The sequence below is a fragment of the Ensifer sp. GW821-FHT05G01 genome (assembly GCF_059419585.1).
Genome location: NZ_JBWKSC010000002.1, coordinates 571,446 through 657,228 on the forward strand (window position 1 = coordinate 571,446; position 85,783 = coordinate 657,228).

Genomic DNA, 85,783 nt, shown 5'->3' on the forward strand with positions numbered 1-85,783 from the left:
CAATTGGACACTCCAGCCATGCAACGGAAGCAGGCCCGGTCGACTGTCCGTCGACCGGGCCTGCTGTTTGAGCCTTGGGAGGCTCCTGCATAACTCCCCAAATCGGGTTCGATTTAAGGAAGATCACGCAGAAGGTCCGAGCTTAGCCGCGCCGGCCCTGAACAGGCGCGACGCAGCAGGGCTGTTTAGTCTTCGTTGGCTGCGAGCTGTGCCAGCACTTCACCGCGTCCGCGGGCCCTGAGGATCAGCGGGATGATCAGGGCGGCAGCCGCAATCACCAGCAGCACGGCCGCGATCGGCGAGGTGAAGAGCACGCTGACGTCACCCTGGCTGATGGCCAGCGCCCGGCGGAGCTGCTGCTCGGCGAGCGGACCGAGGATCAGGCCGACGACGACAGGAGCGATCGGATAGCCGAAGACGCGCATGGCATAGCCGAGCAGACCGAACGCGAGCAGCATGCCCAGTTCGTAGACCGACGGGTTGGCGCCGATGGTGCCGAGCGTCGCAAACATCAGAATGCCTGCATAAAGCCATGGCTTCGGAATGGTCAGCAGCTTTACCCAAAGGCCGATCAGCGGCAGGTTTAGGACCAGCAGCATGAAGTTGGCAATCAAGAGGCTGGCGATCAGGCCCCAGACGAGCTGTGGGTTGGTCGCAAACAACAAAGGCCCAGGCTGCAGGCCGTATTGCTGGAAGCCGGCGAGCATGATCGCGGCGGTTGCCGTTGTCGGCAGGCCGAGCGTCAGAAGTGGGACGAGCGTGCCGGCGGCCGAAGCATTGTTGGCGGCTTCCGGACCGGCGACGCCTTCGATGGCGCCATGGCCGAATTCTTCTGGGTGTTTCGCCAGGCGCTTTTCAGCCGCATAGGACAGGAACGTGCCGATCTCGGCGCCGCCGGCCGGCATGGCGCCGATCGGGAAGCCGATGAAGGTGCCGCGAAGCCAAGGCTTCCACGACCGTGCCCAGTCGAGCTTGCTCATCCAGATCGAGCCACGCACGGCCTCGACCTTGTCAGGGCCCTTTTCGCCCTGAGCGGCGATGAACAGCGTCTCGCCGATCGCGAACATCGCCACGGCAAGTGTCGTGACCTCGATGCCGTCGAGCAGTTCCGGCACGCCGAAGGAGAGGCGCGCCTGTCCGGTCAGTTGGTCGATGCCGACGACGGAAAGCGCCAGACCGACGAAGAGTGCGGTCAACCCGCGAAGGGTGCTGTCGCCGAACGCCGAAGACACGGTCACGAAGGCGAGAACCATCAGCGCGAAATATTCGCGCGGGCCGAAGACCAAGGCGAGCTTGACGATATAGGGCGCGATGAAGGCAAGGCCGAGCGTCGCGATCAGGCCGGCAACGAACGAGCCGATGGCGGCGGTGGCAAGCGCTGGTCCGCCCCGTCCGGCGCGGGCCATCTTGTTGCCTTCGAGCGCGGTGACGATTGAGGCGCTTTCACCCGGCGTGTTGAGCAGGATCGACGTGGTCGAGCCGCCATACATGCCGCCGTAATAGATGCCGGCGAACATGATCAGCGAACCGGCGGGGTCAAGCTGGTAGGTGACGGGCAGCAGAAGTGCCACGGTCAGGGCCGGGCCGATGCCGGGAAGAACGCCGACGGCGGTGCCGAGCGTTACTCCGATCAGCGCGTAGAGCAGGTTCATCGGCTGGGCAGCAACCCACAGTCCCTGCAACAGGAATTCAAAAGTAGCCATGGTCGACGGCCCTCTTAGAAGAACAGGTGTTCAAGCGGCCCTGCGGGCAGCGACAACTGCAGGAGCTTGGCGAAAATCACCCAGACGGCAAAACAGAGCGCAATACCGACTGGCAGCGAGAACCAGAGCTTGCGTTTACCGAAGCCGCGCGCGGTGAGCGCAAACAGAATGCCGGTGGCGATCGAAAAGCCTGCGACGTTCAAGAGCAGCATCTGCGCTGCAAGCCCGGCGACGATCCAGATGACCGGCGAGATTTCCTGGTGCTCACGCTCGGGGAAATCGTTGCGGAATGCGGCAAAGACGGTCCAGACCGCAAGGCCCGCGAGGCAGCATGCGATGGCATAGGGGACCGTCGTCGGTCCGACCTGGGAGTAACCGGCAGCGCCGGAAAGGCGCGACACGTCCCAGAAAATGAGGCCAGCGATAGCGGCGAGCACGGCCGCGATGAAGAGCGCCGCCCGATCCGGGCGACGCGTTGTGGTTGAAGGGTTGAGCCCCTTGGTCATTTCACCAGTCCAATGTCCTTGAGGACGCCTTCGGTTGCCGCAACGTCCTTGTCGAGCTGGGCGGCGAAAGCGTCGCCAGAGAGGTAGCTGTCCTGCCAGCCCTTGGTCTTGAGCACCTCCTGCCAGCCGGCCGACTTGGCAAGCTTCTCGACGTCGGCCGAAACGGCTGCCTTCTGCTCGTCGGTGAGGCCCGGAGCGGCTGCAACCATACGCCAGTTTTCAACGACGACATCGAGGCCGGATTCCTTCAGCGTCGGGGCGTCGATGCCGGCGAGGCGCTCGCCGCTCGAAACTGCGATCAGGCGCAGCGTGCCAGCCTTGACCTGGGCTTCGAACTCGCCGTAGCCGGAGATGCCGGCCGTGACCTGGCTGCCGAGGATGGCTGCAAGCGCTTCGCCGCCGCCGGAGTAGGCGATGTAGTTGATCTTGGTCGGGTCGACGCCCGCTGCCTTGGCGATCAGGCCAACGGCGATGTGGTCGGTACCGCCGGCAGAGCCGCCAGCCCAGGACACGGCGCCCGGATCCTTTTTGAGGGCCGCAACGAGGTCGGCCATCGTCTTGATCTCGGAAGCGGCCGGAACGACGATTGCTTCAAATTCGCCGGTGAGGCGGGCGATCGGGGTAACGTCCTTGAGGGTGACCGGCGACTTGTTGGTCAGGATTGCGCCGACCATGACGTAACCGCCGACGATCAGGGCGTTCGGGTTGCCCTTCTGCTGGCTTGCGAACTGGGCGAGACCGATGGTGCCGCCGGCGCCCGGTACGTTCTGGACCTGAACGTTGCCGGAGATGCCTTCCTGCTGCAGGACGGTCTGGAGCGAGCGGGCCGTCTGATCCCAGCCGCCGCCCGGATTTGCCGGAGCGATGATGGTGTAGTCAGCCGCATAGGCCGGCAGCGCCATTGCGCCGGCGAGAATGGATGCCAGGAAAAAGTGTTTCAAGGTCAGTCCTCCATGAGGCGCGATTTTCCACGCGCACGTTGTTTCTGCGTGCGAACGGGAAGACGCGACGGTGCCCAAAGGACCCTTGTCGCTGACCGGATTGGTGACTTCCTCCCAGTGCGCAACCGGCGGGCCCGCCTCCACGGGGCGCCAGCGACTGCTAAGCCATCATAGAAAGCTGACATTAAGCTGACATCAAGCCCTCAATGGGGAAATGAAGCGTGATGTTTACGAAATCTTAGAGCTTTGCGTGCCGGTCGCGGCGCAAATTGGCTCGCCATCGGGCAGGCGTCCCTTCCTTTTGCGGCTGGTACGCGAATCGCGAATGTTCGAGCCTCATTTACCTACCAAGAGGCGAGCCGCGGCGGGGAAGTAGGTCGAGCTCAGATCTTCGTTTTATGGGGCGCTGTAAAACTGTTCAGTCTTGTGATGTTTGAATATTCATAATAGAATATTCCAATATCCCTTGCTGCATATTCAAGGAAAGGCCATGGCACTCTATATTCGTGACGACACAGTCGACGATCTCGCTTCCGAACTCCAGAAGCTGTCCAAGGCTCCTAACAAGACAGAGGCCGTTCGGCGCGCTTTGCAGCATGAACTCGATCGCATACGGCAAGAAGTGCCGCTACGCGAGCGCGTCGCGAAAATTCAAGAGAAGTTCAGAGCGCGTATGGGTTCGAAGAAGCCCAACTTCGACATGAAGCGCTTCACCGACGAGATGTGGGAACTCTGATGTTTCTGGACGCCTCTGTGATTGTAGCGGTGCTGGTCGGCGAGGAAGACGCTGGCTATCATCTTGCCAAAATCGAAATGTCAAAGACGCCAGTCTTTTATTCGTCACTTTCTGTGTTCGAAGCGGTGATCAGCCTGGCACGTATTATTTCCATCTCGCACAACGGCGACCAGGTCCCAACGGCACCGGATATCATCGAACTGGCGCAGGAGACTGTTGCGCAATTCCTTGAAGCAATCGATGGCCAAGAAATGCCTATTAGCGGATCCCTGCACCGCGCCGCAATTGAGGCGGCACGCAACTATGGTCGCTTTGTCGGTCATCCGGCTAGGCTGAATTTCGGCGATTGTTTTGCTTATGCTTGTGCGAAGTCCCAAAATATGCCGCTTCTGTTCAAAGGCGATGACTTTTCGAGGACAGATATTGATGTTGCCTGAGATCGCCGGCTGGGACGACGCCAAGCTTTAGACAGCCGACGAATTCCTTGTCCTGAGTAGCAGCCAGCGTCCTTAATCCGGCATCCTCGCTGGAATACAACGTGGCGTGTCGGCATCCGGCGCCACAAGCTGGAGGCCGGAGTTCCGTCCGGCGTCCACCGTTTAGGCCGGAAAACGAATGGGTGGCGATGCGCAAGAACTGATGAAGCCGCCTGGTAGTTTCGCCCGCAATGCTGCACGGCTACTCGGCTGCATCTCGCCGATCGACGTGGAGGGCGAAGCCTGTTGCTGCCGGCTCGCCTACCCCAGGGCGCAGTTCCAGGCTCGGGATCAGATAGTCGCCGCCGTTCTGGCGCCGGTACGGAATGGGTGGTGTGGTCGAGAGGGTTCGCATCCTCTCGCGCAGGTTTTCTGCAAGACGGTCGAAGCTGGCTTCGTCGATGCGATCGACCCGGTAGGCGACGAAGGGCGGCAGCACATCATATCCGGGGTAGTAGAGGATGCCGTGGTTGATGGGGAACAGGAGGTCGTCGATCGGTCCGTTGACGCCGCGCGCCGAGTAGTGCTCCTGCCAGCCGCCCGTGGTGACGATCAGCATCGCCCGCTTACCCTTGAACGTGCCCTCGCCAAACCGATCGCCCCAATGGGCGTCACTGTGCTCACCGACGCCGTAGGCAAATCCATAGGCATAGACCCGATCGACCCAGCCTTTCAGGATCGCCGGCATCGTGTACCACCAGAGCGGAAACTGCAGGATGAGCGTATCCGCCCATAGCAGCTTCTCGTGTTCAGCCTTCACATCCTCGGTCAGCTGGCCGGCTGCAAAGGCGGCTTTGGAGGCCCGGCTCGGTTGAAACGGCGTTTTGTCGTCAAGAGACGGGAAGTCGGGCCGATCGATTTCGGATTTCCAATTGTCGGCGTAAAGGTCGGAAACCCTGACTTCGTGCCCCTGGACCTCCAGTTCACGGATGGCGACGTCGCGAAGAGATCCGTTGAGTGAACGCGGCTCCGGATGGGCGAAAACAAGCAAGACTTTCATGATCAGCATTCCTGTGATGAGAAACCGACCCCCGATGTAGACAGCATCGCAATGCTGCACTAGATCTTCGCAATGGATATGATTGTGCCGGAAAATGGATAAATCAGACATCACGCTCGAACGTATCAGGACCTTCGTTCGTGTTGCCGAGCGCGGCAGCCTGTCGGCCGTCGCGCGGGAGCTAGGCGTTGGACAGTCGACAGTCACGCGGCAGTTGCGTGAACTGGAACAGGCGCTTGGCGTGCCTCTCGTCAGCCGCACGACCCGTCGCGTGACCATGACGGACGAGGGCAGCCAATACTATGCCAACAGCATCCAGATTCTGCGCCTGGTGGAGCAGGCCGCCGATGAGGCCCGCGGCACCCGTGGCGCCTCGGCCGGGACGATCCGGGTGTCCTCAACTGCGGCTTTCGGCGTGCTGCACGCCACGCGGTTGATCTTTGCCTTTCAGGAGCGCTACCCGGATATCGGCGTCGATCTCAACCTGACGGACGAGCGCATCGATCTTGTGCGCGAGGGGATCGATATCGCGCTGCGTCTAGGGCCGCTGACCGACAGCTCCATGAAATTGCGGGCACTAGGCCAAAGCCGGCGTCTGCTTGTTGCCGCGCCGGACTATCTCGCCAAACGTGGAACGCCGATCGTTCCCAGGGATTTGTCGGACCATGAGGGCATTCGCATGTCGAATGTGGCAGGCAGCGACCTGCTGGAGCTTCACGGCAAGAGTGGCGAACGGCATAGGGTGCCTTTCCATGGGCGTCTGCGCGTGGACCATGGGTTGGCGGTGCGCGAGGCGCTCGTCGCCGGCCGCGGGATCGCCCCGGCTCACCGTTGGCTCGTCGACGATCTGCTTGCCGCCGGCCAGTTGGTGCCCGTCCTGCCGGAATATCTTCTGCCATCCGTGCCGTTGAGCATGCTGATCGCGCCCGAGCGTGCAGGCATTGCCCGGGTGCGGTTGCTCGTCGACGATCTGGCTGAGCGGATCGGCGGAATTCCGGGCCTGGAATGAACGGCTTGCGCTGATGCGCGACCGTCCATGGTTGCCGGCGATGTTTGCGGTTGTACCCTGCCGCCAGAGACCCGCGACTTTCGGTGTCGAAATGTTGCGGCTAATGGGAGCCGCAGGACCTCGTTCCAGCGGGCAATGAGCCGTGACCGCTTGACCCGATCGGTGGACCATCAGCGACGGGCGCCGAATGCGATTGGTCACCGAGCATTTCCAGCATGGTGTTGGCGGTGTTTTCGCCGGCGACATCTGAGCTGACGACGGGTTGCCGCGGCATGATCGTCTGGCCTTCCTGCAGACCCAGCGCCGCCGTTGCGAGTCCCGTTCCGATCCGGTCTATGACTCGCGTGAGGAAAGGGGCGACGGCAATTGGATGAGCGTGCCGCCCGCTCGTGAAGTGAAGAATGCGGCTGCGCGCTTTGGCCTCAAATCTGAAGCGAAAGGCGTCTCTAAGCCGTTTGGCTCTTGCTCGGGAGCGTCGATGCGGCTATATGACTACTGTAGTCATTATTTGGAGGCCGACATGAAAGAGATCCAGCTCAAAGATGCCAAGGCAACGCTTTCTGCTGTTGTCGATCAGGCGGTTCAGGGCAATCCTGCGATCATCACACGGCACGGCAGAAAGGAAGCAGTAGTGCTTTCGTTCGTGGAGTATGAAAAGCTGAAAAACGTTCCGAGTTTCGGACGGCTCCTAGCTTCCTATCCAGGTGATGAGGACGATATCCCACTGCGCGGTGACAAGCCGAGCCGGATGATTGATTTCTGATGTTTCTGGTTGATACGAACGTGATATCTGCGCTTGCCCCGTCCAAACGTCAAAGTTCCGAGCAGCTTGTCGAATGGCTCGACAAAGCCAGTTCGCAACTATTCTTATCTGTTATTTCGGCGGCCGAGGTAAAATCTGGGATTGCCAAGGCGGAACGAGAAGGTGCCACCACCAAGGCGCAGCGGCTAAATGATTGGTGGGAAAGCATAGAGTTTCTGTACGCGCAGAAGCTGCTGCCGTTCGATCTGCGATGCGCGCATGCGGCCGGACAGATTCTAGATGATGTTCGTGCCCATCAGCCGGGTTTCGAGGATATAGCGATAGCTGCCACAGCCCAAGTGCATGGCTTGACTGTTTTGACACGTAATCTGCGTCATTTTGGACCGTTAGGCGTTCGAGCACTCGATCCCTTCGAGGCACTGCCAGAGTTATAGGGTAGGACTTTTCTCTTGCAGCCCTGCGGCTTTCGTGAATTGACGTAGAAGCGATCTCTCCGACGTTGAAGACGACGGGCCGAAGCCGCGCCGAAAGTCCAAGGGTGCCGTAGTTGGCTCCTAGGCACCCAACCTCTCCCGGTGGACTGCGTTCCGCCTGTTCCAGCGGCTGCATGCCAACGCACGACCGTCCATCGTCATCAGGGATGTTTGAGCGACCCGAGGGCGGAGGGAGCAATGAAACAGATTTCACCAGTGCAAAACGCTGGTGCTAATGGAGCCGCAGAACCTCGTTCCAGCGGGCGATCAACCGGGACCGCTTCACCTGGTCGAGATAGACCATCAACCCGGGGCTGACGGGCACGGGGCGCAACTGCGCGCCAAGCATTTCCTGCATCGTGTTGGCGGTGTTTTCTCCGGCGACATCGGGGCTGACGGCTGGGATCTGCAATTGCCGCGCCATGATCGTCTGGCCTTCCTTCGACATGAAGAATTCCAGGTATCGGCGACCGAGGTCGGGAGAGGCGGACGCCTGCGGCACGAGGCCGATCCGCGACATCACGACTGTGTAGTCCTTTGGCAGCACGATGCCGACGTCCGGGTGGCGTTTTGCCCAATCGGCAGCGTAGGAGCCGAGGATGTTGTAGCCGAGCACGAATCGTCCGTCGGCGACACGCTCCAGAATGGCCTGGCTGGTCGAATAGAGTTTGACGCCGGCAGCGCCCATGGCCTGGATGACATCCCAGATATCGTCGAACTGTTCCTGGTCGCGCGACATGAAGAGAAAGCCGACGCCGGAGCGTTCGATGTCATAGGTGCCGATCCGGCCGAAGACATCGGCGCCCTGGCGCTTGAGGTAGGCAACGAACTCGGCGCGGGTGGAGGGCGGGGCTTCCCTGATAAAGCTCGGCTTGTGGTAGACGAAGACAGCCGGCTCGAAGGTGAGCGCGTAGGCCGTGTTGCGCCAATTGGCCCAGGCCGGCCAGCGACCGCTCATCGGCATGTCGCTGCGCTGGGCATAGCCGTCGTTGCTGAGCTTGACTTGCAGATCCATTGCGGACGAGAAGGCGAAGTCCGCGGTCTTCAGCCCCGCGTCGGTTTCCTTGACGATACGGTCGTAGATCTCACCCGTCAGCATATCCTCATAACGCACGGCAACATCCGGATTGGCTTGTTGAAAGCCGAGGATCATTGGTTTGGCGAGAGGCTCGTCGAGCGAGGAATAGACGACCAGCGTCCGGGCATCCGAGGCGCCCGAAACTGCCGGGAAAATGACCGGTGCGGCCAGAAGCAGCCGGGGACAGAGAGCGAAAAAGAGAAAAGAAATCAAGTACCGCATAAATCCACAATGCCTCAGCGCGCCACCGTTCACAAGCAAGCCGACGGCGGATAGAGTGGAGCGGGGAGTAAAGACAATTGCGCATATTGCTTGTTGAAGACAATCAGGTCCTAGCCGAGGGCCTGTCGGCCATCCTGCGCGGTAGCGGCTATGCCGTGGATGTCGTCAGCGATGGCGCATCGGCTCACGCGGTTGCCGCCGCTGAGACATTTGATCTGGTGATCCTTGACCTCAACCTGCCCGAGATGGACGGGCTCGATGTCTTGAGGGCGATGCGTGCCCGGCAGAACAGCGCTGCCGTCCTGATCCTGACGGCACGGGGCACGCCGGAGGAGCGCGTGAAGGGCCTCGATCTTGGCGCTGACGATTACATGATCAAGCCGTTCGATATCGGCGAGTTCGAAGCGCGCGTGCGCGTGCTGCTTCGAAGGCAGGCGGGCTTGCGGGCATCAACGGTGAGCTATGGCAATGTGTCGCTCGATCTCAACGCGCGCAGCTTTTCTTCCGGCGGCGTGCCGATCGAAATCCCGGCGCGGGAGCTCGGTCTGCTCGAACTCCTGTTCATGCGGGCCGGCAAGGTCGTCGCCAAGGAGGCGATCATGCAGTCGCTGACGGGTTTCGACGACGACCTCAGCCCGAATGCGATCGAGCAATATGTCAGCCGCCTGAGGAAGCGGCTTGCGCCCCATGGGTTAACGGTCAGAACGGCGCGCGGTATCGGCTACTATCTCGACAAGACGGCCGGCCCCGAATGAAGGCGGCGGTCTACTCCCTTCGCCGAAGGCTGCTCGGCTGGCTGTTGATCTCCACTGCCGTCATCGGCGTCATCGCATTGATGGATACCTATCGCGAGGCTGTCGCGACAGCCAACGTCGTGTCGGACCGTGTTCTTGCCGGCTCGGCTCTGGCGATCGCCGAGCGGGTGGTCGTCGCCGAGGATGGGTCGCTCGAGGTCGACATTCCCTATGTGGCGCTGGAGATGCTGACCTCGGCGGCGCAGGACCGCGTCTTCTACCGTGTCGATGGCCCGCCGGGGCAATTCATCACCGGTTACCAGACGCTTCCTTCCCTTGACGAGGTTCCGGGTAGCTCGACGAGCTTTGCCGACGCCTCGTTCCGCGGCGAGCCAATCCGCATCGCGGCACTTCGCCGTTCGGCCTCGACCGGCATCAACTCGGTTCCCTTCGTCGTGACCGTTGCCGAAACGACGATCGCGCGCCGGCAGCTGGCGCAGACCATCCTCGTTCGCTCCGCTTTGCGCCTTGGCCTGATGATTGCCGGTGCCGCGCTCATCGTCTGGATTGCGGTTACCTTCTCTCTAAGGCCGCTCTATCGCTTGGGCGACGCGATCGCCGAGCGCAGCCCCGACGATCTGCATCCGATCGGCGAACGGGTGCCGAACGAAGTCCAGGGACTGGTCGATACCGTCAACTCGTTCATGGGGCGCTTACAGTCGGCGCTCGATGCGCTGCGCAATTTCACCGGCAATGCCAGCCATCAGCTGCGCACGCCGCTCGCGATCATCCGCACGCAGCTGGCGCTCGCGCTGCGCGCCGGGTCGATCGAGGACACAAAGATAGCGGTGAAGAAGGCCGACGAAGCCGTGGCGAACGCCGAGCGCATTCTGGCGCAATTGCTGCTGATGGCAAAGATCGATGCTGCCGGCAAGGACGAGGCCCGCAAGCTCGAGCGAATAGACCTGGTCGAGCTGACGCGCGGCATCACCGCCGAGCATGTGCCGGCCGCTGGAGACGCCGGCATCGATCTCGGCTTCGACGGCGAGGGCGAAGCCTTCGTCCGTGTCGAACCCTTGCTCGTCGGCGAGATGCTGAAGAACCTCATCGGCAATGCGTTGCTCTACGCCGGGCGCGGCGCCGAGGTGACGACGCGCGTCAGCGAAAACGAAGGTTTCGTGTCTCTGGAAGTCGAAGACAACGGGCCGGGCATCAGGCCGGAACTGCGCGAAAGCGTGCTCAGACGGTTTCATCGCGGCGCCAGCGAGGCTCCGGGAACGGGGCTCGGCCTGCCGATCGTCGAGGAAATTGCAGCGCTTTATGGCGCACAAACGTCCCTTGGCGACGGAGCGGGTGGGCGTGGGCTTAAAGTCGCCATTCTTTTTCCGGCCGGATGAGCGAAGCCTCGATCAGTCCTCATCCAGCGCCACCAAGATAGGCTAGGCCGGACAAGGACTGGAATAGCGCTTTAGCGGTTGCGCTGACCGAAGAGGGAAGCTGTTTCGCGGGTCTGGACCCGAAGCATCGCGTTCCAAAGCTGAAGAACGAAACGCGGCTGGAACTGGCTCGCAAGCTTACGCTGCGACAACATGATAAATCTCCGATAGTTTTGGATGGCGGACATATAGTCGGTCGCGGGTTCAATTGCCAGAGCTGTAGTGTCGTGGCAGCCTTGCGCGCCAAGCATATGTTCGTTTGGACGCTGCGTAACTTGCGCGACGGATCGAATTTGGACTTGGCCGGAAGATCCGATCGGCGCTTGGCGGGGTATTTGCCTGTTGGAAGCGCGTTCGACGGCCACAGTGCAGAGGAAAGCCCCGCCTCGCCGAGGTGAGGGATCGCTTGCTAATTCTGCAAGACGTGACTGGCAAATACCATCTTGTTGAAGGTGAATGCGGTTAGTGATGGGAATCGCGCCGACTTAGTCTTTTCAGATCAGATCCGGCGGCTTTTTGGGCTGCAGTACCCGCCCAGATAGCGTGACGTCGGGTGAGACAGGGCCCTGGCAAGCACCTGGTAAGTATGGCTGCGGTAACTCACCTGGCGGTCGGAATGTCGTCCACCTGTTGGACATCAGCCGGTAGCACGGAGCTGCGCGGACCAGCGGAAACGTGGGAACCTGTTCCCGACCCCAAAATTCCGTTTGCAATTCAGATGTGTAAGCCGCTTTCGGTGGTCTTTGCTACCTGATTGAGCCTCATAGTGCCTCTTTCCAGATCGGCGTTACTGCCATGGAATCTTCACCGCGGTTGAAAGCAATGGCGAGGCGGAAGGAATGGGCGATGCGCAACGCCCGGTCCAGGAAGAGTTCGGACACGTCCGCTGGGCAGGTTCGCTCAACGGCGGTGCGGAAGTGCGTTAGCCAGCGACGGAAATGCTGCTCCTGGAGTCCTGGTATGGCAAGGTGAGGTGGTAGCGGGCGGCCCGCGTAGCGATCGGTGCGCAAAAGCGTTGCAGACCAGAAGTCGCACATCGTGGCCAGATGCGCCGGCCAGTCCTTCGGCGCGATATGCCCATTGAAGATTGGTCCGAGAAGGTCGTCCTTGCGGACCTCGCCGTAGAAGCCGTGCACGACGGCGTGGACCATTGCTTCATCAAGCACTTCCGGCAGGGGCTTGCCATCGATGACAATGGTGCGTTCCGGGGCGGGTCTGCCTTTCATCGGATTGTCCTGTAGTTTTGCAAGGTGCCGTGACCGAGCGGGGGGAAGACGACCATGGGGCCGAGGAATTGGCTCGCGATGCTGCGCGCGGCGAGAGCCGGCAAAAGCAGGGCCAGTGGGCCCGCAGCCGTCAGTTCCGATAGCATTCCTGTTCTCCCTTGGCCTCCTTGGCTTGGTGTACCGCCGCGGTGTCGATCCCGAGCAGCGGGCCGAGCGAGGCGCGGTTCTCGACAATGTCGGCAAGCGTGTATTTGTCGAGAACCGCAAGGAAAGCGCCGAGCGCCTCGTGAAGCATGCCCTTGAGCCGGCAGGCCGGCGAGATCGCGCAGGCTCGACCTCCAGCCTGCATGCATTCGGCGAGCAAGAACTCCTCCTCTGTTGCCCGTACCAGGGCGCCGACTGCGATTTCTTCCGGCACCTTGGCGAGGCGGATCCCGCCGGAGCGCCCGCGCGTCGTCTCCACGAGGCCGAGATCTCGCAGCGTCTGCGCCACCTTGAGCAGGTGATTGCGCGAAAGGTCATAAGCTGAGGCAACTTCGTTGACGGTACACATTTTGTCGGGTCGTGTGGCCACGTAGATCAGCATGCGCAAAGCGTAGTCCGTGTGAAGCGTCATGCGCATTCAGTCATCTCCCCGCAGGCTCGTGAAGCTGCATTTTAGATACCACTTTTATCGCAAGTCTCGTGCGGCCGAAAGTGCGCTAGCGTCGCAGCCTCATTTCATGGCTGATTTCATGCCTGCCGGGGCGCAGCGAAACTGCCGTGTTCCAAGAGTTTTAGGATCGCCTGTTTGGCAAGCCGGACACAGGCGGAGCCGGGATGCAAGCATGCCGCGTCCCAACACGATCAGGCTGTCCGAGGTGTGCCCAAAAAGCGGGCGAATTCCCCTCGGTGCGGTGTTGGGTGCTGCGATAATTTGTCATGTCGCATAAGCAATAAAGTGGTATATGATTTACCACAATAAGCGAGGGCGATATGGACACGAATGAAACGCGCAAACCTTTGGTGTTCTCCGGCGAACATGTGAGCGGAAGAGATTTAGGCGGCAGCAGCTTGATGCCTATGCTTATCGCTGGGCTCATATTGATTGCCATAGGTTATGCCGCGATCATGGTCTTCGTTTAGCGGGAGGCAACCGAGTTCGGTTCGGTATCCCGGATTCAAATATCGACTATGCGCTGAGGGGATCGTCCCTGGGCGTCGATTTCTTACGGATCAAAGGGCCTGGCTCAGATTTCTTTGAGTAAGGACAAAGAGTTTCGCGCCCGTCTCGTGTGTTGGTTGTCGCCAGCTCAACATGGACGCGACAAATGGCGACGGATAATCGGAAGCCCTACCAAACGGATCGGCCAAGCCCATGTCCTGCGCAGGATTGGGATCCGCGCAGCCCGCAGGTCCAGCAAAACCAGATCCGCGCCTACGACCAAATGCGCGAAGAATGTCCGGTCGCCCACAGCGACTATCTGGGATGGTCTCTCTTCCGTCACCAGGACGTCCTGCAGGTGCTTGGCGATCATGAGACCTTCAGCAATCTCGTTTCGCGCCATCCATCGGTTCCAAACGGGATGGACCCGCCGGAGCACACGCTCTATCGCGCGATGATAGAACCCTACTTCGCGCCGGAGCGCATCGACGCGTTCGAGCCCGTGTTCCGCCAAATTGCGCGCGAGCTTGTGGACTATCTCGGCACAAACCCGTCATGCGACGTCATCCGGGATTTCGCTGAGCCGTACGCTGTGCGTATCCAGTGCGGCTTTCTCGGTTGGCCCCAAAGTCTGCATGCGCCCTTGCTGCGATGGATCTACAGGAATCGTGCGGCGACACACGCCCGCGATACCGACGCCATGGCGACCGTCGCCCTTGAATTCGACGGCCATATTCGCTCGCAGCTGGAGTTGCGCGAGCGCGCCGGCAATGCCGCCAGCGACGATCTATCCACCTGCCTGCTTCGTCAGACCGTCAAGGGGCGAAGGCTCAAACATTCTGAGATCGTCAGCATCCTACGTAACTGGACGGTGGGTGAACTTGGGACCATTGCCGCCTGCGTCGGCATAATCCTGCATTTCCTCGCCGGGCGTCTTGATACTCAGACCCTGCTTCGCCGCGATCGGAACCAGATCCCTCAGGTAATCGACGAGATCTTGCGGCTTCACGGGCCGCTGATCTCCAACCGGCGCGTCGCCACCAGGCAGGTGAAGGTAGGGGGAAGAACACTCGGTGCAGGAGAGCGCATAACCGTGATGTGGGCAGCAGCCAACCGTGATGGCGAAATTTTTGCCGAGGCAGATCAGTTCCGTCCAGAACGCGACCAGTCGCACAACCTGCTGTATGGCGCGGGCATCCATGTCTGTCCGGGAGCGCAATTGGCGAGGATGCAGTTGAACGTCGTTCTCGACGAATTGCTCAGTGGTCTCGGCCCTTTTGCACTGCATCCCGGCGCCGATCCGGTCCGCGCCATCTACCCCGCAAGCGGATTTTCCTCGCTCTTCCTAGCGCCGGCGTGACGTCCTCGCCTTTAAGGCGAACGGACCATGCAGTGGGGTACTCCTTAAGGTTGAACATGCTAATAGCCGTCGTTACCATTTCGGATCGCGCCAGCCGCGGCGAGTACGAGGACTTGAGCGGCCCTGCCGTCGAACAATGGTTGCGGGAGACGATCGTGACGCCGTTCGAGGTCGTCAGGCGGATCATTCCCGACGGGGTTGCCCCGGTGTGTGACACGCTTCTTTCGCTATGCGATGAACTGCATGCCGATCTGATCCTGACGACGGGCGGGACGGGACCTGCCCCGCGCGACGAGACGCCGGAGGCTATGCGCGCAGTCGTCAGCAGGGAATTGCCGGGCTTCGGCGAGCAGCTTCGGCGCGCCAGCCTCGAACAGACGCCGACAGCGATTCTTTCCCGGCAACTGGCCGGGACGCGAGGCAAGACGCTGATCATCAATCTGCCTGGGAAACCGAGTGCGATCCGCTTCAGTCTTGATGCAGTCTTTGCGGCAGTACCCTACTGCCTCGACCTGATCGGGGCGGGCTGGATGGACACCGATCCCGCCCGCGTAAGGGCTTTTCGGCCGAGGTCGTCGTCGTCAAGTTGAGCGTCCGTGACGTCATCGAGAGGGCATCGCTCTTGGAGAGTGCTCGCGCAGGCCGTTCACTGTTGATTTTCCATCCGGCAGGTGCGTTCTTTGCGCTTGCCGCGGTCATGGCCGCCGTGCTCCCGTGGCTGTGGCTCTTCCCGCTCAACGACCCGCGGCTGGCCCATGTCAGGCTGGGTTTGTTCGGCTTTGGCGGAATTGCGATCTGCGGCTACATCATGACGGCCCAATTGGCGTGGACGGGACGCCCAATTTCGGCGCCAGTCCTTCCTGTTGCTGTGCTCGCCCTCGGTGGACGATTGGCCTGCCTGGTCTTTTCGGAAGATCTCTGGCCGTTCTACCTGTCGTCGCTGCCGGTCGGCTTTGTGGTTCTGTGGCCCGTATTGCGGGCAAGGCGATGGGATAAGGTGCCCCTGGCAATGGTACCGCTGACGCTAGTCGTGGCGGAAACTATGCTCTTTGCCCGATCGGATCTCGCAGGGGTTTTCCCCTTGGCCATTGCGGCGCTTGTCTTCCTTGTGGGCGGACGGCTTGTGCGCGCTTTCGCCGCCGAGGCGCGCCGCCGGCGTGGCCTTGGTGCGCAGCCTAGGCCGCCGCTTTGGGTGGGAACAGTCCTTTTGGGGGTAGGTCTTCTTCACGAAGGGGAAATGGGAGCCTTCGCGCTTTTTGCTGCAATCTTCTGGGTCGCTGTCAGCTGTCTCGACGGACTCCGGCTTGGACAAGCGAACCGGATGCTGTGCCTCGGCTATGCCGGTCTTGTTCCGGGACTGCTCGCCACCTTGGCTGCGAGGTCCGGGCTGGTGTCGCAGATGGTGCAGGTGCATGTCCTGACCATGGCGACCATGGGGCCGATGATCCTTGCGATTGTCGCCCGTGTGACGATGCGTCGTTCGACGGGCGCAGAGCTTGTGCCCCGCCGACGACACTGGTGCGCGCTGGCGCTTGTGTTCTGTGCCGCCGTTGCGCGAGGTCTGGCCATATGGCCGGGGCCAGCGACGATCTGGCTTAGCGTGGCGGGGCTCGGTTGGTCGACCGCCTGGATATTGGTCTTTTCGGTGCATATGAACGCATTGTTAAAGCCCGCACCCTTTCCCCTTCTGAGTGCTGAGCGGGCTCAGCGGACGAAGCATCCGCATACTCCGCAAGAATTCTCCTAGTTCACCGACATTGTCGCAGGCGCCAAGCCCGGCGTGCCGCGTGATCTCCGCCTGCTCTCATGAAGCGCGGCGGTGACTTTGCTCATGATCAACACCACCCGTGAATGCAGCCAGTCTACGTGCGCAGGAATCTGTCTTGCGCGAGGCGGCGCCGTCACACGGAGCGGAAAGCGATGAGAGGCGCGTCTTCGAAATGGATCACCCGAGATATCCTTTGTCTTGGCTGGACGTTATCCGCGCCTCCCAGGTCGCTGTGCGCGAGAACGTTACGACGTTTGATACGCGCAGTTTCGCGCCACCTTCAAATTCAGATGATCAGCCAGTCGCGTTGCGAGCGCAAGGATCATCAATGTGGGATTGGCGTGACCGCTGGTCGGAAACACCGAGCCGCCGGCAACATACAAGTTGTCCACGCCGTGAACTCTGCAGTCGGGGTCGACGACACCCTTCGTCCGATCGGTCGCCATACGCGTCGCGCCAAGCGTGTGCGCCATGTCAATAATGACTAGATCTTGTGGTCGGTCTCTTGTCCAGGATTCCAGAATTGGGGTGGGCAGCTCGGCCCGACCAAGAGCCTGATGCGATAATTCGGCAATTCTGAGCAATGTCTTGCGTTCGAGATCGCCAATGCGCCAGTCGATCTTGGCCAGCGGCACGCCGAAACGGTCCTTTCTGTCACTGAGGGTTACCCTGCTTGAGGCGTCCGGCGCCTGTTCGCAGATCGCTTCGATTCTCAAGCCGGACAACTTGTGTGGCAGCCCACGAGACTGGAACTCTTCGGCAACAAGATTGGGTGAAAGCAGGATCGCGCCGTTCACGATGAGATCCTTGATGATCTTGGGTGTTCGGGTGTCTGATAGGATTTTCATGCCCATCCCTCTGGCAATGAAACCGGACCCGGAAACAACCGAGAGCAGATCTCGTCCGACATCGGAGCTGCGCGAGTTCAAAAGCTTCTTCAAGGCAACCCATGGATCGTCGGATGCACGTTCAGTTGAGAAGAAGACAGCAGCATTCAGGATCTGGTCGCGCTCTTGCACCTCCGGAGTAAGAGCCAGGCCGTGCGCGAACATGTGCGCACGGTTCTCATGGTGAAGCCCATAGAAGCCGAAGAGCTTTGTTAGCTCCGCAATTTGATCAGTCTGGAATCTCCCAACACGTGCTGAAACGTGATCCATCAGGTATCGCCCGACGACATCGAAGTGATTGCCTATGCCTTTTGAACAGACATCATTGGACGCTAGCAACAACCGGGCATTCTCAATTCCGCCGGAGGCCAGCACACAGAATGTGGCGTTGATGCGAGCGCATTTGCCACCCACACTCACAACGTCTATGTGCGAAAACTTCGATCCTTCGCGGTTCAGGCCCACGCATCTCACCGTCGCGTCAAGAAGAACATGCAAATTGGCAGGGCGGCGAGCCAGGAACTCTTGGCCGAACCGCATGATGTCAAGGCGATCGATGCGCGAACGAGCAAACTGCCAATAGAATGAATGCAGACCTTCCTTGTGGAAGCGTCCCGGCGGTTGCTTCGGGCTGAGGTTCAAGACATCGATCGCCCGCAGGAGATAGGGCGTGATGTGTTGGTGATCTATCGGCCACCCAGAATGCGGCACCCAGCTTCTCGCCTTGAAGTCGAGCTCATCAAACGGAGCCGATTTCCCCGCCCACGCGTGCGTTGCCCCCCCAAACGCCCTGCACCGAACGCCAAAAGGCTGCACCTCAGGTGACCAGAACCTGGCTTGCGAGCCATGAAATTCAGTTCTCTTGCGGATCTGAGCCTCGGTTTGAAGCTCGCCGATGTTTTCAACTTCATTGAGCGCCGAATGTTCAGCGGTCTCGAGTTCTTCCCCGCTCTCGACGACCAGCACCTTTCTGCCCGGTCCCGAACACTGTTCAGCGATTGTCAGACCAGTAGGGCCAGCCCCCACGATAACCAGATCGGCCGTAATGATGGAATTGTCATCCAACTCCGCAAGCCGCGAGATTCTCATTTCAGGCACACATTCTTCAAATATGCGCCGACGATCCCTATGGTCAGTATTGGATGGGTGGAGCGGTCACAGATTACGCCAGTCTGAATGACGCCAGGGCTATGCCTTTCCTCTTGTGGCTTGAGCGCAGTTGCGGCGCTGCGGTCGCCTCTAACCTGAACGCGTTTCTCCATTGGTCCCTCCAGCCCTAATACCTATGACATTACCGGCTCTGGCGTCAGCCAACGTTGCGCTGGATCAACCCGCCGATCAGCACGACGCCGCGCGGGCTCCTCGGCCAACGCAGCACGGCGCTACTGCCGGCCGTACCCGTGAGTGTGAGAGATTTCGCCAGGATCGATTGCCGGATCCATTGCCCACGACAACCAAGCACGGCATGATCTGCGACATGCTTCACCCCCTCGATCCAGAAAGCTTCATTGTGCGCGCCGAGGTCCATATCCTCGGTGTCGAGCCCAAGATCAGCCGCACTTTCGGGCCCTCCAGAAGACGTTGGTGGGCCTTCAGGTTATGCCGAATTCCTTGAGGGCTGGATCAACCCCGACCATGAAGAGCATAAAGCGTTGCGTCGATGGGGCGGCCGCAAGTTCCACCCCGAAATTTGCAAAGTTGATTTCATCAACAAAGCTATCGCCAAAGCAGTGCGCGCATCGAAAGGCGACTATCGCTTCCGTCGAGAAAGCGATCGTGGTTGACAGACTGGCAGCGCATCAGCGGCAAAGCCCAAGGCGCATGCAAAAAGGCGAGGGGATCAAGGATATCCAGCTGAAAGGACGGTTGATGCATTTTCTGGATGCTTCATCCGCTTGTTCAGCCTGATGCTCGGCGCAGCTCGTCGCCGGAGGCGCCTCAAATGATGGGTTGCCTCGCCCGATGGCTGGCGTTGATCCCCGTCAATGTCGGAGCGACCGCAATCAGATATCCCTAAAACGATCGCGCCCCCACCAAATCGGTCTCGGGTTTGTACCAGCTCGATCGGAATGCGCACATTGGCTAGATGCGTTCGGACAGATCCCTGATGAGAAACGATACCGACGTGTTCGAAGACTCTAGGCTACAGACCACGGCTTTCCGTAGGCTTCTCAATGCCTCAAACAGTGTCGGAGACGCGGGGGAAACCTCGGTGTCGGTCGCCGCCATCTTGCTGTTTTATCTAACGATCTTCGTTTTCGGGAGTTCCGCGCTGGCGGCCCATTGCAAAGGCTGGCCGGAGCCAGGCGTGAACTGGAGCGAATGCAACAAGAGCCGTCTCATGCTTGCCGGCGCGGACTTAGAAGGCGCCAACCTATTTGGCGCGAATTTCACTATGACCGATCTCCGCGACGCAAACCTAAGGTTCGCAAATCTCGAAAAAGCAAAGCTGGTGCGCGCCTCGCTGGACGGGGCCAGTGCGAGGAAGACGACTTTTGCTCGAGCCGAAGCTTACCGGGCCAGCTTTGTCCGCTTCTTCGCTCAGGACGTTTCTTTTGAAGGTGCCGAGCTACAGCGGGCCGATTTCAGTCGGGCGGATCTCGTCAGGGTCAATTTTGAGAAGTCGGAGCTCGGCCGTGCCAAGTTCGGTGGTGCGAAGCTCCAAGACGTTCATTTTTCGCGCGCAAACTTGTCGCGAGCCGACTTCAGTGGTGCATCTTTCGCAGGGTTTAGTAAATTCGATCGTTCTATTTTATTTCTGACGAGAATAGAGGGGGCCGACCTCTCGGCTGCGACCGGCTTGCAGCAATCTCAGATCGACACAGCCTGTGGGGATGCCGACACGAAACTGCCGCCCGGACTTTCTGTGCCGGCAAGCTGGCCCTGCATGTTCGACTAGATGAGCGTGAATGCTCACTGGTCCGCAAGCGAGCTTGCGCTCAATACCTCATCGCGGCAAACACGATCGCCGTCGGAATTCCTGCTGTAACAAGTGTCACCACCAGCACGGCGGCGACTTTCCAAAGCCGATCGCGCCTCGCGCGCTTTTCACCCCACTCGTAAGCCATCCCATCCTCCAGGCCATGGCCCATCGAAGCATTGAAATCCGTTCGTGTCGAGTTGCATTGTGGGGGACGGCTCAGCCGATTGGCTCGAAACTGACAACGTGCACGTTCGCCCGCACTCAGGGTCCGCGCAGAGCCGTCCATTTCTGCCGTCCTGATATGAAAGTTGCTTGTCTAGAATTAATCGATAACGGATCGAAATTCCTCATCTGCGGCCGGACAAGCTGGATACATGATGTGCGCCTTGAACTGCAGGCTCGGCGCCCTTGAAGGCATAGAGCGCTACATGCTCGCCACGCCCACCCAGTGGTTCACGGCTGACCTCGCTCCATAGGTGATGTTGTCCTGCCTGCATGACGACAGTCTCAGAGACAAGCAGCGCGATGTTGAAGCGCTTGGTGGCCTGCTCGATCTTTGCAGCGACATTGACAGTGTCGCCAAGGACGGTGAATTCAAGCCGTTCGTCGTCACCGACAAGGCCGTAATACATCTCGCCGCTGTGGATACCGATCCCGACCCGGATAGGCGGATCGAAACCACGTTTGCTGTTCCATTGCTCTATGAGCGCGAGGATGCGATGAGCGCAGGCTATCGCGCGTGCGCAATCATCACGGCGCGGTTCTGGTATGCCGAAAACGACGAGAGCGCCGTCGCCAATGAACTTGTCGATCACGCCGTCGCATGCTTCGGTGGCCCACATGACACGCCGCCGGAAAGACGAAATGAAAATGGATAGCCTCGCTGGGTCCAAGTTTTCGGCATAAGCCGTGAACCCACGTATATCGACGAATAGGATGGCGCCTTCCTGCCGGCGACCTTGCCGCCATGTGGCAACTTCATTCTCCCCCACCAATGGCACGATTTCGGCCGGCAGAAAGCGAGCAAGGTTCGCGCGCCTGGCTGTCTCACTTGCTACGCGGATCAGAAGGCGCCGAGAACGCGCCATGGCCAGTGCCGTTATCAGACCCATTAAGATCAATATAACGGCCCGCATGAGATAGGGTGGCAATGAAAGGAGACGGCCGATATTCTCTCCCAAATCGCCGAGGGAGGCCTGGTTCACAACACCCGTCAGGTTAAAGCCGAGCCCAGCCGCGACGCCTACGACAGCCACCATTGTTGTCAGTGTGGCCCATATCTGGACGAGAGGCCGATATCGAAGCGCGCCGACGGCTAGAAGGAGGGGGGCGGCCCAGATGGTTGGCATCGCAACCACCCAATTTCCTCCCATGCCCATACCAATGAGGGCAAAATAGAGGCTGGCCCCAAGGATCGCTGCGTCTCCTGTAACCAAGGCAAAGGCCATCCAGGGCCTGAACCGGCGGCTGATAACGAGCAGGAAAGACACGATGCCGAGGGCCAGAAAGGCGGCAACGGTCATCAGCGCCGTGAAGCGAAGTTGGTGCAGATTGTACTCTTGAGCGAGTTCAGCCGTTTCGGACGAGACAAGGAAACCACTCGCAAACAAGGCAAGACCAAGTGTAATCCGGACCCACCCGATCGTATATTCTGCTTCATGCTCCGATTCCCAGAATACCGTGTCGACAGACGTGGTCGTCAGGTCCGGCGCGCGTATCTCGGGCCGAAATGCATTGAGCTGAAATATCCCCATCAACAACCCCTCCGCAAAAGACGATGGGCCAACCAGCAGCACGTCGCTGCGGGAATGCTGTTGCTGCATAGTAGCGCGATAGAACTGATTGCGTGAGAGGGCCGAGCCGGGCGGCGTTCGGCTGATTTTCGGCGGGCTCAACCGCCCGCTTGAGTTGCTTTAGTTTGTCATCGCCAGGGCAACGATTTCAGGGATGCGCCGCCGAACTGCACAGCTTAGAGCGACGTCGCAGTCGAGCCTTTCGTCAAGCCGGACAAGACGAAAACCATATATGGAGCGAAGAGGGCTGCGAACCGGAAATCATCAATCGTGCGAAATGATCAGATGTGAAGAGGACCGCCTGCCACGTCCATCATCGATTGCGCTGGCGGGGACATGTGGTTGTCGATCAACTGCAAACAGATCGGCGTAATGGTGAACCTTCGTGCGCGTAGACGGGGGCGCATTGACGCGCGTCAATGCGCTGGCGCGCCAAGCTGAGATGCTGGCGCTATTGCAAGGAGCGCGAGAGATGCCGAGTGTCCCAGATTTTTTGCTTGTCTTCGTGATCCACATGGCCGCAGTCACCTTCGCCTCGGCAAGCGGGTTCGAAGTGAGTTTCTCCGGCACGCTCGATCGCGTAAGGCCGGCCATCGTCGGCATTAGCACTACCGCCAATCGCGTACTGACGAACGAACTGCTCGATGACGAGAATGTCCGCAGAATCTTGGGGCTGCCTGAGGGCGCTTTCATCGTCGAGACCAACGCAACGACAACCGGTTCCGGAGTGATCATTGATGGCGATCAAGGCTACATCGTCACCAGTCGACATGTGATAGCCGATGCCGATGACGTTGCTGTCACACTTAAGGACGGCCGGGTCTTGCCGGCGGAAATCGTTGGAAGTGACGCGACGACGGATCTAGCCGTGATCAAGATTGACGCCTCGCCCCTGGTCGCCCTTGGCTGGGGCCGGTCATCCGGCTTGAAAGTGGGGGATTTCGTGGCTGCGGTGGGGAGTCCACTCGGTCTCGAGCAGACCGCCACGTTCGGGATCGTGAGTGGGCTGGGGCGTTCCGGCCTCAGTGTCGACGACTACGAAGACTATATCCAGACAGACGCAGCCGTTAATCCCGGCAGTTCGGGCGGCGCGCTCGTAAACGCGGCTGGCGAGCTTGTGGGGGTAATGCGCGGCGTGCCCATACCCAATGAAAGGAGCCAGGGCATCGCCTTTGCGATACCCTCTGACATCGCGGCTCAGGTCGTCCAAGCTCTCATAAAGGATGGTGAGATCAAACGAGGATGGCTCGGGGTTTCCGTCACACTCGCCCGCACCGACGAAGGCGTCTCCGCTGGCCTGGTCGTTGACCAACTCGCCTGCAATTCGGCAGCGGAACGTCAAGGCGTAAGGCTCGGCGATATCATCACAGCCCTCAATGGCCGCGCACTTTCGACGGAGGTGTCCTTCAATAATTTTGTCAGCCTCCTTTCTCCCGATGCTCACATCACGCTGGACGTTCGCCGCGGAGACGCGACACAGAGATTGGCACTGACGCTCTCAAATCCCGACTCTATCCAAACTGCCCCGATGCATCCATTGCTTGACGCGGTGGTCTTTGGCTTGCCTGTATCGTCGCCTTCGCGCGCATGCATGCCGACCGGCCCGGTGCTTTTGGAGGTTCCCCCCGATAGCGCAGCATATGCGGCTGGCCTTCGTACCGGGGACTATCTCACCGCCATCAACGGCGAGCCCGCTTTCTCTGCCGGACGAATTGAGGGCCTTTTGGAATCCAACGACGGAAAGATTTCGGTCGATATCCTGCGCGCTGGCACTGCCTATCGCATCGAGGCCGAGTAGTGGTCGCTCGCAAATTCGCTCCAAGCCAGGAAACGCAGGAACGGGAACGTTATGCAATGGTCCATCAAACTTGGAACTGTCGCGGGGACCGAGATCCGCGTGCACGTGACATTCGCCCTCCTGCTTATCTGGATCTGGGTCATGCACTACCGGATCGGGGGATTGCCTGCCGCTTGGGAAGGAGTTGCCTTCATCATCAGTGTTTTCTTGTGCGTGCTGCTCCATGAATTTGGGCACATAGCAGCCGCTCGCGGTTTTGGCATCAAGACGCCGGATGTCACGCTCCTGCCGATCGGGGGGGTTGCAAGGTTGGAACGCAGCCCAACCAAGCCGCTCGAAGAGTTCGTGATTGCTGTTGCAGGGCCTCTGGTCAACGTCGTGATTGCCACACTTGTTGTTGTCTTGATCGGAGGCACCCTCGGCTGGGAACAAATGGTGGCACCCCAGGATCCCCGTATCGACTTTCTCGCCAGGCTTGCCGGCGTCAACATTTTCCTGTTCATATTCAACATGATGCCAGCCTTTCCGATGGATGGTGGTCGCGTTTAGAGGGCCATTCTTGCCTGGCGTTTGTCGTGGACGCGCGCCACAAAACTTGCCGCTCGGATCGGGCAAGCGATCGCATTGGCAATGGGTATCTTTGGCTTGTTCTTCAATCCACTGCTTATCCTGATTGCCATCTTCGTCTATTTCGCCGCGGAAACGGAAGTACAAGGCAACGAGCTTCAGGCGATCTCTGACGGCACGAGCGTTGCTGACGTGATGATCACCAGCTTCGCAACGCTCGGCCCGCAGGCCCGTGTCGGGGATGCAGTAGAACTTTTGCTCGCGACCAGCCAAAGTGAGTTTCCCGTTGTAGACAAAGCCGGTCGGTTCGAAGGGCTGATGACGCGCGAGGGCATCGTTCAGGCGATGAGAGAAAGAGGGACGAACGCGCCAATCCTAGGTGTCATGCGGCGCGACATCCCCACTGTCGACGTACGGTCCCATATCGACGCCAGTCTAAGGCTGATGCAGGATGCGAGCGCGCCGGCCGCAGCGGTCGTCGATCGCAGTCAGCGTGTCGTCGGCCTGATGAATTACGAAACCATTCGGGAATTGCTGATGCTTCGCGAAGCAGATGAGCAGTTTCTGCCAGGCCACCGTGATCGCCAACCGCGGCAATAGATTACGCCGTTTAGTGCCTATCGCTCAACGATGGCAGCCCCGTCTGCTATACGGTTGCTCGGGTAAAGAATGACCCTTTCGCCCGACGTCACGCCATTTTTGATCTCTACCTCCAGGCTGTTGCGCTGGCCGACGGTGACGGGCGTTAATCTTGCGCGACCTTCGCCCGCAACAAAGACGGCCCAGCTGTCGTCATGGCGAAACAATGCTCCAAGTGGCAGCTTTAGGACCATGTCTTCGAACAGGATGATTTCCACGTCCGCGTGATATCCATGCCCGAGCGGCCGCCAACGATCCGGCGCGTCGGCGAAATCGAGGATGACATCCACTCTCTGTTCTTCAATGCCGAGCGCGGACACTTCGTAAGCGGTGTTCGCAGACCACCTGATCGTGCGGATTGCCGCATGACCTCGGCCACCGACCGGCGCCTTTATTCTGGCGAGTGAGTCCGTAGCTGTTCGCCTCTGCGCTCAAAGAATTTCATTTTAAAGCCGAGATAAACAAGCGCGAGTAACACTCCCATCCCGACGTAGACGTTGATGAAGAGTGTTACCAGAAGGTCCAAAGCGATGCCGCTGGCGCAAATTAGTCCGAAGCTAATGGAGTAAGGCTTCCCTTTTCCTCCCCAACCCAAGACAACCGACATAGTCAGCCAAACCAGCAAGATGAAGGTGTACGGGCCCCATTCAGACAACCAAAAGGATCGGAACAATACACCGGAGACGGCCAATATCGACCCCAATATGAACAGCAAAACTCGCACCATCCCGCTCTCCGTTCAAGCCGCCGTAATAGAATGCCTTTTGCTAGGCCGCGGCGTTGATATCTGACCTTACCGCACGGGCCCAAGGCAGTAAGTCGTCGAGTTGGCTGTTTGGATGGCCATTCATAATTTTGGTTAGCACATCGGTAAGATAGCTCAGTGGCTCGACGCTATTGAGCTTGGCCGTTTCGATCAGCGATGCGATGGTCGCCCAATGTTCAGCCCCGGCGTCAGAGCCGGCGAAGAGTGCATTCTTCCGATTGAGGGCAATCGGCCTGATGGAACGCTCGACGGTGTTGGAGTCGATCTCGATGCGGCCGTCGTCGATGAAACGGGTCAGCCCGTCCAAACGTGAGAGCGTGTAGCGGATAGCCTCGGCGAGCTTGGTCTTCTGGCTGATGAGGGTGAGTTGCTCGGTGAGCCACGATGCGAGGCTGTCGGCGATCGGACGGCTCTTCTCCTGTCGGACGGTGCGGCGTTCCTCGTGTGTCCGGCCGCGGATATCGTCTTCGATCCTGTAGAGTTCGGCGATGCGCCTGAGCGCTTCGCTGGCGATGGGAGCGGGACCGGCGGCCGACAGTTCATAGAAGCGCCGACGCACATGGCTCCAGCAAAATGCCAAAGATACGCTGTTGCCAGCGGCGAGCGCTCGATAACCCGCGTATCCGTCCACCTGCAGGACGCCGACAAAGCCATTGAGATGTGCCATTGGGCGTTCGCTCTTGCGATCGGGCGCATAGATATAGACGACACCCGGCGGATCGGCTCCTTGCCACGCTCTGTCATCACGAGCATAGGCCCATAGCTGCCCGGTCTTCGTCTTCCCTCGACCCGGATCAAGCACCGGGGCAGTCGTCTCGTCGGCGAAGAGCTTGGACGAGGCCTTCAGATGCTCGAGCAGCCTCTGATGAACCGGGCGCAGATGCCAGGCGGCACGGCCGACCCAGTCGGCGAGTGTCGAGCGGTCGAGCTCGATCCCCTGGCGCTTGTAGATTTGCGCCTGCCTGTAGAGGGGCAAGTGATCGGCATATTTGGAGACCAAAACCTGGGCGACGGTCGCCTCGGTCGGAATACCGCCCTCGATAAGCCGCGCGGGAGCCGGAGCCTGGACAACGACCTCTTCACAAGCACGGCAGGCATATTTGGGACGGCGTGTCACCAGGACGCGGAACTGGGCCGGCACGATGTCGAGCTTCTCGCTGACGTCCTCGCCCATGCGATGCAGGTCGTTGCCGCAGCAGGGGCAGTCGTGGCTCTTGATGTCGATGACGACATCGATGCGCGGCAGATGCGCAGGAAGTGAACCGCGGTTCATTCGCCGCGTGGCGACCCGCCCCCGGCGCAGATCGCTCGAAGCCTGTTCATTCTCTTCCAGACCGTCCGCCTCGACCTGTTCGGCTTCTTCGAGCCCAAGGAGAAGCTGATCCTCGGGAAGCGTCTCGGCTCTGCGGCCGAAGCGATGGCGCTGCAATTCCTTGATGATCTGGCGCAGCCGGGCATTCTCCGCCTCGCGCGAAAGCACCATTGCTTTGAGCGCATTCAGGTCGTCGGGAAGCTCGTCGGCCGTCATCGTCATGGAACGACAACAGCATAATCCGGCGACCAAGACGAGGGCGTGGGTGAGCCTGATTCAATTGGTCGCAGCGGCTATCCCGCCTTCTCCGGAACCCGCGCCTCGACCCGCGCATGAACGCGCCTCCAATCCAGCCCCTCGAACAATGCCGAGAACTGGGCGGCCGTCAGCCGCATCGCACCGTCCTGCATTTTGGGCCAGTGGAACTCGCCATCCTCGAGACGTTTAGACACAATGCACACCCCGCTGCCATCCCAGAAGACCAGCTTGATCCGGTCCGCGCGCTTGGCCCGGAACACATAGATCGCGCCAGAGAACGGGTCGGCACCCATCTCGGCCTTGACCAGCGCCGCCAGACCCTCCGCGCCTTTGCGGAAATCGACAGGCCGGGTGGCGACCATGACCTTTACAGTTCCCGACGGCCCGATCACGGCTGTGCCTTAACCGCCCGAATGACGGCGGCAATCGTGGCCGCGTCCGCGCCGTCTGCGATCCTGATGATCGCCCCGCCGATTTCTAATTCTATTGCGCCGCTACTTAACTTCTTTCTCGATGCGCGCGCCGGCTCCGGCTCTTTCGCCACAGGCTTTGTCGGCAGGTCCAGGAGCGCCGGCGCAAACATTGGGACATCCTCGACGATCGGCACAGCTTCGAGCGGCTTGCGGGCGAGCCGACGCCAGGTAAACAATTGCTGCGGGGTCAATCCGTGACGCCGCGCAACAGCGCAGACCTTCACGCCCGGCTCGTAACTCTCGGCGACGATCTCAGCCTTGCGCTCCTCGCTCCACTCACGCCGTCGGCCGCTGCCCGTGAAAACCTCGAACCGGCGCGCCGGCTCTTCATTGCTAGATTTAAGCGTAAGCTGTGAAATCGACATATGTCCAAGCCCTCGTTCGGCCTCAACATCGTCAATCACGCACTGATCCGGAAGGTGCGGACAGAACACCGCTTACGACACTTCAGTTCGGCCGAACGGCTCAATCCGGCGCACTACGGCATTCAGGTCATCGCCGCCCCAGCCGCCAACGATAGCCTTCTGACCCGGTTTGAGCTTGACGGCGTCCTCTGAGAGAAGATTGACGACGATCTCCTTGTCACCTGGATCGCCGATCTCCAGCAGTGGAGTACCTGCTTCAACCACACCTTCACTGCGGCGCATGACCCTTAGGACGACGCCACTGACGGGCGCAGTCAATGGAACGCACTCACAAGGTCCGCTGCGGTCCTTGATTTCCTGGCGTGACAGCAGCCGGGAGCGTGCTTGGCTAAGTTCATGCCGCCTGACATTGAGCGCTGCCTCTGCCGTGGCGAGGTTGGCTTGAGCGACAATGTAGATGCGTTCTGCATCGTCAAGTGCCCGTCTCGAGATCGTATTGCGCTCTATCAGCAGACGCGCACGCGCGCGCTCTCCCTCGGCAAAGGTTAGGTCCGCCTTTGCCTTGTTGAGTTCGGCGGCCGCAAGGTTATAGGTTGCCCCGGCAGCCTCCACCGCTGCCCGCTGCTCTGCCTCTGTTCTTACGTCCAGGAAGGCTGGAGCTGCTGGTTCGATCTGAGCAAGCAAGGTCTCTCCTGCCTTGACTGGATCGCCAGCTTCGGCCGTTATGCGCTGCAACTGGCCACGAAGGGGTGCATGAAGTGTGTACACTTCATGCACGCGGGTTTCCCCTTCCTCGTCGACCGTAACGCGTAGAAGGCCGGTCTGCGCCGTCGCAAGGTCGACCTGGATCGGCTGCGGTCGCAATGCATAGGCAAGTCCGATTGCCAGCAATGCCGCCAGACTTCCCCATATTGCCAGTCGCTTTCGAGCCGTGCGCACCTGCTACTCCCTTGTCTTCAGCGCCGCGATTAGGTCCAATTTATCGAGCCTCCGGCGCGCGACCGCGGCGCAAACCAATGCCGAGACAAGCATGATGATGGTTGCCTTGGCGTAAGTTGCATCGCGAAGCACCAGTGGCACGCGGTAGAGTTCGGTTTCGAAGGCGCTCGTCATCCACCACGCGAGCCAAAGGCCAATCGCGGCCCCAAGAGGAACGGCAAGCCATGTGAGCAGGCCGACTTCTCCCAGGAGAATGTAGGAGATCTCCCAGCGCGTGAAACCGAGGACGCGCAACGTTGCAAGCTCGTGCGTTCGCTCCGAAAGGGCGATGCGGATGGAGTTGTAGGTCACCGCGACCGATAGGGTCATCGAGAACGCGACGAAAAAGCCGATGAAGATGAAGATCGTCTCGCCCATCGTTCTATAGAAGGTGTCGATGGCGGCCTGACGAAACTGAATGGAAGAGATGCCCGGCAAGCCCTTGAGCTTTGCCATGAGGGCGGGACGGTCAGCCGCGTCGACGCGGATGTGCAGGCCGCTTGCAACACGACCGTCTCCGGCAAGGCGATTGAGCGCGTCCATGTTCATATAGGCCGGCTTGCCGATAAAGGTCTCGAACACACGAACGACGGGCATGCTGACGAGGGGTTGGCGCCCCTCCAGGAGCTTGACGAGGACAGTATCGCCGATCTCAAGGCGGAGCAGTTCGGCAAGCTTGCTGGAGACAACCAACCCGTCACGAGGGACGTCGATCCGTCCGTGCGAAACATCGAACACCGGGCTGAGGATAGCGCCATCCAGCACGCCGATGATGCCTTGGCGCTCGCCAAGATGCCCGTGGCTGATGCGAGCGAACACGTAACGATAGGGCTCGGCCGAAAGCACGCCATCCAGGTTCTCGAAGTCTCCAACGGTCTTGAACGGGCGGAGTTCGTTGAAAGCGATCGTCGCGTCCTGGTGCTGGCCGCGTTCGAAGACAGTTTCGGCCAGAGTGTCGATCGCATCGACCCATTGAAAGGCCATGATCATGACCGCGGTTGACATCGCTAGCCCGAGACTTGTCAACAATGCGCGCACGGGCCACCTGATGATCCGTCGCAAGATCATGCGCGTTGGTTCGTCGAGCGCACCGGTGAGTGCGGCCTGCGACGCCCAAGTCCGCTGATAGGCGGGCGGCGAGGGCGGCTTCATGGCCTCGGCCGGCGGCAGCCGAACGGCACGGTAGGTCGCCATAAGGCTGCCGGCCAGTGCCGCGGCTAGACTAATCGTACCGGAAAAGACGAAGCCGTCAGGGCCGGGACGATAGAGCAAGAACGGAAAGCGGTAGAAATTGGTGTAGAGTTCGGTGTTCCAATGACCAAGCCACGCGCCGATGAGCGATCCTATCATGATACCGGTGGCTGCAATTGCGAACACCAGCTTGGAGTAATGCCATCCGATCGCCCAGTTGGTATAGCCGAGAGCCTTCAACAGGCCGATTTCCCGTCGCTCGGTATCGACGAGACGTGCCATCACCAGGTTCGTGAGAAAGGTGGCCACCGCCAGAAATATCGCGGGCATGACGCGAGAGAGGTTTCTCTGTTGCGCTATTTCGCTTTCCAGGAACCAGTTTGACGTTTGGTCCGCTCGGCCATAGGCCCCGATGCCACCGTATTTTACGAGAATGTCATCGAGCCGACGAATGACGTCGTTGGCGTCAGCACCCGGCAATAGGCTAAGCGAGACGCTGTTGAAGGAAGCCTTGAGGTCGAAAGCGGCAGCCAAGGCGTCCCGCCCCATCCAAAGAATGCCGAAGCGCTCGTCGTCCGGCATCAATCCCCCCGGAGCGATCGCATATACGAATTCCGGGCTAAGCGCGGTTCCCACGATCTGCAATGTGCGCTTGCGACCTCGCAAGATGGCATCGAAGCTGTCGCCGGGCTTCAACCGATGCGCTTGCGCAAAAGGCTCGCTGACCACAACCTCGTCCGGTCGAGTCGGGTCGACCAAACGTCCAGATCGGATCACAAGTGTATTCAACAGTTGTGGGCCCCGTTCGGGCAGGGAGATTACCCGCGCAACGACTGGGTCAAGAAACCCGGCGACGTTGAGGATGGCACGCTCGTCGAGCCGTGTTTCGACCAGCCTGACGCCGGGGATCTTCGCTATGTCGCGGCTGCGGTATTCGGGTACGCGTTTGGCGGAAGCGAAGATATCGGCAAACCGGGTGCGCTCATAATAAGCGGCAGTCGTCTCTTCAAGTGCTTCGATCGTGGTCAACGACATGGTCAAAAGTGCCGTGCCTGACGCGATCACCAGTGCGATTGCCAGAAGCTGAGCCTTCATTCTCCAGAGCTGTCGCAGTAGCTTTCGGTCGAGGCTCGTCATCGCGGCTACTCACCAGGTCAGCTCGCCGGGCGCACGTTGCACTTCGTTGCATCGCGTTTCAACGATGCGCCCGTCCGCAAAATATAGGACGCGATTTGCAATTTCGGCAATCACAGCATTGTGGGTGATGAGCGCGGTCGTCGTTTGGAACTCTCGATTGATCTTGAGGATGCCTTCAAGCACGAGAATTCCGGTCTTGCTGTCGAGCGCGCCAGTCGGCTCATCGCAAAGCAGCAAGTCGGGCCGCTTGGCAATAGCGCGGGCAAGCTACCCGTTGCTGTTCGCCGCCAGAGAGCTGTGCCGGGTAATGATCGAGCCGGTCGCGCAGCCCAACAAGGGTCAATGCGTCGACTGGCGGCATGGGATCCCTGGCGATCTCCGTAACAAGGGCGACATTTTCGCGTGCGGTCAAACTCGGTATAAGGTTGTAGAATTGAAAGACGAAGCCGACATGGTTGCGTCTGTAGCGATTGAGCGCGCGTTCGCTGTCCATCTCGAGCAACTGATTGCCAAACCGGACTTCACCGCTAGTCGGCTTGTCGAGGCCGCCTAGGATGTTGAGCAGGGTGGACTTGCCGCTTCCGGATGGTCCAAGAAGGACAAGCAGTTCTCCCTTGTGAAGATCCACATCGATGCCCCGAAGGGCGGGGACGTCGATGGCCCCCATTCGATAGATCTTCGTGAGATTGCGCGCTGCCAGCGCGACGGCTGCCGTGTCTATTTGCACCGGTCACACCCCCTGTGATGCGCGGGGTTTGGATATGCCGACTGTTATCAGCAGCCTCCACGCTTCAGCTGGAGAAATGATCTTCGATAGCGATATCTCAAACTTGAAATGCTCTTTTACCGGTTCTGCGCTGACCACGGACGGCGCGCGGTGGCCGAGTTGCCCCGCGACCGGCCAAGCACGCGCACGGAAGCAACAAACGCGAGGTTCTTGATGTCCTCATCGCGTGCGAGGCCCGACAGTCCAATTGCAACGCTGGCGACCAACCCCACTTCCGCTTGCTCTTGTCTGTGGGGCTGAGCCAACTTTCTAGCTGCGCGGCCCTTGCTTGATACGCTGTGTTCTTGCGACCGCTTCCAATCATGCGTGCCTATGGTTCAAGGTTTATCGCGGAATCCATCGTGGCGAGGTCGAGGAGTTACGCAATCCTTGCGTTCCGCGCGACAAGGCCCTGGCGGTCAGATGCCAAGACCCAACAATTGCGTGGAATTCCCGGTTTCATGCCTGCCCCATCATCTGCCGGCGCCTGCCATCTGGCCTTCAATGCGCCATTAAAATGGGAAATTTGGCCTCTTTAAACATCGATTTCGTGACGCCGCCGAGGATCAGCTGCAGCAGTTTGGAATGCCCATAGGCACCCATGACGATCATGTCGGCATTGATGTCAACTGCGTGTCTGTGCAGGGTATCCACCACGAACCGACCCGAGCTGGGCAGGGTATCGACGGAGACATTGATGCCGTGACGCGCAAGATAGGTCGCGATGTCCGCCCCCGGTTCGTCACCACTGACTCTCGAGGCGGCAACCGGGTCGACCATGGTGACGTGTACGGACTGAGCCATCCTCATCATTTCGAGGGCATCTCTTGCCGCATGTGCTGCACTCGGGCGCGAATCCCACGCGAGCAGGATAGTCTTTGGCCGCAGGGTCACCTTGACATCGGGTGGAACGAACAGGACGGGGCGTCCCGCCTGAAACAGCCCACCGCTAATGATCTGTGGCTTCAGGTCCTCGTTCATAAAGGCGGCGGGCCCGGCCAAAAGCAGGTCGGCGTAAAGCGCCCTCTCACCGATGTCATAGGCTGGTCCGGTGACTTCCGCGTAAACACTGTCGACGTCAAACGACAAGCCGCTCGTTGCGATCCGCTCGCGGATAGTCGTGAGGCTTTCGGCTAGCTTCTGCAGGTTGCGCTCGCGCACTTCCAGCCAGCTCGGCGATAGCGTCTGATAGCGCCCGCTCGGCACGGGCGCCATAACAACCAGAAGGGCCGTTAAATGTGCACTTACCTCGCCTGCGAGTTTCATCGCGATCTGAAGATCCTCGCCTGCACCGTGCTCTCCGAGCACATTCAGAATTGTCTTGAAGGGCATGTCTTCCTCCATTTTACGCGCAGCTCCACAAAGGAAGCGTGTCCCCTGTGGAGCCGGACGTCGAGTTCTCAAGCTGCTTTCACCTGAATCTTGCGATCGTTCTGGAGAGCCTCCTTGCTCTTCGGCAGCGTCACCGTCAGCACGCCCTTGGAGAAGGTCGCTGTGATGTCGTCAGCTTTGATGCCCTCGGGCAGCTTGAAGGTTCGTTGGAACGAGCCGTAGCGCCGTTCCGACAACACATATTCCTTGTCCTTTTCTTCTCGATCCTCCTGCTTTTCGCCGCGGATCGACAGGTTGCCGTTTGAAACCTTCACCTCGATATCCTTCTCCTCGATCCCTGGCAGCTCGGCGGTGATCTCGTAGCTTGCCTCTTTTTCCACCAGGTCGACGGCCGGTGCGATGGCCCAGCTCGGCAAAAGAGAGGCCCGGCGAAGAGGGTTAGGCTCAAACGAACGGCGCCAGAAGCTCGGAGTAAAGTCATCGAACAGGCGGTCGATTTCGGCCCGAAGGCTGTCAAAAGGCATCCACGATTCCGTGCGAGCCGGGGGTTCCTTTTCTTGCTTGATTGGAAGTTTGGTTGAAGTCTCAGCCATGATTGCTTTCTCCTTCGAACTAATACGGGTGCGGGTTGCGACAGAGGTGAGCAAATGGGCAGTTCGATTTGACGGCCTTCGCCTTGCTCTTTGCGCCGTGTCAGCACCGGACCTGGCAATTAGAGCGCGTTTGGAAGCGACGCGCATTGATGGCCGTCAAAGGTGGGTCGGCATCGCTTTGACGAAGAGCAATGCAGTGCGTCGCTGGATGTGTCGTTGTTGGAAACGCGAACCAGCATTCTGGGAAGCCAAAATGTCCAGGCGTCGGATATTGCACATGATACGGACGGCCCTGTTAAACAGGCTGCTGCTGGTCTTGATTATCCTGATGATTGCTTCGCTTTTCAGCGTGCTCGTAATCAAGGGCGCACTGTCCAAAGATAGGCAAGCGAGCGTCGAATTGGATAGTCAAATCAAGTTCGCGAAGGGCAAAGAAAGTCCGTTCGACCGCCGGCTCGTTTTCCAGGTCGGGCTGTTGTTCGTCAAGGTAGCAGTCACGGAACCGCTGTTCCAAGATCACGCGTAGGATGGCCTGGCGGCGCGCCAAGACCGAACTGGCGCGGCCGGTTTCGCAACGACGTCACTGACCGCGAAAGCTCACCCAGTTGTCGCCCCGGATGCTGGCGGTCTATATCCTCTGTTCGATCAAATTCCCGGAAAAATAGATGGCACCGAAGACGACGTTGAACGCCAAGAACCTGGAAACGCTGGGCGCCAAGAGACTGGCTGAATTGGTGATGGAGATCAGCACCGGTAGTGCCGCGACAAAACGTCGGTTGCGCAACGAGCTTGCCGGTAGTCACGGTAGTGCGGAGGCCGCCCGCGAGGTTCGCAAACGTCTAGCAAGTATTGCCCGCGCCCGGACGTTTGTCGACTGGCGAAAGGTCAAGGCGCTCAGGACCGATCTGGAGGCGCAGCGAAAAATGATCGTGGACGTCATCGCCCCCGACGATCCGAAAGAAGCGTTCGGGTTGATCTGGCAATTCCTCGCGCTCGCCGAGCCGATCTTCGAGCGATCCGACGATGGCAGCGGCGCGCTCATCCAGAGCTTCCACCAAGCATGCAGAGATGCAGGCCTCATCGCCAAGGCGGCCAAAGTGGATACTGATGGCCTGGCCGACAAGGTCTGCACTGCCGTGCAGGATAACGGTTACGGTCAGTTTGACCCGCTGATCACGGCGATGGCGCCGGCGCTGGCAGACGATGGCCTTGAACGCCTTAAAACTCTGTTCGTGCGGTGGGGAAAGGAGGCGAAGGAGAAGAAGCCGGTGGGAGATGAGCGCAAGGTCATCGGCTGGGGCAGCCAGGGGCCTATGCATGAAGACGAGGTCTACGGCAGCCATCGGGATCTGACAGTGCGCATTGCAATTCAGGAGATCGCCGACGTGCAGGGCGACGTCGATGCCTACATCGCGCAGCAGCCGGAAACGACGCGCAGGGCGCCCATGGTCGCGGTGGACATCGCCAATCGCCTGCTGTCTGCGGGGCGACCTGACGAGGCGCTAAAGGCGTTGGACAAGGTCGACACGAAGGGTCGCTCCGAAGTCCCCTTCGAATGGCAGCTTGCCCGCGTCGAGGCGCTGGAGGCTCTTGAGCGCGGCGAGGAGGCACAGGCATTTCGCTGGAAGTGCTTTGAACAGTCGCTCAACGATGAACACCTGCGTAGCTATTTACGGCGTTTGCCAGACTTCGATGATCTCGAAGCGGAGGAAAAGGCATTCAGCTATGCCCAGGGTTTCCCCAATGTCCACCAGGCGCTCGTCTTCTTCCTGCGGTGGCCGTCACCTGCTGAGGCTGCAAAGCTTGTGTGTCGGCGAAGGATCGAACTTAACGGCGACCTTTACGAACTTATGACGCCGGCAGCGGAGGCACTCGCGCAAAAGCACCCGGTCGCTGCAACGATCGTGTTGCGCGCCATGATCGACTTCACCCTCGATACCGCTCGCTCGAGCCGCTACAAGCATGCGGCGCGCCACCTTGCAGAAGGTACGTCGCTCGCCCGACACATAGTTGATTTCGGCGGCATTGCTTCTCATGACGCCTATCTTGCCGATCTGAGACTTCGACACGACAAGAAGTACGGCTTCTGGAGCTTGGTGTTGCCGCATGGCATCTGAAGGCACTTCTGCGTGTCCTTTGAGTATCTGCCCAGGGAAGCCGGCTTGGCAAACATCAGGCCGCGTTGGTCAGACGTTCCCGAACCCGGCCACTTCGACGAATTTGAATTGACGATTTCTGAAAGAGCGCTCGGGATTGCGGCCGGAGAGGCAGGTCGATCGGTCGGATTGCCGTGGACGTCGTCTAGCGGTTTGACGCGCAGTTCCAAATCGAGCAGATCGACGACAGGTCGAAGCGCTGGGATAGCTTTGGCTTAGTCCTTGAAGGTGGCCGGCTTCGTCTCACGAACTACAGCGCCGAGCGCGTGCTGAGCGGTGCTGCCCTCGACGCCGCAATTCACCCCTGGCCGGTTCAAGAGGCGGAGTGATCGCGCCGCTGTCATGTTTGATCTGGACAAGCGGAGCGCGGAAGTCTGGTAACGTTCCCTCTTGTACTTGCTGGCGAAATGACGCGCAGGATCCGACCGACCATAAGCTGAGTTGTTTCTGCAAATTCAAACGCGTAAGTGCTTGTTTATGAAGTTCAAGGCATTTGGGGGCAGAGTTTCTGCAATCGCCTCGAACCTCTTCGTCCTCACGCCGACCCGATCTAGAAATGCCAGCCAGCGCCTCCGTTGGCGCTGATATGGGGGGATTGGTGTTGCTCGCAGGAAGCGGGAGCGACAGGCCGAAACGGGCGGTCGTGATCGCAGGGATGTGGCGCATTTTTGCCAGGGCGCGATTTGAAAAGTGCGGGTTTCCAGTAACTTCGGGCCCAAGCCATTCCGGCAGCGGTGGATTGTCGCTGCAGCTATCGAGTTCTATTTCAGCAACAATGAGGCCCCGGTTTTGGCCGGAATAGACGTCAACCTCCCAGACGAAACCCTGATGGTTCACTTCGTAGCGTGTCTTTTCGACTATCCCCCGAGCATGTTGAAACATCTCACACGCGTCCGCATAAGGGATGTCATATTCTAATTCCTCGCGTCTGGTCCGGCTGGTTCGGATCTTCACAGTGAGTGTCGCGCGCCGTGCATCAATTGTTCTTACCCGAACAATCTGTGCCTTCGTCGAAACGAGGTACGCCTGTCGCAGCACGGAGCCTCCGCAAGCATGCTGCCGCCAGCGATCGTCAAGGATCAGAAATTTCCTTTCTATTTCCGCCGCCATCTTTGCCTCACCAGTTAAACCACGTGCTGAAGTCTCTACTCAGTTTGGCGTCTGACTTCACGCAACGGCATGGAGCTGTCTGGATCGGGTTGCCGCCAATTTGGAGTTCGGCAGAGCTTCGTTCGCATAGAACCCGGCAAGGCAGTAAGTGCCAAGCCAGCATTTGAACACGTCTTTTCCCTGCAACGCATTGACGGCCATCAACCCGATCGAGTGCGCCTTGGACTTCTGTTCTGCCGAAGTTTCCCGGGCCATCTCCGGGCAGTTGTATCAGGTAAATCATGATCCTGATGGATCCAGAGTCGCGCGCGGGGGACGAGCATCAGCGCGCTGCAGCTTCAGCGCACCACCATGACGGAGCAAAGCGCCCGCTGGACGATCTTTTGCGAAACACTCCCAAGCACCATCCCCGACAATCGTCCGAGGCCGCGACTACCGACGACGATCAGGTCTGCGCCAATCTCCTGGCTCACCGCTAGAACGGTCTCGGCATAGTCGCCCGGTTCGACCCGCTGGCTCACGTCCTTGACGCCGATAGCCCGGACTTCTTCCGCTGCATCTTCTGCGATGCGCTCTCCAAGAACCGCTACCGTCTCGCCAATGTCGACATGCGTACTTTGAAAAAGATCATTCATTGAGACGAAGGTTTTCTCCTGGCCAGGCAGTACTACGCCCGACACGCTTCGTACCAGATGCTCGGATCGAGCCAGCCGGTTCATCTCGTCAGCCCTCACTCCGTGCAGGATGACGTGGAGGATCGTAACGCGAGCCTCGACAGCCTTCGCGAAGTTTGCGGCAAGAGCGACAGCTTCTTGCGCCTTGTCAGAGCCATCGGTTGCGACAAGTATGTGTCTGATCATAGCCATTCTCCCTTTTCCAAGTCTGCCCGTTTTCAGCGCGATGGCATTGACCGTGGTCAAAACAACGCCCTCGATTGACCAGGTGAAAGACCCTTTGACCGGTTGGATGGCGTCAAGGCGGTGGGCCGTCGGACGTGATTGGCGTAGCGCGGGCTCAAATGGGTGCACGGCGATGACCGTGACAAAATCAACTATTGCCTGTTCCGCGCTTGGGCTCTTTTCCGCAGCGCTGGTTGATCCGTTGCCTGTCTATGACGGCTGAAGGTGACGGGACGGTTCGGCACTGAATGCCGATAGACCCGTCGCCTTGTCTTTGATGCATCTAGTCGCCTGAGTTCTGACCGTCCTTACGCTGTGCCCTGATATAAGCGACGAGGTCGGAAATTTCGGAGCGCGTCAGCGACAGATTGGGCATGCGCGAATGCTCGGGAGCCGACAAGAAGGCCGTCAGCTGAGCTTCGTCAAGGCGATCTGAAGCCTTGATCTCCGCGAATGTCGGAACGGCATCGGAGCCGTGGCCCTGCCCAGGGGCGACCACGTGGCATTCGCTGCACCATCGAACGGCGATGCTGTGGCCACGGACGAGGTCGGCCGCGGCACCCTCCTTGAAGGACAGCAGGAAGAAGGAAATGACGACCGCTTTCTTAAGACTTTCCGCCTGGATCATTGGCACGGTCTTGCCTCGCTATATTGCTGTCTGTACGGCCAAATTTTCGACCAGGTGCTTCTCGTCTTGATGAAGACGAGTTGCGGTCTTCTTAGCAAGCGACGCGCCGATCTCGGCGATCCGGGCTCCCTCTTGGGCGTAATCAATAAACGCGTTTTGGCAAAAGCTGCACCAGACATCGAACAGGTCGTTGATGTGATCGGGCTGTAGGCTGTTTTCGAGGAGGCGCAAATGGCTATCAAGGCGTTTCCCAAGAAACTTCAACCCCTCGATCTGAAAACGCAGGGTCGCCTCGATCGCCGCTAATTGAGCGCGTGCGACCGGCAATGGCGCACCTGCAATATCGCTCAAAGCATATTCGGACGACGGGTCCGGCCAGTAGGGCTGCCTCAATTGGGCAATCGCTGCTGCTTGCATGGTCTAGCTCCTTCTCGCCGAAATTGATCGAGTTGACGCGCACACGTTTGCGGCATCGCTGCCCGCTTAAGCGATACCGGCGGACTGCAAGCATCCTATCGAGGTCCGGCATCCGCATCTTTGATGCCGATCAATATGCCGCCACTCGGCGCGCGATTGAGATTCTCGTGTCCAATATTTGACGGGCATCAATCTGAAGTACCGCTCCTGGGATATAGTACTTGTCATTCTAAGCCGAGGAGGCCCAGATGCGCGCCGCGGACATCATGACCAGAACGGTCATAACCATCAGCCCCGACCACAGTGTAAGACATGCCGCACGACTGATGCTCGACAACCATATCAGTGGGTTGCCGGTTTGCGATGATGAAGGGGTGCTGGTGGGTATGCTGTCCGAGGGCGACTTGCTGCGACGCTCCGAGTTGGGATCGACGGCACTTGGAAAAATGGAAACAAGCTCGCCAACGCAAGTCGCCGAGGCATACATCAAAGGGCATGGCTGGCGCGTCGGCGACGTGATGACACAAGGCTCCCTGACTGTTGGGACCGATGCGCCAGTCGGCCACATCGCTGAGTTGATGGCAAAAAGAGCCATAAAGCGAGTTCCCGTCATTCGTGATGGCCGGATCGTTGGCATCGTCAGCCGTCGTGACATTCTCGAACTGATCGCTGCGGCTGAACCCGAAAGATCAGCCGGTGGTGACGAGGCGATCAAGTGCGCCGTGCTGGCGCGTCTTGCATCTGATTTGGGGCTTGATCGAAACGTCATCGAGGTGAGGGTCGATCGCGGTGTCGTTACCTTATGTGGCACAGTCGAAAGCGGAGTGAAGCGCTTGGCTGCACGCGTTGCAGCGGAAGCCGTCGATGGCGTCGGATGCGTGAGAAATGAGCTTCGGGTTGCCCATGAAACTGAGCGTGTGCCCCTCAAGCCGAAGCCGTGAGTGATGCGCGTGCTTGCGATACCGCGAGAGTTTCAGTCGCGCTTTTGCTTCTCACCTTCGATCCGCGCCACCAAGAAGCGCGGTGCCGGAACGCCGGGGCGGCAGTGAAACGTCGATAGGCGCAGGTCGGCAAGAAATGGACGGCCCGTAGAAATGGGGGCCGGCGTCAGACAAATCAGAAAGAGGAGCATCAACCATGACTAGTCGTGTATTGGCAAAGTCGGAATGGCATTCCTTCTTCGAACGGGTTTCGAAAGCCCTCCCAGGCAAGCGCGCCGACGTCGAAGTGACGGGGGTTCACCTCGGTGACCAGATTCAGGCAAAATCAGTTCCGCTGCTCGGCATAACCTTCGATCAAAAGGATGATCTGCTCGAGATCGCGATGGAAGGTCTTGATCATCTCATTCACAAACCGACAAGCATTGCGGTTCTCGAGGGTCCCGATGGGCTCAGCGCTTTAGAGATTGTGGATGCCGATCAGAACCGACAGATCGTAACATTGGTGAGCCCGGTCCGCCTTCCGCCGCCAGGAGCGTAGCAAGCGCAAAAGAGCAGCGGTTCACACGCTGGCCCCCGCCGTAGCCGTCGTGCGCGTGGTCTGTGGTCTCCTTCCAGTGCTTCTTGTGTCCGTTGAGGTGTTCGATGAAGGCGATGGTGCTTGAAAGACCCGGAACGCTATTGGTCTTGAAGGAACTTGCGGATCCACAACCTGGCCCTTACGAGATCCGGTTGCGCGTCGAGGCCTGTGCCGTGTGCCGCACCGACTTGCACGTGATTGACGGCGAACTGGATGGTCCCAAACTTCCGCTGGTCCCCGGCCACGAGATTGTGGGGATCGTTGAGGCTGTCGGTCCTGGCGTGGCACCGTCTCGGCTTGGGCGCCGTGTCGGAGTTCCTTGGCTCGGCTACACCTGCGGCACGTGCTGCTATTGTCGTACCGGTTCGGAAAACCTCTGCGATGCACCGCTTTTTACGGGCTTCACGCGCGATGGCGGGTTTGCCACTCATATTATCGCCGACGAACGTTTTTCCTTCGACCTCGATCAGGCAGCCGATCCCGTGGCGTTGGCGCCACTGCTTTGTGCCGGCCTCATTGGGTGGCGGGCCTTGAAAAAGGCTGGAACCGGAAAGCGTATCGGCCTCTATGGCTTCGGCGCAGCAGCCCACATCATCGCACAGATCTGTGTTTGGCAGGGGCGTGAGGTTTACGCATTCACTCGGCCGGATGACCTTCGAGCTCAGCGCTTTGCGATCAGTCTCGGTGCGGCATGGGCACGAGGGTCGAACCAGGCGCCGGCCGACTTGCTGGACGCAGCCATAATCTTCGCACCGGTGGGCGATTTGGTTCCGACAGCATTGCGGGCGGTGCGAAAGGGCGGGCGTGTGGTGTGTGGCGGCATCCACATGAGCGACATTCCTTCGATGCCCTATTCGCTCCTATGGCAGGAGCGCGAGATCGTATCGGTTGCAAACTTGACGCGCGCGGATGCGTTGGAGTTCCTCCCGCTCGCAAGAGAGGCCGGCGTCAAGACGCATACAGTGATCTACCCCCTAAAAGAGGCGAACCGGGCGCTGGACGATCTGCGCCGCGGCCGGTTGAGCGGTGCAGCGGTTCTTGTCCCGTAGTGTGTCGCGCCGCGATCTCAGGCCTTGAAGGATGGACCTCCCTATGGCGCAGAACGTTGCCATACTGATCGCGCCAGGGCCTCAACGGTAGGATACCCGGATCGTCCGTGACCCATGGGGTTTCTAGCCTTCGGTCGACCACGCGTAATACCGGTTGGCACACGGCATCGTTGCAGTTATAGCGCTTATGTGAGTATCCCGATTGAACATTTCCCTATCGCCGTCGACGAGGTCGTCTACGATCTGGCTCACCTAAGCGCGTTCTCTGCAGCGATCCCAGGCAAGGGTGTTGAGCATGGAACCGACTTAGGCGTGGTCGTTGTATTTTCGAACCACGTCTACACTGAGAGGACAAAGCACGGAGAGCTGCATCATGTCGTCGATCACCACGGAACGAAGCGGACATTCGACGCAGACCGTTATGAAATGTCCAAAACACTCGTCGGCGCGATCAAGGAGAGCATTTCTGGCAATAGCCTAACGCACGTCTCGAAAAGCTACGGTGGCTTGGATAATCTAGTCTTTGTTGAAACCGCAGACGGTCGCAAATGGGCAGTCGTTTACTGTCTCGTGCCCCTTGAAGACGGTTGCTCGGTGCGGATGGAAGTACTCTCGTGCCATCCTAAGGTGGTTGATCAGAAGTCGATCTCCCGCCGAAATCTGAGCTATTTTGCGCGGATGTGCCTATACCACAAAGTACGAACACCAAAAGCATAAGGCCCAGCTTTCGCCGGGCCTTGATGAATTGTCCATTACCGTGGTGTACGAGACCAAAGCTGTTTGGCCTTGGTTGACATGACAGCGACATTTAAGTCAGCCTGCCTAAACAAATAGATAAGTGGTGGGGCTGTCTAAGTCAAGGGCTTCGCCTTGACGGACCTATTATCCCAATTTGGATCGATAGGCTAAGGACACAGATAGGTTTCCGAATTCGGCTCTACAACCCACCCGCCTCCATACGTTCGAGATTCGACGGCCAGGTTGTTGAAAACGCGTTTTGAGCTGGTTCGGCAATTCACCGAGCCGTATCCGCTCTCGGTGCACATGCTGTAATCGCAAATCCGCTGCACACTCCACGCTCTTGCGCGACAGGCTTTGGGTCGGAGGCGCGTGGGAACTGCCGCGACCGATATGACGGACCCGCATAGAGAATAAAGCGGTTGTTTCCTGCACAAGCCGTTGCTGGTCGAAAACATCTTTGGCCGCCGGCACAGCCGCTCACTCGCTACAGCGCGACTGGGGGGCGCGCTCGCGAGTGGCTGTGCTGGCGCCGAACAACACCACTCGGCTGGACACGACCTCGCAGCGCCGTGAGCCCGCTTCAAACGGGACTGAGCGCTGGTTCGATCAACACGCGCGTTTCAGGATCATGTGAGCGTATCGCGATCGGATTGGGGGATGCAATTCTTGGCAGGGACCGAGAGCTCGGCTTGCTGCTTGCTGACCGTCAACTTTCGTAGTTGCAAAAAGAGGCCGGGATGACTTTCATCATCCCGGCCAGGTGGCTCACTGGGAGGAGGGGGCTTTTTTGGAGGATCAGGCTTTTTTGCGGTTCTTCTGTCGATAGACGTCGATCACGACGGCAGCGACGATGATCAGGCCCTTGACGATTTCCTGGTAGTAGGCGTCGACCCTGAGGAAGGTGAAGCCTGAAGTCATGACGCCGAGGATGATCGTGCCGATGACCGTGCCGGTGATGCGGCCGACGCCGCCGGTCAGCGATGTGCCGCCGATGACGGTCGCCGCGATCGCGTCGAGTTCATACATCACGCCCATGCCGGCCTGCGCCGTCTGAGCGCGAGCGGCGGTGACCACGCCGGCAAGGCCTGCCAACATGCCGGCAATGGCGTAGACCTTGATCAGATGCGCTTCGACGTTGATACCTGAGACGCGGGCTGCCTGAACGTTGGCGCCGATCGCGTAGGTGAATTTGCCGTAGCGGGTGTAGCGCAGCGCAATGTGGAAAATGACGGCGACGACCAGGAACACGACCACGGGCCAGATGCCGGTGCCGATGAAATTGAACTGCTCGGTGAGGCCCGAAACCGGTTGGCCCTTGGTGTACCATTTGGAGATGCCGCGCGCTGAGACCATCATGCCGAGCGTGGCGATGAAGGGCGGGATCTTGGTCCGGGCGATCAACTGTCCGTTGACGAGGCCCGCGAGCAGACCGACGCCGATGCCAAGCCCGATCGGCACGATGGCGGGAAGGTCCGTCAGTGACGGATAGAGCGCTCGCGGCCAGGTGGAGGCCTGCGCCACACTTGCCGAGAACATCGCGGTCATGCCGACGACGGAGCCGGAAGACAGATCGATGCCACCGGTGATGATGACCTGGGTCACGCCGACGGCGATAATGCCGATCACGGCAACCTGCAGGATCATGATCGTCAGGCGCTGCGGGTTTAAGAGGAAGCTCTGCCCGACGAAGATCCAGCCGAGGACTTCATAGACGAGCGCGATGCCGATCAGCACCAGGAAGATGCTGAATTCGGGCGGCATCCGGCGCTTGGCACCTGGAAGGGCCGAGCCGGTGCCTTGTGCGGCGACATTGGTTTCCATTGTTCGTTCCTCCCTATGGTCCGTTCGATTCGCGCTTAGCTGGCGGCGAGTTCCATGACCTTGATCTGGGTTGCTTCGGCGCGGTCGAGGATGCCTGTGACGCGTCCTTCATGCATGACCATGATGCGATCGCTCATGCCCAGCACCTCCGGCATTTCCGAAGAAATCATGATGACGGCGACACCGTTGCGGGCGAGTTCGGTGACGAGGCGGTGGATTTCCGCCTTGGCGCCGACGTCAATCCCTCGCGTCGGCTCATCGAGAATGAGAATGCGCGGGTTGGTCAGCAGCCAGCGGCCGATCAGCACCTTCTGCTGGTTGCCGCCCGAGAGGTTCTCGATGCGTTCCTGCAGATTGGGTGTCTTGACCCGAAGCTTTCGGCTCATCTCTTCGCAGGCGGCGGTGATGTCCTTCTCCGCGACAAAGCCGGCCTTGACGAAGCGGTCCTGCAGCACGGCGATCTGCATGTTTTCAAGCACGTCGAGGATTAACAGGCAGCCAGTGTCCTTGCGGTCTTCCGTCAGGAACGCCATGCGATTGCGAATTGCGGTATTGGGATTGTCGATCGACACCGTCTTGCCGTCGATGGCAATCGTGCCCGAGCTTGCAGGCGTCACGCCGAAGAGAGTTTCAGCCACATTCGAGCGGCCGGAGCCGACGAGGCCGGCGATCCCGAGGATCTCGCCGGCGCGCACGTCGAAGGAGACATCGCGGAATACGCCGTCGAGCGTCAGGTTCTTGACCGAAAGCATGACGTCGCCGATCGGTACTTCCTCTTTCGGGAACATCTGGGTGATCTCGCGGCCGACCATCATGCGGATGATGTCGTCGCGGGTGACGTCGCTCGAGGCATGCGTGCCGATGTACTTGCCGTCGCGGAACACCGAGAACTCGTCGGCGATCTCGAACAACTCGTTCATCTTGTGGGTGATGTAGACGATGCCGATGCCCTGCGAGCGGAGATCACGGATGATCTCGAAAAGATGCGCGACTTCGCGCTCCGTCAGGGCCGAGGTCGGTTCGTCCATTATAAGCACGTCGGATTCGTAGGAGACAGCCTTGGCGATCTCCACCATCTGGCGGTTGGCAACGGAGAGGTGACGGACCTCGATCTCGGGATCGAGCTTGATGTTCAGGCGGTCGAACAGCCGGGCGGTGATGCGGCGCATTTCGCCATGATCGACGAAGCCGAAACGGTTCTTCGGCTCGCGCCGGATCCAGATGTTCTCGGCGACTGTCATGAACGGCATCAGGTTCAGTTCCTGGTGGATCATGGCGATACCGTTTTCGAGCGCGTCGAGCGGCGACTTCAGCCTGATCTCGGCCCCTTTTAGGCGGACCTCGCCCTTGTCGGGCGTGTAGATCCCGGCAAGGATCTTCATCAGTGTCGATTTGCCGGCGCCGTTCTCGCCCATCAGCGCATGGACCGTGCCGCGCTTAAGCCGAAAAGACACGTCGTCGAGCGCGACCACTCCTGGAAATTCCTTGCGAATGCCTTCGACATTGAGAAGGTATTCGGCATTGGGTACGGCGCCGCTGGCGCGCACGGCGGCCATCGTTGTCGGACTGAGCGTCATGGTCATTGCCTCCCCGTCAATTCCGGCTTTCGCGGAAAAGTCCTCGCAGCTGGTGGGTCAACCAGCATTCTCTCCGCAGGCGCTAGTCTACAGGATCAGCGCAGCTGCCGCGGGACTGTTTTTGAATGAGAGCGCGGGGATAACCCGCGCTCTCGATGCAACGGATCAGTTCTTGGCCTGATAGCTGGCCATGTTGTCCTTGGTGACGAGTTCGAAGGGGATGTAGACCTTCTTCTCGATGGCTTCGCCCTTGGCGAGCTTGAGGGCCGCGTCGACCGAACCCTTGCCTTGACCGGCCGCGTTCTGGAACACGGTCACATCGAGGTCGCCTGCGGCCATTGCAGCAAGTGCGTCCTGGGTGGCATCGATGCCGCCGATAACGACGCTGTCCATCGAGCGGCCAGCGGCTTTGAGCGCTTGGATCGCGCCGATCGCCATTTCGTCGTTGTTGGAGATCACCGCGTCAAATTCCAGACCGGCAGAAAGCCAGTTGGTCACAAGGTCAGAGCCCTGCGTGCGCGACCAGTTGGCGGTCTGCTCTTCGACGATCTCGATGCCCTTGCAGGCTTCGGTCGCAAGCACGTCATGGATGTCCTTGGTGCGCATGCGGGCGGCCTGGTTAGACAGTTCGCCCATCATGACGACAGCCTTGCCCTTGCCACCGAGCATCTTGCAGATTTCCTGGGTCTGCAGCGTGCCGGATTCCTGCTCGTTCGAAGCGACGAAGGCCTGCTTTTCCGGCAGGGTGTCGACGTTGACCGGTTCGCGGTTGACGTAGACGAGTGGGATGCCGGCGTCCGCTGCGATCTTCGACATAGCCGCCGTTGCGTCGGTATCGACAGGGTTGACGATGATGGCGGTAACGCCGGCAGCGATGAAGTTCTGGATCTGGCTCTGCTGCTTCGAAACGTCGTTCTGCGCGTCTTCGATCTGCAGGTCGACGCCACTGAGCGTCTTTGCGTAGTCGGACATGCCGTTGCGCAGGACCGTCAGGAAGTTGTCGTCGAACTGCGCCATGGAGACGCCGATGGTTTCGGCATGCGCCGCCGTCGACATCATGACAGCCATGGCTGTACCCAGCAGGAACTTTTTCATTGTCTTTCTCCTCCACATTCGGTGCCCGGCCACACCTTCTCCAGCCGGAAACGCTGACCACATCGGGTTGCGTCGGTCCCTGATCGGAAGCGGTACTCCCGCTACGCTCCAATCAAAACGGAATAAAAGAACCAGTGATTTGTAATTACGGAATATGTATTCCATTTTATGCGGACGCCGTCAAGAGTGTCTTTCGGCGTCTCGCTTCGTTTTCCAGTGATCGATCGGTGCCGCTGGTCAGAGCCCGGCTTCGATGTAAGCCATGCTGGCCTTGAGGGCGCTGACGGGGTCGATAAGCCCGTGGACTTCATCGGCAAAAGGTTCGAACGAGAACGGACCGGCATAACCCGCCGCCAGCAGGCGCCTGATCTGACCGACATTGTCGAGGGTGTCATTCTGGTCGACCAGAACGCGGTGCGAGTCGCGCAGATCTGCGATCGCCACATTGTGGTCGGTAACCCCGGAAATATGAACGAGGCCGGTCATATCAGGGTAGATCGCCGGCTCGCCAGCGAGATGTTGGTGGAAGGTGTCATGGACAATACGGAATGTGCTTTCGCCGCAAACCGCCCCTATTGCGTCAACGGCTTCGGTCTTGGAACGAAGCGAGCAGATCTCGAAGCCGAGCGGTTCGACAAGCCCGGTGATGCCGGCGGCATCAAGCATCGGCTTCAATGCGGCAAGCGCTTGCTTCAGATTGGCCTGGCGCTCACCGTCAGCCTGGCCGCTACCGTCATTGACAGGCACAAGAACGAGCGCCTTTGCGCCGCAGTCCTTGGCATAGGAGATCAGGTGGGCGGCTTCGGCCGCACGGATTTCGTTCCATTCGTTGAAACGCTGCAGGGCGTTGATGGAGATGATCGTTACGCCATGTCGACCGGCAAGCGCTGCCACGTCTGCCGCGGGTGTTCCGTCCAGGATGGCGTTATCGCTGAGGTCGTTGCGAATCTCCACTGATGTCATGCCAAGCGTGCGGGCGAGGGCGAAGAATTGCTCGATTGGCAGGCCAGGCGTCGTCATGTGGTTGAGTGCGAAGGGCAGGGTGGTCATGGGAATGTCTCCTCCAAGGCGGGTTTGCGAGTAGCTATAAATGGAACGTTCATTCCATTTATAGCTACTCGCTCAGATCGCCAATGGCTAGGAGGACGCTCAAAGACGCCTCGTCAAAGCGCTTGCATTGCTGCAAGATTGTCATTGGTCAATGATGGAATTCAATCAATGGTCAGTCATTCCTTCGCGATCTCGATATCCCGGAGGCCGCGGTTGGCTTCGTGATCGGCTCGCGCTGGTCTCGAAAGCTGCACTCGTGCAACGGTCACCGCGCAAGTTCGGTTTGCATTTGACGCTGCAAGGTGGTTTTTGGCGCAATGTGCCGAGTTGGCTGGCAGAGTGAGAATGTGAACGTGCCCGACAATCCTACGCTAGCCGCGATGCAAGCCCGTCCATGGCACCCGAAATGGGGTGCAAGGCTCGGGGCGACGTATTTCGTACATAAGGCGTTTCCTTGGCTTGGCCACTATTTCGGCGAGGCGCCGCTTCACTCTACGCTTGCGCCCGGGCTCGATGGCATCCTGTCATGGGGTGGTCGCTTACCGGCAAAAACGGCAATGCGAATTGCGCGTTTGCGTCAACTCCCGCATTGGCATCTCGAGGACGGCTTCCTGCGCTCCGTCGGTCTCGGCAAAGATGGCAGCATCCCGATTTCGATTATCGTCGATGACAAGGCGCTGCCGGTCGATGCTGCTCGCGCCTCACGATTGGAATTGCTGATCCGCGATGCGGCTGGCGGCCGTGCGCATGATGTCGGTGCGCCGATCCGTGAGGCGCTGGTCGCGCATAGGCTGTCGAAATACAACAATCTCCCTCACACCGAGCCCCGGTTCGATCACTCGACACGGCGAAGGCTCCTGCTGGTCGATCAGGTATTTGGTGATGTTTCCGTCGAGAAGGCGCTGGGTACGGCTTCTGCCTTTGACAGAATGTTGGACGATGCGATTGGAAGCGGTGCCCAGGTCATCGTTCGAACGCATCCAGACGTGATCGCCGGTCACCGCAAGGGTTATATGACCGAACGGGCATCGAAGTTGCCGGGCGTGACGCTCATGGCCGACAAAGTCTCTGCCGCAGCAATCCTTGCGGTCGTTGACGAAGTCTGGACCGTTTCTAGTCAAATGGGCTTCGATGCGCTTCTACGAGGTCTTCCCGTACGTTGTTATGCAACGCCGTTTTATGGGGGGTGGGGGCTGACAGAAGACCGCGTGGAGGATCGAGCGCAAGTGGCCCATGCGCGGCGGGCAACCGCACGCCCCACAGTCGATCAGCTAACGTTCGCTGCTTTCAGCCTTTACCCCGTCTATCGCCATCCAAAGACCTGGCAAGTGCTGGAGCCGCTCCAGGCGATTGATTGCTTGGTCGAAGAAATCAGCACAACGAGGCGGGCTGGCTGATTTTTTGATGGCCCAGATTTTTTAATCAGCGGGTCCACGGTTCAATCCCGTGATCACCCACCCAGTATCTCTTTGAAAAACGCTGACTAAACTCCAATTTCCTGCTCTCCTAAAAGTTGCTAGTTTCCAACAATTGGAAACGGTTTCCAATTCACGTTCTTTGTTCCGGAAAGCAGCCGGTTCAATCTCGCTCCAGCGGGTCTCCATCAGCTTGATTGCATCCTTCGCCAATTGCCGCAGCGCGACCTCTCGGCGGAATAGTCGTTGCTCGAGAATATCGTCCGCGTCCAGGCCTGGTGGAAGGGGCCAGACCGCAAGCCCGGCTTCTCGCGCCCGCAGCAGATACGTCGAAACCGACGTCTTGCTCAACTTCAGCCGTTCAGAAACGGCGCGTATCGACAATCCCTGCTCGAACGTCAGCCGCAGGATCGATCGGATATCCTTCACGTCGGTATGTCTCGCTTGCTTCCGTCTGGGCATCATGTCCTCGCTCAAAACACGAGGGCAAAATGCCAGATCGGCGCTTACGAAAATCGATCTAAATCCGTCGCTATGCCTGTCCGCGACTTACTGAAATCGCTGTCCCGTACTTACTGAAATCTGTGTCCGCGACTTACTGAAATCCTTGTCCCAGACTTTGTGAAACCCGCAGCGCGCCCCGGAAGACCGGCGGCCGCAGCACCTGAGGAAGATTCAAACGGCACTATGGAGGTGCGGACGACTTCTTGGACTGCTTATGCTGCAATTCCGAGGTTCCGGCGGTATTCCGCGGGGCTAAGGCCACCGAGTGAGATTTTTATGCGATGCTGGTTGTACCACCGGATATAGGAATCTACTTGCTGCATGAAGTCGTCAAGCGTCGTATTGATCCAGTCGCGATGGTAGTACATCTCGTTTTTTAGCCGTCCAAAGAAGCCCTCGCAGGCTGAGTTATCCGGTGAGCACCCTTTGCGTGACATGGAGCGGGCCAGCTGAGCATTGTGTATGCGCGACAGCCAGCCAGGCCAGCGATAATGGGCACCGCGGTCAGAGTGCACAACCGGACGCTCGGAAACGCTGATCGTTTCGATTGCGGCATCGAGCATGGTGTTCACGAGTTCTGCGTCTGGACGTGTGCTCACGTACCAACTGACAACAAGCCCGTCGAAGCAGTCGATAATAGGCGACAGATACACTTTCCCCGCCGGCAACTGGAACTCCGTGATATCGGTAAGCCACTTCTCGTTTGGCCTTGCAGCGTGGAAATCACGATTGACCAAATTTTCTGGTGCAGCGTCTAGTTCCCCTTGGTACGACGTGTACCGACGCCGCTTCACGGTGGCGGCGACGAGCTGCTCCTGCTTCATCAGGCGGCGTACGACCTTTTCGGAAACCTGCTCTCCTCTCCTGGTCAGGGCCGCATGAATGCGTCTGTAGCCGTAACAGTTACGATTGGCTTCGAAGAGAGACACAATGGTTTGGCGAAGCTCGGCGTATTGGTCATCAAGACAAAGCAGAGACCGATGATAAAAATAGGAGCTGCGGGCGAACTCAAGCCGCGTGAGGAGTTCTGGTAACGCATAGATCTGTCTCAGGGCATCAACCAGCAGGGTCTTTTCCCGGTTTGCCAGGAGCCGCACGTCGATGCCCAGATCTTTTTTTATGAGTTCGTTAGCCTTCTTCAGCAGGTCGTGTTCGAGTTGAAGGCGCTGCACATCTCTACGTAGCGCCTCGAGTTCACGCTCGAGTTCGTCTCGGCTGGCTGTCGGTGGTAATTCGCGACGGCGTGTCATGGATGCAGGGACCTCACGACCAAGTTTCTGGTTCTTCCAGTCGTACAACGTCTGCCGGCTCACGCCTACCTTCTGAGCCAGCGAGCGGGCACTCTCACGCCGAGAGCACAAATCGATCACGGCCGTTCGCTTCTGTTGCTCCGATCTCGGAGTAGCGGTTGCGTTGCTGCTGAGAACTCGGCGCCTGCCATCGGGTTCATATTCGTCGATCCAAGCCGAGAGCTTTCCACGGCAAGGGTAACCAAGCGCCTTGATGGTCCATGCTATGCAACGGCCGTGGCTCAGATAGTGCTCGACGGCAATCCGCTTCTGCTCATCCGAATACCGTCGTTTGGTGCGAACATAACCTGCCGACAAGCCGGGACCGCGTTCGTACTCGCGGCACCATTGCTTGAGAGCATTCTTCGTCGGATAGCCCAACTGACGGATCGTGGCCTTCACGCGTCTACCAAGCTTGATGTAGAGCTGCACGGCTCTCATGCGGTCTTCGTACGAATACATGAACTATCTCCTGTTAGTCCAAGAATTCGTCCGCACCTCCTATTTGGGGAGTATTGCTGCGGTACTGACAGGTCGCGCAGATTGCTGGCTCTGTCGGTCATCTATGAGGGCGGTTCCCGGGGACAAGCCGCCTCGATTGAAGGGGTTGGTCGTCAGATTATCCGGGACTGGGTTGAGCGTTTCAATTTGCATGGTCCTGACGGTCTGAAAACCGGCAAGGCGACGGGCCTGGAGCCATTGCTCAAAGATGAGCAGCGCACGTCCCTTGCCGAGGCGGTAGAGAAAGGTCCTGTTCCCTATCTCGATGGCGTCGTGCGCTGGCGGCTGGCCGATCTGGTGCAATGGCGTTGGCAGGAGCACCGTATCTCCGTCAGCCGCCAGACATTGGGACGCGAGTTGACTGCCATGGGCTACCGCAAGCTTTCGGCGCGGCCGAAACATCATGCGCAGGACCCGCAAGCGATTGAGGAATTTAAAAAAACTTCCCAGCCGCAGTGGCAGAAATCGCTGCCGGAGCCGCCAGAGGCAAGCGAATAGAAATCTGGTTCCAGGACGAGGCCCGTATCGGTCAGAAGAACAAGATCACGCGCCGCTGGGCCAAACGCGGGACACGGCCCTCAGCCCCACACGACCAGCGCACAAGGTCGGCCTATCTCTTCGGGGCCATCTGCCCAAAGCTTGGCAAAGCAGCCGCTCTCGTCATGCCGTGGTGCGACACCTATGCCATGAACCAGCATCTGACGGAAATCGCCCGCCATGTCGCCCACGACGCCCACGCCATCCTCATCCTGGATCAGGCGGGCTGGCACATGTCCAACAAGCTCGCCGTCCCTGAAAATATCACCATCCTGCCGCTGCCGCCGAAGTGACCCGAACTCAACCCGTTCGAAAACCTCTGGCTCTTCATGCGCGAGAACTGGCTCTCCAATCGCGTCTTTAAGTCCTACGAAGACATCGTTGGCCACTGCTGCGATGCCTGGCGAAAGCTTCAACGCCAGCCTTCGCGCATCATGTCAATCGGTCATAGAAAATGAGCGCATGAGTTCTAATCATTGAGCGCTGGTATTAGCCGACAGGTTGAGGCTGGTCGATCGTTTCCGAAGGATTGGGTGGGCTCCAAAGCGCTTTGTGTATTACCAAAATCTCCGCGATGTGAAGCATATCAGGACGCAGAAGAAGCCGTTTTCCGTGGAGATAGAGGCGGTTCCAGCCAGTATTCGCCCCATCGTCTGCTTTGATGTGTATGAACGTCTTGGGGAAAACGGCAGCGGCCACATTCCCATGGAAACAGACGCTATGGTCTCACTGTTGAACGCATGCGTCTCTTCATCCGATCAAACCGTGTCGGCGGTCATCTCTTCATGTTTAGTGATGCGCTACGTCACCTACGCAAAAGTCTTGATAGCAACGACCTCGGCTCGGTCTTCTTGATGAACATAAAAGCCGTGTGCCCTGTGTTGCTCGTGAGCGAGCTCGCCGGAACTGCGGCATGGGCTAGGTCTTCCTCGTCAAGGTGTTTACGCAGGTCTATCTGATCGAAGCCATCAAAAAGGCGAAGGCAACGGTCTTCGAAGTCCTTCTGGCCGAAGGCGCGAAGGTGGTCGAACTGCTTGAAAACTCGCTCGCGCTCCGAGGTTGCCATGTTTGGGTCCATGTCTTCCCGGTACCAACCTGTTTCAATCGGAACTTGGAATAGATGGAAACCGCCGGGTGCGATGGCGCGGTTCATATCAGTTATGATCTTATCGATCGATCCAGGCACGTGCTCAAGCACGTGTGAGTGGACCATTCCATAAACACTGTTTGGCGCCATGTAGTCGAGCGGTCGGCTTAAGTCGACCTTACGCACAGGGGTCTTCATCCATGCGTATTCTTCCGGTGCGAAATCGGCTGGGGCATAGGCGCCACTATAACGCGCTTGCAGAAGGTCGCAGACCCCTAGATCGGGCGCAAAATGATAAACCGGCATCGGTTTCTTGCTTGGCGGGGGTGCTAATTTCCGGATTGCAAGCGCCAGCATTCGCCCGCGTTCCTTGGAACCGCACCCGACGCATCGCGCGTTCAGGCGTCCATTATACACACCGAATTGTCTGCTGCCGCAAATAGGGCACTTTGCCATTTCTTCCCTCGCTGGTAGAAGCGCAAAATATCTGCACACTCAACGGCTGACAGTCAAGACCGCTCCCGCATCGCGACCGCGACGAGCAGATTCGCCAGAGCCACGGCGGTTCCGTATCTAATCACCTTCATCCGAGGCCAGCGCGCGCCATCCCAATCATACCCCATCTGCCCGCTCCAACGGTTGGGACTAAGCCGACTGGGTTTGCGGAAGGGAATGTCGTCCAGGGTCCCAGCCGGTCAGCGTGTGCCACAAGTTGTTCGCTGAGTGCTCTGGCTTGAAGTGCGGTCAGTCCAAACTGCAGCGCTGAGACGCCATCCAGATCGGGGGGCACACTGAATTCGGGGCGAAGGAAAATGTCTGAGGTCTGGTTCATAAGCGTCGCAGTCTTCCAGCCAACGATCGGCGCCGCCTTCACACCGCCTCGGCCGTCCTTGTTCCAACCATTCATGTTGATGCCTGCCCTCCGCTTTGGGACGGCAGATTAGCCCAAAACAATGACAAGTTGTCGATGGTCGAATACGATACTTCAATCAAGGCGTACCGGCCTTAAGTCGGCTACCCGCCAAGACGCACTAGTTCCGGCGCTGCCTGACGTTCGATGTCCCTAGCAGACGGTCGACGTCTCTTTCGATCTCGGCGCAGATAACCTCCAAATCGTAGAGATCACCGGGGTCATAGCGGTGTGCGACGCTCAACTGATCTCGGGCTATCCAGGCAACCGCATACTCTTCAGACAATGCGCGAAAGACCGGGCTCTGTTGCGCGTCAATCAACGCGCGCAACGTTGGAAGCCTCATTTTCAAGCGGGATCGACCGATCTTTTCAAGGTCCATAACGGTCTCTCCTGACCCGACCTGACTTTGCCGCACATTCAACTATCGCATGCTTCCCTGAAAACTAAAGAGGTTGAGACCATGTCGCGACGCATCAACACGGCGGGGCTTGCGCGAAGTGATTGCTCGCGCTTGCTGCCAGCTGCGAAAAATGCAAGATTGCCGCGTCTGTGAATTCGAACGCTCAGACGGGGCCTCTTCTCTTGCTTTGCAGGAGTGGAGGCCTTTTCGCTTCATAAAGCGCCTTCGTCGCGACTGCGACCAGTAACCCTCCCAAGCCCCGGCGGTTCCAAATCTCGCCCGACTCCTCCCATGCCGGTCTAAATCTGGGTCGGATCCTCAATGCCGTTGTCATAACGTACGCGTACTCTAAGCGCCACCACGGTCGCGGTCGATGATCTGGACTTGAGCGTTCTGCCGCAACCAAGCTTCTGCCGTCGCTGGTTTGCGGTCCGGCAGCAGGCTGACCGGCCGCCGACGTTCCAGATCATGCACGATCGAGCCGTAGCGATGATTGCGACGACACGCCCAATCATCAATGCCATTCACGGAGGCTGGAGCCGAGGGCGGAAGTCCGCGCCTGCGGATGACGCGCAGAAGACTGTCGTTGCCGACTGGAAGCATAAGCCGCCGGGCAAAACGCGCAGCCGGGCGTCCACCAAGTGCCAGAGCCAGATGGTGGACGAGATGCTCGAGGCGCCCGGTTCGTCTGGCATAGGGGCGGCACATCGCCGAACCGCTCTGTGAATATCGGTTTTCTGCAGAGTACGGCATCACAAGTGAATCTCTGAGTGCGCACGAGAAGCCTGACGCGTTTCATTTCTGCTGATGTTCGTCAAAATCTCCACCGGGATTTTGCTCGTGACGTGCCTTGCGCTCGATCCGGTGCCCTCGATCGCGACTTTCAGCTGCGGAGTAAAAGTCGCCACAGTAGGTAGGTAAAAGTAAACTGACTTGTAATAAGATTCGCTCGGTGAGCATAGTGGCCAAATGGTGCTTTATTTGGTCACGGTAAAAAGTTTGCAAGAGTATTGCGGCTAAGGGGTTTTCTGTAATTTTTGAGAGGTGGTGACAGTTAGAGATGTTGACGGGTGCCTGATATACCTTTTGTTTCGAAGTTCAGGATCATCTAGCTCGGTCGTCAGATGTTCTCCGGCGTGAACAGATCAAACGGCAGGAAGGTCTGCCCAGGTGCACCTGTTGGCCCCTTGTCGATCGCCTGTATCATCAGGCTGATCGTCTCTCGGGCAAGGGCTGCGGTCGGCGTCGAGATCGCGAGTGTCACGACATCGTCGGCGAGAGCGGCTCGCGATTCCGGGGTCAACTCATTGACGACGGCGATCAGCTTGCCTTCGAGCTTTTCCTCGCGGATCGCCGAGATTGCGCCTTCCATGCCGCCGCCACAGACGTAGAAGCCGATCAGATCCGGGTGGCGTTGCAATAGATTGAGCGTCGCTTCGTGGGTGATTTCGGCCGTATCGAGATTGACCATCGTGTCGAGCACTTCGAAGTCAGGGGCGTGCTCGCGGAAATAGGACCGGAAGCCGATTTCGCGCAGTTCGTGGCCGAGAAACCGATGGCTGCCGACGAATGCCGCGACCTTGCCGGGCCGCTTCGCTGCCTTGGCAATCATCCAGGCGGCAGTCCTGCCGACCTTGTGATTGTTCAGGCCGACATAACCTTCACGCACGCCGGCGGCAAAATCGGAAAGCAGCGAGAAGACCGGGATCCCGCGCGCCTTCAACTCTTCGACGACGGCAGTCACGGCAGGATAATCCGGTGCAACAAGCGCAATTGCCTGATTGCGGGCGGCCATTGCTCGCAGTTTCTCGGTGATTCCAGTGGGCGTTGAGTTGGCGACGAATTCCACCTGTGGCAACGCGCGGACGGTTGAAAGCGCGAGGGCTGCGTTCTCCATTTCCTTGGCGACAATCTGATAAAAGGCCTGCTGCGGCTTCTGCAGCAGGAAGCCGAGACGGTACTGCGGGAGATCCTCGAAGACCCGCTGACGCAGCAGGCCGACCGCGTGATAGCCGATGCCCTTGGCGGCGTCATAGACCCGGCGCGCCGTCTCTTCGCGCACGGGATGCCGGCCATTGAGAACGCGGTCCACGGTGGCGACGCTGACGCCTGCAGCGCGGGCGAGATCGGCGATCGTAGGTCTGTTGCTCATAGGCCGCCCCTGAAATGATTACATCATTCATGAAATGCGAGGTTTGATGGTATTTGAGAGAATATATCATCACTGCATTGAGAACTTGCAAAAGTCAACTATCGTCAGTTCCAAGAGACAAGAAATGGCCGGCGGCGTGCGGTCGATTACTGGAGGATGAACGGATGGTGATGGTTCCGACAAAGCGTGATTACAGCCTGCTTGGGGGCGACGCCCAGGCAGCAGTCGCCAACGGGCTGTCCGCTGCCGAGTGGTACCACACCGAGATCCCGCGCAAGCAGATGAAGGAACTGATGAAGCGCGAGGATGGTCCAGCCATTCGCGATACCGCCATCTGGTTCGGCAGTCTCATCATCTTCGGCGGCCTCGGCGTCTACTTCTGGGGAACCTGGTGGGCCGTTCCCTTCTTTCTCGCCTACGGCGTCCTCTATGGCTCGGCGTCCGACAGTCGCTGGCACGAATGTGGTCATGGCACGGCGTTCAAGACGATGTGGATGAACGACGTCGTCTACCAGGTCGCCTGTTTCATGATCATGCGCAACCCGGTGACCTGGCGCTGGAGCCATACCCGGCATCACACCGACACTGTTATCGTCGGCCGGGACCCTGAAATTGCCGTCATGCGCCCACCGGATCTGCTTCGGCTGGTGCTGAACTTCTTCGGCATTCTCGATGTCTGGCATGCCGTGGTCGACATGGTCCGCAACGCATTCGGCGTCATCAGTGCCGCCGAGAAGACTTTCATCCCGGAAATGGAGCAGCCGAAGGCAATCCGCGTCGCGCGCATCTGGTTTGCGATCTATCTCGCCACGATCGGCCTGTCCTTATACCTCGGCTCGATCCTGCCCTTGATGCTGATTGGCCTGCCGCGCCTCTACGGCGCCTGGCATCACGTGCTGACGGGCCTGCTGCAGCATGGCGGGCTTGCCGACAACGTCACGGACCACCGGCTGAACAGCCGCACCGTCTACATGAACCCGATCAGCCGCTTCATCTACTGGAACATGAACTACCACGTCGAACATCACATGTTCCCGATGGTGCCCTATCACGCGCTGCCGCGGCTGCACGCAATGATCAAACATGACCTGCCGGAGCCGAACCCATCCATGCTCCACGGCTATCGCGAGATGATCCCGGCCTTCCTGCGTCAACTGCGGAATGAAGACTATTTCTTAAAGCGCGAACTGCCGCCGACGGCAAAACCCTACCGGGAAGAGTTTCACGGCGATGCGCTTGTGCATGCCGCCGAATAGTCATTCCCCTCAACAAACAACATCTGGAGGAAAACTCATGAGTGCCAATTGGATCGAGGTCTGCGCGGCCGATGAGATCGACGAGGAGGATGTCATCCGCTTCGACCATGAGGGACGCACCTTTGCGGTCTACCGCAGCCCCGACGACGAATACTTTGCGACCGACGGTCTCTGCACCCACGAGCATATCCACCTCGCTGACGGCTTGGTGATGGACGACATCATCGAATGTCCGAAGCACAATGGCCGCTTCAACTACAAGACTGGCCAGGCCAAGGGCGCGCCCGTCTGCGTTAACCTGAAGACCTATCCGGTCAAGGTCGAGGCTGGCAGCGTTTTCATCGCGCTCGCTTGAGCGGGCGTTGATGGCAGCCGACATGAAAATTGGGAGAGGCACATGAACACGCCGCACATGAATGGGCCCATGAACAGAATTGTCATCGTCGGCGCTGGCGAGTGTGGGGCTCGGGCGGCGCTCGGCCTTCGGGAAAAGGGCTACGAGGGCGAGATCACGCTCATCGGTGCCGAACCGCATCTACCGTACGAGCGGCCGCCGCTCTCAAAGGAGGGCCTGGTTGAGCAGAAGGGTCCGAAACATGTCGCCGATGCCGACCGCTATCGGTCCGAGGGGATCAAGGTGCTCACCGATGCGCCAGTGGAGGGTATCGATCGCGCTGCCAAGACGGTGCGAATGGCCGATGGGCGGGAACTTTCCTATGACCGGCTGCTACTTGCGACCGGTGCAAGCCCCAGGCATTTTCCAGGTCAGCCGCAGGCAACGCCATTGATCCGGGTTCTCCGCACGCATGCCGATGCCGAAGCCATCCGTTTGCATCTTGCGCCTGGGAAGGTGATCGCCATCATCGGTGGCGGGTTTATCGGTCTGGAACTTGCGGCGACCGCCCGCAAACTCGGCGCGGATGTTGTTATTCTCGAGGGGCTGCCACGCGTGCTGTCCCGCGGCGTGCCGGAAGAAATCGCCGCTGTCGTTGCCAAAAGACATAGGCTGGAAGGCGTCGATATCTGCTGCAACGTGAGGATCGTCGGCATCGAGGCGGGCGAGGAGCGGGCGCATATTCAGCTGGGCGATGGCGACAGCCTTGTCGCCGACCTGGTCGTTGTCGGCATTGGCGCCGTGCCGAATACGGCCCTGGCCGAGGCTGCAGGCCTTGTCGTTGACAATGGCATTGCCGTCGACGAGACGCTTTGCACCGCCGACCCCAACATATTTGCAGCGGGCGATTGCTGCTCCTTTCCGCTTGGACATTATGGCGGCCGGCGCATACGGCTTGAGGCCTGGCGCAACGCGCAGGATCAGGGAACGCTCGCCGCGGCCAATCTTTTGGGAGCAGCCGAGCCGATCGACAGCGTGCCGTGGTTCTGGTCCGATCAATACGACCTCACCCTGCAGATTGCAGGGCTTGCCGAAGGGGCTGTGGCGACGGTGCGGCGCGACCTTGGCGATGGTGCCTTCATTCTCTTCCATCTTGACGCCAGCGGCCGGCTGATCAGTGCCAGCGGCATCGGCAAAGGAAACGCCGTTGCGCGCGACATTCGCCTTGCCGAGATGCTGATTGCTGCCGGCAAGCGGCCAAGTCCGCAGGCGCTGGGCTCAACCGAAACCAAGCTGAAGGCGCTGCTCGCCGCCTGAAGCGGGTTGCATTTCCTCATTCATAACAAAAACCGATATCCGGAGATCCCGATGCGAAACCGCCGCCCTACTGTTGCCGACCTCCTGTCGATCAAGGGCAAGAGACAATTGACGATGCTGCGGGTGGAAACGCTTGAGGAGGCCGAGGCGGCCGAAATGGCCGGGATCGACCTGGTCTCCGTGCCGCCGGCCCTGCTCGGTCCGGAGTTTCGCGAAGTCGCGCCCACCTGCTTTGCCTTTCCTGGCCTCGAATACGGCGACCTTGTTACTGCCGATGAATACATCCGCGCCGCGTTCAAGGCGCTGAAGGCGGGAGGAGATGCCGTCTATTGCGCGGCAAGCCTTTCTACCGTTCGCCACATGCGCGACGAGGGCATTCCGGTCTGCGGCCATGTCGGCCTCATTCCCTCCAAGGCCACCTGGACCGGTGGGTTTCGAGCGGTCGGCAAGACGGCGGCAAGTGCGCTCGAAATCTGGCGGCAGGTCAAGGCACTGGAAGAGGCGGGCGCCTTTGCCGCCGAGATTGAAGTGGTGCCGGGCGAGGTCGCAGCGGCCATCAGCGCCAAGACGTCGATGCTGATGCTGTCTATGGGCGCGGGTACGGGCTGCGACGCGCAATACCTCTTCAGTGATGATGTGCTTGGCGCCAACCGTGGCCATGTTCCTCGCCACGCCAAGATCTACCGCAACTTTGCCGTCGAATATGAGCGGCTGCAACGCGAACGTATTGCCGCTTACTCGGAGTTTGCAGAAGACGTGCGTTCCGGTGTCTATCCAGAGAAGAGCCATCTCGTCGGGATCGACAAGGCAGAACTGAACTCCTTCTTGTCGGATATGGAGCGGGCGTAGGCCGGGAAGCTTTGCCTCGCCTTGCCTTGCGCGGTCCGGTTGGTGTATTCAGCCTGTCTGTTTATCTCCCACCTGCAGCACCGGATCTCCACTTGAACGCGTTCGTCCAGGGTACCCTGACTTTTCTCGCCATTCTCGCAGTTATCTATGCCGCCACGGTGCTCGTCTATTTTGCGCTCGGCTACGGCATCACTTGGCTGAACGACCGCAACCCGGAGCGTCGTATCCAGAAGGAGCGGCGAGGCGAGAAGAGAAAAGCGGTCGAGATCCGCCAGAGCATGGCGTCCATCCTGGTGACCTGTACGTCCGTCGCGATCGGTGTCTTTGTCCAATACCAAGGGTGGACCCTGTTTGCACCCTGGGACTTCAGTTGGTGGACGGCTGTGCCGCTTTTCCTGCTCTGCATGGTGCTGTTCGACGCGTGGTTCTATTTTGCCCATCGGCTGCTGCACACCAAGCTGTTCTACAAATATCATCTTCTGCACCACCGCAGCGTGGCTCCGACCGTGTGGAGCAACGATTCGATCGGTCTGGTCGACACCGCCCTGTCGCAAGGCTACTACGCCGTCATCACCTTCGTGGTGCCATTTCCGCCGCTGATTCTGCTGGCGCACCGGTTGTTCGACCAGATCAATGGCACGTTCGGGCATGCGGGCTTTGAATATTTTGCTTCGCCGACGGCGCGCTACCCCTGGCCGCTGCTCTGCACCACCTATCACGACCAGCACCACGCCGAGTTCAAATACAACTATGCCAACTACTTCTCCTTCTGGGATCGCGTTCTCGGCACGATCTCGCCGGTCTATGATCGGCGTGTCGAGGTATTTGAAGGAGAGGCACCGGCCATCAGTCTCAAGCGACCGTCGCAATCTGCCCCAGCACAAGAAGCAGCAGCAACGTCCGATCGGTAATCCGCGGGACTCGTCCGCAACGCCATTTTCTCTGATATTCGAGATCGTTAGGTGAATTTTCCCGCTCAGGAAACAACCTCAGATCACCGTGCCTCGTCGTCTCCGCTAGCTGCCGCTAGGTTTCATGCAACCTACCGCCTCTATTCCACCGGAGAGACCCATGAAGAAACTGCTGATCGCGGGCGCTGCGTTTGTCGCGCTCCTGAGCGGACCGGCCTTCGCCGATGCGCCGACGACCCTTCTCAATGCCTCCTACGATATCGCCCGGGAGATCTTTGCGGCCGAGAACGAAGCCTTCATCAAGGCGCATCCGGGGATCACGGTCGACCAGTCGCATGCCGGCACCTCGAAGCAGGCGCGTGCCATCGTCGAAGGTCTTGAGGCTGACGTCGTCACCTTCAACCAGGTCACCGACATCGACTTCCTGGCAAAGAACGGTTTCGTCGCCGAGGGTTGGCAGAAGGAGTTTCCGAACAACGCTTCTCCCTTCTATTCTTTCCCGTCCTTCCTGGTGCGTGCCGGCAACCCGAAGGGCATCAAGGACTGGGGTGATCTCGCCCGTGACGACGTGAAGGTGATCTTCCCGAACCCGAAGACATCGGGCAATGCCCGCTACACCTATCTGGCGGCAACGGCCTATGCCAAGGAAGCCTTCAAGGATGATCCGGCCAAGGTCACCGAATTCGTCAAAAAGGTCTTCGACAACGTTCCGGTCTTCGACACCGGTGGCCGTGCGGCAACCACGACCTTCGTTGAGCGCGAAATCGGCGACGTGATCATCACCTTCGAAGCGGAAACCCGCTCGATCGCCAAGCAGTACGGTACCGACAAGTTCGAAAGTGTCGTGCCGTCGGTCAGCCTGCTTGCCGAATTCCCGGTCGCCGTCGTCGACAAGGTTGCGGAAAAGCGTGGCTCTCGCGACCTCGCCAAGTCCTACCTCGATTTCCTCTACACCGAAGAGGGCCAGAAGATCGCGGCTGAATACGGTCACCGCGTCCACAACGAGAAAGTCGCGGCCCAGTTCAAGGACCAGTTTCCGGAGATCCGCCTGGTAAAGGTCGAAGACGTCTTCGGTGGCTGGGGTAAGATCAAGGACGAACACTTCGCCGCCGGTGCCGCTCTCGACCAGATCTACGGCAATCGCTAACAGGCGATAACAGGCCCAACCTTTCGCCCGGCGAGTTCTGCTCGCCGGGTTCTGCCGTGAATGAATGACATGCCGCCGTGGAGGCGATCACTTGAAACGCAATGTTCTGCCCGGACTTCCTCTGTCGCTGGGCATCACCCTCTTTTATGTCGGGCTGATCGTCGTGCTGCCCTTGGCGGCTCTGGTTTTCATGGCGGCCAGCCTCGGACCCGCCGAATATTGGGCGATTGTGTCGTCGCCGCGCGCCGTCGCGAGCTATCGCGTCACCGTGCTTTCGGCCCTCGTCGCCACCGCATTCAATCTCGTCTTCGGTCTGGCGCTTGCCTGGGTTCTTGTTCGCTACCGCTTTCCGGGAAGGCGCATTGTCGACGCGATCGTCGATCTGCCCTTTGCCCTGCCGACGGCCGTTGCCGGCATCGCCTTGACGACGCTCTTTGCGTCGAACGGCTGGTTCGGCGCGCTGCTTGCGCCTCTCGGCATCAAGGTGGCCTACACGCCGCTCGGCATCATGGTCGCCATGTGCTTCACCAGCCTGCCCTTCATCGTCCGTACGGTACAGCCAGTGCTTGAAGACCTCGATCCTGCACTGGAGGAGGCCGCGCAATCTCTCGGCGGATCGGACAGCGCGATCTTCGTGCGCGTCATTCTGCCCTTGCTGATGCCGGCTTTGCTTGCGGGCCTGTCACTTTCCTTCGCCCGGTCGCTGGGCGAATTCGGCGCGATCATCTTCATCGCCGGCAACCAGCCGATGGAAACCGAAATCACCGCATTGCTCGCCTTCATCCGGCTTGAGGAATACGACTATCAGGCAGCTGCCGCGATCGCCTCGGTGCTTTTGATCACCGCCTTCCTGATGCTGGCCGCCACCAATCTCCTGCAGGCGCGTGCTTTGCGCTACACCGCGAGGTCTTGAGGATGACGCTGACCAGACGCAAACCGCCGCGCGTTGGCGACGGGCCGATCATCCGCCGCGTGCTGATCGGCACGACGCTGTTCTTCGGCGCCATTTTGGTGTTAGCACCACTGATCGTGATCGCGGTCGAAGCTTTCAGCCAAGGGTTGAAGGCCTATGGTGCCACCATCGCCCATCCTGATACGCGTCACGCCATTTTCATGACGGTCGCGACGGCCTTGATCGCCGTTCCCGTCAACACCGCCTTTGGTCTTGCTGCCGCCTGGGCGATCACCAAGTTCGACTTCTGGGGAAGACGTGCACTCCTTGTCGTCATCGAGATCCCGTTCTCGATCTCGCCGATTGTCGCGGGTGTCGCCTATCTCTTCGTCTACGGTCTGCAGGGCCTGTTCGGTCCGTTGCTTGAGGCTGCCGACATCAAGATCCTGTTTGCCTTGCCGGGCATCGTCCTTGCCTCGATGTTCGTAACGGCACCGTTTGTCGCCCGCGAGCTCATTCCGCTGATGCAGGCTCAGGGCAGGGACCTGGAAGAGGCGGCAACCTCGCTTGGAGCTTCGGGCTGGCGCACGTTCTTTTCCGTGACGCTTCCCAATGTGAAATGGGCGCTGCTATACGGCGTCGTTCTCTGCAATGCCCGCGTCATGGGTGAATTCGGCGCCGTCTCCGTGGTCTCCGGCAACATCCGCGGACAGACCAACACGCTGCCGCTCCATATCGAGTTGCTCTATCACGATTACCAGGCGGCCGGTGCCTTTGCCGCCGCCTCGATCCTCGCGACGCTTGCCGTCGTCACCATCATTGCCAAGGTCGCGCTCGAGCGCCGCGGCGCCGGCCGCCGGCCGGCGCTTGCCGCTGCCGCCAAGGAACAGAACGCAGGAATCCGCCCATGAAAATCCGTCTCGACCAGGTCGTCAAAACCTTCGATACGTTCCGCGCCGTGCACGGCGTCTCGCTCGACATCGAGAGCGGACAGCTGGTGGCGCTTCTTGGCCCTTCCGGCTCTGGAAAGACAACGATCCTGCGTATGGTCGCCGGTCTCGAATACGCTGATGGCGGCCACATCTACTTCGGTGATCAGGATGCGACCGACATCCCGGTGCGCGACCGCGGCGTCGGCTTCGTGTTTCAGCACTATGCGCTCTTTCCCCATATGACGGTCGCCGAAAACATCGCCTTCGGCATGAAGGTCTCCAAGACCAGGCGCAGCAAGTCGGAAGTCGCCACGCGTGTTTTGGAACTCCTACGGTTGGTCAGGCTCGAGGGCCTCGGAGACCGTTTCCCCGGCCAGATTTCCGGCGGCCAACGTCAGCGCGTGGCGCTCGCCCGCGCACTCGCCGTCGATCCAAAGGTGCTGCTTCTCGACGAACCCTTCGGTGCACTTGATGCCAATGTTCGCCGCGATCTCCGCCGCTGGTTGCGAGAGATCCACGACGAACTCGGCATCACGACCCTCTTCGTGACGCACGATCAGGAGGAGGCGCTGGACCTCGCCGACCAAGTGGTCATCCTCAACGAAGGGAAGATCGTCCAGGAGGGCACGCCTGCGGACGTTTGTCGGCATCCGGGCTCAGCCTTTGTTATGCAGTTTCTCGGGGACGTGAACAAGTTTCCAGGCGTGGCGCGGGACGGTTTCGTTTTTGTCGGCCAGACGGCAACAGGTATCGCATCTACCGAAGATGGTCCGGTCGACGTCTTGGTGAGGCCACGGGATGTGGTTTGGCAGAAGAATGGGGGAGGAATTCCGGTGGAGATCGAACGTTTCCTCCATAGGCCCGATGGGTTGAGCGTCGTTGGTACGACCAAAGATGGTGTTCGCGTGGAGTTTGAAATCACTGAAAAAGCTGAAACCGATCTGTCTCGGGGGGCTGGGATTAGCCTTAGGAACGCGCAGGTTTTCAAGAGAGGTATCTGACGGAGTGCGGGCGCCCGGATGCACGGACCATGCAATCACTTGACCGGACATGCCAGCTATTCAGATTGCTTTGACGGGCTCCCGAGGAACGCCATCTTCAATGCGGGATAAAAGGGTGGATTTAGTTGTCATGTTCCATCCATCCATCCTTCAGATTGAAGTTGATATCTCTGATCATTCATTTTCACAACGATAGAACCGCACGCCGCGCTGTGGATTTCGAGGTCTTCGGTTCAATTCAAATCAATTCGAGCACTTGGTCACACGCCGAGTAAGGAATGTACCTTGCGTTTCTCTTGCCAGTCCGCCGGCCCAGTTTGATCGATGCCGCGTGAGAGTCGGCGGGTAATCAGGTGTCGAGGGATTGCTGAAAACGCACGTCCAGACCATAGTAGCGCGATGCGGCACCTCCTGCGTACAATTGTAGACGTGTTCATGTTCGGATCCACTGAGTCATCCGAACTGCCGCCTCTCGATCACGAGCGAAAGTTTATGGTCAAGCAGTATCGACTAGGCCTCATCACCGAAAACGAATGGCGCGATTTGGTCGATCGAGACCCGACGCTTGCTGCCCATTTTAAGTTTCGTGATCCGCGCGCCATACGGCCAAACTTGAGCAGACTTGACGTCCAGTAATGCTTCCCGGTTCAAGGACACTCGAGCGATTTCTTCCGTTCAGCAAAGAAGCCTTTCGCTTGATCTTCGAGGACGCAGGACTGATTGTTGATGCTTCGGAATATACCGATCAATGCATGATCATTCCGCCTGAGGAGATTGTGCCATATGGCTTCCTGGAGCACTGGAACCGAGAATTCCCGTCGTACTTATTGGTGCGGGCGACCGGCGGTGGCAATAGATGTTATTACTCTCTTCCAGCACAATTTTGAATCTTTTCCAGCACAATTTTGAATCTTTCGTATAAACCGTGTTGCGGCGACGCTTAAAAAAAGGCAAAATCGCGGCGTCTGTGAATTCGAACGCTCAGACGTGGCCTCGTCTCCTACTTGTAGGAGATGGGGCCTTTTATTTCTTAGCACACCCTGATCGCAACCTCTTCGGCGGGGGGCGTTCGCCCGATGTAACCACCCCAGAAGTCCACCACCATGAGCCAATCCGCAACTGGCCGCCCTTGCTTGACTCTGCGTGGAGCGTCCGCCTGAGGCTGTTTGCTGCACATTTATCCGGCGCGCAGCTGGCTCTGCCGCCTTTTTCGAATCGATACCGGCAGGAATCTTTGCTGCGCTGTCGGGCCTCGCCACTGCCGCGGCCGGCAGCCAAGCGCCGCGAGCCACCACCACCGACGCCGGAGATTAGCAAGGTTTGTAGGAAACAGCTGACGGACGTTAAATGTCTGATTGAAGCAGGCGCGCACCTCGGCGCCTCGGGGAATGACCAAGGTCTCGTGCTCGTTTCCGCGAAAGCACCGTCCTAGCTCTCGCCGAAGCGTCCGACCTAAAGTTCAACTCCCTCTCGGCCAGCAGATACTCATAAGCCTGTGATGGAATTGCGTGCTAGGTTCCCATCCAGATAGCCAAACCTTGAAATTCTTCAGACGTTTTTCAGGTTGAAGTCATGCGGCTGTTGGGGGCCCATCCTGCTGAAGCTCAATGCTTGGTCTTGCACTTTCTACGTTGGGCCACGAGGCTTACTCAGGGTTGTATGTGTTGGCGTCGGGCCATGTTGCGAATTCGTCGGTGCAGTGGATATAGGCGCGATGTGCACATCAGAGTTGCAGGCCCCTCACGACATCTCATTCACATCCATGTTGCGCTTGGGTCTTTGGTGTGGTTGAAACGCACCCACTGGATTCATTGTCGATGGGGACTAAATGCTTTTCGAACGGACGGCTATTCAGGATGTTGTAATAATTACGCCTAAGAAGTTCGGCGATTCTCGCGGCTATTTCATGGAAACGTTTCGGCTAGATCAGTTCGAGGCGGAGGTCGGACCCTTCTCCTTTGTCCAGGATAATCGTTCATTTTCTGCCGAAGCGGGAACCGTTCGAGGGCTGCATTTTCAGCTCAACCCCCGTGCTCAAGGAAAGCTTGTATCTTGCACAGCGGGTGCGCTACTTGATGTGGCCGTAGATATTCGAAACGGATCGCCAACTTATGGGCAGTTCGTGACGGCCGAACTGACTGCAATTAATGCTCGTCAGCTGTGGGTTCCGCCTGGCTTTGCACACGGATTTTGCACACTAGAGCCGAATACTGTGATCAGCTACAAGGTAACCGACTACTACTCTCCTGAGTATGACCGCGGACTGCTATGGAACGATCCAGATATTGCGATCGAGTGGCCGGTGACGACGGATGTCGCCATTCTTTCCGACAAAGATCAGAGGCAACCGGTGTTGGCAGATCTCCAAACCAACTTTGTCTTCGCCTCCTAACCGGCAAGGACCGGCGGTTTGACGCCAATTCAATCAAATTATCGGAGTAAATCGAAACATGCGCGTTCTGATCACAGGTGGGGCGGGTTTCATAGGATCGGCTCTCGTTCGTCATCTCGTTCTTGATAAAGGCTACGAGGTACTGAACGTCGACAAGCTCACCTACGCCGCGACGCTTTCATCGCTGAAGCAAGTGGAGTCTGCGTCTTCATACCGCTTCCTCAAGGCAGACATTTGTGATGCAAAGGCGATCTCGGAGGCGTTTTCGACATTCAAACCTGACCGTGTAATGCACTTGGCAGCCGAAAGCCATGTGGATCGTTCTATTACCGGCTCAAGGGCATTTGTGGAGACCAATATACTCGGTACCTTTAATATGCTCGAATGCGCGCGTAGCTATTGGGCGGGGCTAACGCGGGAGTTGCAAAGCCAGTTTCGCTTTCTGCATGTTTCGACAGATGAGGTTTATGGCTCGCTTGGCGAAGATGGGTTGTTTTCCGAGACAACAGCCTATGACCCAAGTTCTCCCTATTCGGCGTCCAAAGCTGCATCTGACCATCTCGCAAAGGCTTGGGCGCATACCTACGGCATGCCGATCGTAGTATCGAATTGTTCGAATAACTATGGTCCCTACCACTTCCCTGAAAAACTGATCCCGTTGGTTATTCTGAATGCGCTGGAGGGAAAGCCCCTTCCAGTCTATGGCAACGGCGCCAACATTCGAGATTGGCTGTTTGTTGATGATCACGCCCGCGCTCTCGATGTGATCGCAGCCAAGGGCAGAATCGGCGAAACTTACAATGTTGGAGGGCGCAATGAGCGCCGCAACATTGATGTGGTCAAGCGCATTTGCGCGCTGATGAATGAGTTCAACCCTTCGAGTAGGCCTCACGAGGACTTGATCCAGTTTGTGACGGACCGGCCAGGCCATGACGTCCGCTACGCAATTGATGCGACCAAATTGGAGAATGAACTTGGTTGGAGGGCGCAAGAGACTTTTGATACCGGCATCGAAAAGACAGTGCGCTGGTACCTCGACAATGTCTGGTGGTGGGCGCCTCTTCGTGAAGGCTACGAAGGTACGCGTCTTGGGTTGCTGAAGACCGGTGCCGCACAATGAGCCGCCCCTGGCGCTTTGTTGTGACCGGGCTGACTGGGCAAGTTGTTCAGTCACTCGCAGTGCGCAGTTCGCAGTGTGAGGATGTGCAGATTGTTGCGATCGGGCGCCCAGACTTTGATTTGGCGAATGCTGAAACGATAGCGCGTTCTATCGAAACGGCGCGGCCCGACCTGATCGTGTCGGCCGCTGCCTATACGGCTGTCGACCAGGCCGAAAGCAACGAAAGCGATGCCTTTGCAGTCAATGCTGAAGGGCCAGCTGTGGTTGCACGGGTCGCAAAAACACTTGATGTTCCGGTTGTTCATTTGTCGACCGATTATGTGTTCGACGGCAGCAAAGCTGGACCCTATGTCGAGAGCGACCCAGTGGCTCCGTTGGGCGTTTATGGGAGAAGCAAGTTGTTGGGCGAGCAACTGGTAGCGTCTTCGCAAGAGAACCACGCAATTCTCCGCACCGCCTGGGTCTACAGCCCATTTGGCAAGAATTTCTTACGGACAATGCTTCGTGCAGCCGAGACGCGGCCGGAATTGAGCGTTGTTGACGATCAAGTCGGCAATCCGACCTCGGCGCTCGATATTGCGGATGCAATCTTGACGGTTGGACGAAACCTCTTGGGTTCGAACGATCTTGCCCTGCGCGGGATCTTCCACCTAACTGGACGAGGTGCCGCAACTTGGGCCGAGTTCGCCGAGGAAATATTTAGAGTTTCCAAAACGTTGGGTGGGCCGTTTGCCAAGATAAACCGCATTTCCACGCACGAATATCCGACGCCGGCACAACGTCCTGCTAATTCACAGCTTAGCTGCGAGCACATCGCCGAACATCACGGGGTAGTCCTGCCCAACTGGAAGATTTCCACTGGTGATGTTGTCGGCCGTCTAACACGATAATAGGTTTAAATCGGAGTTTATTGAATGAAGGGCATAATACTTGCCGGCGGCAGTGGGACTCGTCTGCATCCTATGACATTGGTCAGTTCGAAACAATTAATTCCCGTCTACGACAAACCAATGATCTACTATCCATTGTCAACGTTGATGTTGGCGGGGATTCGAGAAATATTGATTATCTCGACGCCGAGGGACCTGCCTGATTTTCAGGCCTTGCTGGGAGATGGCTCCAAATGGGGGCTTTCGCTGTCCTATGCCGAGCAGGCGTCGCCAAATGGTCTTGCTCAAGCCTACGTCATCGGTGCTGACTTCGTAGGAAACAGTCCATCGTGCTTGATTCTCGGTGACAATATCTTCTTCGGCCATGGAATTACCGAGCTCTTTAAAAGCGCTATGGAACGTACAGATGGCGCGACAGTTTTCGCCTACCATGTAAACGATCCCGAACGCTATGGAGTGGTCGAATTCGACCCGGCCATGCGGGCGCTGACGATCGAAGAGAAACCCGAGAGGCCTCGTTCCCATTGGGCTGTCACGGGGTTGTATTTCTACGACCAGGATGTCGTCGATATTGCCGCCAACCTCGAGCCCTCTGCTCGCGGTGAATATGAGATCACAGACGTTAATCGCACATATCTTGAGCGCGGTAAGCTGCATGTCGAAAAAATGGGGCGAGGATATGCGTGGCTCGACACAGGAACTCCCGACAGTCTCTTGGAAGCGTCAGAGTTCGTTGCAACTCTGGAGCGCAGGCAGGGTTTCAAAATTGCATGCCCTGAAGAAGTTGCTTATCGTCTCGGCTTTATTGATGCCAATCAACTAGAGTCACTTGCAGGTCAATACGGCAAGAGCGCCTATGGCCGCTACCTGACAAGTGTCCTTGGAAGTTAGCTTCTGTAGCGGGAATGGCCGACGCACAGCAGTTTGCGCGCCGGCAGCAAGTTTCGCCGGCGAGTGGTTCCTAAGTGAACCAACGTCGCGGCGAGGGGAGAGAACTAAACGGTGTAATCTTTGGGTCCGAACGATCCTTGCTGTAACCGGGATTGCTCGCAGGATCATCAAACTCGTGCGTTTGATGTAGGCGCTTCAGGTTCTCCTTCTCCCGCTCAAACCGCTTGCGGTTTTCGCCACCCCGGTCGGATCCGCGAGAAACGGATTCGTGGTGTATGAGGCACGCAAATGGCGTCCAGACAATGCGGAAGCCCGCCTTGTGAGCCCTAAGACAGTAATCAACGTCATTGTAAGCGACAGCAAAGTTCTCCTCGTCCCACTGTCCTATTTGCCGCGCGCATTCGCCAGAAATCAGCATTACCGCACCAGTTACGCATGTCATCGAATTCCGCACATGCAGGCGATTCATCGGCCCACCGAAATTTTCAGGCTTGTTCAAATACCAGTGGCCGGCAAGGCCACCGAAGCCGCTAATGACGCCCGCGTGTTGAAGTCGCCGATCCGGATAAAGGAGCTTGGCACCCACAATGCCGACGTGATCATAGGATAGGCAATCGACAAGCTCGCCAAGCCACTCGCCCTCGATTATCTCGACATCATTGTTAAGCAGGAGGAAGTGTTCTCCGCAAGCGCGTGCCATGCCCTCATTGATGGCCCTAGAGAAGTTGAAAGTGGCTTCCTTGACGTAGAACGAAAATGAGGAGAACCGCCGCTCATACTCTTTGTAGAGGGCCAGCGTTGCGGGCTCTGTGGAACCGTTGTCGACTACGATGACTTCGAAATTGTCATACGCGGTTTGTTCATAGATTCCCCTCAACAACGTTGCCATCAGCGCGTAGGAGTCTTTGTTCGGAATGATTATGGATATCTTCGGGCGTTTTGTAGCGGCTGTTCCGAACCGGATACGGTGAAGCGTGGTTGTCAGAGCCTCAGTGACCTCGGTTGCTTTTCCCGCGCGCGCGAATTTTTCCTTAAGGGCTGCGCGCGCGTTCTCCGTCGCTCGATCAATAAATTTGCGAGAGTAGGTTGTTCCAGTCCGCCGCCACCAATACGCCGGATATGGCACGTGGATGATCTTAGCGACGTCCAGTCCTTCGAGATAACGAAGTAGCAGGTCGTAGTCTTGAGAGCCTTCGAAGCCGCTACGAAGCTTCCCGATTTCATTCAGTCGCACCCGGCGATAGACGGAGAAGTGATTTATATAGTTCACGCCGGTCAAAAGCACCGGATCATAGGCCGGCTTGAGCATTAGACCGATCGGTTCTAGCACGTCATTGACAACCAATTCATCCGTATAGAGGAACTCCGCTTCCGGATGCGTGGCAATGGCGTTTCGGATGACCGTCAGGCCGTTGGGCGCGATAACGTCATCATGGTCGAGCAGCGCGACCCATTCACCCCGCGCAGCATCGATGCCAGAATTGGTTGCCAATGCTATACCTTTGTTGATAGCGTTGGGCACAATTACAATGTTTGGTTTCGCTGGTTGCGAAGTGAACCAGCCCAGGGTGTCAGATGAATCAGAACCATCGTCCGACAGTACAAGTTCCACGCCTTCGGTATTTTGTTGTTCAAACGATGAGACCAATTCATTCAAGTAGCGAATTGGAGCGTTATAAACAGGAACAACGATGCTGAGCCAGGGATCCGTGCGGCCTAGCTGACCCGGCAAAAGCCTATGAGCCAGCATGCGGGCCTGCTCCATATAGCGCGCGGCGACGGTCTTCCGCTTTCCAAGCCTGACTGTTGGCAGCTTCTTCCAGAACCGTGGGAGTCGCGAAAATCGCGCCACAATTAGTTCTCTGTTCTGACTTTGCTGTACCGAAACGTAGTGCTCTAACGCAACTGCCGATCGAATTGCCGTGACTTCTAGAGACAGTTGGCAAGGTTCGCTGGACGGGTCTAGCCTTAAAGTGCAGATGGTACCGAAGGAGCCTACATCGGCGACAATCAGAAAGTTTCTCCCTGACCCCGCCGTCAACGCTTCTTCCTCACTGAAACCCTGACCCCGATTGACGTAGAGCTTAGGTTGAATTTCGCCGCTGCAAGAAGCCAATTTGATGACGACGTAGCGTTCACGGAACGGCGCGAAGCGTATCAAGAAATATGGATCGTCCCCCTCCGCCAGCCAGAGACCGCGCCCGTCAGCGTCGGCAACGAGTTCATTCTGAGCAATGACATTGAGCATGTCACCTATTTCCCTTCCAGAGTAATCCGGCGAACGATTCGCTCCAGCAGAAGACCGATGCACAGAGCACCAAGGCCGAACGACAAAAGATACGGTTTGTCAAGAACTTGGCTGTTGTAAGTCGGATAGAACGCAGAACGCATCCATTCGACTGCATGGACTACCGGATTCCAAGACAGGGCATAAGCGATTTGTGTCGGCAGCGCTGATACGACGAACAGCGTGCCAGACGAAATGTAGATAACGATTAGACATAGTGCGTAAACTGTTGCGAAAAATGTGAATAGCGCGGTGATTACACCCGTGACGACGCCAACGCCAACCGCAAGCAAAATTGTGGAAAGGAATGCCTTGGCCGCTTCAGACCAATCATATGGAAACGGCTTGTCACCCAAAGACAGCAGAATCATAAACGTCAGAAACACTGTGAAACAGGCCGCGATCGTCTCGAGAAAAGCCCTTGCGAAAAGAATGTCGAGAACTTTCACTGCCGGTATCGCGAGCATTGGACGGTTCATCACTATCGAGAGCGCCATGAATCGCGATACGTACATGAACGTCAGGCTGGGAAGCAGCCCCGTCGCGAAGAACAATCTCATGCTATCACCAAACGGTGTCTTTCTCCCTGCAAACGCATAGATCAGAAGCAGCACAAACATGTGGGTTAGGGGCCAAACGGAAACCAGCAGAAATCCTAAGCCGTGATTGAAGAAGCGTGTTCGCATGTCGCGCAAGATGACCGCACGCATTACGTTTGCCTTTTGCCTAAGAGCGTAGCGAACCGATCGCGGGTCTTTGGCAGCTTCATGAGTAATCGTCTTCGTCACTTTGAGACTTCCCTCAGAAGCAGGCCTGGGATGGCCGGATCAAGTGAGCGCATTTGTTCCGCAGCATTAAATGTGGCTAAGCGCGCAATCTTCCGTCGCTCCTCAGAGACTATCAGCAATTCTATCGCGGCGATCCATGCATCGCGGTCATTCTCGATTAGAATTTCATCCGGGTGCTGGTTATGAGCGTATGCGTCGGACTTGGAGAAGATAGCTGCCGCACCCATACGGCAAACGTCAATTCTCTTTGTGTCAGCTCGGACCCTGTTAATGCGTTTATCTAGCAGGGGTACCAACGCAATGTCGACCGGGCAGTCGCGGCTTCGCTGTGAGAACTCCTCCCAGGGGAGTGTCGGCAAAATTCGTAGCCTAGACTGATCAAATCGTTTGTCGCGCCATACCCGAGCATTGCGTCCATTTGCCGACACCTCGAAGACGACATTGGGGTGACGTAACAGGATTTCACTGACAATAGGTTTCAGGAAGACATGTTCGGCGTAATGAATGCCTGTGGCATGATATCCTATCACCAGACGCCGTGCACACGGTGAACGACCTAAAGGTAAGGCGTCGCTGGCACTGGGTAGCGGAGCTAATAGTCGAACCACAGTGCCATTCGTTTTCAGAAGCTCCACCAAGGTTGGTGTCGGAGCCCATACAATGTCGAGGTGTGGATTCAACCGCCGCAGTGGCCACAGATGAAGCCGCGCCAGCTTCGCTCGGTAGGAAAGGGGGGCATCAATGTCCAACATAATCCCCGAGACGTCATCATCGATAAAGATGCCTACACCAGCGAGTTGTGCGGCATGCCTCTCAATCCATGTCAACAGCCGCGCGCCAATGTAGCGGCAGATGATTATGAAACAGCCTTTGGGCTCGATATCAGTGATATCGTCGTCGAGACAGCGGACGCTGACCGGGATATGAGCGCCGTAATATCTTAAACGCTCTTCTAAAAAGTAACTGAAGCTCGGATTTGACCCTTGTCTGAAGACCACGATTGAACGCGGTGCCACTGCTGTGAAGAAGCTGCTGCGCGTTTTCGGTTGTGGCAACAGAGCGGCCAGTTTCGACCTGACAGTTGAAATTGTTGTATCGCGAACGAATTCTTCCACGGAGGTCATCCGGCGAACTTGTTTCTTGTAAGCACAAGTGCGCCCATGCACAATCCCCAGGCGAATACCGAGGCGATGCCCACAATTAGGATCCAGAACGCCCGTCTTGGGTAGAGCGCCTCGTCCGGCAGGCTCGGTTCGAGGAAGCTATCGAGATACATCAATTGCTGCTTACTGATGAATTGCACCTGCTCAAACGACCTGACGCTTGCCGCAAACTGCTGCTCGGCGAGTTGCAACTCGAACTGAAGTCCTGAAAGCTCGGTTGAGACATTTGCCAAGTTCTGCTCCGACGCTTGGGTCGGACCCGCGATCTGACGTTGAAGGTCGTCAATTTGTGCCTGCTTACTCTGGATCTCCCTTGCCAGGACGCGCATCTGCGGCGCTTCTTTCGAGACGTTTTCAAGTTTCACAGCATAAGATTGCTCAAGCTCAATCTTTTCCTTCTGCAACGACGTCATCAAATTCGACAACATGGCGGACGCACCCTCAATTGTAAGCACGCCTGTCTTGTTCTGTTGCCTTGCCATGCGTTCCCGCACCTCTTGAAGCTTCGCCGACGCGCGATCCAAATTCGTCGTGGAAGTCGCGACTACATCTTTCCAGATCCGGTCGCTTAGCTGATTGATCGTGCGCTCGGAAGCGGCGATAACCGCAGTCAGGACGGCGCGGGAATCATTTCCTGAGAATGCGCGGGCAGTCACAGTAATGATTCCGCTTGAAGGGCTCACAGACGTCTTGACCATACTATCCCAATAATCGAGAAACTCTTCATAAGTGGCATCCGACTTCAATCTCGCCAGAAAATCTGTATCCTCCCTCATAAATTTTGCACGAACGCCAATTTGTTTCTCAAGAATTTCAAGAATGGCGCGGCTATGAATGAAGTTTGTTACAATTTGCGTGTCTTGCACGATTTTCGCCGATGGCAACCCAGTGATTTTACCAAGTTGATCTTTGCCAATTGCGGGGGATGATGTCCGGACGACAAATCGAGCTTCAGACTGGTACTGATCGGAAGCGATGAGGCCGTAGTATAAAACCGAGAAAATATTCGGCAGCAAAAGAAATGAAACGGTGACGCACATCGCCGCCCACCGGAAAACCCTGTCGGCGAAGCGTGGTCGAAGACCCGCAGCTTCATAAAGGCTGCTCCGATTAGATGTAGAAAATCTAAGCTTTCGGGCAGTTGCCGACAACGCCTTGGCTGCAGATCGGCTCTTCTGGAGTGCCGATGACCGCTGAGTGTCCTGTTCCAGGTTTTTCATCGTTGGTGCGTTTTCGGTCTCAAGTTTGACGGTTCGCTGATTTGTTAACGGTTTAGTCGGTAGTATGTCTCGATGGCGTCAGTAACTTTGTCAAACAAGAGCATCTGACCGTCGACGAGAACAATACCCTTGTCGCAATATGCGCTGATCGTCGACATGCTGTGGGAAATCATGATGATATCCGAACTCTTGCGACGGTTCTCGAACGCAGTTCGGCAACGCGCCTGGAATCGCGCGTCGCCGACCGCCGTGATCTCGTCCACAAGGTAGCAATCAAATTCGATCGCCATGGAAAGGCCGAAGGCTAGTCTGGCCATCATGCCCGATGAGTACGTGCGCACGGGGGCGTAAATATAGTCACCCAGTTCTGCAAAGTCCTCAACGAAATCTGAAACCCGGCGTACGTCTTCCCCGTAAGCACGAGCAACGAATGCGAGATTGTCCCGTCCTGTCATTTGCGGATGGAAACCGCCAGCGAAGCCTAGCGGCCATGAAACGCGAAGATCTTTGATGATCGCGCCTGAATTGGGTAGTGCCGACCCCGCTATCATTTTCATAGTTGTCGACTTGCCTGCACCATTTACGCCGAGCATCGCGTAGGAGTATCCCGACAGGAACTCCATATTTACCCTATCCAAGATTACTTTCTTGTGGCCTTCCGTTTTGAAATGCTTCGAGACGTTCTTGAGCTTTATCATGCCAGCCTCATTCACAAACGGTGATCTTCGACAGATGCCCAAATAAGAGCTAGTGTCACCCAGGCGACGGAGAGCGCAAGCAATATTAGAAGCGGTGAAGATAGGCGGTGTGGATAAAGCGATTCTTCAGGGACCATTGGAGGTACGAACACAACAACGTAGAGAGCTTTGCGAGTCGCTTCCGCTTGAGCCATCTCTAAGTTTTTTCGAGATACTTCGTATAGGCTCTCTGCGACACGTCTATCCGTGTCAAGGCGTGAAAATGTCTCGATGGCGCTGGCGATATTCTCGCTGCCTTCCAATCCTCCAGCTAATTCTTCTCTGAGCTTCTCGATTTGAACTTCAAGGTTTTTGCCGGCCAGGACGAGCTGCTGATGCGACGGAGACGACACCGCGTCAGATTCTTTTAGGACAAACAGCCGTGTTTCGAGATCGAGTTTGCGCGCGAGAAGGCCCACCAAAAGCGAGCCTGTCTCTGTGGCCCGCGCTTCAGGGGTTAAGAAGCCTGTAGTATTCTGAAAGTTGTTAAGCACGGCCAGAGCTTTGCGGTAGTTTTCCGTTGTCCGGTGCACTTCCTGTGCAAACCGTTCAGTCATATCGCGCTGCGCTCGTACCGATAATTCGTTGATGAGCTTCTCGCTTTCTCGAATGATGATGGATGCAAGTTGCTTGGAGTCCTCTGGCGAAAACGTACGTGTTTTCAGAGTAATAATGCCCGACGGTCCATCCACATATGTTGTTACCTGCTTTTCCCAGTATTGCAGAAATTCCTCGCTTGATCCGCTTTGATCGAATCGGGAAAGGAAATCCGCGCCTTCCCTTGAGAACATTTCGCGATAATCGATGCTGCCGGCAATTCTCTTCAAGATTTCAGTTGAATGTATGAAGCTTGTGACAACATAACCATCCTGAGACATGGTGGACATCGCCAAGATGTTACTGTCTACACTATCGTTGGTACGGTCCTCCGCAAGCGACCGCACGGCAAAGCGAGCTTCCGCGATATATTGGTCAGATGCAATAAACGCAAAATATACAACGCTCGCTATGAAGGGGAGAATGACGAAGCCAAAAAAACTCAACACAGAGAACGGTATTTTGCCGTTCGTTTTGGTTTCCGGTTCAAGCGTCACACCGGAGTCCCGCACAAGACGGCCCGGTTCCATTTCGCTGATTTCCGACTCGGACCCCCGAGCGAGCATAGGGCTCGCATTGCGAAACCGATGTGCCAGTGACGACCGGGCCCTGACTAGGGCATTGGTCAGCGGTTCCTTGAAGCCGGAAATGGCGCCCCTTTTCTGATCTCTGTGGTCAACTGTCATGCGAAGAGCTTATCTCCATCGCCTGGCGCACGTAGTAGTCCAGGATCAGGTCATCTTCGAGATATGACTCTGCGACAGCCAGTGTTCTGAGTTCTGCCGCGATCCTGTCGATCGCGAGGTTGCGCTGTAAAATGGGAATCTGATCCATGTTGACGCCTAACAATTCGCCTAGCGAAGAAGCAAACGCGAGTGTGTCACTAATATGCCCGATGACCTCGAGGCGAGAAATGACATCCATAGCTGCGGCAATATCTCGACGTGTCGAAGGCTGATCGGCATCCGCGCAGGCAAACTGTCGTGTCATCGGCGAGTTCAGGACGGTCCTGACTTTGGGCGGAGCCCTTTTCAAGGTTCTACCAATATCGGCGGTGTCGCTGAGGTTGAGTTCACCAAAGTACTCAACCGCTGGCATCAGCGTCATTAGATCTCGCTCCCCGAGGAATTTCGGTTTTACGCTTGCGAAGCGCTTCAGCATCGCAATTCTCAGAGCCATTTCATAGTAAGGGTCGGTCAGTAGTGCAATCGCCTTGAAGCCTTTGTCGAGAAACTCCTGATAGTTGCGTACTTGCAATCGACCACTTAAATAGATTGATTTCACGTTGTCGAGATGAAACGCCTGAAGCGCTGTCTCATGGCCGAAACGCTCTAGGGAGGGCAACACATATTGGAAATGTTGAAACATCTCTCGATCAAGTGCAAGATGTGGAAGTAATTGCGTCTCTATCCGCACAATCTTCATATTGATCTGCTGCGGTTTGAGCGGTCGACGATAGATCAGAAGCCCCGATTTACTGTCGCGGATATATAGCGTGGAACGTTGGCTGAGCTTAGGGATATTGTCCTCAGTCAGCCTAAAGCCGACAAGCCCTGTCTCGTGACGGCCTGCCGCTAAGACTGCCTGATGCAATTGATCGCATTCAATTTCACCAATGTTGGCTTGCGCATCGGCCACAACTACTTTCGGGATGTCCGAAAAACCGTCCGGTATCAGATATCCTTCGATAGTGTTACCAGCATCGCGTTGGATGTTGAAAAGCAATTTAGGGCTGCTGTGTCAACGGGGTCCGCTTCGCGAAAAGCGAAAAGCATGGCCCCCCGCCATGGAGCGGATCTTCCTGCGTAATGCGTATATCGCCAAACCCAAGGGCCGCGAGAAGTGATATGATATCATCTCGATGCATCCAATAGTGGCGATCCCGCATGCCACCACAGAATTTCTCCGTTGTGTTCGCGTTAAAATAGCCACGTTCATAATAGCGAACTGAAACACCAGAAAATGTCTTCGTTTCGACGTTTCCAGTAAATGCCTGTCTTCGGCTGTCGGAGTTGGGCATGGCTTCGTCATCAACATAGTGTGTCCATAGGAACAAGCTATCGCAACGTTCAGCAATCTGACAGAGAAAGTATCCCGGATCGGCCATGTGGTAGAGGACGCCGGAAGCAATTGCCAGGTCGTAGTGCGTATTCTTCTCCTGGAGCCATCGTAATGCGTCACCAAGATAAAAACGCGCCCTGTCAATACCGAGAATCTCCTTGGTGATTAGGCACCGAAGAAAACACTGTTTGTTCGCCTCAATGGCGTCGATCAATGACGGTCTTTGCTTATTGAGCATGTAGGTATGCATGCCCTCGAGCGGTCCGATCTCGACGATCTTCTTGTCCTTAAGCGAGCCGAATTGGCCAATTGCCCACGTCAGGCGACCGTCGGCAAACAACGGGTGAGCACCGGCCCTAATATTGGCCTCTGGCGGAAACGCGGAATTCCAACCAGTTAGCGAGTTAACGGCATTTTGATGACTCGGAAGGTCACGACTGTACTGCTCGAATACCTCTTCGCCGGTGCTACCGCCAGAAGTTGGATTGCGGCGAATCAATCTACTTAACCCGAACATGCGCTTATTCCTATTGTGCATTCTGCCGCCTGTCGATTGAGCGCACCTTATATTGGCACATCCACTGAAAGGCAACGCATCTGGTGGAGGCCGCTGGCATAACCGCCAACCACGAGGCCTTAGCGCTGATCGGGAATTGAGCGAACCAGCGATAGCCAAACGCGATCACGGTCAACGGTCGTTGGGACGGAGAACAATCCCATTCGATCGATGACTTGAACAGGTTTAAGGTGTTCCTCTATGTGCTGATAGTAGGGGCGATCCAAGTAGTCATCAAAGAAGATACGACAATTTGGCCTTGCGAACAAAAGCGTTGCAAAGAAGCATGCCGCACGAAACCGACCGTCAATTAGGACGACATCGGGCGTTGCTCCCAGCTCGTTACATTTATCCCACGCGCCTAATGGGTAGTTATGCCACTTCTTCCAACCGTTTTCGTTTGAGGCAAATCCCCACTCATGGGTGACACCAATGTCGGCATACAACAAATGGAAATCGGCGGCCTGCGGATACTTCGAAATACTATTCTTGACTGCCCACATCCAGGCCCAATCGCTCTCCACGCCGATAGCGAGCGGCACGCCGGCTTCACAGGCCATGAGTGTCGAACCGCCTGTCCCATACTCTAAATAACACCGCGAGCTTTTCATCGCGTCCCTCAAGGCTTCACTTGCTGGCTTCGGCATAGAGGGTGATGTTGGGACAACAACCGCGTCGAGCCTATTGACCATATCGGCCGGAAACATAAGCGGCGCTGCGGAACTAAGTTGCAGGTTTTGCTCCGGCACATGGAGTGATATCGCAGCCGTAGTAGGAGCGTCGATCGGGATATCCAAGACAGAGAAGTAAATGCTGAAACCACAATGCAGATCTGCACCAGGATAGTGACGCCCCACATCAGGGCGGGCGTTCCTAGTCACGGTGAAGCGTTCGACCTTCGTATTCCCGATACGAAGGTCGAACGTTTCTGCCCTTGATAGGCTGGACGTTATCGCCCAACCATTCAGACTTACGACACTACCCTTGATTTCAAAGCTATCGATTACCCCCTTTCCCGGATTCTTAGGAAGAGAAAGGTCTTTTAGAGTTTTGTCCAAGTTCACCACCTGATCGGGAACGTTATTTTCGGATAGCAGCAAGCGAATTCTTTCTATTTCACGCTCTGTAGAGTCGATAAGCCACACGGGTAACTTTTCGTGGATGTCGTTCTTGTCGTGATTGCGAAAGAAATCGAAGTCTCGCAAGTTCAGATTAGTCATTGCTCTGCCGCGGGCGGCTTTTTTCAGAAGAAACTCAGTCTGGGACTTAATAACATAGTGTTGCAGCCTTAACTTGCTCCACTCTACTTTTGAGCTAATTCCGGAGTGACCGGCGCGATCGAACTGAACGGTCCCGCCACACGGATATGCGAGCCGGTACTCGGGGAGAAGATTGAACCCATGGGGGTGGTTTTCGTTTGACGCATAAGCTTTGGATCTCAGAATTGACTTGTAGTGTTTGTTGATGTGGCAATCTTGTGCAGCTCTGTGTTGGAAACGTTCCACCACCAAGCCGTCACCAGGCTCGACGCGCCCGGAGGATCCATATATTGCCCAATTTACTGCAATGGCACCGATGTCTTCATTCACACAAGACAGGATACCGTCGACGCGATGCGATCCATCGGTTGGCAATAAGAATTCGTCTGCATCAATAAAAGCAAGCCATTCAAATTTGGATCCAAAAAGGCGTATGATTTCTGCATAGGCTGGAAGTTGTGGTGCTTGACCTGGCACGTGTGGAAAGGGGATGCGATGTATGATGCCGACGTCATGGAGCGCTGTGAGAAGGTCACTCGAACCGTCATCGCTAACGTTGTCGGCCACAATAAAATTCTCGACACCCAACGAGCGATGAAACGCAATCCACTCTAGAATATAGGGCCCTTCGTTCCTCATGATCGCTGCGACCGCGAATGTCGACGGTTCATTGTGTTTTTTGGTCTGGCTCAAGTTACGCCTCCAATAACGATAGAGCTGTTGCGATTTGAGAAGTAGTATTTAGGGCGCGATTCTGTCGCTGAACTCTCCCGGGATATTTCCAAATGCCCATTGTTCGCCGCAATGGGTGTGCGGCATTATGACGTGGCAAAAGATTGCTATGATGCCGCACTTTATATGGGCCTTTTTATATTAAATTCAAACGACGTATCTATTTTGTATAGGTTTCCACCTTGCTGCGAGCTGACCATCGCGAAAACACGCTCGAAGGCGTGCGCAAGCGTCCCGTCTACTTGTCCGAGATCAACTCCGAAATCGACGTCGGACAACGCGCAATCAAAAATAGGGGTCAAAGCATCGAAGCGGCACCAGAACATAGTCCCGGCTACGAACTCGCGATCGTCATATGGCCCAATGCCGAACATTTGGACCAATGCATCGTAATGAATTCGGTTGCCCGCGATATACTCATTGTTCCCCAATGGCAGGAACGAATTGGCCGGGGCTGCGAGACTGTAGGTTGAATCGGGGAAATACGTCCTCTCCAACAAGGCAAGCGCATCGTTAGAAAGGAGTCCTGCGACTAAGTCATTCCGCCACGCGGCACCATCAACACGATGCGTGGATTTTTTTGAATGAATTTTGCACACATGGGTGTATCCGTCCTTCACTACATTTCGGCAGGCGAGGATGAACGGATAGACATCGCGACCAACATTGCTTGCAACGAACACCTTGCGTGGCGCCAATTTGTGGACTGCTTCTTCAAGCTCTTGAAGAGTCCACAGCTCCGGCACAGTCAAGATAATATCGGCGTCAATAATGCGTTGCGCAGCTTCAATTCTGTCCGCGAACTCATCGATGAGGTCCGCATAGAACAGATGCAAGATTATTGCTTTACTCTTTGGGTCCTGCGATGTCGCATTGTGGCTATCACAGTACGACTTTAGGGTAGAACTTTCGAGTCCAAACTCCCTCACAACGCTGCGGAGCGCTGTGAGGTAGCCATATCCATGACGGCGGTCGGGTTCGAGATATGCGCCTTCAGCCCATTCGTTCCACGCGTTGATGAATACCAACTTCGGCGCATTGGGACCACTGCGCAATGCCTTTCGATACGCGCTGCTCAGCCAGCGTCTGAAGAGCGTTGGGTTCGAACCGACCATTACGTCGCCTCGACCGGGCTTCCGCGCCTCTGTATCCCAACCGACCAGTGCGCCTGGATGGATGGTCACCGGTTCATCAGCTGCACTCTCGTGCTGAGTCTCAGCAAATTGGACGGCATCGCCGTAAGAGAACGCATGCGTTTTATGGTTGCCTTCAAACCAGGTGAGCGATGCGTCTACGTGGGGCACTCTAACGTTATGGGGCGGGAACTCATATAGACCGTCTAAGCCGGCAACTGAAAGCTCTTGATTACCGAATGCATTTGCGGCGACTATGTGCAGCCCGCGATAGCCAGCATTCCTTGCCATCTCCCTCCAAGTTCTGGTCGTTCTCTCGAAGTCGGGGATCAGATCAGGCCGATATATCAGCAAAAGCGGCTTGCCATCGACCTTGATGTAGCGCTTGTCCTGAAAATAGCGAAGCCAGTCGTTAAAGACGGCTTCCGAGTCTTGCTCGCTGTGTTTCTGTGAGATCAAAATATCCGATTCGAGCCCATCCCATCTTCTCGTCCAGTTTTCGTTGGCCCAGCAGACACAAAAGTCTAGTTGGAGATCCTGATTCGATAAGAACATATCTAGCGGCCTCTCTAGGAGGCGATGCCCAGAAAACCAGTAATAGTAGAAGCAGAACGCACTCAAACCGTAAATATTGGCGAGTTCCACTTGGCGCCGCATCGTCTCTACGCATCGCAAATCGTAGAAGCCGAGTTCACCCGGTAATCTTGGCTGGTAATGTCCGGAGAATCGCGGCACTGCCTTCGAGACATTTGCCCACTCGGTAAATCCCCGTCCCCACCAAGCGTCATTTTCTGGAATGGGGTGCATTTGCGGGAGGTAGAACGCTATACTCTTTACGTTCTTCGAAACGTTACCCAGGGGATCGGTCGCTAAGCCAGCGTACTCGTAATAGTGTCTTCCATCTTTTGACGTGTAAACGCGCGAATTATACTCTGATTCGAACAGCTTCAACCTTTGCTGATCCAGATCTTGGTGTTCGTTGCGGCCGTTCATTGACATATTCGCCAGATTGGAGATGTCAAAAGTCTCTGATTGGCTAGTTCTTCCCGTTTGACTTTGATAGCTAGGAAGGAACTGATGGATTAGATCCTTGAGAGCAGCTTTAACTTTCGCGCAATGAAGCTTCGTGGATGAAACCAAAACGATATCTTCCACAGAAAATCTGCAGGGGCTCTCTGACGGATCAAATCGTAACAACTTTATGTTGCGGCGCGCGGAGAAGTGGAAGAACCATCTATCCCCATCTATCCTCTTCGCAACGAATTTCGAACCCTGCGCCTCTGACATGCCTCCACCAAAGTCCAGATAGAGAGTTGGGCGAAGAATTTTACCCTCAAAGGTTCTGATGTTGACAAAAAGATAATACGAGCCGCGCTTTAGTCCGGAATTCCGGTCCCCGGCCGACGGGAGGAGTTGCATCTGAGGGTCGTCATTCAGCGCCTGAAAAACACCATCGCCTGTGGTAGACAAATTGCCTAGAATACGGAGTGTCGGTTTCTTAAACATCTCGCCTCTCGAGATTAATGCTTTACTCAATTCAACGCTGATCGACTGATACTATGCGTCGTGGCTGCAAAATGGGTGGAACCTGTATTGTCCAAAAACTCTTCGCTCACTGCGCCCTTCAAATATCCAGCTTGAGCATACGGTTCAATACACCTATCCCACTTATTACACATTGAGCGACCTAATAAGCGGCATGAGTTGGTTTTGGGTTCGAATGGTTCGGGTCGGAGCGGGCGGCGAATTGGGACCGAGCGTCCCTTGGGGGGCATGACTGTGGGGCTAAAGTCGCCGGGATTGTGGCCCAAGCAAATACAGATCCCTGAGCCGTGAGGGGGAGATGAACGCGGCTTAACCAACTGTTTATGCGGGCAAATTATACCATCCAATGCGCCGGCAGTTCACAGGGCCTGTTAACATGACGTGGATTTCCTGCGATCTAACTTCCAGAGGCATTTACAAGAATGGCCGACCGACGCTGGCATAGACAAAACCGTGCTTTGCCACTTCGTCCGGCCGATAAATATTCCTGAGATCGACCAGAACCGGTTCCTTCATCACGGCCTTCAGCCGGCGGAAATCGAGCGCGCGGAACTCGTTCCA

Annotated in this window: 72 protein-coding genes and 10 pseudogenes; 37 read left to right on the plus strand and 45 right to left on the minus strand. The window is 57.6% G+C overall.

Features of this window, described 5'->3' with window-relative positions; all coding sequences use genetic code 11:
- Nucleotides 1-185: 185 nt before the first annotated feature.
- The 3 genes from AC07UR_RS08385 to AC07UR_RS08395 are packed head-to-tail and all read right to left on the minus strand — an operon-like array spanning nt 186 to nt 3,150.
- The gene (locus AC07UR_RS08385; protein ID WP_173421892.1) at nt 186-1,703 is read right to left on the minus strand and encodes a tripartite tricarboxylate transporter permease; all 1,518 of its coding nucleotides are present in this window, start codon (nt 1,701-1,703) and stop codon (nt 186-188) included.
- 14 nt (nt 1,704-1,717) lie between these two features.
- Nucleotides 1,718-2,209: a tripartite tricarboxylate transporter TctB family protein gene (locus tag AC07UR_RS08390; protein WP_173421893.1), complete on the minus strand. Its 492-nt coding sequence runs from the start codon at nt 2,207-2,209 to the stop codon at nt 1,718-1,720.
- The gene (locus tag AC07UR_RS08395) at nt 2,206-3,150 is read right to left on the minus strand and encodes a Bug family tripartite tricarboxylate transporter substrate binding protein (RefSeq protein WP_173421894.1); all 945 of its coding nucleotides are present in this window, start codon (nt 3,148-3,150) and stop codon (nt 2,206-2,208) included. Before AC07UR_RS08395 ends, AC07UR_RS08390 begins: the two co-directional genes overlap by 4 nt.
- Before the next feature lie 490 nt (nt 3,151-3,640).
- On the opposite strand from AC07UR_RS08395, the gene AC07UR_RS08400 reads away from it, so the two are divergent.
- Nucleotides 3,641-3,886: a type II toxin-antitoxin system VapB family antitoxin gene (locus AC07UR_RS08400; RefSeq protein WP_173421895.1), complete on the plus strand. Its 246-nt coding sequence runs from the start codon at nt 3,641-3,643 to the stop codon at nt 3,884-3,886.
- Entirely contained in the window at nt 3,886-4,323 is a 438-nt protein-coding gene (locus AC07UR_RS08405; RefSeq protein ID WP_209789634.1) for a type II toxin-antitoxin system VapC family toxin, read from the plus strand. Before AC07UR_RS08400 ends, AC07UR_RS08405 begins: the two co-directional genes overlap by 1 nt.
- A gap of 241 nt (nt 4,324-4,564) precedes the next feature.
- Here the strand turns inward: AC07UR_RS08405 and AC07UR_RS08410 are convergent, their stop codons facing one another.
- Nucleotides 4,565-5,362 carry an NAD(P)H-dependent oxidoreductase gene (locus AC07UR_RS08410; RefSeq protein WP_209789635.1) on the minus strand — a complete coding sequence of 266 codons (798 nt, stop codon included), beginning with the start codon at nt 5,360-5,362 and terminating at the stop codon, nt 4,565-4,567.
- Between the two features lie 94 nt (nt 5,363-5,456).
- On the opposite strand from AC07UR_RS08410, the gene AC07UR_RS08415 reads away from it, so the two are divergent.
- The 3 genes from AC07UR_RS08415 to AC07UR_RS08425 all read left to right on the plus strand — a co-directional run bounded on the left by AC07UR_RS08415 (nt 5,457) and on the right by AC07UR_RS08425 (nt 7,568).
- Nucleotides 5,457-6,371 (plus strand): LysR family transcriptional regulator, encoded by a 915-nt coding sequence (locus tag AC07UR_RS08415; RefSeq protein ID WP_209789636.1) that lies wholly within the window; start codon nt 5,457-5,459, stop codon nt 6,369-6,371.
- Nucleotides 6,372-6,891: 520 nt separating this feature from the next.
- Entirely contained in the window at nt 6,892-7,134 is a 243-nt protein-coding gene (locus AC07UR_RS08420; protein ID WP_209789742.1) for a type II toxin-antitoxin system Phd/YefM family antitoxin, read from the plus strand.
- The gene (locus AC07UR_RS08425; protein WP_209789637.1) at nt 7,134-7,568 is read left to right on the plus strand and encodes a type II toxin-antitoxin system VapC family toxin; all 435 of its coding nucleotides are present in this window, start codon (nt 7,134-7,136) and stop codon (nt 7,566-7,568) included. Before AC07UR_RS08420 ends, AC07UR_RS08425 begins: the two co-directional genes overlap by 1 nt.
- 271 nt (nt 7,569-7,839) lie before the next feature.
- On the opposite strand, the gene AC07UR_RS08430 is transcribed toward AC07UR_RS08425, so the two are convergent.
- Complete coding sequence (locus tag AC07UR_RS08430; RefSeq protein ID WP_209789638.1) at nt 7,840-8,907, minus strand: ABC transporter substrate-binding protein; 1,068 nt, start codon at nt 8,905-8,907, stop codon at nt 7,840-7,842.
- Between the two features lie 77 nt (nt 8,908-8,984).
- Between AC07UR_RS08430 and AC07UR_RS08435 the strand changes: the two genes are divergently transcribed.
- Nucleotides 8,985-9,662: a response regulator gene (locus AC07UR_RS08435; RefSeq protein WP_209789639.1), complete on the plus strand. Its 678-nt coding sequence runs from the start codon at nt 8,985-8,987 to the stop codon at nt 9,660-9,662.
- Nucleotides 9,659-11,038: a sensor histidine kinase gene (locus AC07UR_RS08440; protein ID WP_209789640.1), complete on the plus strand. Its 1,380-nt coding sequence runs from the start codon at nt 9,659-9,661 to the stop codon at nt 11,036-11,038. Before AC07UR_RS08435 ends, AC07UR_RS08440 begins: the two co-directional genes overlap by 4 nt.
- A 71-nt stretch (nt 11,039-11,109) precedes the next feature.
- Here AC07UR_RS08440 and AC07UR_RS08445 read toward each other — a convergent pair whose 3' ends face one another.
- The 3 genes from AC07UR_RS08445 to AC07UR_RS08455 all read right to left on the minus strand — a co-directional run bounded on the left by AC07UR_RS08445 (nt 11,110) and on the right by AC07UR_RS08455 (nt 12,925).
- Entirely contained in the window at nt 11,110-11,232 is a 123-nt protein-coding gene (locus AC07UR_RS08445; RefSeq protein ID WP_268833711.1) for a hypothetical protein, read from the minus strand.
- A 606-nt stretch (nt 11,233-11,838) separates the two neighbouring features.
- A complete protein-coding gene (locus AC07UR_RS08450) occupies nt 11,839-12,303 on the minus strand; it encodes a group III truncated hemoglobin (RefSeq protein WP_173421904.1) in 465 nt (154 codons plus the stop codon).
- A gap of 130 nt (nt 12,304-12,433) precedes the next feature.
- Nucleotides 12,434-12,925 (minus strand): Rrf2 family transcriptional regulator, encoded by a 492-nt coding sequence (locus tag AC07UR_RS08455; RefSeq protein WP_209789641.1) that lies wholly within the window; start codon nt 12,923-12,925, stop codon nt 12,434-12,436.
- Nucleotides 12,926-13,278: 353 nt separating this feature from the next.
- Here AC07UR_RS08455 and AC07UR_RS08460 point away from each other — a divergent pair, with 353 nt between their 5' ends.
- From AC07UR_RS08460 to AC07UR_RS08475, 4 genes are all read left to right on the plus strand, one after another.
- Entirely contained in the window at nt 13,279-13,428 is a 150-nt protein-coding gene (locus AC07UR_RS08460; protein WP_209789642.1) for a hypothetical protein, read from the plus strand.
- A 185-nt stretch (nt 13,429-13,613) separates the two neighbouring features.
- Nucleotides 13,614-14,807 (plus strand): cytochrome P450, encoded by a 1,194-nt coding sequence (locus tag AC07UR_RS08465; protein ID WP_209789643.1) that lies wholly within the window; start codon nt 13,614-13,616, stop codon nt 14,805-14,807.
- A gap of 56 nt (nt 14,808-14,863) precedes the next feature.
- Nucleotides 14,864-15,397 (plus strand): molybdopterin adenylyltransferase, encoded by a 534-nt coding sequence (gene mog, locus AC07UR_RS08470; RefSeq protein ID WP_209789644.1) that lies wholly within the window; start codon nt 14,864-14,866, stop codon nt 15,395-15,397.
- Between the two features lie 62 nt (nt 15,398-15,459).
- A complete protein-coding gene (locus AC07UR_RS08475; RefSeq protein WP_209789645.1) occupies nt 15,460-16,554 on the plus strand; it encodes an NnrS family protein in 1,095 nt (364 codons plus the stop codon).
- 266 nt (nt 16,555-16,820) lie between these two features.
- Here the strand turns inward: AC07UR_RS08475 and AC07UR_RS08480 are convergent, their stop codons facing one another.
- Nucleotides 16,821-18,527: a GMC oxidoreductase gene (locus tag AC07UR_RS08480; RefSeq protein WP_494724400.1), complete on the minus strand. Its 1,707-nt coding sequence runs from the start codon at nt 18,525-18,527 to the stop codon at nt 16,821-16,823.
- 470 nt (nt 18,528-18,997) lie between these two features.
- Here AC07UR_RS08480 and AC07UR_RS08485 point away from each other — a divergent pair.
- The 3 genes and pseudogenes from AC07UR_RS08485 to AC07UR_RS08495 all read left to right on the plus strand — a co-directional run.
- Nucleotides 18,998-19,102: pseudogene (locus AC07UR_RS08485) on the plus strand (IS1096 element passenger TnpR family protein); the annotation flags it as partial.
- A complete protein-coding gene (locus AC07UR_RS08490; protein ID WP_327795831.1) occupies nt 19,098-19,370 on the plus strand; it encodes a hypothetical protein in 273 nt (90 codons plus the stop codon). The pseudogene AC07UR_RS08485 and the gene AC07UR_RS08490, both read left to right, overlap by 5 nt.
- A 199-nt stretch (nt 19,371-19,569) precedes the next feature.
- Nucleotides 19,570-20,361 carry a pentapeptide repeat-containing protein gene (locus AC07UR_RS08495; protein ID WP_209789646.1) on the plus strand — a complete coding sequence of 264 codons (792 nt, stop codon included), beginning with the start codon at nt 19,570-19,572 and terminating at the stop codon, nt 20,359-20,361.
- 40 nt (nt 20,362-20,401) lie between these two features.
- Here AC07UR_RS08495 and AC07UR_RS08500 read toward each other — a convergent pair whose 3' ends face one another.
- Both AC07UR_RS08500 and AC07UR_RS08505 read right to left on the minus strand, forming a co-directional pair.
- On the minus strand, nt 20,402-20,530 hold the full coding sequence (locus AC07UR_RS08500) for a hypothetical protein (protein ID WP_494701947.1): 129 nt from the start codon (nt 20,528-20,530) through the stop codon (nt 20,402-20,404).
- 202 nt (nt 20,531-20,732) lie between these two features.
- Nucleotides 20,733-22,280: an adenylate/guanylate cyclase domain-containing protein gene (locus AC07UR_RS08505; protein ID WP_234941697.1), complete on the minus strand. Its 1,548-nt coding sequence runs from the start codon at nt 22,278-22,280 to the stop codon at nt 20,733-20,735.
- 304 nt (nt 22,281-22,584) lie between these two features.
- On the opposite strand from AC07UR_RS08505, the gene AC07UR_RS08510 reads away from it, so the two are divergent.
- The gene (locus tag AC07UR_RS08510) at nt 22,585-23,976 is read left to right on the plus strand and encodes a trypsin-like peptidase domain-containing protein (RefSeq protein ID WP_234941698.1); all 1,392 of its coding nucleotides are present in this window, start codon (nt 22,585-22,587) and stop codon (nt 23,974-23,976) included.
- 51 nt (nt 23,977-24,027) lie between these two features.
- A pseudogene (locus AC07UR_RS08515) lies at nt 24,028-25,143 on the plus strand (site-2 protease family protein).
- 17 nt (nt 25,144-25,160) lie between these two features.
- Here AC07UR_RS08515 and AC07UR_RS08520 read toward each other — a convergent pair.
- The 9 genes and pseudogenes from AC07UR_RS08520 to AC07UR_RS08560 form a co-directional block, all read right to left on the minus strand.
- A pseudogene (locus AC07UR_RS08520) lies at nt 25,161-25,505 on the minus strand (permuted SH3 domain-containing protein); the annotation flags it as partial.
- A 444-nt stretch (nt 25,506-25,949) separates the two neighbouring features.
- Nucleotides 25,950-27,482, minus strand: a complete 1,533-nt coding sequence (tnpC, locus tag AC07UR_RS08525) for an IS66 family transposase (RefSeq protein ID WP_209789647.1) — start codon at nt 27,480-27,482, stop codon at nt 25,950-25,952.
- A gap of 71 nt (nt 27,483-27,553) precedes the next feature.
- The gene (gene tnpB, locus AC07UR_RS08530; RefSeq protein WP_209789648.1) at nt 27,554-27,910 is read right to left on the minus strand and encodes an IS66 family insertion sequence element accessory protein TnpB; all 357 of its coding nucleotides are present in this window, start codon (nt 27,908-27,910) and stop codon (nt 27,554-27,556) included.
- A complete protein-coding gene (tnpA, locus tag AC07UR_RS08535) occupies nt 27,907-28,395 on the minus strand; it encodes an IS66-like element accessory protein TnpA (protein ID WP_494724401.1) in 489 nt (162 codons plus the stop codon). The genes tnpB and tnpA overlap by 4 nt, the downstream gene beginning before the upstream one ends.
- 36 nt (nt 28,396-28,431) lie before the next feature.
- Nucleotides 28,432-29,295, minus strand: a pseudogene (locus tag AC07UR_RS08540) (efflux RND transporter periplasmic adaptor subunit); the annotation flags it as partial.
- Between the two features lie 3 nt (nt 29,296-29,298).
- Complete coding sequence (locus AC07UR_RS08545; RefSeq protein ID WP_209789650.1) at nt 29,299-31,662, minus strand: ABC transporter permease; 2,364 nt, start codon at nt 31,660-31,662, stop codon at nt 29,299-29,301.
- A gap of 9 nt (nt 31,663-31,671) precedes the next feature.
- Nucleotides 31,672-32,329 (minus strand): annotated as a pseudogene (locus AC07UR_RS08550) (ABC transporter ATP-binding protein).
- A 600-nt stretch (nt 32,330-32,929) separates the two neighbouring features.
- Nucleotides 32,930-33,760: a universal stress protein gene (locus AC07UR_RS08555; RefSeq protein WP_209789651.1), complete on the minus strand. Its 831-nt coding sequence runs from the start codon at nt 33,758-33,760 to the stop codon at nt 32,930-32,932.
- Between the two features lie 68 nt (nt 33,761-33,828).
- The gene (locus AC07UR_RS08560; RefSeq protein ID WP_209789652.1) at nt 33,829-34,353 is read right to left on the minus strand and encodes an Hsp20/alpha crystallin family protein; all 525 of its coding nucleotides are present in this window, start codon (nt 34,351-34,353) and stop codon (nt 33,829-33,831) included.
- Here AC07UR_RS08560 and AC07UR_RS08565 point away from each other — a divergent pair.
- Both AC07UR_RS08565 and AC07UR_RS08570 read left to right on the plus strand, forming a co-directional pair.
- Nucleotides 34,352-34,879: a hypothetical protein gene (locus AC07UR_RS08565; protein ID WP_209789653.1), complete on the plus strand. Its 528-nt coding sequence runs from the start codon at nt 34,352-34,354 to the stop codon at nt 34,877-34,879. The two genes, AC07UR_RS08560 and AC07UR_RS08565, sit on opposite strands and share 2 nt — an antisense overlap.
- A 139-nt stretch (nt 34,880-35,018) precedes the next feature.
- Nucleotides 35,019-36,470 carry a DUF6880 family protein gene (locus tag AC07UR_RS08570; RefSeq protein WP_494700027.1) on the plus strand — a complete coding sequence of 484 codons (1,452 nt, stop codon included), beginning with the start codon at nt 35,019-35,021 and terminating at the stop codon, nt 36,468-36,470.
- A 708-nt stretch (nt 36,471-37,178) separates the two neighbouring features.
- Here the strand turns inward: AC07UR_RS08570 and AC07UR_RS08575 are convergent.
- From AC07UR_RS08575 to AC07UR_RS08590, 4 genes and pseudogenes are all read right to left on the minus strand, one after another.
- Nucleotides 37,179-37,619: pseudogene (locus tag AC07UR_RS08575) on the minus strand (CYTH domain-containing protein); the annotation flags it as partial.
- A 338-nt stretch (nt 37,620-37,957) separates the two neighbouring features.
- Nucleotides 37,958-38,539: a universal stress protein gene (locus AC07UR_RS08580; protein WP_494700028.1), complete on the minus strand. Its 582-nt coding sequence runs from the start codon at nt 38,537-38,539 to the stop codon at nt 37,958-37,960.
- A 262-nt stretch (nt 38,540-38,801) separates the two neighbouring features.
- Nucleotides 38,802-39,146, minus strand: coding sequence for a c-type cytochrome (locus AC07UR_RS08585; protein ID WP_234941702.1), 345 nt, complete (start codon nt 39,144-39,146; stop codon nt 38,802-38,804).
- Nucleotides 39,147-39,164: 18 nt separating this feature from the next.
- On the minus strand, nt 39,165-39,563 hold the full coding sequence (locus tag AC07UR_RS08590) for a hypothetical protein (protein WP_209789656.1): 399 nt from the start codon (nt 39,561-39,563) through the stop codon (nt 39,165-39,167).
- Between the two features lie 248 nt (nt 39,564-39,811).
- On the opposite strand from AC07UR_RS08590, the gene AC07UR_RS08595 reads away from it, so the two are divergent.
- The 4 genes from AC07UR_RS08595 (at nt 39,812) to AC07UR_RS08610 (ending at nt 42,847) form a co-directional block, all read left to right on the plus strand.
- On the plus strand, nt 39,812-40,504 hold the full coding sequence (locus tag AC07UR_RS08595; protein ID WP_209789657.1) for a CBS domain-containing protein: 693 nt from the start codon (nt 39,812-39,814) through the stop codon (nt 40,502-40,504).
- Between the two features lie 211 nt (nt 40,505-40,715).
- Nucleotides 40,716-41,042 (plus strand): DUF5335 family protein, encoded by a 327-nt coding sequence (locus tag AC07UR_RS08600; RefSeq protein WP_234941703.1) that lies wholly within the window; start codon nt 40,716-40,718, stop codon nt 41,040-41,042.
- Between the two features lie 104 nt (nt 41,043-41,146).
- Complete coding sequence (locus tag AC07UR_RS08605; RefSeq protein ID WP_209789659.1) at nt 41,147-42,130, plus strand: zinc-dependent alcohol dehydrogenase family protein; 984 nt, start codon at nt 41,147-41,149, stop codon at nt 42,128-42,130.
- A 189-nt stretch (nt 42,131-42,319) separates the two neighbouring features.
- Nucleotides 42,320-42,847 (plus strand): YjaZ family protein, encoded by a 528-nt coding sequence (locus AC07UR_RS08610; RefSeq protein ID WP_209789660.1) that lies wholly within the window; start codon nt 42,320-42,322, stop codon nt 42,845-42,847.
- An 819-nt stretch (nt 42,848-43,666) separates the two neighbouring features.
- On the opposite strand, the gene AC07UR_RS08615 is transcribed toward AC07UR_RS08610, so the two are convergent.
- From AC07UR_RS08615 to AC07UR_RS08630, 4 genes are all read right to left on the minus strand, one after another.
- Nucleotides 43,667-44,692 carry an ABC transporter permease gene (locus tag AC07UR_RS08615; protein ID WP_209789661.1) on the minus strand — a complete coding sequence of 342 codons (1,026 nt, stop codon included), beginning with the start codon at nt 44,690-44,692 and terminating at the stop codon, nt 43,667-43,669.
- 35 nt (nt 44,693-44,727) lie between these two features.
- A complete protein-coding gene (locus tag AC07UR_RS08620) occupies nt 44,728-46,269 on the minus strand; it encodes a sugar ABC transporter ATP-binding protein (RefSeq protein ID WP_209789662.1) in 1,542 nt (513 codons plus the stop codon).
- 165 nt (nt 46,270-46,434) lie between these two features.
- Nucleotides 46,435-47,364, minus strand: coding sequence for a sugar ABC transporter substrate-binding protein (locus tag AC07UR_RS08625; RefSeq protein WP_077505057.1), 930 nt, complete (start codon nt 47,362-47,364; stop codon nt 46,435-46,437).
- Nucleotides 47,365-47,601: 237 nt separating this feature from the next.
- Nucleotides 47,602-48,414, minus strand: a complete 813-nt coding sequence (locus tag AC07UR_RS08630; protein ID WP_209789663.1) for a TIM barrel protein — start codon at nt 48,412-48,414, stop codon at nt 47,602-47,604.
- A gap of 380 nt (nt 48,415-48,794) precedes the next feature.
- Between AC07UR_RS08630 and AC07UR_RS08635 the strand changes: the two genes are divergently transcribed.
- Nucleotides 48,795-49,811, plus strand: a complete 1,017-nt coding sequence (locus AC07UR_RS08635) for a capsular polysaccharide export protein, LipB/KpsS family (RefSeq protein ID WP_209789747.1) — start codon at nt 48,795-48,797, stop codon at nt 49,809-49,811.
- Between the two features lie 249 nt (nt 49,812-50,060).
- Here AC07UR_RS08635 and AC07UR_RS08640 read toward each other — a convergent pair.
- Nucleotides 50,061-50,291, minus strand: a pseudogene (locus AC07UR_RS08640) (IS21 family transposase); the annotation flags it as partial.
- 254 nt (nt 50,292-50,545) lie between these two features.
- Nucleotides 50,546-52,084 (minus strand): IS3 family transposase, encoded by a 1,539-nt coding sequence (locus tag AC07UR_RS08645; RefSeq protein ID WP_209789664.1) that lies wholly within the window; start codon nt 52,082-52,084, stop codon nt 50,546-50,548.
- 69 nt (nt 52,085-52,153) lie between these two features.
- On the opposite strand from AC07UR_RS08645, the pseudogene AC07UR_RS08650 reads away from it, so the two are divergent.
- Nucleotides 52,154-53,118, plus strand: a pseudogene (locus tag AC07UR_RS08650) (IS630 family transposase); the annotation flags it as partial.
- Between the two features lie 347 nt (nt 53,119-53,465).
- Here AC07UR_RS08650 and AC07UR_RS08655 read toward each other — a convergent pair.
- From AC07UR_RS08655 to AC07UR_RS08670, 4 genes and pseudogenes are all read right to left on the minus strand, one after another.
- On the minus strand, nt 53,466-54,104 hold the full coding sequence (locus tag AC07UR_RS08655; protein WP_209789667.1) for a class I SAM-dependent methyltransferase: 639 nt from the start codon (nt 54,102-54,104) through the stop codon (nt 53,466-53,468).
- Between the two features lie 674 nt (nt 54,105-54,778).
- Nucleotides 54,779-55,039 (minus strand): hypothetical protein, encoded by a 261-nt coding sequence (locus AC07UR_RS08660; RefSeq protein ID WP_209789668.1) that lies wholly within the window; start codon nt 55,037-55,039, stop codon nt 54,779-54,781.
- A 375-nt stretch (nt 55,040-55,414) separates the two neighbouring features.
- Nucleotides 55,415-55,856 (minus strand): annotated as a pseudogene (locus AC07UR_RS08665) (transposase); the annotation flags it as partial.
- Between the two features lie 324 nt (nt 55,857-56,180).
- Nucleotides 56,181-57,212, minus strand: coding sequence for a LacI family DNA-binding transcriptional regulator (locus tag AC07UR_RS08670; RefSeq protein ID WP_209789669.1), 1,032 nt, complete (start codon nt 57,210-57,212; stop codon nt 56,181-56,183).
- A gap of 164 nt (nt 57,213-57,376) precedes the next feature.
- Here AC07UR_RS08670 and AC07UR_RS08675 point away from each other — a divergent pair, with 164 nt between their 5' ends.
- The 13 genes from AC07UR_RS08675 to rfbA all read left to right on the plus strand — a co-directional run bounded on the left by AC07UR_RS08675 (nt 57,377) and on the right by rfbA (nt 71,144).
- The gene (locus AC07UR_RS08675) at nt 57,377-58,468 is read left to right on the plus strand and encodes a fatty acid desaturase family protein (protein ID WP_209789670.1); all 1,092 of its coding nucleotides are present in this window, start codon (nt 57,377-57,379) and stop codon (nt 58,466-58,468) included.
- Nucleotides 58,469-58,505: 37 nt separating this feature from the next.
- Nucleotides 58,506-58,823 carry a MocE family 2Fe-2S type ferredoxin gene (locus tag AC07UR_RS08680; RefSeq protein ID WP_209789671.1) on the plus strand — a complete coding sequence of 106 codons (318 nt, stop codon included), beginning with the start codon at nt 58,506-58,508 and terminating at the stop codon, nt 58,821-58,823.
- 69 nt (nt 58,824-58,892) lie between these two features.
- Nucleotides 58,893-60,119 (plus strand): NAD(P)/FAD-dependent oxidoreductase, encoded by a 1,227-nt coding sequence (locus AC07UR_RS08685; RefSeq protein ID WP_209789672.1) that lies wholly within the window; start codon nt 58,893-58,895, stop codon nt 60,117-60,119.
- 51 nt (nt 60,120-60,170) lie between these two features.
- A complete protein-coding gene (locus AC07UR_RS08690) occupies nt 60,171-60,968 on the plus strand; it encodes a 3-methyl-2-oxobutanoate hydroxymethyltransferase (protein ID WP_209789673.1) in 798 nt (265 codons plus the stop codon).
- 92 nt (nt 60,969-61,060) lie between these two features.
- Nucleotides 61,061-61,879 (plus strand): sterol desaturase family protein, encoded by an 819-nt coding sequence (locus tag AC07UR_RS08695; protein ID WP_209789674.1) that lies wholly within the window; start codon nt 61,061-61,063, stop codon nt 61,877-61,879.
- A gap of 160 nt (nt 61,880-62,039) precedes the next feature.
- Entirely contained in the window at nt 62,040-63,026 is a 987-nt protein-coding gene (gene cysP, locus AC07UR_RS08700) for a thiosulfate ABC transporter substrate-binding protein CysP (protein ID WP_209789675.1), read from the plus strand.
- Between the two features lie 64 nt (nt 63,027-63,090).
- Nucleotides 63,091-63,939, plus strand: coding sequence for a sulfate ABC transporter permease subunit CysT (gene cysT, locus AC07UR_RS08705; protein ID WP_209789676.1), 849 nt, complete (start codon nt 63,091-63,093; stop codon nt 63,937-63,939).
- Between the two features lie 2 nt (nt 63,940-63,941).
- The gene (cysW, locus tag AC07UR_RS08710; protein WP_209789677.1) at nt 63,942-64,829 is read left to right on the plus strand and encodes a sulfate ABC transporter permease subunit CysW; all 888 of its coding nucleotides are present in this window, start codon (nt 63,942-63,944) and stop codon (nt 64,827-64,829) included.
- Nucleotides 64,826-65,851 carry a sulfate/molybdate ABC transporter ATP-binding protein gene (locus AC07UR_RS08715; RefSeq protein ID WP_209789678.1) on the plus strand — a complete coding sequence of 342 codons (1,026 nt, stop codon included), beginning with the start codon at nt 64,826-64,828 and terminating at the stop codon, nt 65,849-65,851. Before cysW ends, AC07UR_RS08715 begins: the two co-directional genes overlap by 4 nt.
- A gap of 1,828 nt (nt 65,852-67,679) precedes the next feature.
- Entirely contained in the window at nt 67,680-68,243 is a 564-nt protein-coding gene (gene rfbC, locus AC07UR_RS08720; protein ID WP_209789679.1) for a dTDP-4-dehydrorhamnose 3,5-epimerase, read from the plus strand.
- Between the two features lie 58 nt (nt 68,244-68,301).
- The gene (gene rfbB / locus AC07UR_RS08725) at nt 68,302-69,363 is read left to right on the plus strand and encodes a dTDP-glucose 4,6-dehydratase (protein WP_209789680.1); all 1,062 of its coding nucleotides are present in this window, start codon (nt 68,302-68,304) and stop codon (nt 69,361-69,363) included.
- A complete protein-coding gene (gene rfbD / locus AC07UR_RS08730) occupies nt 69,360-70,253 on the plus strand; it encodes a dTDP-4-dehydrorhamnose reductase (RefSeq protein WP_209789681.1) in 894 nt (297 codons plus the stop codon). Before rfbB ends, rfbD begins: the two co-directional genes overlap by 4 nt.
- A 24-nt stretch (nt 70,254-70,277) precedes the next feature.
- The gene (rfbA, locus tag AC07UR_RS08735) at nt 70,278-71,144 is read left to right on the plus strand and encodes a glucose-1-phosphate thymidylyltransferase RfbA (RefSeq protein WP_209789682.1); all 867 of its coding nucleotides are present in this window, start codon (nt 70,278-70,280) and stop codon (nt 71,142-71,144) included.
- Between the two features lie 70 nt (nt 71,145-71,214).
- Here the strand turns inward: rfbA and AC07UR_RS08740 are convergent, their stop codons facing one another.
- From AC07UR_RS08740 to AC07UR_RS08790, 11 genes and pseudogenes are all read right to left on the minus strand, one after another.
- A complete protein-coding gene (locus AC07UR_RS08740; RefSeq protein ID WP_209789683.1) occupies nt 71,215-73,392 on the minus strand; it encodes a glycosyltransferase family 2 protein in 2,178 nt (725 codons plus the stop codon).
- A 5-nt stretch (nt 73,393-73,397) separates the two neighbouring features.
- Entirely contained in the window at nt 73,398-74,219 is an 822-nt protein-coding gene (locus tag AC07UR_RS08745) for an ABC transporter permease (protein ID WP_327795828.1), read from the minus strand.
- Nucleotides 74,216-75,334, minus strand: a complete 1,119-nt coding sequence (locus tag AC07UR_RS08750) for a hypothetical protein (protein WP_209789684.1) — start codon at nt 75,332-75,334, stop codon at nt 74,216-74,218. The genes AC07UR_RS08745 and AC07UR_RS08750 overlap by 4 nt, the downstream gene beginning before the upstream one ends.
- A 5-nt stretch (nt 75,335-75,339) precedes the next feature.
- Entirely contained in the window at nt 75,340-76,602 is a 1,263-nt protein-coding gene (locus tag AC07UR_RS08755; protein ID WP_209789685.1) for a KpsE/RkpR family capsule polysaccharide export protein, read from the minus strand.
- Nucleotides 76,603-76,646: 44 nt separating this feature from the next.
- Nucleotides 76,647-77,300: an ABC transporter ATP-binding protein gene (locus tag AC07UR_RS08760; RefSeq protein WP_209789686.1), complete on the minus strand. Its 654-nt coding sequence runs from the start codon at nt 77,298-77,300 to the stop codon at nt 76,647-76,649.
- A gap of 11 nt (nt 77,301-77,311) precedes the next feature.
- Nucleotides 77,312-78,466 carry a KpsE/RkpR family capsule polysaccharide export protein gene (locus AC07UR_RS08765; RefSeq protein WP_209789687.1) on the minus strand — a complete coding sequence of 385 codons (1,155 nt, stop codon included), beginning with the start codon at nt 78,464-78,466 and terminating at the stop codon, nt 77,312-77,314.
- Between the two features lie 145 nt (nt 78,467-78,611).
- On the minus strand, nt 78,612-79,661 hold the full coding sequence (locus tag AC07UR_RS08770) for a hypothetical protein (protein WP_209789688.1): 1,050 nt from the start codon (nt 79,659-79,661) through the stop codon (nt 78,612-78,614).
- 1 nt (nt 79,662) lies between these two features.
- Nucleotides 79,663-80,514, minus strand: coding sequence for a DUF1698 domain-containing protein (locus AC07UR_RS08775; RefSeq protein WP_209789689.1), 852 nt, complete (start codon nt 80,512-80,514; stop codon nt 79,663-79,665).
- A 119-nt stretch (nt 80,515-80,633) separates the two neighbouring features.
- On the minus strand, nt 80,634-82,505 hold the full coding sequence (locus AC07UR_RS08780; RefSeq protein ID WP_209789690.1) for a glycosyltransferase family 2 protein: 1,872 nt from the start codon (nt 82,503-82,505) through the stop codon (nt 80,634-80,636).
- 161 nt (nt 82,506-82,666) lie between these two features.
- Entirely contained in the window at nt 82,667-85,183 is a 2,517-nt protein-coding gene (locus tag AC07UR_RS08785) for a glycoside hydrolase family 99-like domain-containing protein (RefSeq protein ID WP_209789691.1), read from the minus strand.
- 453 nt (nt 85,184-85,636) lie between these two features.
- Nucleotides 85,637-85,783 (minus strand): annotated as a pseudogene (locus tag AC07UR_RS08790) (UDP-glucose 6-dehydrogenase); the annotation flags it as partial.

What these genes read in the sequence shown, in the direction of transcription:
- AC07UR_RS08690 (WP_209789673.1), top strand. Translation starts at nt 60,171, where the DNA reads ATGCGAAACCGCCGCCCTACTGTTGCCGACCTCCTGTCGATCAAGGGC.
- AC07UR_RS08775 (WP_209789689.1), bottom strand. Translation starts at nt 80,514, where the DNA reads ATGTTCGGGTTAAGTAGATTGATTCGCCGCAATCCAACTTCTGGCGGT.
- AC07UR_RS08660 (WP_209789668.1), bottom strand. Translation starts at nt 55,039, where the DNA reads ATGGACCTTGAAAAGATCGGTCGATCCCGCTTGAAAATGAGGCTTCCA.
- AC07UR_RS08635 (WP_209789747.1), top strand. Translation starts at nt 48,795, where the DNA reads ATGCAAGCCCGTCCATGGCACCCGAAATGGGGTGCAAGGCTCGGGGCG.
- AC07UR_RS08460 (WP_209789642.1), top strand. Translation starts at nt 13,279, where the DNA reads ATGGACACGAATGAAACGCGCAAACCTTTGGTGTTCTCCGGCGAACAT.
- AC07UR_RS08415 (WP_209789636.1), top strand. Translation starts at nt 5,457, where the DNA reads ATGGATAAATCAGACATCACGCTCGAACGTATCAGGACCTTCGTTCGT.
- AC07UR_RS08405 (WP_209789634.1), top strand. Translation starts at nt 3,886, where the DNA reads ATGTTTCTGGACGCCTCTGTGATTGTAGCGGTGCTGGTCGGCGAGGAA.
- tnpC (WP_209789647.1), bottom strand. Translation starts at nt 27,482, where the DNA reads ATGACGATGACGGCCGACGAGCTTCCCGACGACCTGAATGCGCTCAAA.
- AC07UR_RS08440 (WP_209789640.1), top strand. Translation starts at nt 9,659, where the DNA reads ATGAAGGCGGCGGTCTACTCCCTTCGCCGAAGGCTGCTCGGCTGGCTG.
- AC07UR_RS08465 (WP_209789643.1), top strand. Translation starts at nt 13,614, where the DNA reads ATGGCGACGGATAATCGGAAGCCCTACCAAACGGATCGGCCAAGCCCA.
- AC07UR_RS08545 (WP_209789650.1), bottom strand. Translation starts at nt 31,662, where the DNA reads ATGACGAGCCTCGACCGAAAGCTACTGCGACAGCTCTGGAGAATGAAG.
- AC07UR_RS08390 (WP_173421893.1), bottom strand. Translation starts at nt 2,209, where the DNA reads ATGACCAAGGGGCTCAACCCTTCAACCACAACGCGTCGCCCGGATCGG.
- AC07UR_RS08615 (WP_209789661.1), bottom strand. Translation starts at nt 44,692, where the DNA reads ATGGAAACCAATGTCGCCGCACAAGGCACCGGCTCGGCCCTTCCAGGT.
- AC07UR_RS08760 (WP_209789686.1), bottom strand. Translation starts at nt 77,300, where the DNA reads ATGATAAAGCTCAAGAACGTCTCGAAGCATTTCAAAACGGAAGGCCAC.
- cysP (WP_209789675.1), top strand. Translation starts at nt 62,040, where the DNA reads ATGAAGAAACTGCTGATCGCGGGCGCTGCGTTTGTCGCGCTCCTGAGC.
- rfbC (WP_209789679.1), top strand. Translation starts at nt 67,680, where the DNA reads ATGCTTTTCGAACGGACGGCTATTCAGGATGTTGTAATAATTACGCCT.
- AC07UR_RS08555 (WP_209789651.1), bottom strand. Translation starts at nt 33,760, where the DNA reads ATGCCCTTCAAGACAATTCTGAATGTGCTCGGAGAGCACGGTGCAGGC.
- AC07UR_RS08420 (WP_209789742.1), top strand. Translation starts at nt 6,892, where the DNA reads ATGAAAGAGATCCAGCTCAAAGATGCCAAGGCAACGCTTTCTGCTGTT.
- AC07UR_RS08755 (WP_209789685.1), bottom strand. Translation starts at nt 76,602, where the DNA reads ATGAAAAACCTGGAACAGGACACTCAGCGGTCATCGGCACTCCAGAAG.
- AC07UR_RS08495 (WP_209789646.1), top strand. Translation starts at nt 19,570, where the DNA reads ATGAGAAACGATACCGACGTGTTCGAAGACTCTAGGCTACAGACCACG.
- AC07UR_RS08570 (WP_494700027.1), top strand. Translation starts at nt 35,019, where the DNA reads ATGGCACCGAAGACGACGTTGAACGCCAAGAACCTGGAAACGCTGGGC.
- AC07UR_RS08785 (WP_209789691.1), bottom strand. Translation starts at nt 85,183, where the DNA reads ATGTTTAAGAAACCGACACTCCGTATTCTAGGCAATTTGTCTACCACA.
- AC07UR_RS08595 (WP_209789657.1), top strand. Translation starts at nt 39,812, where the DNA reads ATGCGCGCCGCGGACATCATGACCAGAACGGTCATAACCATCAGCCCC.
- rfbB (WP_209789680.1), top strand. Translation starts at nt 68,302, where the DNA reads ATGCGCGTTCTGATCACAGGTGGGGCGGGTTTCATAGGATCGGCTCTC.
- AC07UR_RS08450 (WP_173421904.1), bottom strand. Translation starts at nt 12,303, where the DNA reads ATGAAAGGCAGACCCGCCCCGGAACGCACCATTGTCATCGATGGCAAG.
- cysT (WP_209789676.1), top strand. Translation starts at nt 63,091, where the DNA reads ATGACATGCCGCCGTGGAGGCGATCACTTGAAACGCAATGTTCTGCCC.
- AC07UR_RS08620 (WP_209789662.1), bottom strand. Translation starts at nt 46,269, where the DNA reads ATGACGCTCAGTCCGACAACGATGGCCGCCGTGCGCGCCAGCGGCGCC.
- AC07UR_RS08645 (WP_209789664.1), bottom strand. Translation starts at nt 52,084, where the DNA reads ATGTATTCGTACGAAGACCGCATGAGAGCCGTGCAGCTCTACATCAAG.
- AC07UR_RS08585 (WP_234941702.1), bottom strand. Translation starts at nt 39,146, where the DNA reads ATGATCCAGGCGGAAAGTCTTAAGAAAGCGGTCGTCATTTCCTTCTTC.
- AC07UR_RS08765 (WP_209789687.1), bottom strand. Translation starts at nt 78,466, where the DNA reads ATGGAACCGGGCCGTCTTGTGCGGGACTCCGGTGTGACGCTTGAACCG.
- AC07UR_RS08670 (WP_209789669.1), bottom strand. Translation starts at nt 57,212, where the DNA reads ATGAGCAACAGACCTACGATCGCCGATCTCGCCCGCGCTGCAGGCGTC.
- AC07UR_RS08630 (WP_209789663.1), bottom strand. Translation starts at nt 48,414, where the DNA reads ATGACCACCCTGCCCTTCGCACTCAACCACATGACGACGCCTGGCCTG.
- mog (WP_209789644.1), top strand. Translation starts at nt 14,864, where the DNA reads ATGCTAATAGCCGTCGTTACCATTTCGGATCGCGCCAGCCGCGGCGAG.
- AC07UR_RS08560 (WP_209789652.1), bottom strand. Translation starts at nt 34,353, where the DNA reads ATGGCTGAGACTTCAACCAAACTTCCAATCAAGCAAGAAAAGGAACCC.
- cysW (WP_209789677.1), top strand. Translation starts at nt 63,942, where the DNA reads ATGACGCTGACCAGACGCAAACCGCCGCGCGTTGGCGACGGGCCGATC.
- AC07UR_RS08445 (WP_268833711.1), bottom strand. Translation starts at nt 11,232, where the DNA reads ATGTTGTCGCAGCGTAAGCTTGCGAGCCAGTTCCAGCCGCGTTTCGTT.
- AC07UR_RS08500 (WP_494701947.1), bottom strand. Translation starts at nt 20,530, where the DNA reads ATGGCTTACGAGTGGGGTGAAAAGCGCGCGAGGCGCGATCGGCTTTGG.
- AC07UR_RS08740 (WP_209789683.1), bottom strand. Translation starts at nt 73,392, where the DNA reads ATGCTCAATGTCATTGCTCAGAATGAACTCGTTGCCGACGCTGACGGG.
- AC07UR_RS08490 (WP_327795831.1), top strand. Translation starts at nt 19,098, where the DNA reads ATGAAGAGCATAAAGCGTTGCGTCGATGGGGCGGCCGCAAGTTCCACC.
- AC07UR_RS08625 (WP_077505057.1), bottom strand. Translation starts at nt 47,364, where the DNA reads ATGAAAAAGTTCCTGCTGGGTACAGCCATGGCTGTCATGATGTCGACG.
- AC07UR_RS08675 (WP_209789670.1), top strand. Translation starts at nt 57,377, where the DNA reads ATGGTGATGGTTCCGACAAAGCGTGATTACAGCCTGCTTGGGGGCGAC.
- AC07UR_RS08605 (WP_209789659.1), top strand. Translation starts at nt 41,147, where the DNA reads ATGAAGGCGATGGTGCTTGAAAGACCCGGAACGCTATTGGTCTTGAAG.
- AC07UR_RS08410 (WP_209789635.1), bottom strand. Translation starts at nt 5,362, where the DNA reads ATGAAAGTCTTGCTTGTTTTCGCCCATCCGGAGCCGCGTTCACTCAAC.
- AC07UR_RS08685 (WP_209789672.1), top strand. Translation starts at nt 58,893, where the DNA reads ATGAACAGAATTGTCATCGTCGGCGCTGGCGAGTGTGGGGCTCGGGCG.
- AC07UR_RS08455 (WP_209789641.1), bottom strand. Translation starts at nt 12,925, where the DNA reads ATGCGCATGACGCTTCACACGGACTACGCTTTGCGCATGCTGATCTAC.
- AC07UR_RS08565 (WP_209789653.1), top strand. Translation starts at nt 34,352, where the DNA reads ATGATTGCTTTCTCCTTCGAACTAATACGGGTGCGGGTTGCGACAGAG.
- AC07UR_RS08680 (WP_209789671.1), top strand. Translation starts at nt 58,506, where the DNA reads ATGAGTGCCAATTGGATCGAGGTCTGCGCGGCCGATGAGATCGACGAG.
- AC07UR_RS08430 (WP_209789638.1), bottom strand. Translation starts at nt 8,907, where the DNA reads ATGCGGTACTTGATTTCTTTTCTCTTTTTCGCTCTCTGTCCCCGGCTG.
- AC07UR_RS08715 (WP_209789678.1), top strand. Translation starts at nt 64,826, where the DNA reads ATGAAAATCCGTCTCGACCAGGTCGTCAAAACCTTCGATACGTTCCGC.
- AC07UR_RS08655 (WP_209789667.1), bottom strand. Translation starts at nt 54,104, where the DNA reads ATGCTGGCGCTTGCAATCCGGAAATTAGCACCCCCGCCAAGCAAGAAA.
- rfbD (WP_209789681.1), top strand. Translation starts at nt 69,360, where the DNA reads ATGAGCCGCCCCTGGCGCTTTGTTGTGACCGGGCTGACTGGGCAAGTT.
- AC07UR_RS08400 (WP_173421895.1), top strand. Translation starts at nt 3,641, where the DNA reads ATGGCACTCTATATTCGTGACGACACAGTCGACGATCTCGCTTCCGAA.
- AC07UR_RS08385 (WP_173421892.1), bottom strand. Translation starts at nt 1,703, where the DNA reads ATGGCTACTTTTGAATTCCTGTTGCAGGGACTGTGGGTTGCTGCCCAG.
- AC07UR_RS08425 (WP_209789637.1), top strand. Translation starts at nt 7,134, where the DNA reads ATGTTTCTGGTTGATACGAACGTGATATCTGCGCTTGCCCCGTCCAAA.
- rfbA (WP_209789682.1), top strand. Translation starts at nt 70,278, where the DNA reads ATGAAGGGCATAATACTTGCCGGCGGCAGTGGGACTCGTCTGCATCCT.
- AC07UR_RS08590 (WP_209789656.1), bottom strand. Translation starts at nt 39,563, where the DNA reads ATGCAAGCAGCAGCGATTGCCCAATTGAGGCAGCCCTACTGGCCGGAC.